The 113,872-nt window shown below is 68.0% G+C and carries 99 protein-coding genes, 1 tRNA gene and 1 pseudogene (1 of these 101 only partly in view); 64 read left to right on the top strand and 37 right to left on the bottom strand.

Annotated features, from left to right (window positions below):
• Window positions 1–96: 96 nt before the first annotated feature.
• The 3 genes from KS03_RS33455 to KS03_RS27595 all read left to right on the top strand — a co-directional run bounded on the left by KS03_RS33455 (window position 97) and on the right by KS03_RS27595 (window position 1,226).
• Window positions 97–252 (top strand): colicin E3/pyocin S6 family cytotoxin, encoded by a 156-nt coding sequence (locus KS03_RS33455; RefSeq protein WP_197964226.1) that lies wholly within the window; start codon window positions 97–99, stop codon window positions 250–252.
• A gap of 45 nt (window positions 253–297) precedes the next feature.
• Entirely contained in the window at window positions 298–552 is a 255-nt protein-coding gene (locus KS03_RS27600) for a DUF7683 domain-containing protein (RefSeq protein WP_035984535.1), read from the top strand.
• 203 nt (window positions 553–755) lie between these two features.
• Window positions 756–1,226, top strand: a complete 471-nt coding sequence (locus tag KS03_RS27595; protein WP_015876214.1) for a GNAT family N-acetyltransferase — start codon at window positions 756–758, stop codon at window positions 1,224–1,226.
• A gap of 239 nt (window positions 1,227–1,465) precedes the next feature.
• On the opposite strand, the gene KS03_RS27590 is transcribed toward KS03_RS27595, so the two are convergent.
• The 3 genes and pseudogenes from KS03_RS27590 to KS03_RS30610 all read right to left on the bottom strand — a co-directional run bounded on the left by KS03_RS27590 (window position 1,466) and on the right by KS03_RS30610 (window position 5,001).
• Window positions 1,466–2,725 (bottom strand): MFS transporter, encoded by a 1,260-nt coding sequence (locus KS03_RS27590; protein ID WP_045678924.1) that lies wholly within the window; start codon window positions 2,723–2,725, stop codon window positions 1,466–1,468.
• Window positions 2,726–2,886: 161 nt separating this feature from the next.
• Window positions 2,887–3,938 (bottom strand): annotated as a pseudogene (locus tag KS03_RS27585) (ABC transporter substrate-binding protein).
• A gap of 245 nt (window positions 3,939–4,183) precedes the next feature.
• A protein-coding gene (locus KS03_RS30610; RefSeq protein ID WP_088499461.1) for an IS5-like element ISBugl2 family transposase occupies window positions 4,184–5,001 on the bottom strand; the annotation gives its coding sequence in 2 pieces (ribosomal slippage) (window positions 4,184–4,653 and window positions 4,653–5,001; 819 coding nt in all).
• A gap of 115 nt (window positions 5,002–5,116) precedes the next feature.
• Between KS03_RS30610 and KS03_RS27580 the strand changes: the two genes are divergently transcribed.
• Entirely contained in the window at window positions 5,117–5,782 is a 666-nt protein-coding gene (locus KS03_RS27580; protein ID WP_015876211.1) for a response regulator transcription factor, read from the top strand.
• Window positions 5,769–7,175: a sensor histidine kinase gene (locus KS03_RS27575; RefSeq protein WP_015876210.1), complete on the top strand. Its 1,407-nt coding sequence runs from the start codon at window positions 5,769–5,771 to the stop codon at window positions 7,173–7,175. Before KS03_RS27580 ends, KS03_RS27575 begins: the two co-directional genes overlap by 14 nt.
• 148 nt (window positions 7,176–7,323) lie before the next feature.
• Here the strand turns inward: KS03_RS27575 and KS03_RS27570 are convergent, their stop codons facing one another.
• Window positions 7,324–8,946 carry an acid phosphatase gene (locus KS03_RS27570; RefSeq protein WP_015876209.1) on the bottom strand — a complete coding sequence of 541 codons (1,623 nt, stop codon included), beginning with the start codon at window positions 8,944–8,946 and terminating at the stop codon, window positions 7,324–7,326.
• A 201-nt stretch (window positions 8,947–9,147) separates the two neighbouring features.
• Here KS03_RS27570 and KS03_RS27565 point away from each other — a divergent pair, with 201 nt between their 5' ends.
• The 3 genes from KS03_RS27565 (at window position 9,148) to KS03_RS27560 (ending at window position 11,379) form a co-directional block, all read left to right on the top strand.
• The gene (locus KS03_RS27565) at window positions 9,148–10,578 is read left to right on the top strand and encodes a cytochrome-c peroxidase (protein ID WP_015876208.1); all 1,431 of its coding nucleotides are present in this window, start codon (window positions 9,148–9,150) and stop codon (window positions 10,576–10,578) included.
• A gap of 106 nt (window positions 10,579–10,684) precedes the next feature.
• Window positions 10,685–10,897, top strand: coding sequence for a hypothetical protein (locus KS03_RS31845; RefSeq protein ID WP_127913939.1), 213 nt, complete (start codon window positions 10,685–10,687; stop codon window positions 10,895–10,897).
• A 5-nt stretch (window positions 10,898–10,902) separates the two neighbouring features.
• Entirely contained in the window at window positions 10,903–11,379 is a 477-nt protein-coding gene (locus tag KS03_RS27560; protein WP_015876207.1) for an NUDIX hydrolase, read from the top strand.
• Between the two features lie 80 nt (window positions 11,380–11,459).
• Here KS03_RS27560 and KS03_RS27555 read toward each other — a convergent pair whose 3' ends face one another.
• Window positions 11,460–13,169 (bottom strand): glutamine--tRNA ligase/YqeY domain fusion protein, encoded by a 1,710-nt coding sequence (locus tag KS03_RS27555; protein WP_015876206.1) that lies wholly within the window; start codon window positions 13,167–13,169, stop codon window positions 11,460–11,462.
• Window positions 13,170–13,393: 224 nt separating this feature from the next.
• Here KS03_RS27555 and KS03_RS27550 point away from each other — a divergent pair, with 224 nt between their 5' ends.
• Complete coding sequence (locus tag KS03_RS27550; RefSeq protein WP_015876205.1) at window positions 13,394–13,603, top strand: ornithine acetyltransferase; 210 nt, start codon at window positions 13,394–13,396, stop codon at window positions 13,601–13,603.
• A 167-nt stretch (window positions 13,604–13,770) separates the two neighbouring features.
• Here KS03_RS27550 and KS03_RS27545 read toward each other — a convergent pair whose 3' ends face one another.
• The gene (locus KS03_RS27545; RefSeq protein WP_035983801.1) at window positions 13,771–14,991 is read right to left on the bottom strand and encodes a CaiB/BaiF CoA transferase family protein; all 1,221 of its coding nucleotides are present in this window, start codon (window positions 14,989–14,991) and stop codon (window positions 13,771–13,773) included.
• 363 nt (window positions 14,992–15,354) lie between these two features.
• On the opposite strand from KS03_RS27545, the gene alaS reads away from it, so the two are divergent.
• Together alaS and KS03_RS33005 are read left to right on the top strand one after the other, a co-directional pair.
• Complete coding sequence (gene alaS / locus KS03_RS27540; protein WP_015876203.1) at window positions 15,355–17,979, top strand: alanine--tRNA ligase; 2,625 nt, start codon at window positions 15,355–15,357, stop codon at window positions 17,977–17,979.
• Between the two features lie 313 nt (window positions 17,980–18,292).
• Complete coding sequence (locus KS03_RS33005; protein WP_230674461.1) at window positions 18,293–18,655, top strand: hypothetical protein; 363 nt, start codon at window positions 18,293–18,295, stop codon at window positions 18,653–18,655.
• Window positions 18,656–18,823: 168 nt separating this feature from the next.
• Here the strand turns inward: KS03_RS33005 and KS03_RS27530 are convergent, their stop codons facing one another.
• Window positions 18,824–19,165, bottom strand: coding sequence for an aegerolysin family protein (locus KS03_RS27530; RefSeq protein WP_197964227.1), 342 nt, complete (start codon window positions 19,163–19,165; stop codon window positions 18,824–18,826).
• A 415-nt stretch (window positions 19,166–19,580) separates the two neighbouring features.
• Window positions 19,581–19,988: a type 2 periplasmic-binding domain-containing protein gene (locus tag KS03_RS27525; protein ID WP_127913940.1), complete on the bottom strand. Its 408-nt coding sequence runs from the start codon at window positions 19,986–19,988 to the stop codon at window positions 19,581–19,583.
• Between the two features lie 426 nt (window positions 19,989–20,414).
• Here KS03_RS27525 and KS03_RS27520 point away from each other — a divergent pair, with 426 nt between their 5' ends.
• Window positions 20,415–20,723 (top strand): hypothetical protein, encoded by a 309-nt coding sequence (locus tag KS03_RS27520; protein ID WP_035977957.1) that lies wholly within the window; start codon window positions 20,415–20,417, stop codon window positions 20,721–20,723.
• Between the two features lie 75 nt (window positions 20,724–20,798).
• On the opposite strand, the gene KS03_RS27515 is transcribed toward KS03_RS27520, so the two are convergent.
• Together KS03_RS27515 and KS03_RS27510 are read right to left on the bottom strand one after the other, a co-directional pair.
• On the bottom strand, window positions 20,799–21,869 hold the full coding sequence (locus KS03_RS27515) for an aldose epimerase family protein (protein WP_015876200.1): 1,071 nt from the start codon (window positions 21,867–21,869) through the stop codon (window positions 20,799–20,801).
• On the bottom strand, window positions 21,866–23,089 hold the full coding sequence (locus KS03_RS27510) for a XylR family transcriptional regulator (protein ID WP_015876199.1): 1,224 nt from the start codon (window positions 23,087–23,089) through the stop codon (window positions 21,866–21,868). Before KS03_RS27510 ends, KS03_RS27515 begins: the two co-directional genes overlap by 4 nt.
• 316 nt (window positions 23,090–23,405) lie before the next feature.
• Here KS03_RS27510 and xylF point away from each other — a divergent pair, with 316 nt between their 5' ends.
• The 6 genes from xylF (at window position 23,406) to KS03_RS27480 (ending at window position 29,684) form a co-directional block, all read left to right on the top strand.
• Window positions 23,406–24,434 carry a D-xylose ABC transporter substrate-binding protein gene (xylF, locus tag KS03_RS27505; RefSeq protein ID WP_015876198.1) on the top strand — a complete coding sequence of 343 codons (1,029 nt, stop codon included), beginning with the start codon at window positions 23,406–23,408 and terminating at the stop codon, window positions 24,432–24,434.
• Between the two features lie 88 nt (window positions 24,435–24,522).
• Window positions 24,523–26,082, top strand: coding sequence for a D-xylose ABC transporter ATP-binding protein (xylG, locus tag KS03_RS27500; RefSeq protein ID WP_045678984.1), 1,560 nt, complete (start codon window positions 24,523–24,525; stop codon window positions 26,080–26,082).
• A complete protein-coding gene (locus KS03_RS27495) occupies window positions 26,079–27,281 on the top strand; it encodes a sugar ABC transporter permease (protein ID WP_017433278.1) in 1,203 nt (400 codons plus the stop codon). The genes xylG and KS03_RS27495 overlap by 4 nt, the downstream gene beginning before the upstream one ends.
• Before the next feature lie 61 nt (window positions 27,282–27,342).
• Window positions 27,343–28,110 (top strand): D-xylose 1-dehydrogenase, encoded by a 768-nt coding sequence (gene xylB / locus KS03_RS27490; RefSeq protein ID WP_015876195.1) that lies wholly within the window; start codon window positions 27,343–27,345, stop codon window positions 28,108–28,110.
• Window positions 28,107–29,000: an SMP-30/gluconolactonase/LRE family protein gene (locus tag KS03_RS27485; RefSeq protein WP_015876194.1), complete on the top strand. Its 894-nt coding sequence runs from the start codon at window positions 28,107–28,109 to the stop codon at window positions 28,998–29,000. The genes xylB and KS03_RS27485 overlap by 4 nt, the downstream gene beginning before the upstream one ends.
• Window positions 29,001–29,147: 147 nt before the next feature.
• The gene (locus KS03_RS27480; protein ID WP_015876193.1) at window positions 29,148–29,684 is read left to right on the top strand and encodes an NUDIX domain-containing protein; all 537 of its coding nucleotides are present in this window, start codon (window positions 29,148–29,150) and stop codon (window positions 29,682–29,684) included.
• Window positions 29,685–29,711: 27 nt separating this feature from the next.
• Here KS03_RS27480 and KS03_RS27475 read toward each other — a convergent pair whose 3' ends face one another.
• A complete protein-coding gene (locus KS03_RS27475) occupies window positions 29,712–30,053 on the bottom strand; it encodes a YbjQ family protein (RefSeq protein WP_015876192.1) in 342 nt (113 codons plus the stop codon).
• A gap of 260 nt (window positions 30,054–30,313) precedes the next feature.
• Here KS03_RS27475 and KS03_RS27470 point away from each other — a divergent pair, with 260 nt between their 5' ends.
• On the top strand, window positions 30,314–30,775 hold the full coding sequence (locus KS03_RS27470) for an acyl-CoA thioesterase (protein ID WP_015876191.1): 462 nt from the start codon (window positions 30,314–30,316) through the stop codon (window positions 30,773–30,775).
• Window positions 30,776–30,834: 59 nt separating this feature from the next.
• Here the strand turns inward: KS03_RS27470 and iolB are convergent, their stop codons facing one another.
• The 7 genes from iolB to KS03_RS27435 form a co-directional block, all read right to left on the bottom strand.
• Window positions 30,835–31,698, bottom strand: a complete 864-nt coding sequence (gene iolB, locus KS03_RS27465; protein ID WP_015876190.1) for a 5-deoxy-glucuronate isomerase — start codon at window positions 31,696–31,698, stop codon at window positions 30,835–30,837.
• Window positions 31,698–32,615 (bottom strand): myo-inosose-2 dehydratase, encoded by a 918-nt coding sequence (iolE, locus tag KS03_RS27460; RefSeq protein ID WP_015876189.1) that lies wholly within the window; start codon window positions 32,613–32,615, stop codon window positions 31,698–31,700. Before iolE ends, iolB begins: the two co-directional genes overlap by 1 nt.
• The gene (iolD, locus tag KS03_RS27455; protein ID WP_045678923.1) at window positions 32,612–34,615 is read right to left on the bottom strand and encodes a 3D-(3,5/4)-trihydroxycyclohexane-1,2-dione acylhydrolase (decyclizing); all 2,004 of its coding nucleotides are present in this window, start codon (window positions 34,613–34,615) and stop codon (window positions 32,612–32,614) included. The genes iolE and iolD overlap by 4 nt, the downstream gene beginning before the upstream one ends.
• Before the next feature lie 11 nt (window positions 34,616–34,626).
• Window positions 34,627–36,603, bottom strand: a complete 1,977-nt coding sequence (locus tag KS03_RS27450; RefSeq protein WP_015876187.1) for a bifunctional 5-dehydro-2-deoxygluconokinase/5-dehydro-2-deoxyphosphogluconate aldolase — start codon at window positions 36,601–36,603, stop codon at window positions 34,627–34,629.
• A gap of 18 nt (window positions 36,604–36,621) precedes the next feature.
• Complete coding sequence (locus KS03_RS27445; RefSeq protein ID WP_015876186.1) at window positions 36,622–37,446, bottom strand: ATP-binding cassette domain-containing protein; 825 nt, start codon at window positions 37,444–37,446, stop codon at window positions 36,622–36,624.
• A gap of 12 nt (window positions 37,447–37,458) precedes the next feature.
• A complete protein-coding gene (locus tag KS03_RS27440; RefSeq protein WP_015876185.1) occupies window positions 37,459–38,604 on the bottom strand; it encodes an ABC transporter permease in 1,146 nt (381 codons plus the stop codon).
• A 142-nt stretch (window positions 38,605–38,746) separates the two neighbouring features.
• Window positions 38,747–39,823 carry a sugar ABC transporter substrate-binding protein gene (locus tag KS03_RS27435; protein ID WP_015876184.1) on the bottom strand — a complete coding sequence of 359 codons (1,077 nt, stop codon included), beginning with the start codon at window positions 39,821–39,823 and terminating at the stop codon, window positions 38,747–38,749.
• A gap of 216 nt (window positions 39,824–40,039) precedes the next feature.
• On the opposite strand from KS03_RS27435, the gene KS03_RS27430 reads away from it, so the two are divergent.
• From KS03_RS27430 to KS03_RS27390, 9 genes are all read left to right on the top strand, one after another.
• Window positions 40,040–40,918 (top strand): MurR/RpiR family transcriptional regulator, encoded by an 879-nt coding sequence (locus KS03_RS27430; RefSeq protein WP_015876183.1) that lies wholly within the window; start codon window positions 40,040–40,042, stop codon window positions 40,916–40,918.
• Window positions 40,911–41,939 (top strand): inositol 2-dehydrogenase, encoded by a 1,029-nt coding sequence (gene iolG, locus KS03_RS27425; protein WP_015876182.1) that lies wholly within the window; start codon window positions 40,911–40,913, stop codon window positions 41,937–41,939. Before KS03_RS27430 ends, iolG begins: the two co-directional genes overlap by 8 nt.
• A 10-nt stretch (window positions 41,940–41,949) precedes the next feature.
• Entirely contained in the window at window positions 41,950–42,990 is a 1,041-nt protein-coding gene (locus tag KS03_RS27420) for a Gfo/Idh/MocA family oxidoreductase (RefSeq protein WP_015876181.1), read from the top strand.
• 157 nt (window positions 42,991–43,147) lie between these two features.
• Window positions 43,148–43,375 carry a sulfurtransferase TusA family protein gene (locus KS03_RS27415; protein WP_015876180.1) on the top strand — a complete coding sequence of 76 codons (228 nt, stop codon included), beginning with the start codon at window positions 43,148–43,150 and terminating at the stop codon, window positions 43,373–43,375.
• An 814-nt stretch (window positions 43,376–44,189) separates the two neighbouring features.
• Window positions 44,190–44,894 carry a response regulator transcription factor gene (locus KS03_RS27410; RefSeq protein ID WP_015876179.1) on the top strand — a complete coding sequence of 235 codons (705 nt, stop codon included), beginning with the start codon at window positions 44,190–44,192 and terminating at the stop codon, window positions 44,892–44,894.
• A gap of 29 nt (window positions 44,895–44,923) precedes the next feature.
• The gene (locus KS03_RS27405; RefSeq protein ID WP_373419881.1) at window positions 44,924–46,351 is read left to right on the top strand and encodes a FecR domain-containing protein; all 1,428 of its coding nucleotides are present in this window, start codon (window positions 44,924–44,926) and stop codon (window positions 46,349–46,351) included.
• An 8-nt stretch (window positions 46,352–46,359) separates the two neighbouring features.
• Window positions 46,360–48,810 (top strand): CHASE2 domain-containing protein, encoded by a 2,451-nt coding sequence (locus tag KS03_RS27400; protein ID WP_045678922.1) that lies wholly within the window; start codon window positions 46,360–46,362, stop codon window positions 48,808–48,810.
• Window positions 48,811–48,892: 82 nt separating this feature from the next.
• Window positions 48,893–49,507, top strand: coding sequence for a DUF4136 domain-containing protein (locus KS03_RS27395; protein WP_015876176.1), 615 nt, complete (start codon window positions 48,893–48,895; stop codon window positions 49,505–49,507).
• Window positions 49,508–49,780: 273 nt separating this feature from the next.
• Entirely contained in the window at window positions 49,781–51,646 is a 1,866-nt protein-coding gene (locus KS03_RS27390) for a hypothetical protein (RefSeq protein WP_015876175.1), read from the top strand.
• Window positions 51,647–51,789: 143 nt separating this feature from the next.
• On the opposite strand, the gene galU is transcribed toward KS03_RS27390, so the two are convergent.
• Window positions 51,790–52,671, bottom strand: coding sequence for a UTP--glucose-1-phosphate uridylyltransferase GalU (galU, locus tag KS03_RS27385; RefSeq protein WP_015876174.1), 882 nt, complete (start codon window positions 52,669–52,671; stop codon window positions 51,790–51,792).
• An 88-nt stretch (window positions 52,672–52,759) separates the two neighbouring features.
• Window positions 52,760–55,630 carry a valine--tRNA ligase gene (locus KS03_RS27380; RefSeq protein WP_015876173.1) on the bottom strand — a complete coding sequence of 957 codons (2,871 nt, stop codon included), beginning with the start codon at window positions 55,628–55,630 and terminating at the stop codon, window positions 52,760–52,762.
• A 294-nt stretch (window positions 55,631–55,924) separates the two neighbouring features.
• Here KS03_RS27380 and KS03_RS27375 point away from each other — a divergent pair, with 294 nt between their 5' ends.
• On the top strand, window positions 55,925–58,294 hold the full coding sequence (locus KS03_RS27375) for a UvrD-helicase domain-containing protein (RefSeq protein WP_015876172.1): 2,370 nt from the start codon (window positions 55,925–55,927) through the stop codon (window positions 58,292–58,294).
• Between the two features lie 5 nt (window positions 58,295–58,299).
• Window positions 58,300–59,106 (top strand): 5'-methylthioadenosine/adenosylhomocysteine nucleosidase, encoded by an 807-nt coding sequence (locus tag KS03_RS27370; protein ID WP_015876171.1) that lies wholly within the window; start codon window positions 58,300–58,302, stop codon window positions 59,104–59,106.
• Between the two features lie 102 nt (window positions 59,107–59,208).
• On the opposite strand, the gene KS03_RS27365 is transcribed toward KS03_RS27370, so the two are convergent.
• Complete coding sequence (locus tag KS03_RS27365; protein ID WP_015876170.1) at window positions 59,209–60,456, bottom strand: MFS transporter; 1,248 nt, start codon at window positions 60,454–60,456, stop codon at window positions 59,209–59,211.
• A 360-nt stretch (window positions 60,457–60,816) separates the two neighbouring features.
• On the opposite strand from KS03_RS27365, the gene KS03_RS27360 reads away from it, so the two are divergent.
• Window positions 60,817–62,496 carry a methyl-accepting chemotaxis protein gene (locus KS03_RS27360; protein WP_015876169.1) on the top strand — a complete coding sequence of 560 codons (1,680 nt, stop codon included), beginning with the start codon at window positions 60,817–60,819 and terminating at the stop codon, window positions 62,494–62,496.
• Between the two features lie 70 nt (window positions 62,497–62,566).
• Here the strand turns inward: KS03_RS27360 and KS03_RS27355 are convergent, their stop codons facing one another.
• The 4 genes from KS03_RS27355 to KS03_RS27340 are packed head-to-tail and all read right to left on the bottom strand — an operon-like array spanning window position 62,567 to window position 67,435.
• Window positions 62,567–63,514 (bottom strand): efflux RND transporter periplasmic adaptor subunit, encoded by a 948-nt coding sequence (locus tag KS03_RS27355; protein WP_015876168.1) that lies wholly within the window; start codon window positions 63,512–63,514, stop codon window positions 62,567–62,569.
• Between the two features lie 13 nt (window positions 63,515–63,527).
• Window positions 63,528–63,731, bottom strand: a complete 204-nt coding sequence (locus KS03_RS27350) for a DUF1656 domain-containing protein (RefSeq protein WP_015876167.1) — start codon at window positions 63,729–63,731, stop codon at window positions 63,528–63,530.
• Window positions 63,728–65,944, bottom strand: coding sequence for an FUSC family protein (locus KS03_RS27345; protein WP_015876166.1), 2,217 nt, complete (start codon window positions 65,942–65,944; stop codon window positions 63,728–63,730). Before KS03_RS27345 ends, KS03_RS27350 begins: the two co-directional genes overlap by 4 nt.
• A gap of 12 nt (window positions 65,945–65,956) precedes the next feature.
• A complete protein-coding gene (locus tag KS03_RS27340; RefSeq protein WP_230674414.1) occupies window positions 65,957–67,435 on the bottom strand; it encodes an efflux transporter outer membrane subunit in 1,479 nt (492 codons plus the stop codon).
• A 206-nt stretch (window positions 67,436–67,641) separates the two neighbouring features.
• Here KS03_RS27340 and KS03_RS27335 point away from each other — a divergent pair, with 206 nt between their 5' ends.
• From KS03_RS27335 to KS03_RS27325, 4 genes are all read left to right on the top strand, one after another.
• Window positions 67,642–68,583 carry a LysR family transcriptional regulator gene (locus KS03_RS27335; protein WP_015876164.1) on the top strand — a complete coding sequence of 314 codons (942 nt, stop codon included), beginning with the start codon at window positions 67,642–67,644 and terminating at the stop codon, window positions 68,581–68,583.
• Window positions 68,584–68,711: 128 nt separating this feature from the next.
• Window positions 68,712–68,861, top strand: coding sequence for a hypothetical protein (locus tag KS03_RS32380; RefSeq protein WP_017433449.1), 150 nt, complete (start codon window positions 68,712–68,714; stop codon window positions 68,859–68,861).
• Window positions 68,862–69,421: 560 nt separating this feature from the next.
• Window positions 69,422–70,345, top strand: coding sequence for a dihydrodipicolinate synthase family protein (locus KS03_RS27330; protein ID WP_015876163.1), 924 nt, complete (start codon window positions 69,422–69,424; stop codon window positions 70,343–70,345).
• Between the two features lie 296 nt (window positions 70,346–70,641).
• Window positions 70,642–72,036, top strand: a complete 1,395-nt coding sequence (locus KS03_RS27325) for an MFS transporter (protein WP_371821526.1) — start codon at window positions 70,642–70,644, stop codon at window positions 72,034–72,036.
• A gap of 174 nt (window positions 72,037–72,210) precedes the next feature.
• Here the strand turns inward: KS03_RS27325 and KS03_RS27320 are convergent.
• The 3 genes from KS03_RS27320 to KS03_RS27310 form a co-directional block, all read right to left on the bottom strand.
• Window positions 72,211–73,415 (bottom strand): IS3-like element IS1417 family transposase gene (locus KS03_RS27320; protein WP_085962358.1). Its coding sequence is split into 2 segments (ribosomal slippage): window positions 72,211–73,100 and window positions 73,100–73,415, totalling 1,206 coding nucleotides; the frame shifts between segments, so codons are not numbered across the junction.
• A gap of 203 nt (window positions 73,416–73,618) precedes the next feature.
• A protein-coding gene (locus KS03_RS30605) for an IS5-like element ISBugl2 family transposase (protein ID WP_085962357.1) occupies window positions 73,619–74,436 on the bottom strand; the annotation gives its coding sequence in 2 pieces (ribosomal slippage) (window positions 73,619–74,088 and window positions 74,088–74,436; 819 coding nt in all).
• 87 nt (window positions 74,437–74,523) lie between these two features.
• The gene (locus KS03_RS27310) at window positions 74,524–75,582 is read right to left on the bottom strand and encodes a porin (protein ID WP_035982980.1); all 1,059 of its coding nucleotides are present in this window, start codon (window positions 75,580–75,582) and stop codon (window positions 74,524–74,526) included.
• 377 nt (window positions 75,583–75,959) lie between these two features.
• Between KS03_RS27310 and KS03_RS27305 the strand changes: the two genes are divergently transcribed.
• From KS03_RS27305 to KS03_RS27295, 4 genes are all read left to right on the top strand, one after another.
• Window positions 75,960–76,178: a helix-turn-helix domain-containing protein gene (locus tag KS03_RS27305; RefSeq protein WP_017433679.1), complete on the top strand. Its 219-nt coding sequence runs from the start codon at window positions 75,960–75,962 to the stop codon at window positions 76,176–76,178.
• A gap of 91 nt (window positions 76,179–76,269) precedes the next feature.
• Window positions 76,270–77,316, top strand: a complete 1,047-nt coding sequence (locus tag KS03_RS27300; protein ID WP_015877383.1) for an IS481 family transposase — start codon at window positions 76,270–76,272, stop codon at window positions 77,314–77,316.
• A gap of 302 nt (window positions 77,317–77,618) precedes the next feature.
• Window positions 77,619–78,436 (top strand): IS5-like element ISBugl2 family transposase gene (locus tag KS03_RS30600; RefSeq protein WP_085962356.1). Its coding sequence is split into 2 segments (ribosomal slippage): window positions 77,619–77,967 and window positions 77,967–78,436, totalling 819 coding nucleotides; the frame shifts between segments, so codons are not numbered across the junction.
• The gene (locus KS03_RS27295) at window positions 78,351–79,121 is read left to right on the top strand and encodes a LysR substrate-binding domain-containing protein (protein ID WP_232252239.1); all 771 of its coding nucleotides are present in this window, start codon (window positions 78,351–78,353) and stop codon (window positions 79,119–79,121) included. The genes KS03_RS30600 and KS03_RS27295 overlap by 86 nt, the downstream gene beginning before the upstream one ends.
• A gap of 66 nt (window positions 79,122–79,187) precedes the next feature.
• Here KS03_RS27295 and KS03_RS30595 read toward each other — a convergent pair whose 3' ends face one another.
• From KS03_RS30595 to wrbA, 4 genes are all read right to left on the bottom strand, one after another.
• Window positions 79,188–79,988, bottom strand: a complete 801-nt coding sequence (locus tag KS03_RS30595; protein WP_015876157.1) for a metallophosphoesterase — start codon at window positions 79,986–79,988, stop codon at window positions 79,188–79,190.
• Between the two features lie 249 nt (window positions 79,989–80,237).
• Window positions 80,238–81,659, bottom strand: coding sequence for an FAD-binding oxidoreductase (locus tag KS03_RS27285; RefSeq protein WP_015876156.1), 1,422 nt, complete (start codon window positions 81,657–81,659; stop codon window positions 80,238–80,240).
• A gap of 20 nt (window positions 81,660–81,679) precedes the next feature.
• Window positions 81,680–82,186, bottom strand: a complete 507-nt coding sequence (locus tag KS03_RS27280; protein ID WP_015876155.1) for a DUF2069 domain-containing protein — start codon at window positions 82,184–82,186, stop codon at window positions 81,680–81,682.
• A 10-nt stretch (window positions 82,187–82,196) separates the two neighbouring features.
• Entirely contained in the window at window positions 82,197–82,805 is a 609-nt protein-coding gene (gene wrbA / locus KS03_RS27275; protein ID WP_015876154.1) for an NAD(P)H:quinone oxidoreductase, read from the bottom strand.
• A gap of 83 nt (window positions 82,806–82,888) precedes the next feature.
• On the opposite strand from wrbA, the gene KS03_RS27270 reads away from it, so the two are divergent.
• Window positions 82,889–84,193 (top strand): YihY family inner membrane protein, encoded by a 1,305-nt coding sequence (locus tag KS03_RS27270; protein ID WP_035983455.1) that lies wholly within the window; start codon window positions 82,889–82,891, stop codon window positions 84,191–84,193.
• Between the two features lie 101 nt (window positions 84,194–84,294).
• Here KS03_RS27270 and KS03_RS27265 read toward each other — a convergent pair whose 3' ends face one another.
• Complete coding sequence (locus KS03_RS27265) at window positions 84,295–84,615, bottom strand: Mpo1-like protein (protein ID WP_026051341.1); 321 nt, start codon at window positions 84,613–84,615, stop codon at window positions 84,295–84,297.
• A 180-nt stretch (window positions 84,616–84,795) separates the two neighbouring features.
• Between KS03_RS27265 and KS03_RS27260 the strand changes: the two genes are divergently transcribed.
• The 3 genes from KS03_RS27260 (at window position 84,796) to aroC (ending at window position 88,577) form a co-directional block, all read left to right on the top strand.
• Window positions 84,796–85,266, top strand: a complete 471-nt coding sequence (locus tag KS03_RS27260) for a CBS domain-containing protein (protein ID WP_015876151.1) — start codon at window positions 84,796–84,798, stop codon at window positions 85,264–85,266.
• A 149-nt stretch (window positions 85,267–85,415) separates the two neighbouring features.
• The gene (locus KS03_RS27255) at window positions 85,416–87,350 is read left to right on the top strand and encodes an MFS transporter (protein WP_015876150.1); all 1,935 of its coding nucleotides are present in this window, start codon (window positions 85,416–85,418) and stop codon (window positions 87,348–87,350) included.
• Between the two features lie 126 nt (window positions 87,351–87,476).
• A complete protein-coding gene (gene aroC / locus KS03_RS27250; protein ID WP_015876149.1) occupies window positions 87,477–88,577 on the top strand; it encodes a chorismate synthase in 1,101 nt (366 codons plus the stop codon).
• 118 nt (window positions 88,578–88,695) lie between these two features.
• Here the strand turns inward: aroC and KS03_RS27245 are convergent, their stop codons facing one another.
• Entirely contained in the window at window positions 88,696–90,369 is a 1,674-nt protein-coding gene (locus tag KS03_RS27245; RefSeq protein ID WP_015876148.1) for an electron transfer flavoprotein-ubiquinone oxidoreductase, read from the bottom strand.
• Between the two features lie 169 nt (window positions 90,370–90,538).
• Here KS03_RS27245 and KS03_RS27240 point away from each other — a divergent pair, with 169 nt between their 5' ends.
• On the top strand, window positions 90,539–91,315 hold the full coding sequence (locus KS03_RS27240; protein WP_015876147.1) for an SDR family oxidoreductase: 777 nt from the start codon (window positions 90,539–90,541) through the stop codon (window positions 91,313–91,315).
• 28 nt (window positions 91,316–91,343) lie between these two features.
• Complete coding sequence (locus tag KS03_RS27235) at window positions 91,344–91,775, top strand: acyl-CoA thioesterase (RefSeq protein ID WP_015876146.1); 432 nt, start codon at window positions 91,344–91,346, stop codon at window positions 91,773–91,775.
• A gap of 58 nt (window positions 91,776–91,833) precedes the next feature.
• On the opposite strand, the gene KS03_RS27230 is transcribed toward KS03_RS27235, so the two are convergent.
• Entirely contained in the window at window positions 91,834–92,379 is a 546-nt protein-coding gene (locus KS03_RS27230; RefSeq protein WP_015876145.1) for a LuxR C-terminal-related transcriptional regulator, read from the bottom strand.
• A gap of 238 nt (window positions 92,380–92,617) precedes the next feature.
• Here KS03_RS27230 and KS03_RS27225 point away from each other — a divergent pair, with 238 nt between their 5' ends.
• From KS03_RS27225 to KS03_RS27160, 14 genes are all read left to right on the top strand, one after another.
• Window positions 92,618–93,322, top strand: coding sequence for a CoA transferase subunit A (locus KS03_RS27225; RefSeq protein WP_015876144.1), 705 nt, complete (start codon window positions 92,618–92,620; stop codon window positions 93,320–93,322).
• A 1-nt stretch (window position 93,323) separates the two neighbouring features.
• Entirely contained in the window at window positions 93,324–93,965 is a 642-nt protein-coding gene (locus tag KS03_RS27220; RefSeq protein WP_015876143.1) for a CoA transferase subunit B, read from the top strand.
• A 28-nt stretch (window positions 93,966–93,993) separates the two neighbouring features.
• Entirely contained in the window at window positions 93,994–95,013 is a 1,020-nt protein-coding gene (locus KS03_RS27215; protein ID WP_371821518.1) for an alpha/beta fold hydrolase, read from the top strand.
• Window positions 95,014–95,086: 73 nt separating this feature from the next.
• Window positions 95,087–95,440 carry a RidA family protein gene (locus KS03_RS27210; RefSeq protein WP_015876141.1) on the top strand — a complete coding sequence of 118 codons (354 nt, stop codon included), beginning with the start codon at window positions 95,087–95,089 and terminating at the stop codon, window positions 95,438–95,440.
• Window positions 95,441–95,489: 49 nt separating this feature from the next.
• A complete protein-coding gene (locus KS03_RS27205) occupies window positions 95,490–97,718 on the top strand; it encodes a RelA/SpoT family protein (protein WP_015876140.1) in 2,229 nt (742 codons plus the stop codon).
• Window positions 97,719–97,807: 89 nt separating this feature from the next.
• Window positions 97,808–97,884: transfer RNA gene (locus KS03_RS27200), tRNA-Val, on the top strand.
• 243 nt (window positions 97,885–98,127) lie between these two features.
• On the top strand, window positions 98,128–100,035 hold the full coding sequence (gene thrS / locus KS03_RS27195; protein WP_015876139.1) for a threonine--tRNA ligase: 1,908 nt from the start codon (window positions 98,128–98,130) through the stop codon (window positions 100,033–100,035).
• Between the two features lie 49 nt (window positions 100,036–100,084).
• Entirely contained in the window at window positions 100,085–100,609 is a 525-nt protein-coding gene (gene infC, locus KS03_RS27190) for a translation initiation factor IF-3 (RefSeq protein WP_080569308.1), read from the top strand.
• 188 nt (window positions 100,610–100,797) lie between these two features.
• A complete protein-coding gene (rpmI, locus tag KS03_RS27185; protein WP_004191477.1) occupies window positions 100,798–100,995 on the top strand; it encodes a 50S ribosomal protein L35 in 198 nt (65 codons plus the stop codon).
• Window positions 100,996–101,023: 28 nt separating this feature from the next.
• Window positions 101,024–101,383, top strand: a complete 360-nt coding sequence (rplT, locus tag KS03_RS27180) for a 50S ribosomal protein L20 (RefSeq protein ID WP_004192938.1) — start codon at window positions 101,024–101,026, stop codon at window positions 101,381–101,383.
• 148 nt (window positions 101,384–101,531) lie between these two features.
• Window positions 101,532–102,545 carry a phenylalanine--tRNA ligase subunit alpha gene (gene pheS, locus KS03_RS27175; protein ID WP_015876137.1) on the top strand — a complete coding sequence of 338 codons (1,014 nt, stop codon included), beginning with the start codon at window positions 101,532–101,534 and terminating at the stop codon, window positions 102,543–102,545.
• A gap of 77 nt (window positions 102,546–102,622) precedes the next feature.
• Entirely contained in the window at window positions 102,623–105,052 is a 2,430-nt protein-coding gene (gene pheT / locus KS03_RS27170; RefSeq protein ID WP_015876136.1) for a phenylalanine--tRNA ligase subunit beta, read from the top strand.
• Between the two features lie 74 nt (window positions 105,053–105,126).
• The gene (locus KS03_RS27165) at window positions 105,127–105,528 is read left to right on the top strand and encodes an integration host factor subunit alpha (RefSeq protein WP_015876135.1); all 402 of its coding nucleotides are present in this window, start codon (window positions 105,127–105,129) and stop codon (window positions 105,526–105,528) included.
• Window positions 105,529–105,586: 58 nt separating this feature from the next.
• Complete coding sequence (locus KS03_RS27160) at window positions 105,587–105,994, top strand: MerR family transcriptional regulator (protein WP_015876134.1); 408 nt, start codon at window positions 105,587–105,589, stop codon at window positions 105,992–105,994.
• Between the two features lie 106 nt (window positions 105,995–106,100).
• Here KS03_RS27160 and KS03_RS27155 read toward each other — a convergent pair whose 3' ends face one another.
• Window positions 106,101–108,266, bottom strand: a complete 2,166-nt coding sequence (locus tag KS03_RS27155; RefSeq protein ID WP_015876133.1) for a hypothetical protein — start codon at window positions 108,264–108,266, stop codon at window positions 106,101–106,103.
• 168 nt (window positions 108,267–108,434) lie between these two features.
• Between KS03_RS27155 and KS03_RS31825 the strand changes: the two genes are divergently transcribed.
• Together KS03_RS31825 and KS03_RS27150 are read left to right on the top strand one after the other, a co-directional pair.
• Window positions 108,435–108,689, top strand: coding sequence for a hypothetical protein (locus KS03_RS31825; RefSeq protein ID WP_127913941.1), 255 nt, complete (start codon window positions 108,435–108,437; stop codon window positions 108,687–108,689).
• Window positions 108,690–108,742: 53 nt separating this feature from the next.
• Entirely contained in the window at window positions 108,743–108,913 is a 171-nt protein-coding gene (locus KS03_RS27150) for a Flp family type IVb pilin (RefSeq protein ID WP_015876132.1), read from the top strand.
• 58 nt (window positions 108,914–108,971) lie between these two features.
• On the opposite strand, the gene KS03_RS27145 is transcribed toward KS03_RS27150, so the two are convergent.
• The gene (locus tag KS03_RS27145) at window positions 108,972–110,414 is read right to left on the bottom strand and encodes an aminotransferase-like domain-containing protein (RefSeq protein ID WP_015876131.1); all 1,443 of its coding nucleotides are present in this window, start codon (window positions 110,412–110,414) and stop codon (window positions 108,972–108,974) included.
• A gap of 445 nt (window positions 110,415–110,859) precedes the next feature.
• Here KS03_RS27145 and KS03_RS27140 point away from each other — a divergent pair, with 445 nt between their 5' ends.
• The 3 genes in view from KS03_RS27140 to KS03_RS27130 are tightly spaced (at most 4 nt apart) and all read left to right on the top strand, a layout consistent with a single transcriptional unit that may run on beyond the window.
• Window positions 110,860–112,224 (top strand): KamA family radical SAM protein, encoded by a 1,365-nt coding sequence (locus KS03_RS27140; RefSeq protein ID WP_015876130.1) that lies wholly within the window; start codon window positions 110,860–110,862, stop codon window positions 112,222–112,224.
• A 4-nt stretch (window positions 112,225–112,228) separates the two neighbouring features.
• A complete protein-coding gene (locus KS03_RS27135) occupies window positions 112,229–113,302 on the top strand; it encodes an Ldh family oxidoreductase (protein ID WP_015876129.1) in 1,074 nt (357 codons plus the stop codon).
• On the top strand, window positions 113,299–113,872 hold the 5' portion of the coding sequence (locus tag KS03_RS27130; RefSeq protein ID WP_015876128.1) for a branched-chain amino acid aminotransferase. The gene runs 332 nt beyond the window's last position; 574 of the gene's 906 nt are visible here — the first part of the coding sequence; the start codon lies at window positions 113,299–113,301; its stop codon lies beyond the right edge, outside the window. The genes KS03_RS27135 and KS03_RS27130 overlap by 4 nt, the downstream gene beginning before the upstream one ends.

Below are 113,872 nucleotides of genomic sequence, written 5' to 3'. Positions count from 1 at the left end.
GCCGCGCCTGGGCTTGGCCGGCGGCAGCTGACCAGGGGCCGCCCATCAATTCGACGTAAATCGGTCGTTCGTCTTTCAACCTGTTTGTGGTAAATCGTGCTGTTATTTAAGCCTCCCGTTCGTGTTAATCATTGTGAGGAAGCGTTGGAGCGCGCAAATCGATGTATCCGTGAGTGGGATTCGCAGCGCGACGAAGTGGAAATGTATGACAAACGGGGCAAGCATGGGTGCTTTCGATCCCAATACGGGTGAGCCCATACCCGGTAAGGAAGCGTGCCCTACAAGGAAAGTTGAACCATGAGCCACGAATCGGTGCGGCGTTATATATCCGTGTTCAACAAGAAAAACGGCAGGCACGTAAAAGACCTTTCGTTCGTCGGTCAGCCGGAGATTCAATTGCTACACGCCATGTTCTCGGTTGGCGCTGACGATCCCATGTACGACGAATATCAAATTGACGAGAAAATATCACGTCAATTGACTCCATTCGTCCGCGAGGAATTTGATTTCAAGAATTTCGAGTGTTTTCTTTCTTGTGATAGTGTGCCGTGAGGGGTTGCACAATAACCAGCAGTCGATACTGCGACGCTCGGGCCGGCCGCTTCGTGAGCAAGAACCCGATCGGGCTCGGGGGCGCGCTCAGGATGGCCTGGCACAAAGATTCAGCCGTTTCATTCGCGTCGACAATCGATAGGCCCGCTATTTGAGGTGGTGGCTAAGCCGAGCGACCACACCGCTTACGATCTCACATCCTGATGAACGGTAATCGAAAAAATGACGTTGCGTTAGTACCCTTCGAAGAAGGCGCGGCAGACATGCAGGAGCTATTCTCGCAATACGAGGCCGCCCTGCGCGCACATATCGATCTGGCGTTCGGCTGGGATGACGAGTTTCAGCGGCGTCGCTTTGCAGAGTCCTACGCCTGCTCCGAGATACGATTGATCGAGGTTGGCGCCGAAACAGCGGGTTACGCGGTCATCAGGGTGCTGGACCACGCCATTCACCTGTCGCTTCTGATACTGAAACCAAGCTTCCAGCGACAAGGGATCGGAAGGGCAATCCTCACCTCGCTGATGGCAGAGGCCGGGCGCACCGGAAAGCAGATCACACTGTCCTGCTTGGTCACGAACTCCGAGGCTCTCGCCTTCTACGACTCGATGAAGTTCCAAGTCGCGTCAACGGAGCCCCACTTCATCAACTATCGCTTTCCGGGGTCTACCCAGTAGCCTGATCCGACACGGCCCGCGCCGTTCGCGCGCACGGGCCGCGTCGTTGGAGGCGCGCCGACGATCATGGCGCACCTTGTCTGCCCGGGCTGGGCGCCGGGTCCGCTGCGCTCCGCAGCGGACCCGGCAAGCCGCCAAACCGCCGGACCGAGCCGGCCTGCAACGCGAGCTGAGCCACGGCGGCGAAACGGACGCCCGCCCGGCAAGGCGTCCGTCCGGCCCGCTTCACCAGCCCAGCCTCACGCGCTCGCCGCCGCCATCGACCGCCCGGACCGCGCCCAGCCGACCAACGCACCGATTCCCAGCACGCTCAAACAAACGATCGGCACGATCATCGGTCCGAACGCGGTGCCGGTCAGCTTGCCCGCGAGCGGCATCAGGTTCTGGCCGAAAAATCCGCCGAGATTGCCGATCGAATTGATCGCGGCCACGCTTGCCGCAGCGCGCGCGCCCGTGAAGTAGCGCGGCGGCATCGACCAGAAGCACGGATAGATCAAGGGAATGCACGCGCCGCCGAGCACCAGCGCGATGAAGCGCAGCGGCGTGGTGGGCAGCACGAGGCTCAGCACGAACCCGGTTGCCGCCAGCAGCGCCACGATCCCGATCGTGCGCAGCAGGCTCTTCGCGCGGCGCAGCTTCGGCGGCAGCCAGATCAGCAGCACCACGGCCAGCGCCCACGGCAGCATGCTCAGCAGGCCGTTGGTGCCGCTCGCCACGCCGAACGACTTGACGAGGGTCGGCAGCCAGTACGTCACGCCGTACAGCGAGGTCGACATCATCATGTAGGTGGCCGCGAACAGGATCACGCGCGGATCGAGCAGGGCCTTCCACGGCTGCGAATGTTCGGCCCGCAGCGGAGCCTCGCGTTCGAGCGCGGCCCCGACGATCGCCTTTTCGTGATCGGACAGGAAGCGCGCTTCGCGGAACGACGTCGGCAGCAGCCGGAACACGAGAATGCCGACGATCACGGCGGGCAGTCCGGTCGCGATGAACACCCACTGCCAGCCCGCCAGCCCGCCGATTCCGCTCAGGCTCAGCAGCCAGCCGCCGACCAGCGAGCCGAGCATGTTCGCGAGCGCGCTGCCGAGCGTGAAGATGCCGAGCACGCGTGCGCGGTAGCTCTGCGGAAACCACAGCGTCATGTAATAAATCGCGCCCGGATAGAAGCCGGCCTCGGCAACGCCGAGCAGGAAGCGCAGCCCGCAGAACACCGGCATCGAGGTCGTGAAGCCCATCGCGACGGTGATCAAGCCCCACGTCAGCATGATCCGCGCGAGCCACACGCGCGCGCCGAAGCGATGCAGCGCAAGCGTGCTCGGCACCTCGAACAGCAGATAGCCGATGAAGAACAGCGACGAGGCAAGCCCGAACGCGGCCTCCGTCATGTTCAGGCTATGCACCATTTGCAGCTTGGCGAAGCCGACGTTCTGACGGTCGATGAACGAGATCAGAAACATCACGACGAGGGTTGGCATCAAACGCCATGCGATCTTCGACATCACGCGCGGCTCGTCGCCGGCTGCGGCGAGGGGGGGAGAGGTAACGGTCACACGAGACTCCTGGTGGATACGAACTGGTACGAATGCGAACGAGCGGCGGCTACCCGCACGCTGGTACTGCAAAGACGAGCGAGGCGCCCGATGCGGCGCCCTTGCACGAGCTAGCGCCCCCGATACGCGGCCAGCTGGGCGGTGAACATGTCCTCCCAGCGGCGCGGCCGGGTCTTGATCGTGCCCACGCCGTGCAGGAAGTCGACGAATGCCATCAGCCGGTCGGGCAGGACCGAGAAGCGCGTTTGCGGCGCGGCGAGCATGGTGGCCACGTCGTCGGGCGTCACGCGCACGCCCGAGGTGGCCACGTAGATCGCGGCGGCCTCGTGCGGCTGCGCGGCGATGAAGCGGTTCGCCTCGTCGAGCGCGCCGATGAACGCGGCGGCGAGCCCGGGCTCGGCGTCCACCACGCGGCGCGGCGCGAACACGACGTCGAGCGTCAGCGGCCCGAGCACCTCCACGGCATCGATCACGCGATGGATGCCGGGCTGGCGCAGCTCGAGCGTCGAGAACGGCGGTGACGCGAAATGCGCGGTGACGCCGCCGTCGCGCCGGATCAGCGCCTCCATCGCCTGCGGATGCGGCAGGTTCACGGTGATCGGGTCGAGCTTCGTGAAGCGGGGCAGCCCGAAGCGCTGCGCGGCGATCATCTGCAGCATCACGGCGGCGAGCGAGGTGTGAATGCCGGGCACGGCGATCCGGTCCGCAGGCGTGAAATCGGCCAGCGTGCGGATCCGCGGCTGGTTCGTGTTCAGCGACAGCGAGGTGGCCGACAGCCCGCTGATGCCGATCACCTCCACGTTCGGAATGCCGCGCGAGCGCGCCCACAGCTCGATGAACCCCGGGCGCCGGCACCGGCGAAGTCGAGCGTGCCGGCCATCATCGCGTCGTTGACGGAATTGCCGCCGTCGAGCAGCACCCATTCGGGTTTCACCTTGCCGAGCCCGCGCCGCGCGGCGTGCGCCTCGAACAGCCGCTGGCGCTCCATCACGAGTAGCGGCAGATACAGCAAGCCGTAGCCCTTCGAGATCCGCACGGTGCGCGGCGACGACAGCCAGGCCGGCAGCCCGAACGCGCGGGCGGCCGGCGGGACGAGGGGCGCGAGCGCCGCGGCGCCGAGGCCGGCGGCGATGAGTGCGCGGCGCCGCGGCGGCGCGCTCATCGCCGGGCTTGCGCCGGGCGGGATGCCGGCGCGAGAACGAATGCCGATGCCAACCCGGGCGCCAATGCGAACCCCGCGCTTGGTCCGCGCAGCGGTGCTCGCGAATCGGCCGATTCGAATGCGCACGCCATCGTGGGGTCTCCTCCGAAGCTCTGTTGGTCCCGTCTCATGACGCGTGGAGGTTACCGGGCGAGTCTGAGAAAATGCTGAGAAGGCCCCCTCGGGAATACCCCTAAGAGGCCAGTTCAAAAACCCTGCTCAGCTCGTCTGAAGATGTTCCAACAGATGAGCGAGCAGCCAAGTTTGAGGAATGCTTCGTGAATGTAGGCTCGTCGCTCGAAGCGAGTGCGTAGGCGCCGGAAATTGTGGAGCCAGGAATGCGTACGTTCGACTACCCAACGATACTTGCCCAGACCACTGCCATGCTCGGTCCGGCGCTTGGCGATCACGGGCTTGATACCGCGTTCGCGCAACGCGCGACGATGTCGGGTGGAATCGTAGCCGCGATCGGCATAGACGACGCCGGGCTTCTGAAGCGGTCGGCCACGAACGCCGCGAATGGGTGGAATCGCATCAACGAGCGGCAGCAACTGCGTGACGTTGTTGGTGTTCGCGCCAGTCAGGATCGCAACGAGAGGAACGCCGTTGGCGTCTACGAGGACGTGGTGCTTGGAACCGGGTCGCGCGCGATCGGTGGGGTTCGGGCCAGTTTTTCGCCCGCCCCAACGGCGCGCACGGACGACGAATCGACCGCAGCGTATGACAGATCGATTTGGCCGGCCGCACGCAACTTGTCGAGAAGCAACTCGTGCAGTTGGTCCCATACACCAGCCTTTTGCCAGTCGCTCAATCGCCGCCAGCATGTGGCGCCCGAGCCAAAGCCCAGACGAGTCGGCAAGTGGTTCCAACGAATTCCCGTTTTGAACACGAACAGGATGCCGTTGAGAGCCGCACGGTCGGACACGCGCGGGCGACCAGGATCGTTCTTCGCTCGAAGCTTCGCAGGTGGCAGCAATGGTTCGATCAGTATCCACAGTTCGTCGTCAATGATTGGCGCTTCCATCCTTGGACTTCCGTTGTTCTGATGCCCAAGGTTAACAGCTTGCCGAGGAAGTAAACAGCCCCTCTCGGGAGTTTTTGAACTGGCCTCTAACCCCTTTGACTGACAGGACATCCCCATGCGCATTCTGGTCGTCGAGGACGACGCGGAAATCGGCGAGGCGATCGGCAGCCGCCTGACGCGCCTGGGCCACGCGGTCGATCTCGAGCGCGACGGCGCGGCGGCCAGCAGCCTGCTCGGCGTCGAATCGTTCGATCTGGTGGTGCTCGACGTGATGCTGCCGTCGCTGGACGGCTTCTCGGTGCTGCGCCGCCTGCGTGCCGCCGGCAGTACCACGCCGGTGCTGCTGGTGACGGCGCGCTCGGCGATCGACGATCGCGTGAGCGGCCTGGGGCTCGGTGCCGACGATTACCTCGTGAAGCCGTTCGACTATCGCGAACTCGACGCGCGCGTGCAGGCGCTGCTGCGCCGCAATAGCGGCCATGCGAGCGACGTGCTGCGCTTCGGGAGCCTGTCGATCGACCGCAGCAGCCGGCTTGCCGAGCTGGACGGCCAGCCGCTGCCGCTCTCGCGCCAGGAGTTCGCGCTGCTGGAGATCCTCGCCAGCCGCCCGCAGCGCGTGTTCTCGAAGGACGAGCTGCTGAACCAGTTGTTCAGCTTCGGCCGCGAGCCGTCGGCGAACGCGGTCGAGCAGTACGTCACGCGCGTGCGCCGCAAGCTGCAGGGCAGCGACGTGGAGATCCGCACCGCGCGCGGCATGGGATACCAGATTGCGACGCGCTGACTGGTTCCCGAAGACCCTGTTCGGCCGCACGCTGCTGTTCATCGCGTGCGTGGTCGTGTCGGGCGCGCTCGCGCTCGCGGTGATCACGCGCTTCTATGCCGGCCTGGCGGCCGAGCGCGCCTACGACCAGCTGCTCTCGGGCGCGGTGATCCAGGTGGCCGAGAACCTCTACGTGCAGGGCGGCGTGCTCGCGCTCAACCCACCGGTGGCCGCGCTGTCCTCGCTGTCGCGCTACGACCTGGTCTACTACAAGGTGGTGGATTCGCGCGGCGTGGTGGTGGCCGGCTATCACGATCTGCCCGACGCGGCGCCGGTCGGCGCGGCGCGGGGCGGCACGCGCTTTGCCACCGGCACCTATCAGCAGCAGCCGGTGCGCATCGCGACGATCGCGCGCTACATGCCGGAGGAGCGCGTGCCGGGCTGGGCGCTCGTCACGGTCGCGCAGACCACCCACGCGCGCGAGCAACTGACCGATGACATGAGTCTCAAGGTCTGGACGCTGATCGTGCTGATGGCGGCGCTCGCGATCGGCGCGAGCGCGCTGGCGATCCGGCGCGGGCTGCTGCCGCTCGCGCAGATCGAGGCGATCATCGCGGCCCGCGAGCCCTCGGATCTGCGGCCGGTGGCGATCGACACGCCGAGCGAGATCGCGGCGATCATCGGCGCGATCAACGGGCTGATGCGCCGGCTCGCGGAGCGCGTCGCCACCATGCAGCGCTTCATCGCCGACGCCGCGCACCAGATGCGCACGCCGCTCGCGCGCCTGGACGCGCAGATCGAGATGCTGAGCCACGAGCCGGACGCGGCGCGCCAGCGCGCGCGGCTCGCGACGCTGCGCGCGACCTGCTCGGACGTGGGCCGGCTGACCGGGCAATTGCTCAATCATGCGATGGTGATCCACCGCACCGAGGTGGTGCCGCTGCAGCCGGTCGATCTGGTCGCGCTCGCCAAGGAGGGGCTGGGCCGCGCGATTCCGCTCGCCCACGAGCGCGACGTGCAGGTCTCGCTCGAGATCGGGCGCGCCGACGCGACCATCGACGGCGACCCGATCAGCTTGCAGGAGGCGCTGCAGAATCTGCTGCACAACGCGCTGCATCACGGCGTCGCGACGCAGATCACGGTCACCCTCGGCGGCAGCGACGGGCAGGTCACGCTGACGGTGGCCGACAACGGCCGCGGCATCGCGCGCGAGCACTGGGACGCGGTGCTGCGGCCGTTCGTGCGGCTCGACGGCGAGGGCGCCCAGCGCCGCGACGGCTCGGGGCTGGGGCTGGCGATCGTCAAGGAGGTGATGGACGCGCACGGCGGCCAGGTGAGGTTCGCATTCCCGCAGGCGGGCGGGTTCGCGGTGACGCTGGCGTTCGCGCGCTCGGGCGGGGCGGCGGCGCACTGACGTGCCCGTCGGACCGGGCGAGATCGATACGCGGGTCGGGCAGGGCCGCCGCGCGATAAAAAAGGGCGGCCGAGGCCGCCCAATCACTCGAGCCCGCTACCAACGGGTCGCTTGCTGCTGCTTCCTGCCTGACGGCATCGCGCCCGGCTCAGTTGCTCGACAGCGTCAGCGCGTTGGTCAGATCGCCCATCGCGGTGCCGCCGTTCTTCACCAGCGCGTCGTCACGCTGCTTCAGGCCGTCGAGCTTCGGCAGCGAGTAGCGGCGCGTGATGAGGCGCAGGATCGACGCGGTGTCGTATTGCGTGTGATCGACGAAGCCCTTCTTCGCGAACGGCGAGATGATCAGTGCCGGAATCCGCGTGCCCGGGCCCCAGCGGTCGCCCTTGGGCGGCGCGACGTGATCCCAGAAGCCGCCGTTTTCGTCATAGGTCACGACGACGACCATGTTGCTCCACTGCGGGCTGTTCTGCAGGTGCGTGATCACGTCGGCGATGTGCTGGTCGCCCGTCGCGACGTTGGCATAGCCGGCGTGCTCGTTCAGGTTGCCCTGCGGCTTGTAGAACGACACCGCCGGCAGCGTGCCCGCGTCGACCGCCTTGATGAACTCGCTGCCGTTGAGCCCGCCGTCGAGCACGTGCTGCGCGCGTGCCGTGGTGCCCGGCGCGAGGTTCTTGAAGTAGTTGAACGGCTGGTGGTGGTACTGGAAGTTCGCCGTGGCGAGCGTCGTGCCGTCGGCCGCCGCGGCCGGCGTGACGCCCTGCGACTTCTGCAGCGCCGCGCCGAACGCGCCGGCATACCATGCCCACGATACGCCGGCGTTGCTGAGCAGGTCGCCGATGTTGGTTGCCGTCTGCGGCGGCAGCGTGTTGGCGAGGGTCGGGTCGGCCAGCGTCGCGTCGCCGGCCGGCGCCTTGTTGCCGCTCGGCTGGTACGGCGGCTGCATCGTGTTGACCGCATAGAAATCGGGCGTGAGGTTGCCCGAATTCACGAACACCGGTGCGCCGTCGAGCGCGGAAGCCTTCGACGAGCTCGACACCTTCAGCGACACGCCGTCGGCGTTCACGGCCGAGATCGAGCCGGCCGCCACGCTGGTGTCTGCGTTCGGGTAAAACGGCGCGCAGGCGCAGACCAGGTACTGGTGGTTCAGGAACGAGCCGCCGAACGCGCCCATGAAGAAGTTGTCGGCCAGCGTGTACTGCTGCGCGATCTTCCAGAGCGGCAGCTTGGTCTGGTCGGTGTTGTAGTGGCCCATCACGAGGCCGCCCGAATCCGCCCACGCGGCGAACATGTTGTTCTTGCCGCCGTTGATCTGCATCTGGTTCTCGTAGAACCGGTGATACAGGTCGCGCGTCGTCACGTTGATGCCGGTGTTGAAGCCGTTCGGATCGTCGATCGCGAACGGTGCGTTCGGCAGGTTCGCCGTAGCGGCCTCCGTCACGGCAGGCGTCACGCCGGAGGCGGTCAGGCCGCCCCAGATCCTCGGCAGCGTCGCGAGCGGCGTGCCGTCGCGATCGAGCTGCTGCGCGCTGGCGGCGCTCACGTTCTGGATGCCGTTGGCACCCGGAAACGTCCCGTAGAGGTTGTCGAAGCTGCGGTTTTCCGCGTAGATCACGACGATGTTCTTGACGGCCGACAGGTTCTGTGCGGCCGGCTGGGTCGGCGTGGTGGCGGCCGGCTGAGCCGGTGCGGCCTCGTCGTTGCCGCCGCAGCCGCCAAGGAAGGCCGCCGCGGCTAGCGCGATGGGCGTCACGCGGTGAAAAGTCTTCTTCATTCGTTGTCTCTCTTGTCGCACAGGTACCGTAGGAACCGGCAATCACGCTTAGGGCGAATGACAGCAGGCCGAACGAATTGTGTAAGGAAATTTTGACGGCTGAATGTAGTGAAGCTTTCGTTTTTCTGTCGATCCATGTTCACGGAATTGACATTTGACTGACCTACGCTCGCGCCTTCCTTTCTTGTCTTTCGAATCGACATGCGCAGCCAGCACGAAGACTTCGCCCGGCCCCGGCCGGTTCGCCATGCCCGGGCCGCGCGCGCGGCCGCGATCGTCGTGCTGGTGTCGGCCGGCGCGCTGGCGGGCTGCGACTCGCGTGCGCCGGGCGCGTCGGGCGGGGCGCCGGCTGCGGCTGCGGCCGGGGCGGTGCGGCCGGCTGCCCAGCCGGCGGCTGCCGCGCCGGCGGGTGCGAGCGCGCCGCTCGTGGTCAGGAACCAGCCGCAGACGCGCGCGCAGGTATTCGAGGCCGTCAGAAAAATGACAGCGCTGGGTAAGCAGATGTTTTTCGATCCATCGCTGTCCGGCTCCGGCAAGCTTGCCTGCGCCTCGTGCCATAGCCCACAGCACGCGTTCACGCCGGCCAACGCGCTATCGGTGCAGCTGGGCGGCGACGATCTGCGCCAGCAGGGCTTTCGTGCAGTGCCGACGCTGATGTATCTGCAGAAGGTGCCGCCCTTCACCGAGCATTTCCACGACTCGGACGAGGAGGGCGACGAGAGCGTGGACGCCGGCCCGACGGGCGGCCTGACCTGGGACGGGCGCGTCGATCACGGCGAGGAGCAGGCGCGGATGCCGCTCACCACGCCGTTCGAGATGAACAGCACGCCGGCCAAGGTGGCCCGCGCGGTGCGCGCGGCGCCGTATTCGGCCGATTTCCGCGCGGCCTTCGGCGAACAGGTGTTCGGCAGCGACGAGGCCACCTTCCAGGCGGTGCTGCAGGCGCTCGGCGCGTTCGAGCAGTCGCCGGAAGTCTTCACGCCTTATTCGAGCAAGTACGACGCGTTCCTCGACCACAAGGCCAAGCTCACCGAGGCCGAGATGCGCGGCCTGCTGCTGTTCAACGACGAGCGCAAGGGCAACTGCGCGAGCTGCCACATCAGCCAGCGCGCGCTCGACGGCTCGCCGCCGCAGTTCAGCGACTTCGGCCTGATCGCGATCGGCGTGCCGCGCAACCGCGCGCTGGCCGTGAACCGCGATCCGAAGTTCTTCGACCTCGGCGCCTGCGGGCCGCAGCGCCAGGACCTGAAGGGCCGCGACGAATACTGCGGGATCTTCCGCACGCCGACGCTGCGCAACGTCGCGCTGAAGCAGTCGTTCTTCCACAACGGCATCTATCACTCGCTCGAGGACGTGCTGCGCTTCTACGCGCAGCGTGACACGAATCCGGAGAAGTTCTACCCGGTGCGCCACGGCGTGGTGCAGAAATTCGACGACCTGCCCAGGCGCTACTGGGCGAACCTCAATACCGAGCCGCCGTTCGATCGCAAGAAGGGCGACAAGCCGGCGCTCGACGAGGCCGAGATCCAGGACGTGATCGCGTTCCTGCATACGCTGACGGACGGCTATCAGCCCACCCGGATCACCAGCAGCGCCGAGCTCGGTGCCGCGCCGGGCGCGGCGCCGCACTGAGCGGCCGCGCCGCGGCGGCGCTTGGGCGGCTCGACGCCGTGATATGCTGGCCGGCAGTGGGCACGCGGCATGCGCGTCCCGGCAACCCAACAAGGAGCACGAGCCGATGCGGGCAGCCCTGTCGAGCCTATCGCAAACCCTTGACGTTGCCGTGCGGATGGCCGCCGCGCCCGGCGCGCAGGCGCGCCGCGCGCTGAGCTTCCTGAGCCACCCGCCGCCCGCGTATTTCAGCAGGCGCGACGCGAAAGGCCGATCGACCAGGCTGCGCGCGCGCGGCTGCAAGACGCCCGCGCGCAACTGGCGGTGGCAGAAGCGTTGACGGCCATGGCGGGACGACGGCCGGGGCGGGCCGCACGCGCGCTGTCGTGCGGCACCGTGCTGCTCGATCCGGCAGGGCGGCTATTGCTTGCGCATGCAACTGAAACGTCGCACTGGGACATTCCGAAAGGGCACATCGATCCCGGCGAATCGGAGCGCGACGCCGCGCTGCGCGAGCTGTTCGAGGAAACCGGCATCGCGCTCGCGCCGGCGCGCCTCGTGGATCTCGGCCGCTTCGCCTATCGTTCCGACAAGGATCTCTATCTGTTCGCCGCGCGCCTGCGCGAGGATGAGACCGACCTGTCCGCCTGCCTCTGCACCTCGATGTTTCCGAGCCGCACCACGGGCGCCTCGATTCCCGAGATGGACGCATTCCGCTGGGTCGCCATCGAGGAGGTGGCGCGCTATGCGAGCCGCGGCCTCACGCGGCTGTTCTCGAGCGCGCTGTCGCTGGCCGATCTGCATCGCCAGTTGCCGGGCTGACCCCACCGCGCAGGCGAATGAGACGGGCCACATGAAAAATCCCCGGCTGGACCGGGGATTTTTCATGGCGCGCGGGCCGCTTACTTGCCGCTGCCCCAGCTGTCGCGCAGCGGCACGATCCGGTTGAACACCGGCTTGCCCGGCCGCGTGTCGAGGCGGTCGGCCACGAAGTAGCCGTGGCGCTCGAACTGGTAGCGCGCCTCGGCCTCGGCGTGCTCCGCGCCCGGTTCGAGGTAGGCGTTCACGATCTTCTTCGAATCGGGGTTCAGCGCTTCCAGGTAGTTGCGCCCGCCCGCGTCGGGATGCGGCTCGCGGAACAGGCGGTCGTAGATGCGCACCTCGGCCGCCACCGCGTGCGCGGCGCTGACCCAGTGGATGTTGCCCTTGACCTTGTAGTGGTTCGCGCCTTCCGTGCCCGACTTGCTGTCGGGGAAGTAGTTGCAGTGGACTGCGGTGACGTTGCCCTGCTCGTCCTTGTCGAAGCCCGTGCACTCGACCACGTAGCCGTAGCGCAGCCGCACCTTGTTGCCCGGGTACAGGCGGAAGTAACCCTTCGCCGGCGCCTCCTGGAAGTCGTCGCGCTCGATCCACAGCTCGCGCGAGATCGGGAACGTGCGCAGGCCGCGCTCCGGGTGGTGCGGATGGACCGGCGCGGTGCAGGCCTCGCTCTGGCCTTCCGGGTAGTTGTCGATCACGAGCTTGAGCGGATCGAGCACGGCGGCGGTGCGCGGCGCCTTCTCGTCGAGATCGTCGCGCAGCGCGCCCTCGAGCACGCTCATGTCGATCCACGAATCGACCTTGGTCACGCCGATGCGCTCGCAGAACAGCTGCAGGCTCTCGGGCGTGAAGCCGCGGCGGCGGATGCCGACGATGGTGGGCATGCGCGGATCGTCCCAGCCGTCCACATGGTTCTCGGTCACGAGTTGCAGCAGCTTGCGCTTGCTGGTGATCGCATAGGTCAGGTTCAGGCGCGAGAACTCGATCTGCTGCGGCAGCGGCCGCGTGAACACGCCGGCATCGGCCAGCTCGTTGAGCACCCAGTCGTAGAGCGGGCGGTGATCCTCGAACTCGAGCGTGCAGAGCGAGTGCGTGATGTTCTCGAGCGCGTCCGAAATGCAGTGCGTGTAGTCGTACATCGGGTAGATGCACCACGCGTCGCCCGTGCGGTAGTGATGCGCGAAGCGGATCCGGTACAGCACCGGGTCGCGCATGTTGAAGTTCGGCGAGGCCATGTCGATCTTCGCGCGCAGCACGTGCTCGCCTTCGGCGAATTCGCCGGCCTTCATGCGGCGGAACAGATCGAGGTTTTCCTCCACGCTGCGATCGCGGAACGGCGAGGGCTTGCCCGGCTCGGTCAGCGAGCCGCGGTTGGCGCGCATCTCGTCGGCGCTCTGGCTGTCCACGTAGGCGCGGCCGCGCTCGATCAGCAGCTCGGCGAACTGGTAGAGCTTGTCGTAGTAATCGCTCGCGAAATACTGATGATCGGCGCCGTCCTTGTGCCAGTCGAAGCCGAGCCATTTCACGGCGTCGATGATCGAGTTCACGTACTCGACGCTTTCCTTCTCGGGGTTCGTGTCGTCGAAGCGCAGGTGGCAGACGCCGCCGTAATCGCGCGCCACGCCGAAATTCAGGCAGATGCTCTTGGCATGGCCGATGTGCAGGTAGCCGTTCGGCTCGGGCGGGAAGCGCGTCTCGACGCGCCCGCCCCATTTGCCCGAGTCGTTGTCGTCGTCGATGATGTTGCGAATGAAGTTGGATGCCGCGGGGGCGTCGTTGCGTTCGGTGCTCATGCGGGAACTGGAAGAAGTGGGCGCGCGCCGGTCGCGCGGCCTGAAACCATCGATTCTACCTGAGCCGGACCGGCGGTGAGAGGCCCCCTCGGCCGGGCGCAGTGGCTGTATCAGTCGTAACGGGAGGTAAATCGTGCTGGCGCGCGCACCCGGCATCTCGGTAAGATTCGCCTACCGCTTCGATGCAGAAGTGCCGCGCAGGGAATCTCGCTATGTCCACTCGAATGAAAACAACGCATTTTCTGGTTCGTGCCACCGTTCTCGCCGTCGTCGTCGCCAGCCTCGGGGCCTGCACGATGACGCGCACCCAGCGCAACGCCGGCATCGGCGCGGCCGCGGGCGGCGCGCTCGGCTACCTCATCACGGGCGGCCCGATCGGCACCGTGGCCGGCGCGGCCGCCGGCGGCATCGTCGGCGCGAACGTGCATCGCTGAAGCCGGCGCGGCGGGCCGCCCGGCCGGCAGCGGCGGCCCGCCCGCCACCGAGTCCGGCGCCTTGCGGCCTGCGACGGCCGCCGCCGGCATGCACTCGGCGCGGCCCGACCGGCAGTGCCCGCGGCACGACGAGGCCGCCGCCGGCGCCTTCGCCGGCGCCCGCTCTCCTATACCACGCCCTTCCCGCGCAGCGCGGCGATCGCCTGCGCATCATAGCCGAGCAGCTCGGCGAGCACCGCGTCGGTATGCTCGCCTAGCAGCGGCGGCGCGCTGCGCGCCTCGGGCGGCGTGGCGCTCATCTGCACCGGATTGCGCACCAGCTTCACGGGCGCGCCGCTCGGATGCGGCAGCGCCACTTGCAGGCCGCGCGCGATCACCTGCTCGTTCTCGAACACTTCGGCCAGGTCGTTGATCGGCCCGCACGGCACCCCGGCCGCTTCCAGCGCGGCAATCCATTCCCCACGCGTGCGCCCGCGCGTCATTTCAGCCAGGATCGGCACCAGCAGCGGCCGATGGCGCACGCGTGCGGGATTGGTCGCGAAGCGCGTGTCGTCGGCGAGCTCGGGGCGGCCGCCGGCTTCGACGAACTTGCGGAACTGGCCGTCGTTGCCGACCGCGACGATGATCCAGCCGTCGCTGGCCTCGAACGTCTGGTAGGGCACGATGTTCGGGTGCGCGTTGCCCCAGCGCACGGGCGGCTGGCCGCTCGCGAGGTAGTTGGTGGTCATGTTGGCGAGCAGCGCCACCTGCACGTCGAGCAGCGCCATGTCGATGTACTGGCCTTCGCCGGTGCGGTCGCGGTGCGCCAGCGCGGCGAGGATCGCCGTGCACGCATACAGGCCGGTGGCGAGGTCGGCGATCGCGACGCCGGCCTTCTGCGGGCCGCCGCCGGGCTCGGTGTCGCGCTCGCCGGTGATGCTCATGAAGCCGCCCAGGCCCTGGATGATGAAGTCGTAGCCGGCGCGGTGCGCGTAGGGGCCGGTCTGGCCGAAGCCCGTCACCGAGCAGTAGACGAGCGCCGGCTTGATCGCGCGCAGCGATGCGTAGTCGAGGCCGTACTTCTGCAGCTGGCCGGCCTTGTAGTTCTCGATCACCACGTCGCTTTGCGCGGCCAGCTCGCGCACCAGGCGCTGGCCGTCCGGCGTGGCGATGTCGATCGTCACCGAGCGCTTGTTGCGGTTCGCGGCCAGATAATAGGCGGCCTCGCGCGTGTCGCTGCCGTCGGCCGCGCGATGGTAGGGCGGGCCCCAGTGGCGGGTGTCGTCACCGGCGCCGGGGCGCTCGATCTTGATCACGTCGGCGCCGAAATCGGCGAGCGTCTGCGCGCACCACGGCCCGGCCAGCACGCGGCTCAGGTCCAGGACGCGAATATGACTCAAAGCACCCATCTGTCGTCGTTCTCCCTCGGCGTCGGGCGGCGCCCGCGCGGCGATGCGCGGGCGGCGGCCGTCGTGCATCTTAAAGCGAATCGGCCAGCGGCGGCGCGCATCCGGCGCTGCGGGGCGCACCGGCACGGCCGGCGCGGCCGGCGCGGCTGCGCCGCACGGCCGGCCTGCAGGGCGCCGTTCCGGGCGGCGCCGGCAGCGGCCGGCCCCTTGGCCGGCGCCGCGCCTGCCCGGCGCCGGCGCGCCGCCCCCGGGGCGCGATCCCGTATAATCGACCGTTTCAGAAACCAGCCGCCTCGCGCCCGCTCCCCGGTGCGAGGCGCCGATAGCCATAGAGCCAGTCTGGCAGGACCGTTCCCGCACGCTATGAAAGCCGCCGAAATCCGCGAGAAATTCCTCAGGTTCTTCGAATCGAAGGGCCACACGATCGTCCGTTCGTCGAGCCTCGTCCCGGGCAACGACCCGACGCTGCTGTTCACGAACTCGGGCATGGTGCAGTTCAAGGACGTGTTCCTCGGCACCGAATCGCGCCCGTACTCGCGCGCGACCACCTCGCAGCGCAGCGTGCGCGCGGGCGGCAAGCACAACGACCTCGAGAACGTCGGCTACACCGCGCGCCACCATACGTTCTTCGAGATGCTCGGCAACTTCTCGTTCGGCGACTACTTCAAGCACGACGCGATCCACTACAGCTGGGAACTGCTGACGAGCGTGTACGGCCTGCCGAAGGAAAAGCTGTGGGTCACCGTCTACCACGACGACGACGAGGCCTACGACATCTGGGCCAAGGAAGTGGGCGTGCCGGCCGAGCGCATCATCCGCATCGGCGACAACAAGGGCGCGCGCTACGCGTCGGACAACTTCTGGCAGATGGGCGACACCGGCCCGTGCGGCCCGTGCTCGGAAATCTTCTACGACCACGGCCCGGACGTGTGGGGCGGCCCGCCGGGATCGCCCGAGGAAGACGGCGACCGCTACATCGAGATCTGGAACCTCGTGTTCATGCAGTTCAACCGCGACGCGCAAGGCAACATGACGCGCCTGCCGAAGCCGTCGATCGATACCGGCATGGGCCTGGAGCGGATCGCGGCAGTGCTGCAGCATGTGCACAGCAACTATGAGATCGACCTGTTCCAGAATCTGATCAAGGCCGCCGCGCGCGAAACCGGCGTGGCGGACCTGGCCAACAATTCGCTGAAGGTAATCGCCGATCACATCCGCGCCTGCTCGTTCCTGATCGTCGACGGCGTGATCCCGGGCAACGAAGGCCGCGGCTACGTGCTGCGCCGGATCGTGCGCCGCGCGATCCGCCACGGCTACAAGCTGGGCCGCAAGGGTGCGTTCTTCCACAAGCTGGTGGCCGACCTGGTGGCCGAGATGGGCGCCGCCTATCCGGAGCTGAAGGAAGCCGAGGGCCGCGTGACCGACGTGCTGCGCCAGGAGGAGGAGCGCTTCCTGGAAACCATCGAGCACGGCATGACGATCCTCGAGGCGGCGCTGGCCGAGCTCGACGCGAAGGGCGGCAAGCTGCTCGATGGCGAACTCGCGTTCAAGCTGCACGATACCTACGGCTTCCCGCTCGACCTGACGGCCGACGTCTGCCGCGAGCGCGAGGTGACGGTGGACGAGCCCGCGTTCGACGACGCGATGGCGCGCCAGCGCGAGCAGGCCCGCGCGGCCGGCAAGTTCAAGGCGACCCAGGGGCTCGACTACTCGGGCGCGAAGACCACCTTCCACGGCTACGAGAAGCTCGCGCTCGACGACGCGAAGATCGTCGCGCTCTACGTGGGCGGCACCGCCGTGAACGAGGCGAAGGCGGGCGAACAGGCGGTGGTGGTGCTCGACCACACGCCGTTCTACGCCGAATCGGGCGGCCAGGTCGGCGACCAGGGCACGCTCGCGAACGCGGCGGCGCGTTTCGCGGTGGAGGACACGCTGAAGGTGCAGGCCGACGTGATCGGCCACCACGGTACGGTGGAGCAGGGCGCGCTGAAGGTGGGCGACGTGCTGCGCGCCGAGGTCGACGCCGAGCGCCGCGCGCGCACCCAGCGCAACCACTCGGCCACCCACCTGATGCACAAGGCGCTGCGCGAGGTGCTGGGCGGCCATGTGCAGCAGAAGGGCTCGCTGGTGGACGCCGAGAAGACGCGTTTCGACTTCGCGCACAACGCGCCGCTGAGCGACGAGGAAATCCGCCGGGTCGAGGCGATCGTCAACGCGGAAATCCTCGCGAACGCGCCCGGCATCATCCGCAACATGTCCTATGACGAGGCGGTGAAGGGCGGTGCGATGGCGCTGTTCGGCGAGAAGTACGGCGACGAGGTGCGCGTGCTCGATCTGGGCTTCTCGCGCGAACTCTGCGGCGGCACCCACGTGAGCCGCACCGGTGACATCGGCTTCTTCAAGATCGTGGCCGAGGGCGGTGTCGCGGCAGGCATCCGCCGTGTCGAGGCGATCACCGGCGACAACGCGGTGCGCTACGTGCAGGAACTCGACGCGCGCCTTTCCACGGCTGCCGCGATGCTCAAGGCGCAGCCCGCCGAGCTCACGCAGCGTATCGCCCAGGTGCAGGATCAGCTCAAGTCGCTGGAGAAGGAGCTGGCCGCGCTGAAGTCCAGGCTCGCGTCGAGCCAGGGCGACGAGCTCGCGCAGCAGGCCGTGGACGTCAAGGGCCTGCGGGTGCTGGCCGCCACGCTGGAGGGCGCCGATTCGAAGACGTTGCGCGAGACGGCGGACAAGCTCAAGGACAAGCTCAAGCACGCGGCCGTGGTGCTGGCGGCCGTCGAAGGCGGCAAGGTCAGCCTGATCGCCGGCGTGACGGCCGAGGCGAGCAAGCAGGTGAAGGCCGGCGAACTCGTGAACTTCGTCGCGCAGCAGGTGGGCGGCAAGGGCGGCGGCCGGCCCGACATGGCGCAGGCGGGCGGCACCGAACCGGGCAAGCTGCCGGAAGCGCTGGCTGGGGTGGCGGCGTGGGTCGCCTCGAAGCTGTGATGCGCTGAGCCGGCCGCAAGGCCTTGCGAAAAGCCGCGAGCCGGGAGGTTCGCGGCTTTTTTGTTTGTTGAGGCGCGCGGATGCGTGGGGGCTCGTTCGAGTCGCTCGGCCAGCCTGGATGGCGAGGGGAGTCCAACCCGCAGCAGTCCGCCGACGCGTTCGGGGAAGACTCCGTCGCGTCGCGACGCGGCGATCTGCCGAGACGGCCGGGGTCCATGCTCCGCGTGCTAGCTGCCGCAAGATCGGCTGGCCGGCCAGCGTGACCTTGCTTGCACGATCGACGCCGCCTGGCTTGGCCGCCCGAGGCCGCGCCTTGTCGACGGCCCTGCGCTTCCTTGATGGGTTGGCGCTTGCCGCCGGTGGCCCGAAGGCGCTCCTTGGGCAGGCTCACCTTTCATCATGCCTTCACGCCGACCATCGAATATTGCAGGCTGCGGTAGGATTCGATTCGCGATTCCGCCTTGACAGCATGACGGCCGGGGCGCGGGGTTGGGTGGTGTATGCGACGGATGCAGGCGGTAACGGCGCATCCCGTGACTACAGTCTGTACAGCACTGATGCTGGAAAGTCGTGGACGCGGTCGGGCGACGGCGTGATGCAGGGCGGCCATTTCGATTCCGACACGAGTACGCGCTATTCACTCTATGCCTACACCTTGAAGAAGCGAAAGATGTAGCCGGATTGTGAGCAGGGCAGCGAAACCGGGGCCGGGAGTGTCTTTGGGTATTCGTGGGTGATTCGGTGCGACGGGCTGGCCGTAGTGGTCAACTCATCCAAACACTGTGTTCGATGCCCAGTCCTCGCTCGCGCTCGCTCAGAACGGGCGCGAGCGAATTACTCGGCGTTATTCCTGCTTGATGTAGAAATCGACGGTCGCGTTATCACCGGAGCCGCCATCGTAGCCAACCTTGTAACCCGCCGCGCTGACGGTAATCGAATAGCCGTTGTTGCCGATGTACGGATTGTCCCAGTAGATCCGAACGTTCTCGATGCCATCGTTGTCGGCAAATTGATATTGAAGCTTTCCTTCGGTTCCGGTCATGAAACCGTCTGAATCGGTCTGCCACTGGCCGGTCTGACCATTCGGAATTTTTTCCGGGGGATACGTTACCCACTCGCCGTGCGCTAGCTGGATCGACGTCGAGTCCAGATAAAGTGTGTGTCCCGAATTGTTTTGCAGTTTCACGACAGTGCTTCGTGAAGACATTTTTCTCTCCATGTTGAAATGTATTTGCGCATTGCAACGCATTTAATGTGTGCGTCCGGCAACGCATGCTAAACATACAGTGCAAGTTTTGGATTGGAAAGTTGGTGGTTATGCTTATTTAAATACAATAACAATTATTTAAATTATTCTAATATTCAATGCTATTAAATAACTGTTGGCGATTTGTAATATAGCAAAAACAGTACTTGACTTGTAACCGCTCTCGTATTCTGCGCATTGTGCGGCATGAACCTTGGTCGATCCTGGGCATTTTCGGCCCGAAACGGCCTCTTGGTTGGCGGTCCTCGTTTTTGCGCTCAGTTCGACCGGCAGCCATCCGCACCAGTTCGGCCCGAACAGTTCCCGCTCATCCACCCGCATCTCCCGCACCAACTCAACCAACGCCCGCAGTCGCACCGGCACGAGTCCGCCGCTCGCTAGCACGTTGCCAATCAACCACTCCGACAGAAAACCTAGGCCGAGCCCAGCCAGCACCGCTCCGCGGATCGTGCCTCACGCTGAACACCATGAGTGGTGGCGTATTGACGACGAACTTGCGCCCGGTGTTTTCAAGCTCCCCATGACAAATTCCGCCGTGCCCGAGCCGCATCGCGATGCGAAGATGCCGGCCCAGGTCGGCAGGCTCGCTCGGTGTATGCCATCGCGCCGGATAATCGGGCGTACTAGCAACCAGCATTCGGATATCGCACATGAGCGGCACCGCGATCATATCCAGCGGCACCGACTCGGCGAGCCGCACTTCCACGTCGAACTCTGCCGCGGCGATGTCGATGAGCCGCATGTCGGTCGCCCCCCGACGCGCAAATTCGGATAGCGCCATAGGTATCCGGTCAGCAATCGCTCCACGGCAAGCACCAGCTCGAGTTCGGCCAATTCGGCCCACTGCATCGATTGTCCCGATTTTCGAAATAACGCCGGAATCACAAGTCGTCTTATCGGAGCCGTCGCGCAAGCCTACACCCGGTTCGTGTCGGCGGCACCTGCGCCGGTGTCGTCAAAACCCTTCAAGGAGAGTGCGCGTGCAAGGTTGCGAGCAGATCTATTTCGATGGCTGTGGTTCATCATCCTGCACGGCGAGGGAGGATTCGATCTTCACGACCCTAGTACCGAGCAAGTAACGGGCTCGGCGAGGAGCAGGACGCGCGCCGCGCGATCGCGGTGCCCAACGTGGCGTTCCCGGCCTGGGCGCCCCCCGCGTGCCGAGCGTGTGGACGCCTATCCGGCGCAGCGGATATCGGCCGCGATCGAGGCGCTGGGGGCGTTTTCTGTCGAGAAAATGGCCGGTGCCGCGTGCGTGGATGTGATGCCGGCGGGCGTGGCTGTGCTGATACCCTGGAGTAGCAACGCCGGTTTCATCTGCAATATGCTGGCCACGGCGCTGGCGGCCGGACGCACGGCCGTGGTCAAGCCGGTCGAGACGGGGAAGTGGGCAGACCCGGATCGCTGGAGACGCTGGACGCGGCCGAAGTGGGGGCTCGGCGCGTATCTGGAGCCGAAGACGCTGACGGTGGGATAGACGTCAGGGCCGTTGGCCTCTTTTGTCGGCGTCGTTGCAGTCGACGACGCAGGGGCCAGCCACGCACACGGCTGTTTATCCCGCCACCGCCACCCGATACCGCGTGTCCTGCCGATACACCTCGCCGGGGCGCAGCACCACCGCCTCGGCGTCTTCCGAATTGATCTGGTTCGGGAACGCACCCGCTTCCAGGCACAGCGCGCTGCGCGGCCCGTGCAGGCCCGCCAGCGAATTGCCCGTATAAAGCTGCAGGCCCGGCTGGTCGGTCAGCACCGTTAGCTCGCGGCCGCTGCCGGGATCGTAGACGCGCGCCACGGCGCGCACGCCGCCGTCGCCTTCGGCCTCGCGCAGCGCGAAGCAGTGGTCGAAGCCGCCCGCCAGCGCGAGCTGCGCATGCGGCCAGCCGAGCCGCGCGCCGAGCGGCGCGCTCTGGCGGAAATCGAACGCGGTGCCGGCCACGCTCGCGAGCCGCGTCGGGATCATCCGCGCGTCCACTTCCAGATAGCGGTCGGCGTCGATCGTCAGGACGTGCCCGTCGATGTCGGCACGCGGGCGCCCGCTCAGGTTGAAATACGGATGGCTCGTCAGCTGCAGCGGCGTGGGCGCGTCGGCGCGCGCCTCATAGCCGATCGACAGCGTGCCGTCGTCATCGAGCGCATAGCGCACCTGCACCTCGACGTTGCCGGGGAACCCGCCGTCGCCCTCGGGCGAGACGAGCCGCATCAGCAGCGCGTCGTCGAGCATGTCGGCCTCCCACAGCGCGCGGTGAAAGCCGCTCAGGCCGCCGTGCAGGCACTGCTCGCCGTCGTTGCGGTCGAGCGGGTAGTCGATGCCGTCGAGCGTGAAGCGCGCGCCCGCGATGCGGTTCGAGCAGCGCCCCACCAGCGCGCCGAGATAGGCGCGCGAATCGAGGTAGGCGGCCGGCGCGTCGAAGCCGAGCAGGATCTCGCCGAGCCGGCCGCCGCGGTCGGGCGTCTGCCACGACACCAGCGTCGCGCCGAGGTCGCTGATCGCCACCCGCATGCCGTGGGCGTTGCGCAGCGTGAAGAGGCGCACCGGGTCGCCGCCGGGCAGGCGGCCCCACGGCCGCGACGAGACACGCTGACCGGCCGGCCCGAAGGCCGGCGTCGATGGGATTGCGCTCAAGCATGGCCTCCGGACAGCGTGCGTTCCTGGTATTCGCGCGGCGTGCAGTCGAGCTCGCGCCGGAACACCGCGTACATGTATTGCGTCGAGGTGAAGCCGCAGCGCACCGCCACCTCGGCGGTGGCCAGCTCGCGCTGCCTGAGCAGCTGCTTGGCCGCATCGAGCTTGTGGCGCAGGATTTCCTGATGCACGGTGCAGCGCAGCTCGCGGCGGAAATGCTCCTCGAGCGACGAGCGCGACATGCCCACGTAGTCGGCCACCTGCTCGGTGCGGATGCCCTGGCACGCATACTGGCGGATGAAGTGCCGTGCGCGCATCACGTAGGGGCTCGCGAGCGGCTGGTGGCGCGTGGAGGCCAGCACGTTGATGCCCACCGGCGGCACCAGGATCTGGCGCCCCGCGAAGCGCGCCCCGCCGAGCATCTGATGCAGCAGGTGGGCGGCGGTGCGGCCCATTTCCTCGGTGCCCTGGATCACCGACGAGAGCGGAATGCGCGACAGCGTGCGCGTGAGCGGATCGTTGTCGATGCCGATGATGGCGATCTCCTCGGGCACCGCGAGCCCGGCCGACACGCAGGCCTGCAGCAGGTGCCGCGCGCGCGCGTCGGTCACGGCGATCACGCCCACCGGCTTGGGCAGCGCGCGCAGCCAGTCGATCAGCTGCTGCGTGGACTGGTGCCAGGTGGGCGCGCTGGTGGACAGCCCGCGGTAGATCTCGCGCTCGATCGGCAGCGCCGGCGCATCGTGGCGGCGCAGGCGCGTGTAGACGCGCTCGCGCTGCTGCGCCCAGCGGTTCTCGTCGGCGGGCGGCAGGCTGTAGAGCGCGAAGTGCTCGAGCCCGGCCTCGATCAGGTGCGTGTAGGCCAGCGCGATCAGCTTGCCGTTGTCGGTCGCCACGTAGGGCAGGCCGGCCGGATAGTGCGCCGCGTCCTCGTAGGACGAGCCGACCGCCACCACCGGCAGCCGGCAGCCGCGCAGCGCCGCGTCCACGGCCGGATCGTCGAAGTCGGCGATGATGCCGTCGCCGTCGAAGCGCTCGATGCCGGCCAGCCGGCAGCGGAAATCGTCCTCGAGGAACAGATCCCAGGTCACGCGCGTCGAGCGCATGTAGTCGCCGATGCCGGCGATCACCTCGCGGTCGTACACCTTGTTGGCATTGAACAGCAGCGCGATGCGATGCGCGCGCGCGGGCGGCGGCGGATCGGCGGACGGGCGTTGCATGAGCGGGTCTCCTTGCGAGGCAAAGGCGGCGGCTCGCATAACGAAATCACGGGCGCCAGGGCGGCCCGGGTGTCGCGGTCCGATCATTCTAGTGGCTGTCGGCCGCGCCGCCGCCGCGATCGCATCGGGCCGGCAAGAAATATTAAGGCGATTGGGCAATTTCGTAATTGCCGCCCGGCGGCCGGCGCATGCACCATGCCGCTTGTCGTCGGGCCGGCCGCGCCCGGACCGCGCGCCGCCGGCCGGCGCGCCGGGCGCCGTAGGCCGGCGGCCGGCCGCTCACACACAAGAACCAGTACGAAATGGAGACAGAGACATGCCATCGAATCGCCGTCGTTCCGTCCTGAAATCCCTGGTCGCCACCGCCGCGCTCGCGAGCCTCTCGCTGGCGGCGCCGCTCGCCCATGCCAGCAAGGACCGCCCCGAGATCGGCTTTTGCATCGACGACCTGCGCGTCGAGCGCTGGTCGCGCGATCGCGACTACTTCGTCGCCGCGGCCGAAAAGCTCGGCGCGAAGGTGTCGGTGCAGTCGGCCGACGCCAGCGAGGAGCGCCAGATCTCGCAGATCGAGAATCTGATCTCGCGCGGCGTGGACGTGATCGTGATCGTGCCGTTCAATTCGAAGGCGCTCACCAACGTGGTGGCCGAGGCCAAGAAAGCCGGCATCAAGGTGGTTTCGTACGATCGGCTGATCCTCGACGCCGACGTGGACGCCTACATCTCGTTCGACAACGAGAAGGTGGGCGAGATGCAGGCGCAGGGCGTGCTCAACGCGCGGCCCAAGGGGCGCTACTTCCTGCTCGGCGGCGCGCCCACCGACAACAACGCGAAGATGCTGCGCGAAGGCCAGATGAAGGTGCTGCAGCCGGCCATCGACCGCGGCGACGTCAAGGTGGTCGGCTCGCAGTGGGTGCCCGAATGGAGCGCCTCCACCGCGCTCGGCATCATGGAGAACGCGCTGACCGCCAACGGCAACCGGATCGACGCGGTGGTCGCCTCCAACGACGGCACCGCGGGCGGCGCGATCCAGGCGCTCGCCGCGCAGCACCTGGCCGGCAAGGTGCCGGTGTCGGGGCAGGACGCCGACCTCGCCGCCGTCAAGCGGCTGGTGGCCGGCACCCAGACGATGACGGTCTACAAGCCGCTCAAGCTGATCGCGGGCGAGGCGGCCAAGCTCGCCGTGACGCTCGCCAAGGGCGGCAAGCCGGCCTACAACGCGCAGTACGACAACGGCCGGAAGAAGGTGGACACGCTGCTGCTGCAGCCGACCCTGCTCACCAAGGACAACGTCGACGTGGTGGTGAAGGACGGCTTCTACACCCAGGCGCAGATCGGCGCGCACTGAGGCGGCGGCCCGCCCGCGCCCGGGCGGCGCGGGCACGGGCCACCCGAGACCCGGATATGAACGAGGACGACGCATGTCGGACACCCGCATGACGCAACCCCTGCTTCAGATGCGCGGCATCGTGAAGGCCTTCGGCGGCGTGAAGGCGCTCGACGGCATCGATCTCGTGGTGCGGCCCGGCGAATGCGTGGGCCTGTGCGGCGAGAACGGCGCCGGCAAGTCCACGCTGATGAAGGTGCTCTCGGGCGTCTACCCGAGCGGCACCTGGGACGGCGAGATCCTCTGGGAGGGCCGCCCGCTGCAGGCCGCCGGGATTCGCGACAGCGAGCGCGCCGGCATCGTCATCATCCACCAGGAGCTGATGCTGGTGCCGGAGCTGTCGGTGGCCGAGAACCTGTTTCTCGGCAACGAACTGACGCTGCCGGGCGGACGCATGCACTACGCGGCGATGATGCGCCGCGCCGACGAGCTGCTGACCGGGCTCGGCATCACCGGCATCAACGTGGCGCTGCCGGTGATGCACTACGGCGGCGGCCACCAGCAGCTGATCGAGATCGCCAAGGCGCTCAACAAGCAGGCCAAGCTGCTGATCCTCGACGAGCCGTCCTCGTCGCTGACGGCCGCCGAGACGCGCATCCTGCTCGACATCGTCCGCGATCTGAAGGCGCGCGGCATCGCCTGCGTCTACATCTCGCACAAGCTCGACGAGGTCGAGGCCGTCTGCGACACCGTCACCGTGATCCGTGACGGCAGGCACGTCTCGACCCAGCCGATGCAGGGCATGTCGACCGACCGGATCATCGCGCAGATGGTGGGGCGCGAGATCAGCAACCTGTTCCCGCGCGAGCCGCACCCGGTCGGCGAGATCGTGTTCGAGGCGCGCAACGTGACCTGCCTCGACCTCAACAATCCGCGCCGCAAGCGCGTGGACGACGTCTCGTTCGCGGTGCGGCGCGGCGAGATCCTCGGCGTGGCCGGGCTGGTGGGCGCGGGGCGCACCGAGCTGATGCAGGCGATCTTCGGCTCCTATCCCGGCGCGAGCGAGGCGCAGGTGCTGCTCGACGGCGCGCCGCTCCGGATCCGCGCGCCGCTCGACGCGATCCGCGCCGGCATCGCGATGGTGCCCGAGGACCGCAAGCGTCACGGCATCGTCCCGCAGCTGAGCGTCGGCCACAACATCACGCTTGCCGTGCTGCAGCGCTTCGCGCGCTTCGGCCGGATCGACGCGGCCGCCGAGCACGACACGATCCGCGTCGAGATGCGCCGGCTGTCGGTGCGCGCCGCGCATCCGATGCTGTCGATCGCGAGCCTGTCGGGCGGCAACCAGCAGAAGGCGGTGCTAACCCGCATGCTGCTGACCGAGCCGCGCGTGCTGATCCTCGACGAACCCACGCGCGGCGTGGACGTGGGCGCGAAGTACGAGATCTACAAGCTGATCGGCGATCTCGCCAAGCGCGGGATGGCGATCGTGATGGTGTCCTCGGAGCTGCCCGACGTGCTCGGCATCGCCGATCGCGTGCTCGTGATCGGCGACGGCGAGCTGCGCGGCGATTTCCCCAACGACGGACTTACCCAGGAACAGGTGCTGAGCGCGGCGATCCGGCCCGCGCGGCGCGACACGACTCACAGCGAGGCAGGCATCGCATGACACCCGAGACGACCACCCAGGCCGCCGACCGCGCGGCCCGCCCGGCGGGCGCCGGCGGCACCGCGCAGCAGCTGCGCCGGCTGTTCGCGCGCTACAAGATCCTCGCGCTGCTGATCGCGGTGGCGGCGATCTGGCTGCTGTTTTCGGTGCTGACCGACGGCGCGTTCATCACGCCGCGCAACCTGTCCAACCTGCTGCGGCAGATGTCGATCACCGGCATGCTGGCCTGCGGGATGGTGTTCGTGATCATCGCCGGCGAGATCGACCTGTCGGTGGGCTCGCTGCTCGGCCTGCTGGGCGGCGTGGCGGCGATCCTCGATCAGGCGCTCGGCTGGCCGATCGCGGCGACCGTGCCGGTGGTGATGGTGCTCGGCGTGGCGGCGGGCCTCTTCAACGGCTGGTGGTCCACCTACCGGGGCGTGCCGTCGTTCATCGTCGGGCTGGGCGGCATGCTGGCCTATCGCGGCATCCTGCTCGGCATCACGCATGGCGCGACCATCGCGCCGGTCTCGGACGGCTTCGTGCAGATCGGCCAGGGCTACGTGCCGCCGCGCATCGGCGACGCCATCGCGCTGCTGATCGTGGTGCTGCTGGTGGCGGTGACGGTGCGCCAGCGGCGCGCGCGGCGCCGCTACCAGCTCGAGGTCGCGCCGCTCTGGCAGGACGTCGCCAAGCTGGTCGCGGCCGGGCTGATCGTGGCCGCGTTCGTGGCCACGCTCGACAGCTACGGCGGGATCCCCGTGCCCGTGCTGGTGGTGCTCGCGCTGCTCGGCATCTTCTCGTGGGTGGCCACCCAGACCGTGTTCGGCCGGCGCATCTACTCGGTCGGCTCGAACCTGGAGGCCACGCGCCTGTCGGGCATCAACACCGACCGCGTGAAACTCGCGATCTTCGGGCTGATGGGGCTGATGTGCGCGTTCGGCGGCATCGTCAACACCGCGCGGCTCGCGGCCGGCTCGCCGTCGGCGGGCAACATGGGCGAGCTCGATGCGATCGCCGCCTGCTTCATCGGCGGCACCTCGATGCGCGGCGGCGCGGGCACCGTGCACGGCGCGCTGATCGGCGCGCTGGTGATGGCCAGCCTCGACAACGGCATGTCGATGCTCGACGTGGACGCCTACTGGCAGATGATCGTCAAGGGCGGGATCCTGGTGCTGGCCGTCTGGATTGACGTGATGTCGCGCGCCGGGCGCCGCTAGGGGCCGCCGCGCGCGGCAGCTTTCTTTCAATGGTCTGCTGACCGGTTTTTCGGGATCTTTCATGACTTATGCCATCTATCCGAGCCTGGCCGGCCGTCACGTCGTGGTGACGGGCGGCGGCACCGGGATCGGCGCGGCGATCGTCGCGGCGTTCGCCGCGCAGGGCGCGCGCGTGAGCTTCATCGACATCGCGCGCGACGAATCGGCGGCGCTTGCCGCCTCGCTCGGCGACACGCCCTTGCCGCCGGTGTTCCACTACTGCGATCTGCGCGACATCGACGCGCTGAACGCCACCTTCGCCGCGATCGTGGCCGAGGCGGGGCCGGTGGAGGTGCTGGTCAACAACGCGGCCAACGACGACCGCCACCAGCCCGGCGAGCTGACGGCGGCCTATTGGGACAGCCGCATCGAAGTGAACCTGCGCCATCAGTTCTTCTGCGCGCAGGCGGTGATGCCGGGCATGCGCTCGCTCGGGCGCGGCGTGATCCTGAACCTCGGCTCGATCTCGTGGCATATCGCCGAGACCGGGCTGAGCATCTACATGACCGCCAAGGCCGGCATCGAGGGCCTGACGCGCGGCCTCGCGCGCGACCTCGGCGGGTTCGGCATCCGCGTGAACTGCATCGTGCCGGGCGCCGTGCGCACGCCGCGCCAGATGAAGCTGTGGCAGTCGCCCGAGAGCGAGGCGAAGCTGGTGGCCGCGCAATGCCTGCACGAGCGCGTCGAGCCCGAGCACGTCGCGCGCATGGCGCTGTTCCTCGCCTCCGACGACGCCGCGCGCTGCACCGCGCGCGAATACTTCGTCGACGCCGGCTGGTTCGGCGGATGATGCCGGCCATCGTGCCCGACTGCGTGTGGCCGGTGGCGGCCACGCTCGGCGAGGGAGCCTGCTGGGACGCCGCCGCGCGCCGCGTGCTGTTCGTCGACATCAAGGGCCGGCGGCTCCATCGCTATGACCCGGCGGGCGGCGGGCGCGAGAGCTGGCAGGCGCCGGGGCAGATCGGCTTCGCGCTGCCGTGCGCCGACGGCACGCTGATTTGCGGCGTGCAGGGCGGGCTGTTCCGCTTCGCGCCAAGCAGCGGGCAGTTCACGTGCGTGCTGCCGCTGGAGGCCGACCTGCCCGGCAACCGGCTCAACGACGCTTACGTCGATGGGGGCGGCCAGCTCTGGTTCGGCTCGATGGACGACGCCGAGGCCGCGCCCACGGGGCGGCTCTACCGGGTCGGCCAGGACGGCCGCGTCAGCGCGCACGACGCCGGCTACGTGATCACCAACGGCCCCGCCGCGAGCCCCGACGGCCGCACGCTCTATCACACCGACACGCTGCGGCGCCTGGTGTATGCGTTCGACCTCGGCGACGACGGCGTGCCGCGGCGGCGGCGCGTGTTCGTGGCGATCCGCGAGCGCGGCTATCCGGACGGGATGGCCGTCGATGCCGAGGGCGGCGTGTGGATCGCGCTGTTCGACGGCGCGCGGATCGAGCGCTACGCGCCCGACGGCCGGCTGCTCGGCCAGGTGGCGTTTCCCTGCGCGAACGTCACCAAGCTCGCGTTCGGCGGCGACGATCTGCGCACCGTCTACGCGACCACGGCCACCAAGGGCTTGAGCGAGGCGGAACGGCACGCGCAGCCGCTGGCCGGCGCGCTGTTCGCGTTTCGCGCGCCGCTGGCCGGGCTCGCGCCGGCGGTATGCACGGTGCGCTTCGCGCAGGCGGCGTGAGCGGGGGCTGGCATGGCGGGGCGCGGCGCGGGGCGGCGCGGAGCGGGGCGGGCACCGCCCGATGCCTCGCGCCCAAACTCGCTAGAATGAGCGCTTGGCCGATCTCCGCGAAACCACGGCGCCCTCGGCGCCGCGCCCGCACTGCCCATGACCACTGCCGAATACCGTTTCTGTCCGCGCTGCGCGAGTCCGCTCGCCACGCGCGCCGATCCGCTGCACGAGGGCGGCCGGGTCCGCCAGGCCTGCCCCGACGCGGCCTGCGGCTACGTCCATTGGAACAATCCGCTGCCGGTGGTGGCGGCGATCGTCGAATACGACGGCAAGATCCTGCTCGCGCGCAACGCGGCCTGGCCGGAGGGCATGTTCGCGCTGATCACGGGCTTCCTCGAGAGCGGCGAGACGCCCGAGGCGGGCATCGCGCGCGAGGTGCGCGAGGAAACCTCGCTGCAGGCCGAGACGGTCGAACTGGTGGGCGTCTACGAATTCATCCGCAAGAACGAGCTGATCATCGCCTATCACGTGCGGGCCTACGGCGAGATCGCGCTGTCGCCGGAACTGCTCGAATACCGCCTGGTCGAGCCGCCGAAGCTGCGGCCGTGGCGTGCCGGCACCGGCCATGCGCTGGCCGACTGGATGCGCGCGCGCGGCCTCCCATTCGAGTACGTGGATCGCCCGGGGCAGTGAGCGGCGGCCGGGCCGTGTACCCGCGGGTCAGCCGGCTGCCGTCGCCACCACGCGCACCGCCGTGCCGTAGCAGAGCACCTCGGTGATGCCCGCGCCGATGTCGGTGGCGTCGTAGCGCATGCCGATGATCGCGTTGGCGCCGAATTCGGCCGCCTGCTCGACCATCTTGTCGTAGGCATCCTGCCGCGCGCGCTCGCAGAGCGACGTATAGAGCGAGAGCCTGCCGCCGAACAGGGTCTGCAGCGAGGCGCCGAACGTGCCGACGATCGAGCGCGAACGCACCACGATGCCGCGCGCGACGCCGAGCGACTGCTCGATGCGGTGGCCGGGCAGCTCGAAGGCGGTGGTGATCAGGTGATGGGCGGGCATGGCGATTCTCCGGGCGAGTGGGACGCGGCGCGCGACGGGAGCGGCGGCGCCGGGCCGAAGCCGGGCCTCTTGGCATTTCCCGCGCGCTGTGGTTTGCTGGGCGGCGTGCGCGGCGCGTGCCGCCGCCCGAACCGCATGGTCGCGCGAAATGCCGCCCGATGCCAAGCAAAGGCATGCCGGCCGCCGCTCGCGCGGCCGCTCGCCGGTTTCGACCTTTGCGACTTTTCGACTTTTCGACGTCTCCGATTTCTCCGCCGACCATGACGACCCGACCCGAACCCTCGCCGCGCAGCGCCTACCGCCACTTCCTGCCGATCCCGACGCGCTGGATGGACAACGACGTCTACGGCCACGTCAACAATGTCGTCTATTACAGCTACTTCGACACCGTCGTCAACGAGTACCTGATCCGCGCCGGCGTGCTCGACGTCGAGCACGGCGAAACCATCGGCCTGGTGGTCGAGACGCAGTGCAACTACTTCGCGCCGCTGGCGTTTCCGCAGCGGCTGGAGGCCGGGCTGCGCGTGGCGCGGCTCGGCGCGTCGAGCGTGCGCTACGAGATCGGCCTGTTCGCCGAGGGCGAGGCGGCGCCGGCCGCGCAGGGCCATTTCGTCCACGTCTACGTGGCGCGCGCGAGCCGCCGCCCGGTGCCGCTGCCGGACGCGCTGCGCGCCGCGCTCGCGCCGCTCGCGGCGCCGCTGCCGCCGGCCGACGGCGGCTAGACGGCGGCTAGACGGCGGCCGGCCGCGCTTGGCGAGCGCCGCCCGTCGGCCTGGCGACCTCAGCGTTGCGCCTGCGCGGCCTGCGCCTGCGCCGCGTCGCGCTTCGCGATCCAGTCGTGCTGCGGATCGTTCCTGAAGTGCCAGACGCGCGTCGGCCCGGCCATCACGTTCAGATAGTACGAGTCATAGCCATACGGCACCACCACCGGGTGATAGCCGCGCGGCACCATCACCACGTCGTGATCGGACACGGCCATCGATTCGTCGAGGTCGCGCTCGTCGGTGTAGACGCGCTGGAACACGAAGCCTTGCGGCGGGTTCACGCGATGGTAGTAGGTCTCCTCCAGGAAGCTCTCGGCCGGCACGTCGTCGGTGTCGTGCTTGTGCGGCGGGTAGCTCGACGAATGTCCCGACGGGGTGCGCACCTCCACCACCAGCAGCGCCTCGGCCGGCTCGGTTTGCGGGAGGATGTCGCAGACGTAGCGCGTGTTCGCGCCGGTGCCGCGCACCGAGCGCTTCATCTGGCCGGGCTCGATGCGCCGCGGCGGATAGCGGCCGGTGCCGGGCGCGCTCGCCACGCCGAGTTCGGTGGCGCGCCGCGCCGTGACGGTCACGCGGCGGCCGGGCGGCAGGTAGAGCGCGGCGGGCGGCGCGTCGTCGAACACGCTCTCGCGCGAGCCGAGCGCCTCCCAGCGCGTGCCGTCCTGGTCCGCCACGTCCACCTGGCCCGCCATCACCACCAGGCAGGTCTCGCGCGCGGGCTCGTGAATCGTCAGGCTTTCGCCGGCCGCGAGGCGGTATGCGGCGAAGCCCACGTGGTGCCAGCGCGCCGATTCCGGCGTGACGCAGGCGATCGACCGGCCGCTGGCGGCGGCCTTGACGAGCAGGCTCGCGGGCGGATTCGGATTCGGATGGGAACTCATTACGCGGCCTCCTTGCCGGTGGATGCGAGCGGCGCGTCGAGCAGCGCGCGCAGCGTGCGGTAGCCCTGGTCGGCGAACGCGTAGCTCGGCGCGATCACCGGGTCCTGTTCGGCCTCGACCACGAACCAGCCGCGGTAGCCATGGCGTTTCAGGCGCTCGACGACGGCCGGGAAATCGACGTCGCCGTCGCCGGGCACCGTGAACGCGCCGTTGATGACCGATTGCAGGAAGCTCCAGTTGCGGTTGCGCGCGAGCCGGATCACCTCGGTGCGCACGTCCTTGCAGTGGACGTGGCAGACGCGGTGGATGTGCCGCTCCAGCACCGCGAGCGGATCGCCGCCGCCGAACGTGATGTGGCCGGTGTCGAACAGCAGCCCGAGCGCGTCGTCGGTCAGCGCCATCAGCCGGTCGATGTCGGCGGGCGATTCGACATAGGCGCCCATGTGATGGTGATAGGCGGTGCGCACGCCCTGGCTCAGCGTGAAGCGCGCGAATTCGTCGAGCCGGCGCGCGTACTGCTCCCACTGCGCCTCGCCGACGAAGCGCGGCCGCTGGTAGAGCGGCACCTCGGCCGCGCCCTGGATCGAGGCGGCCACCTCGCCGTACACCATCACCGTCGCGCCGTTCTTCGCGAGCAGCTCGAGGTGCGGGCCGACCGCGTCGATCTCCTCCTGGGCGCTGCGCTCGGCGAGCCGCCCCGAATACCAGCCCGAGACGAGCGCGAGCTCGTATTCGGCCAGCAGCGCCTTGAGCGCCTGCGGCTCGCGCGGGAACTTGTTGCCGAGCTCGAAGCCCGCGTAGCCGATCCGCCTGCCTTCGGTCAGCGCCACGGCCAGCGGGGTCTCGCCGCCGAGCGAAGGCAGGTCGTCGTTCATCCACGACAGCGGGTTGATGCCGATTCGGATGTCGTAACTCATGTCGATGATTCCGGGGAGTGGGGTTCAGCGGTGCAGCCGGCGGCGGGCAGGCCGGCACCGGAGGCGCCGGCGCGGGCGGCGAGCCGTGCTTCGTAGTTCGCCCGCGCCTCGCGCACGGCGGCGCGCGGCGAGACTTCGGGCACGGCCACCTCCCACCACCAGCCGCCGTCGTCGGTGGTGCGCGCCGGATCGGTGTCGATGCAGATCACGCTGGTGCGTTCGGCCGCGCGGGCGCGGGCCAGCGCGGCGTCGAGCGCGGCCAGGTCGGCCACGTGCTCGCCGTGGGCGCCGAGCGCGCGCGCATGCGCGGCGAAGTCGATCGCGGGCGCGCCTGCCGGGCCTTGCAGGCAATCGTCGAGCAGGTTGTTGAACGGCGCGCCGCCGCAGGCCTGCTGGAGCCGGTTGATGCAGCCGTAGCCGCGGTTGTCGAGCACCACCACGATCAGCTTCGCGCCGAGCATCACGGAGGTGGCGATCTCGCTGTTCATCATCAGGTAGCTGCCGTCGCCGACGAACACGATCACCTCGCGCTCGGGCCGCGCGAGCTTCACGCCGAGGCCGCCCGCGATCTCGTAGCCCATGCAGGAGTAGCCGTATTCGACGTGATAGCCGCCCGGCACCGCGGCGCGCCAGAGCTTGTGCAGCTCGGCGGGCAGCGTGCCGGCCGCGCACACGGCGATGTCGCCGGCCGCCGAGGCGGCGCTGCTGCGCTGCACGGCGCCGATCACGTCGGCGTCGTAGGGCAGCGCATGCGCCCGCGGCGGCGTGTTCGTGAGCGTCTGCACGGCGTCGCGCCAGCCGGCGGCGAGCGTCTGCGCGCGCGTGGTCCAGCCCGGCTCGGCCCGCCAGCCCTCGAGCCTGGCGCCGAGCGCATCGAGCGCGAGCCGCGCGTCGGACGCGACGGCGGTGGCCTGGTGCTTGAGCGCGTCGAACGCGTTCGCGTTGATGCCGATCACGGCCGCCCGCGCGAACAGCGTGTTCGAGCCGGTGGTGAAGTCCTGCAGCCGCGTGCCGACCGCGATCACGCAGTCGGCCTCGGCGGCCAGCGCGTTGGCGGCGGGCGCGCCGGTCACGCCGAGCGCGCCGGCGTTGAGCGGATGGTCCCAGGCCAGCGTGCTCTTGCCGGCCTGGGTCTCGGCGACCGGAATGCCGTGGCGCTCGGCGAACGCGCGCAGCGCCGGCGCGCCGCCCGCGCTGTAGAGCACGCCGCCGCCCGCGATCAGCAGCGGCCGGCGCGCGGCGCGCAGCGCGCCGGCTGCGGCCGCGAGCTCGGCCTCGACGGGCGCCGGCGCATGGAAGCCGACCACGCGCGGCGCGAAGAACGCGGCCGGATAGTCGTAGGCCATCGCCTGCACGTCCTGCGGCAGCGCGAGCGTGACCGGCCCGCACTGCGCCGCGTCGGTCAGCACGCGCAGCGCGCGCGGCAGCGCGGTGAGCAGCTGCGCCGGGTGGACGATCCGGTCGAAGTAGCGCGACACCGCCTTCAGCGCGTCGTTGACGGACACGCCGCCGTCGTGCGCATCCTCCAACTGCTGCAGCACCGGGTCGGGCGCGCGCGAGACGAAGCCGTCGCCGGGCAGCAGCAGCACCGGCAGGCGGTTCACGTGCGCGAGCGCGGCGGCCGTGACGAGGTTGGTCGCGCCGGGGCCGATCGAGGTCGTCACGGCCATCATGCGGCGCCGGAAATGCGCCTTGGCGTAGGCGATCGCGCTGTGCGCCATGGCCTGCTCGTTGTGGGCGCGATAGGTGGGCAGCAGCTCGCGCGCGTGGTAGAGCGCCTCGCCGAGCCCGGCCACGTTGCCGTGGCCGAAGATCGCGAACACGCCGCCGAACAGCGGCGCCGTATCGCCACTGCGGTCACTGCGGCCCCCGTCCGGCTCGGCGGCCACGCGCTGCGCGGCCAGATAGCGGACCAGCGCCTGCGCGGTGGTCAGGCGCACGGTGCCGCCCGTCGCGGCACCGGCCGGCGCGAGGCCGGCTTCGATCTGTCGATGGTTCATCGGGGGGCTCCTCATGCGACCCGGCGCGCGGCGACGCGGCCGGCGCGCGCCGTGCGCCAGGCGTCGATCAGCGTCTCGAAGGTGGCGCGCACGCGCGCGATCAGGCCGGCGTCGTCGAGCTCGCCGGCCAGCCAGGCGCGGCTGGGCTCGTGGAAGATGGTGCGGCCCACCGTGAAGCCGCGGCAGGTGCGCGAGGCGGCCGCGGCGGTGAAGCCGTCGATCAGCTGCTCGGCCGGTGCCGACAGGCCCAGCAGCACCACGCCGCGGCAATACGGATCGCGCTCGGCGATCAGCTCGTCCACCATGCGCCACTGGCTCGCGTCGAGCGGTTCGAGCTTCCACCATTCCGGCCGGATGCCGAGGTTGTAGAGCCGCTTGAGCGCGCGATAGACGATGTCGGCGCCGGCGGGCAGGTCCGGGCGATGCGGCGGGATCACCTCGAGCAGCAGCTCGTGGCCGCTCGCCTGCACCGCGTCGTACAGCGTGCGCAGCTGCGTTTCCTGTTCGAGCCGCGTCTGGAAGGCCTCGTCGGGGTGATAGCGCACCAGGCACTTCGCGACGTGCTCGGCGGGCCAGGTCTCGAGCGTGGTGCCGAGCGAGCGGCCGTGGTCGAATTCGAGCGGCAGCGAGCCGGGCAGCTCCACCGGCCGGCCGATCCACCAGCCGCGGCCGGTCGCCTCGTTGAGCGCGTCCTGGCCGTAGCGATCGTCGATCAGCACGCCGATCCGGCCTTGCAGCCCGAGCTGCGCCTCGGTCTGCGCGACGGCCTCGACGAACAGGCGCTTGAGGTGATCGATCCGCTCGATCGGCGCGCCGGTCTGCTGCGCGAGTTCGAAGAACTGGTTGCGGTGGTCGAAGGCGAAGCCGAGCACCTGCTCCCACGCGCGCCGCGGCGGGCTCACGCGGTGCAGCCGCGCGAGCGTCGCGTCGCGGTCGGGGCGGCGCATGCGCAGCGGATCGCGCTCGGCCTCGCGCAGGAAATGCTCGAGTTCGGCCGGCGTCGGCATTGCCGGCGAGCAGCCGTGGCGCGACACCACCAGCGCCCCGCAGGCGTTCGCGATACGCGCGGCGGCCTCCAGCGGGGCGCCGCGCAGCCACTGCGAGAGCAGGCCCGAGGCGAACGCGTCGCCGGCGCCGAGCACGTTGAGCACGTCCACCTCCACGCCGCCCACCAGCTCGAGCGCGTCGAGCGTGTTCGGCACCGCGCCCTCGATGATCGAGCAGCCGAGCGGGCCGCGCTTGACCACCAGGGTCGCGCTCGTCACGCGGCGCACCATCTCCAGCGCATCGGGCAGCGCGTCCTTGCCGCCCGCGATGCGGAATTCCTCCTCGGTGCCGATCACCAGGTCGAACAGCGGCAGGATGCGCTGCAGGTGCGCCGTCACGCCCGCGTCGGCAACGAAGCGGGTCTCGCCGTCGGCCTTGCCGGTCAGCCCCCAGAGCACGGGCCGGTAGTCGATGTCGAGCACGGTGCGCACCTGGTGGCGGCGCGCGAAGTCGAGCGCACGGCGGCTCGCGCGGTTGACGCGCTCGGTCGAGAAGTGGGTGCCGGTGATCAGCAGCGCCTTGGCCGAGGCGATGAACGCCTCGTCGATGTCGGTCTCGTCGAGCGCCATGTCGGCGCAGTTCTCGCGGTAGAACACCAGCGGAAACGTGTCGCGATCCTTGAGGCCGAGCAGCACCAGCGCGGTCAGGCGCTCCTCGTCGGTGATGAGGCGGCGCGTGTCGCAGCCTTCGCGCGCGAGCGTCTCGCGCACGAAGCGGCCCATGTGATCGTTGCCGACGCGCGCGAGCATCGCGGACTTGAGCCCGAGCCGCGCCGCGCCGAACGCGATGTTGCCGGACGAGCCGCCCAGGTACTTCGCGAAGCTGGTCGCGTCTTCCAGGCGCGCGCCGATCTGCTCGGCGTACAGGTCGACCGCCACGCGGCCGATGCAGATCAGGTCGAGCGGGCGGTCCGGCGCGAACGTGAGGGGGGAATGGGACATGTCGGTTCCTGTCGGGAGTTAGAGCACCGCGCCGTCTAGCTCGGCGACCATCTTCTGCATTTCCGCGCCGCCCGCCATCATGTCGAGCACCTCGTCCTTCGAGATCGCATCCTTCGTGAAGGTGCCGAGCGAGCGGCCGCGGTTGAGCAGCGTGAACGAGTCGCCGATCGGATAGGCGTGGTGGACGTTGTGGGTGATGAAGATCACCGAGATGCCCTTGGCGCGCGCGGCGTGGATCAGCTTGAGCACGTTGAAGCTCTGCTTGACGCCGAGCGCGGCGGTGGGCTCGTCGAGGATCAGCACGCGCGCGCCGAAGTGGATCGCGCGCGCGATCGCGAGGCACTGCCGCTCGCCGCCCGACATGGTGCCGATCGGCTGGTGCGGGTCGCGCACGTGGATGCCCATCTCGGCGAGCTTGGCGCGCGCGACCTCGGCGCTGGTGTCGAGGTCCATCACGTTGAGCAGGCCGAACAGCTTCTTCCGCGGCTCGCGGCCCATGAAGAAATTGCGCGCCACCGACAGCAGCGGCACCAGCGCGAGATCCTGGTAGACGGTGGCGATGCCGAGGTCGAGCGCGTCCTTCGGCGAGGTGAACGCCACCGGCCGGCCGTCCACCAGATAGCGGCCCTCCGAGGGCTGATGCACGCCGGCCAGCGTCTTGATCAGCGTGGACTTGCCGGCGCCGTTGTCGCCGAGCAGGCAATGCACCTCGCCGCGGCGCAGCCGCAGGTTGATGCCGGACAGCGCGATGACCTTGCCGAAGAACTTGCTGACGCCGTCGAGCTCGAGGATCGTGTCGGCGGCGACGCCGGACGGGGAGGCGGAAGAGGAAGGCGTGGACATGATTCGGCTCCCTTACGACTGCGCCACGCGGCGGCGCACATAGTGGTTGAACAGCACGGCGAGCAGCAGCATCACGCCGAGGAATACGCGGAACCAGTCCGAGCTGATGTTGGTATAGGTGATGCCGATCTGCACCACGCCGAAGATCAGCGCGCCGAACGCGGCGCCGATCACCGAGCCGTAGCCGCCCGTGAGCAGCGTGCCGCCGATCACCGCGGCGATGATCGCCTCGAACTCCTTCTGCAGCCCGCGGTCGGCCGCCGCCGAGCCGATGTCGGCCACCTGCAGCACGGCGAACAGGCAGGCGCAGAACGCGGTCAGCACGAACAGCAGGATCTTCACGCGGCGCACCGGCACGCCGACGTTCTTGGCGGCGTTGGCGTCGCCGCCCACGGCGAGGATCCAGTTGCCCCAGCGCGTCTTGGCCAGCACGAACGCGCCGATCGCGGTGGCCGCGAACCACCACAGGATCACCTTCGGCACGCCCGGCACGAGCGGCTCGCCGTTGTCGAGCAGGCCGCCGATGCCGGCCTGCGCGAGCCAGCGGAACAGGTCGTGGAAGGCCACGCCCTGGAACAGCAGATGGGTGAACGGATCGGCGTGGGCGTAGTCGCCCATGCCCGAGATGATGGTGCGGTCGGCGAACATGATCGACAGCGCGAGCGTGAGGCCGCGCAGGATGAACAGGAATGCCAGCGTGACGATGAACGAGGGCAGCCGGGTGCGCATCACGAGATAGCCGTTCAGCGCGCCGAGCGCCATCGAGCTGGCGAACGCGAACAGCACGGCGGCCCAGATCGGCCAGTGGAAATAGGCGGTGGGGATCGCCACCATCATCCCCGAGAAGCCGATCATCGAGCCGATCGACAGGTCGAACTCGCCCGCCACCATCAGCAGGCAGGCGCCCACCGCGAGGATGCCGAGATAGGCGGCCACCTGCGACCAGTTCATGATGCCGTCGAGGTTGAACATGCCCGAGCCGCCCGCGCCGATCGCGAACACCGCGAACACCAGCACGGCGCCGGAAATCGCGGCGAATTCGGGGCGGTTGAGCAGGCGCGAGTACCACGCCTCGCCGCGCAGCCGCTCGTCGGCCCGGCCGCCCGCGGGCGGCGTGTCCTGCGTCTGCGCTGTCAGATGCTTGCCGGCTACACCCATGATGTCTCCTTGATGCCCGGCGCGCACGGAGCAGGGCCACTCCGCCGCGTCGGTACAGAGGCGCGGCGCCGCCGCCGCGCGATGAACGATGACGATGAGCAGGGCGCGGCCGGCTTGCGCTGCGGCCGCGCCACGCGCCGCTTCAGCGGTATTGCCCCGCGTACTTCACGACCTTGTCGAGGTTGTCCTTCGTGATGAAGCCCGGACCGGAGCGGATGTTGCGCGGCCCGTAGGACGGCTGCAGCCCGTAGGTGGCAAGGCGCGCCTGGAACTTCGGATTGGCCTCGAGGATCTGGCGGATCTTCACCGGATCGGTGGTCTTGTCCTTCTTCACGATCGCGAGCACGGCCACCGGGATGTAGCCCTGCAGGTACGGCTGCTGGTCGATCGCGAACTGGATCGCGCCGCTGCGGATCGCGCGGGCGATGTCGTCGGAGAAGTCGAAGGTGGCGAAATAGAGCTTGCCGCTCAGGCCCATCTGCTGCAGCGCCTTGAGCGTGGCGGCGGCGGGCACCGGGCCGAGCGTCAGCACCGCCTGCGTCTTCGGATGGTTGCGCAGGTAGGCGCTGACCTTCGACTGGATCTCGGTCGGGTCGGTGCCGGCATCGATGGTGGAGCTCTTCATGTCGGCGCCGATCGCGTCGGCAAAGCCGCGGCAGCGCTCGAACGACACCGGATTGGTGGCCAGGTGGTTGACGCAGAGGAACGACTTGACGCCGGCGGCCTTGGCCTTTTCGCCGGCCGCCTGGCCCGCCACGTACTCTGGCTGGCCCACGTGCATGATCGCGCCGAGCTGCGCGCTCTGCTCCTCGGTGCCCGAGTTGATCGTGACGAGCGGGATCTTCTTCGCGGTGACCTTGCCGAGCGAGTTCTTCAGCACGTCGTAGTCGGCGATGGTGGTGATCACGCCGTCGTAGTCGCGCGCGGCGGCCTGCTCGATCAGGCGCGACATGTCGGCGATGTCGCCGTTGGGCGGGTTGCGATAGTCGGTCGTGACGTTGAAGTCCTCGTCGGCCTGCTTGATCGCGTTCTTGATGGTGTTCCACCACGAGTCGGAATCGGGCGCGTGGCTGATCAGCACGAAGCGGGCGTCGGCAGCCTGCGCGCTGCCCGCCGTGGCGGCCAGGCCGGCCGCGCAGGCCAGCGCCGCGACGAGCGTTCGAAGACCCGCCTTGATTGCGGGCGCGCGAAAGCCGGCCTTGCCATTGCAAAGTCTCATGTCTCCACCTGTGTCGGTTCTGTTATGGGTCGAACGTTGCCGTCCACGAGCAAGATTAGGTCAACTCGCCAGCGATTGCAAAGAAAATTTTATTTCAAATGTAAATGGAAAATTTGTTCCATTTCGACGGCGAACTGCCTATACTCGGCTCACGACATCGGCATGGCGCCCGGTGCCGCGCGGGCCTCGCGCGGCGGGGCCGCGCAGCCGCACACCATGGACGAGACACCGCATTCCGAGACGCCCGTCGACGCGCTGCTGCAGCGCATCACCGAGGCTTACGACGCGCTGCCGAGGCAGTTGAAGCGCATCGCCTCGTACATCGACGAGCATCGCGCCAACGTGATGATGGATCGCACCAGTGACATCGCCGAGCGCTGCGGCGTGCATCCGTCGGCGGTGGTGCGCTTCGCGCAGCGTTTCGGCTTCTCGGGGTTCTCGGATCTGCAGGCGGTGTTTCGCGACGCCTACACGGGCCAGAATCCGGCCGGGCAGAGCTACCGGCAGCGGATTCGTTCGCTGATCGACCAGCGGCGCGGCGCGCTGTCGGTGCCGGCCGTCGCGCACCAGTTCATCGAGGCCTCGCGCGCCGGTCTCGACGAGCTGGCGGCGGGGCTCGACGACACGCAGTTCGACGCGGCCGTGTCGATGCTCGAGAAGGCCGAGAACATCTACGTGATCGGCGTGCGCCGGTCGTTTCCGGTGGCGAGCTACATCGTCTACGCGCTGCAGCACACGGCGCGGCGCGTGCACCTGGTGTCGGGGCTCGGCGGCATGTACCGCGAGCAGATCCGCAGCGTCGGGCGCGGCGACGTGGTGGTCGCGATCAGCTTCGCGCCCTACGGCAAGGAGACCCGGTACTGCCTGCGCGCCGCGCGCCTGAACCATGCGAACACGCTCGTGATCACGGACAGCCGGCTTTCGCCGCTGGTCCGCGAGGCGAGCGCGCATCTGCTCGTGAAGGAGGGCAGCGCGTTCGCGTTCCGCTCGCTCACGAGCACCATCTGCCTGTGCCAGGCGCTGTTCATCGCGCTCGCGTACCGGCTCGAACTGAACGTGGAAGAAGTGAAGGACACTGGAGGATACGATGACTGAAGCAGTGCCGACGATCGACGTCGCCGTGTTCGGCGCCGGGCGCATCGGCCGCATCCATGCGGCGAATCTCGCGCGCCAGCCGGGCGTGCGGCTCAAGTACGTGATCGACGTGGACCCGGCCGCGGCCGCCGCGCTGGCGGCCGAGCACGGCGCGCAGGCGGCCGACGTGGACGGCGCGCTCGGCGACGCCGCGGTGGGCGCCAGCGTGATCTGTTCGAGCACCGACACGCACGCCGACCTGATCGAGCGCTCGGCCGCGGCCGGCAAGCACGTGTTCTGCGAGAAGCCGGTCGATCTCGCGCTCGAACGCGCGCGTGCCTGCGAGGCCGCGGTGGCGCGCGCCGGCGTGGTCTGCATGATCGGCTTCCAGCGCCGCTTCGATCCGACCTTCGAGGCCGTGAAGGCGCGCATCGACGCGGGCGAGGTGGGCGCGCCGGAGATGCTGGTGGTGACCAGCCGCGACCCGGGCGCGCCGCCCGTGGCCTACCTCAAGCGCTCGGGCGGGATCTTCAAGGACATGCTGATCCACGATTTCGACATCTTCCGCTGGATTCTCGACGACGAGGCCGAGACGCTGCACGCCACCGGCAGTTGCCTGACCGACGCGGCGGTGGCCGAGGCGGGCGACATCGACGCCACCGCGGTGACGATCCGCACCCGGGCCGGGCGGCTCTGCCAGATCAACACCTCGCGGCGCGCCGCCTACGGCTACGACCAGCGCTTCGAGCTGCTCGGCAGCGGCGGCATGCTGCAGGCCGGCAACCTGCGGCCCACCGAGGTGACGGCCTATACGGCGCGCGCGGTGTCGAACGACCTGCCCGAGGCGTTCTTCCTGGAGCGCTACCGCGCCGCCTACGCGCGCGAGATCGCGCATTTCTTCGCGGCGCTCACGCGCGGCGAGCCGGTGCGCACCACCATCGCCGACGGCGTGAAGGCGCTGGAGCTGGCCGAGGCGGCCACGCGCTCGTGGCGCGAGCAGCGCATCGTGCGGCTCGCCGACGGCGCCGCCGCCTCCGCCTGAGGGAGCCGCCATGCAGACTGTGACAAGCCCGGCCGCGCCGGTGCGGATCGGCATCGCGGGGCTCGGCCGGCTCGGCCGCCGCCATGCCGAGAACCTCGCGCGGCGCGTGCCGGGCGCCGTGCTGGCGGCCGCCTGCAGCCCGGTGGCCGAGGAGCGCGCGTGGGCGCGCGAGACGCTGAAGGTGCCGCGCGTCCACGCGGATTTCGCCGCGCTCGCGGCCGACCCGGAACTCGATGCGCTGTGGCTCGTCACGCCGTCCGCGCTGCACGCCGAGCAGATCGTCGCGGCGCTGCGCGCCGGCAAGCACGTGTTCTGCGAGAAGCCGCTCTCGCTGGACCTGGCCGAGTGCGAGCGCGTGATCGCCGAGGCCGGCGCGCGGCCGCATCTGCAGGCCACCATCGGCTTCATGCGCCGCTTCGATCCGAGCTACCGCGACGCGTTCGAGCGGGTGGCCGCCGGCACCATCGGCCGGCCGTTCCTGGTGCGCTCGCAGACCGCCGACCGCAACGACCCGGATGGCTTCTTCGTGCGCTTCGCGCCGGGCTCGGGCGGCATCTTCCTCGACTGCTCGGTCCACGACATCGACGTGGCGCGCTGGCTGCTGGGCCGGCCGCGCGCCACCCGCGTGTTCGCGGCCGGCACGGTCGCGCTGCACGAGGGGCTGCGCGCCTGCGGCGACGTCGACAATGGCGTGGCGATCTGCGAATTCGAGGGCGGCGCGCTCGCGATGTTCTATGCCTCGCGCACCATGGCGCACGGCAACGACTCGCACTCGGAGGTGATCGGCACGGCGGGCGCGCTGACCATCGGCCGCAATCCGCGCGCGAACCGCGTGGAGATCCACGACGCCACCGGCATCCGCAACACCTGCACGCCGACCTTCTTCGAGCGTTTCGAGGAGGCGTTCCTGATCGAGGCGCAGGCGTTCGTGGCGGCCGTGCGCGACGGCGCCGACTCGGGCGGCGCGACGCTGGCCGACGCGCGCGAGGCCACCCGCATCGGTCACGCGATGCGCGAGGCGCTGGCCACCGGGCGTGCCGTCGAGCTATAGGCGTGCGCAGGCGAGGGCGGTCCGCCGCCACGGCGCGGCCCCGTCGCGCGCCGCGCAAATGCCGGGCGGCCGGCACGCGGCGGCGCGCTGCGGTAAAATCGCGGCTCGATTCCGCGCCGCGTCGGGCGCGGGCGCGTCATACGAAGGTCGATAGCCGATGGAAGTTCACAAGGAAGTGGATGCGCGCGGGCTCAACTGCCCGCTGCCGATCCTGCGCGCCAAGAAGGCGCTCGCCGACATGCAGAGCGGGCAGATCCTGAAGGTGCTCGCCACCGATCCCGGCTCGCAGCGCGACTTCGCCGCGTTCGCGAAGCAGACCGGCAACGAGATCGTCGAATCCTCGACGCAGGACAAGGCGTTCGTGTTCCTGATGCGCCGCCGCTGACGGTGCCGCCGGCCGCGATGCCGCCGCCCGGGCCTCAGGCCCCGGCGGCGGTTTTCTTTTGCGCGGCCCGCGCGCCGCGCTTCTCCACCGTGCCCCTCCGCCGTGCCCCTCCGCCGCCCGTCATTCACCCGCACGGCCAATGGGCCGGCGCCGCGTGCGGCATTTTTAAATAAATGCAGAATTGCTCGCCGGTTTGGCCGAACCGATTGGCGCGCGATTATCGCGGCCCGAGCCGTGCGGCCGATATCGTTGCCGGGCGCGGGATCGGCATGGGTGGCCGAGGCTCGATAATTGTCATTTTTTGAAATCAATGGCCGATGAAAAGCGCATCACAGGCGATGCAAGAAAATGGCCGATGTGTTATTCGATAAGCGCGGATTTGAATCGCCGTGGTTTTGCCGGTGATTATTAACGATCTGACAATTCTTGAACGACACTCGATAGGCTACTATTTATACTGCGCTGCAAAGGCCGGCATGCCCAGCCGGCCGGCGCCATCGGCATGGCGCGGCGCCTCGTGAAGCGCGGCGCCGCATCGGTGAGACACCATACAGTTTCAAGTCCGGTCCGGATCCCGGCAATCATCGGCCGGGCAGCCGCCGGGGCGGCCGCGCGCTGCGCGGCGCGTGGCGGTTGCGAGGCGGCTGGAGGAAGTACGACCGGATTTTGAGAAGAACGGCGATCCGGACACGATAGGAACGGACGCCGCGTTGCGGTGGTCCTGCCGGTCCGAGGCCACGGGCTGGCAGGCGGTTCGCGCGATCAGGCGCGGAACGCGGAACGGTTTGCCGCCGAGTTCGCATTGCGGGGTGTTATGAGAATTGCTGTATTGGACGACGACGAGTCGCAGACGGAATTCGTCAGCCAGGCGCTGACGGTGGTCGGCCATACCTGTTACGCGTTCAGCGAGGGCAAGGCGCTGAAGAAGCGCCTGCAGCGCGAGACCTTCGACTTGCTGGTGCTCGACTGGAACGTGCCCGACCTGTCCGGCGAGGAACTGTTGAAGTGGGTGCGCGAGAACCAGGTCGAACATCGCCTGCCGATCATCTTCATGACGAGCCGCGACGACGAGGCCGGCATCACGGAAATCCTCAATGCCGGCGCCGACGACTACGTCGTGAAGCCGGTGTCCGCGCCGATCCTGCAGGCGCGCATCCACTCCCTGCTGCGCCGCGCCTATCCGGCCCACAACGAGGCGGCGATCCGCGAATTCGACGGCTACCGCTTCGACACCTGCCTGAAGCAGGCCTTCGTGGCCGAGCAGCCGGTCAACCTCACGCAGAAGGAATTCGATCTCGCGCTGCTGCTGTTCCAGCACGTCGATCAGCCGCTCTCGCGCGCGCACATCCTCGATCTGGTCTGGAAGCAGGCCACCGACGTTCCCTCGCGCACCATGGACACCCACATCTCGATGCTGCGCACCAAGCTGGCGCTGCGGCCCGAGAACGGTTATCGCCTCGCGCCGATCTACGGCTACGGCTACCGGCTCGAACGGCTGCAGCAGGGAGCCGCCGAGTGAGCGCCACGCGGTTCGCCGCCCGCCGCGCGATCGCGGCGGGCGGGCTGGTGCTGGCCGCCGTCGGCGCGGCCGGTGCCATCAGCGCGCGCGCCGCCGCGCGCGCGCCGGCCGCCGATGGCGGCCCGCCGGCGAGCCGCGCGAGCGGCGGCACGGCCCACCCCCTCGCGACGGTGCCCTACCTGACCCGCGAGGGCGACACCCTCTACGAGATCTCGACGCGTTATCTGCAAGGCCCCGGCGACTGGCCCCTGGTGGCGCGCCTGAACGGCGTGCCGGCGCCGAAGCGGCTGCAGCGCGGCGTGGTGATCCGCCTGCCGGCCGCGCGGCTGCGCCGCGAGCGGCTGACCGTGCGCGTCGTCGCGCTGCATGGCGCGGTCGAGCGCGCCGGCCGCGACGGCGCGTTCGCCGCGCTCGGGGCCAAGGCCACGCTCGGCGAGGGCGACCGCCTGCGCACCGGCAGCGACGGCTTCGTCACGCTGGAGCTGAGCGACGGCACCCACCTGAGCCTGCCGCCCGACAGCCAGATCGACTTGACCGTGCTGCGCCGCACCGTGCTGACCGGCGTGCTCGAGCGCGAGTTCGAACTGCGGCGCGGCTCGGTGGACAGCGAGGTCACGCATCTGAAGCGGCCCGACGACCGCTTCCAGATCCGCGCGCCGTCGGTGGTGGCCGGCGTGCGCGGCACGCGCTTTCGCGTCGGCTATGACGATGGCGACGGCGACGGCGACGGCGACGGCGGGCAGGCGCTCACGCGCGTCGAGGTGCTCGACGGCGCGGTCGGCGTCGAGCCCGATGCGCCGCGCGCCGCCCGGCGCCGTGCCGCGGCTCCGGGCGCGACGCTGGTGCACGCGAATTTCGGCAGCGTGACGCGGGCCGGCGGGCAGGTGGGCGCCCCGGTGCCGCTGCTCGAGGCGCCGCGGCTCGCCAGGCCGGGCAAGCTGCAGGACGACGCGCAGGTCGACTTCGAGATCGTGCCGCTCGACGGCGCGCGGGCCTACCACGTCGAGCTCGCGAGCGACGCCGGCTTGCTCGACCTGTTGCGCGAGGTGCGGTCCGACACGCCGCGCGTGCGCTTCTCCGATCTGCCCGACGGCCGCTACTTCGTGCGCATCGCCGCGCTCGACGCGAACGGGCTCGAAGGGCAGGCGCGCGTGTACGGCTTCGAGCGGCGCCGCTTCGGACTGCGCACCGAGGCCGGCCCGGCCGGCGACGGCTACGCGTTCCGCTGGAATCCGAGCGGCGCGACGGCCGCCGTCACGCGCTACCGCTTCATCCTGTCCGCCTCGCGCGAGCTGGCCGATCCGATCGTCGATCAGCCGGGGTTGACCGACACGCGCCTCGTGATCGCGCATCTGCCGCCCGGGCGCTATTACTGGACCGTGATCGCCGAGCAGTTCGTCGACGGCCGCTTCTACGACAAGGCCGGCGCCGTCAACAGTTTCACGCTCGCGCGCTGAGCCGGCCGATGAAGCCTGACACCGGCTCCCGGCGGCGCCCCCCCGGCCGGCGCTTTCTCCTCGAATGGCTCGCGATCGGCGTGCTCGGCGTGGCGGCCGTGCTGGCCGGCGTGGCCTGGCAGTCCACCGCGAGCATCGACCGGCTGATCTACGACCATCTGCTCGCCGCGCGCCGCCTGGCGCCCGATCCGGCCATCGTGGTGGTCGAGATCGACAATCCGAGCCTGGAACGGCTCGGCCGCTGGCCCTGGCCGCGCAGCGTGCATGCGCAACTGCTCGAGCGGCTCGCCCAGGCGCGGCCCGCCGCCGTGGTCTACGACGTATTGTTTACCGAGGCCTCGCCCGACGACGCGCAACTGGCCGCCGCGCTCGCGCGCGTGCCGACCTGGCTGCCGGTGCTGCTGGGCCCCGAGAACGCCGCCGGCGCGCGCGCGCTGACGCTGCCGGTGCCGCCGCTCGCGGCGCGCGCGGCCGGCATGGGCCACATCAACTTCGAAGTCGATCCGGACGGCATCGTGCGCAGCGTCGCGCTGACCGAGAGCGACGGGCGGCGCGACTGGCCGCAGCTCATGCTGGCCGTGGCGCGCGGCATCACGCGTGCCGCGGCCCCGGCGGCGGGCGCGGCGTTGGCCGCGAGCGAGGCGGGGCCGAGCCGGCAGGGCGCGACGCCGGCGGGGGCCATGCCGCACGCCTCGCGGTTCGCCGCCTCGCTGCCCGGCGGCCGCTACCTGATTCCGTTCAGCCGCGGCACACCCGCCTATTCGTCCTGCTCGCTCGCCGACGTGCTGGCCGGCAAGGTGCCGGACGCGGCGCTGCGCGGCAAGGTGATCGTGGTCGGCGTGACGGCGGCCGGACTCTACGACCGCTTCGCCACGCCGATCTCGGGCGAGTTCGGCCCGCTGCCGGGCGTCTACCTGCATGCCAACGTGCTCGACATGCTGCTGACGGGCCGCGCGATCTCGCCGGTCTCGCGCGGCTGGCTGTGCCTCGCCTCGCTGCCGCCGCTCGCGGCGCTGCTGGCGGGCATCCTGCTGCTGTCGCCGCGCCGCGCGCTGCTGCTCGCGCTGTCGGTGGCGGCGCTGTCGGTGGCGGGCAGCGCGGCGCTGTTGTACGGCGCGCGACTGTGGCTGACGCCGGCCCCGGCGATCCTCGGCCTGATCGTGGTCTATCCGACCTGGAACTGGCGGCGCCTCGACATGACCATGGCCTACCTGCGCGACGAGCTCGAGCGGCTCGCCGCCGAGCCGCACCTGCTGCCCGAGTCGCCGCGTGCGTCCGGCGCGCGCGCCGAGTTCGGCGGCGACCCGCTCGAGCGGCAGATGAACCTGATGGCGCAGGCCGCGCGGCGCGTGCAGGACATGAAGCGCTTCGTCTGGGACAGCCTCGACAGCGTGCCCGAGCCGATCTTCGTGACCGACGTGGCCGGCATCGTGCTGATCGCCAACCACGCGGCCCGGCGCTATTGCGCGCGCCTGCGGGCGGCCTCGCCCGAGGGCCGCCCGCTGCCGGCCGCGCTCGGCGAGCTGGCATTCGTCAAGAGCGTGGCCCATCCCGAGCGCGAGCCGGACCTGCGCGCCGCCTGGCCGGACGCGCTCGATCCGACGCGCGGCGAGGCGCCGGCGCTGCTCGCGAGCGGGCTCGAGGTGCGCGATGCCGACGGCCTCGACCATCTGCTGCGCTACGCGCCCTGTACCAACGCCGAGGGCCAGGCGATCGGCTGGATCGCCGGGCTGGTGGACGTGACCGCGCTGCATGCGGCCGAGCGGCAGCGCGAGGAGGCGCTGCATCTGCTGTCGCACGACATGCGCTCGCCGCAGGCCTCGATCCTCGCGCTGGTGCGCACCGAGCGGCAGCGCCGCGACGCCGGGCCGGCGCAGCGCGAGCTGCTGGCCCGCATCGAGCGGCACGCGCAGCGCGCGCTGACGCTCGCCGACGAGTTCGTGCAGCTCGCACGCGCCGAGTCGCAGACCTACCGGATCGACGTCGTGAACCTCGCGGACCTGCTGCTCGACGCCAGCGACGAGGTCTGGCCGCAGGCGCAGGCGAAGCGGATTCGCATCGACACGGCGCTCGGCGAGGCGCCGTGCTGGATCGGTGCGGAGCGCTCGCTGATGACGCGCGCGCTGGTGAACCTGCTGAGCAACGCGATCAAGTACAGTCCTGCCGACACGCTGGTCCGCTGCACGCTGGCATTCACGGAGGCGCCGCCGCGCGTGACCTGCACGATCCGCGACCAGGGCTACGGGATCGCGCCCGAGCACCAGCGGCACCTGTTCGAGCGCTTCCGCCGCTTTCACGCGGGCGAGCGGCCCGAAATCGCCGGCACCGGGCTCGGGATGGTGTTCGTGAAGACGGTGGTGACGCGGCACGGCGGCGGCATCGCGGTGGACAGCGCGCCGGGGCGAGGCACCGCGATCGCGATCACGCTGCCGCGGCTCACCGACGTGGCGGATCCATGACGATCGGCAGCGCAGCGCAGCGCAGCGCCGCGGCGCGCGCCGACACTGAACCGGCCGCCCGGCGGCCAGCCAGGAGAGAGCAATGAAGACGAGATGGGCACGCGCCGCAGGCGGGCTGGCGGTGCTGGGCATGCTGGGCGCCTGCGCGGCGCCGACCACCGGCGTCAGCGTGCAGGCCGGGCAGGGGGGCTTCGCGGGCGAGCGAAGCTACGGCTTTGCGTGCCCCGATGCGCAGCAGGGCCAGGCGGGCGATGCGCGGGTCCAGGCGCTGGTGCGCGCCGAGCTGGCGCGGCACGGCTATCGCGAGCAGCCGGAGGGCGCGCGTTACCGGCTCGTGATCGCCTATGCGACGCAGCCGGCCGAACTGACGGTGACGGCGCCGGAGCGCGGCGCGGCCGGCGCCGGCCAGCTGCGCGCGGACGGTTCGGCGCCGTTCCCGCTGCCGTTCGCCGGCCCCGTCTATCGGCATCTGCTGACCCTGCAGTTCATCGACCGGCGCGACGGCAGTCTCGCCTATCAGGTCACCTCGGCCGCGCGCGACCGCGACCCCGATCCGCTCGCCGCGCTGCCGGCGCTGGTGCGCGGCGCGCTGGCGAAGCTGCCGTTCGACGGCGGCGGCTGGGCGGTGACGATCAAGCGCGGCGCGGCGGGTGCCGTGCCGACGGTGGAGTCGATCGAGCCGGCGCGCTCGCGCTGAGCGCCCGCCGCCCGGCCGGCAAGCGGCCGGCCCGCCGTGCCGCGCGCGCCCAGCGCAGGCCGCCCGCGGGATCGGCGTTCGCGCCGCATCGACCATCGGTTCGTTCAATCGCCGCGCGCCGCCGCCGCCGATACTGGGCCTGTTGCGCGGCGCCCCCGGCAGGCTTGCGCCGGACCGACGTCAGCGGCCCCGGGCCGGGACTCGACGCGCAATCCGACGCGCCCGCCTACGCGAGCGCCATCCATCGTCGTCGTCCCAGCCCCGAGGTGTCCGATGCAGGAAGATCCCCTGGTCCGATCCGTTCGCCGCAGATTCAGCCGCGCGCTCACTGCGACCATCAACGATGCGCCGAGCTATCCCGCAGTGCGGGTCGCCGTATTGACCACGCTGTCGGAGCTGTGGGCGCGGCTGCTCTCCCTGGTCGAGATGCTGCGGCAGGACCTGAAGCTCGATCCGGCGCAGCCGCTGCTGTATTTCTACATGAAGGGCGGCAACGCGTTCGAGTGCGTCGTCAATCCGGCCGGGCCGGCCGCCACGCAGAACGGCGGCGGCGCGTCCGACTGGGACACGCAGATCGTGGTGGACCCGTGGGCGCCGTTGCCGCTGCAGAACCACGTCTATTCGCTGGTGGAGGATCTGATCCTCGACGCGCTGCGCGACTGCGCCAGCGAGATCGCGAGATGGAATCCGGAAATCGTCTCGCCCGAGGAACTGCTGTATCAGGACGGCGCGGCCGCGCCGGCCTACCGCTACATGGCCGAGCTCGACGATCCGCAGACGATCCGCCAGGTCTTCGATCCGAAGCGCATCGGCCTTTGGCTCAACACCTCGCGCAAGCTCAGCGACCGCGCGATGCCGGGCGCCGCGCTGCCCGGCCTGATCTTCAACGACGCCATCGAGCCGTTCCTGCTGTTCAGACTCGGCTATACCTGGCATGCCCGGCCGCTCGACTGGCCCGCGCCGGCCTTCCCGGGCGCGGCGCTCGGGCCGGCGATCGAGCGCCCGCTGCTGATGGAGCTGATCGACGTGACGCTGCCGCGCCGCAATACCGTGGAAGCCGTCGAGGTCTGGGAGGACCTCGAATCGGGCCATGTGCAGGTCGCCCCCACGCCGGTTTCGCTGCAATACCAGGGCACCACCCACACGGTGCTGCTGCCGCTGCCGTCGCTCGCCTATCACTTCGACGAGCAGGCGCTGATGCTGAGCGAGGTCGCCGCGGGCGTATCGAAGAGCGTGGACAAGGTGATGTCGCGGTTCAACCGCCTGGCGCAGATCTACGCGCTGCCGGGCGCGCCGCTGGCCGCCTACCAGGCCGCGATGGCGGCGATGGCGGGCGTGACGGTGGCGCAGCTGGCGGTGCTGCCGGCGCCGGTGGCCTCGGTCACCGCCACGCTGGGCGCCCATGGCGCGGGCGCGGTGCTGGCCGCCGCGCCGGGCTCGCCGCAATACCTGGCGCTGAGCATGATGTACGTGATCGCGGCCCGGCAAATCCAGTATCGGGGCGAAGCCTGCCGCGCCGGTCGCCATTTGCTGAACCAGGTCATCGGCATGCTGCCGCCGACGGCGATCGCCGAGGCCGCCGCGAGCGACGATCTCGCGCTGTACTCGATGGTGGTGCGCAACGGCTATCTCGACAGCCGGCGTTTTCCCGCCTCCGGGATCGACATGTCGGCGTGGCTGCGCGTGCAGAACCCGGCGCAGCTCGAGGACACGGCGCAGCAGCTGCGCAGCAACCTGCCGGGCTGGCTGTCCGAGTTCGCGGCGCAGGCCGCCAACGCGGCGCCGAATCCGACCGAGGCCTGGATCACGCAAACCTTCTTCGGCAAGGTGCTGCGCGTCGAGCGGCGCTATCACACCACGCTGCGCTCGGCCGGCATGAGCCGCGAGGCGACGCTGGTGGTGTTCGCCGACGACCGCGCGGCCGCCGTCATCACGCTGACGGCGGCGACGCCGGGCGAGGCGCCGTTCTCGCCCGATCCGCTGCTGCCCGACGTCCTGCTCGCGTCGGTCGTGGATCAGGCGGAGCAGCGCAAGCTGTCGGCCGCGATGATCAAGGATTTTTGCATCCGAAACGCGCTGGCCAAGCAGCTGACCCTGCTCGAATGGCTGTTCCCGAGCATCTGGCGGCCGCAGCCGTAAGGCCTGCCGGGCCGGCCGGGGCCGTGCGGCCACGGCCGCGGCGGCGGCGCGCCAGCAAAAAGCGCCGCATGGCGCGGCGCTGGGGGGCGACCCGCGTTCGCGGGCGCCCTCGATCAGGTCGGCGGCGCGGGCGCCGCCACGGCTCAGGCCGGCGAGCCGGTGCCGCGCTCGCGCAGGTACTGCTCGAACTCGTCGCGCACCTCCGGGTGGCGCAGCGCGAATTCGATGGTGGCCTTCAGGTAGCCGAGCTTGCTGCCGCAGTCGAAGCGGGTGCCTTCGTACTTGTAGGCGAGCACCTGCTCGTCGGCCAGCAGGGCCTGGATGCCGTCGGTCAGCTGGATCTCGCCGCCCGCGCCGGGCTGGATCGTGCGCAGGTGATGGAAGATGCGCGGCTTCAGGATGTAGCGGCCCACCACGCCGAGGTTCGACGGCGCCACTTCGGGCGCCGGCTTCTCGACGATCGCCGACATCTTGATGATCGAGTCTTCCCATTCCTTGCCGTCGACGATCCCGTAGGACTTGGTGTCGGCCGGCGGGATTTCCTCCACGCCGATGATCGAGCTGTGATAGTGGTCGAACACGTCCACCATCTGCTTCATCACGGGCGGCTGGCCGTCGAGCAGGTCGTCGGCGAGGATCACGGCGAACGGGTTGTCGCCCACCAGCTTCTCGGCGCAGAGCACGGCGTGGCCGAGGCCGAGCGCCTCGGGCTGGCGCACGTAGAAGAAGTCGACGTTGGCGGGCTTGATGCTGCGCACCAGATCGAGCAGCTTTTCCTTGCCGCGTGCCTCGAGCTCGGCTTCGATCTCGTAGGACTTGTCGAAGTGATCCTCGATCGCGCGCTTGCTGCGGCCGGTGACGAAGATCATTTCCGTGATGCCGGCCGCGATGGCTTCCTCGACGGCGTACTGGATCAAGGGCTTGTCGACGACGGGCAGCATCTCTTTCGGGCTTGCCTTCGTCGCCGGCAGAAAGCGGGTGCCGAGGCCGGCAACCGGAAATACCGCCTTAGTGACTTTCAGCATGATCGACCTTTTATCCTTGGGTTGATTCTTCCGTACCCGCCCATGGTGATTGGGCTGGCACGATCCGTGCAACTGGGCTTACCGTTTGTTACGACGCCTGCAAGCGTGCCATCTGGGCCACCAGCTTGTCGAGCGTGCCGCGGAACTCGGCGATGCGCTTGTGCTCCTGCTCGACCACCGCGGGCGGCGCCTTGGCGACGAACGCCTCGTTGCCGAGCTTGGCCTCGCACTTGCGGATCTCGTTCTCGAGCCGCGTGATTTCCTTCGACAGCCGCTCGCGCTCGGCCGCCACGTCGATCTCGACCTTCAGCACCAGCTTGTTCGCGCCGACGATCGCGATCGGCGCGCCTTGCGCCTGCGCGTCGAGCGCGGCCTCGTCGGCCACGATGGTGACGTCCGAGAGCCGTGCCAGCGCCTTCAGATACGGCGCGAACGCGGCCAGCCGATCGAGCTTGCCGGTGGCCAAGAGCGGCACGCGCGTGGCCGGCGAGAGATTCATCTCGCCGCGCAGGTTGCGGCACGCGTCCACCACGGCCTTCAGCTCGGCCGCCCACTGCTCGGCCGCGTCGTCGAGCTTGGCGGGATCGGCGACGGGGTACGCCTGCACCATCAGCGAGGCCTCGCCCTCGGCCTTGCCCGCCGGATAGCGGCCCGCGAGCGGCGCGACCTTCTGCCACAGCGCCTCGGTGATGAACGGAATCACCGGATGCGCGAGGCGCAGCACCGTTTCGAGCACGCGCAGCAGCGTGCGGCGCGTGGCGCGCTGCTGCTCGGGCGTACCGTTCTGGATCTGCACCTTCGCGAGCTCGACGTACCAGTCGCAGTACTCGTCCCAGACGAACTTGTAGATCGCGTTCGCGATGTTGTCGAAGCGATAGTCGTCGAAGCCCTTGGCGATCTCGGCCTCCACGCGCTGCAGCAGCGACACGATCCAGCGGTCGGCCGCCGAGAAATCGAGGTAGCCGCCGGGGCCGCAGCCGCCGTCGCCGCACGGCTCCGGCTTGTCGCGCCCGCAGTCGTGGCCTTCGCAGTTCATCAGCACGAAGCGCGTGGCGTTCCAGAGCTTGTTGCAGAAGTTGCGGTAGCCCTCGCAGCGCGCCAGGTCGAAGTTGACGTTGCGCCCGAGCGTGGCCATCGAGGCCATCGTGAAGCGCAGCGCGTCGGTGCCGAACGCGGCGATGCCGTCCGGGAATTCCTTGCGGGTCTTCTTCTCGATGCTCGCGGCCTGCTTCGGATTCATCAGGCCGGTGGTGCGCTTGGCGACCAGATCCTCGAGCGCGATGCCGTCGACGATGTCGATCGGGTCGAGCGTGTTGCCCTTGCTCTTCGACATCTTCTGGCCTTCCGCGTCGCGCACCAGCCCATGCACGTAGACGGTGTGGAACGGCACCTTGCCGGTGAAGTGCGTCGTCATCATGACCATCCGGGCGACCCAGAAGAAAATGATGTCGAAGCCGGTCACCAGCACCGAGGAGGGCAGGAAGTGCTGCAGCTCGGGCGTCTCGTTGGGCCAGCCGAGCGACGAGAACGGCACGAGCGCCGACGAGAACCAGGTGTCGAGCACGTCCTCGTCGCGCCGCAGCGTGCCGGCATAGCCCTTGGCCGCGGCCTGCGCGCGCGCGTTAGCCTCGCTGCGCGCGACGAACACCTCGCCGTTCTCGCCGTACCAGGCGGGGATCTGGTGGCCCCACCAGAGCTGGCGCGAGATGCACCAGTCCTGGATGTTCTCGAGCCATTGGTAGTAGGTGGTGGTCCAGTTCTCGGGCACGAAGCGGATGCTGCCGTCGCGCACCACCTCGAGCGAGACCTCGGTGATCGACTTGCCAGGATGGAACGAGCCTGCCGGCGCCGGCTTCGTCATCGCGACGAACCACTGGTCGGTCAGCATCGGCTCGATCACCACGCCGGTGCGGTCGCCGCGCGGCACCATCAGCTTGTGCGGCTTGACGGAATCGAGCGCGCCGGCCGCTTCCAGGTCGGCCACCACGCGCTTGCGCGCCTCGAAGCGGTCGAGGCCGCGATAGGCCGCGGGCGCGTTGTCGTTGATCTTCGCGTCGAGCGTGAGGATCTCGATCTGCGGCAGGCCGTGGCGCTGGCCCACCTGGTAGTCGTTGAAATCGTGCGCGGGCGTGACCTTCACCACGCCGGTGCCGAACTCGCGATCGACATAGTCGTCGGCGATGATCGGAATCTCGCGCTCGGCCAGCGGCAGCCGCACCGACTGGCCGATCAGGTGGCGGTAGCGCTCGTCCTCGGGATGCACCATCACGGCCACGTCGCCGAGCATCGTCTCGGGGCGCGTGGTGGCGACCGTCAGGTGGCCGGCCCCCGAGACGAGCGGGTAGTTGATGTGCCAGAGGCTGCCGTCTTCCTCCTCGCTCGCCACTTCCAGGTCCGACACCGCGGTCATCAGCACCGGGTCCCAGTTGACGAGGCGCTTGCCGCGATAGATGAGGCCCTGCTCGTAGAGCTGCACGAACACCTCGCGCACCACCGACGACAGCTTGTCGTCCATCGTGAAGTATTCGCGGCTCCAGTCGGTGGAGGCGCCCAGGCGGCGCACCTGGTTCGTGATCGTCGAGCCCGATTTCTCCTTCCATTGCCAGACGCGCTCGACGAACTGCTCGCGCCCCAGGTCGTGGCGCGAGACCCGCTGCGCGTCGAGCTGGCGCTCGACCACGATCTGCGTGGCGATCCCCGCGTGGTCGGTGCCCGGCACCCACAGCGTGTTGTCGCCGCGCATGCGGTGGTAGCGGGCGAGGCCGTCCATGATCGTCTGGTTGAACGCGTGGCCCATGTGCAGCGTGCCCGTGACGTTCGGCGGCGGCAGCTGGATTGCGAAGTCCGGACGGTCGGGATCGAACCTCGGCGCGGCGTAGCCGCGCTTTTCCCACTCCGGCCCCCAGTGGGATTCGATGGTCTGGGGCTCGAAACTCTTCTCAAGCGTGCTGTCGCTCATGGTCGGAATTGGCTCTGAAAATGCAGAATTGATGCGGAAACCGTCAATTATAAATGGATGCGCATCGCACCGGGCATGGCCTGCCTCATTGACAGGCCGCATCGGCGCCGGTGGGCCGGTTTGCCGCGCGCCGCGCCGGCGCCCGGCGCGGCGGGGCCGCCGCCGTCGCGGGACCGGCCGCGCCGGCTCGCGCCGCTGCCCGGGCGCGCCGCCGTTCTATAATGGCGAGCCATCGCGCCGCCCGGCCGTGCCCGGCCCCGCGCGCCTCACGCCTCCTCGTCCGTCTTGCGCTTTATGCCCGATCTGTTAGCGAACCTGAATCCCGAACAATACGCCGCCGTCACGCTGCCGAACGAGCCCGCGCTGATTCTCGCCGGTGCGGGCAGCGGCAAGACGCGCGTGCTGATCACGCGGATCGCGTGGCTGATCCAGCACGGCTACGCGTCGCCGCCCACCGTGCTGGCCGTCACCTTCACGAACAAGGCCGCGCGCGAGATGCTCTCGCGCCTGTCGGCGATGATGCCGATCGACACGCGCGGGATGTGGATCGGCACCTTCCACGGCCTCTGCAACCGCATGCTGCGCGCCCACTATCGCGACGCCGGGCTGCCGCAGACGTTCCAGATCCTCGACACGGCCGACCAGCTCTCCGCCATCAAGCGGCTGATGAAGGCCTCGAACATCGACGACGAGAAGTACCCGCCGAAGAACGTCCAGTACTTCATCAACAACGCCAAGGAGCAGGGGCTGCGCCCGGACAAGGTCGAGGCCAACGACAGCTTCAACCGGATGTTCGTGCAGCTCTACCAGGCCTACGACCAGCAGTGCCAGCGCGAGGGCGTGGTCGATTTCCCCGAGCTGCTGCTGCGCTGCTTCGAGCTGCTGAGCTACAACCCGGCGCTGCGCGCGCACTATCAGGCGCGCTTCCGGCATATCCTCGTCGACGAGTTCCAGGACACCAACAAGCTGCAGTACGCGTGGCTCAAGCTGCTCGCGGGCGAGCAGAACGCGATCTTCGCGGTCGGCGACGACGACCAGTCGATCTATGCGTTTCGCGGCGCGAACGTCGGCAACATGCGCGACTTCGAGGACGAGTTCCGGGTCCGCAACCTGATCAAGCTTGAGCAGAACTACCGCTCGCACGGCAACATCCTCGACGCGGCCAACCACCTGATCGCCCACAACTCGCGCCGGCTCGGCAAGAACCTGCGCACCGACGCGGGCCACGGCGAGCCGGTGCGCGTCTACGAGGCGGCCACCGATTCGCAGGAGGCCGGCTGGATCGTCGAGGAGATCCGCTCGCTGATCAACGGCGGCATGGCGCGCAGCGAGGTGGCCGTGCTCTATCGCAGCAATGCGCAGTCGCGCGCGATCGAGCACACGCTGATGACGGCCGGCATCGCCTATCGCGTCTACGGCGGCCTGCGCTTCTTCGAGCGCCAGGAAATCAAGCACGCGCTCGCCTACCTGCGCCTGATCGACAACCCCAGCGACGACACGGCATTCGCACGCGTGGTCAACTTCCCCACGCGCGGCATCGGCGCGCGCTCGATCGAGCAGCTGGCCGACGCCGCGCGCCTGCACAATTGCGCGATGGCGGCGGCGATTCCCTACGTGACGGGCAAGGCCGGCACGAGCCTGGGCGCGTTCGCGAACCTGATCGCGAAGCTGCGCGCCGAAACCAGGCAGATGAGCCTGCCGGAGATGGTCGAGTACGTGGTGCGCGCGAGCGGCCTGGCCGATTTCTACCAAGGCGAGCGCGAAGGGCAGGACCGCCTCGAGAACCTGCAGGAACTCGTCAACGCGGCCGCCGCGTTCGTCAGCGAGGAGGGCTACGGGCTCGACACGCCGGCGCGCTCGATTCCGCTGCGCCCGGGCGCGAGCGCCGCGCCCGAACTGGCGGCGGGCGGCGACGCGGCCGGCGCCGTGCTCGCGCCGGCCGCTCCCGACGATCCGGCCCAGAACCCCGACACCATGACGCCGCTCGCGGGCTTTCTCTCGCATGCGTCGCTGGAGGCCGGCGACAATCAGGCCCAGGCCGGCCAGGACGCGGTGCAGCTGATGACGGTGCATGCGGCCAAGGGGCTCGAATTCTCGGCGGTGTTCATCACCGGGCTCGAGGAAGGCCTGTTCCCGCACGAGAACAGCGCGCTCGAAACCGACGGGCTCGAGGAGGAGCGCCGGCTGATGTACGTGGCGATCACGCGTGCCAAGGAGCGGCTCTACCTGTCGTTCGCGCAGAGCCGGCTGCTGCACGGCCAGACCCGCTACAACATCCGTTCGCGCTTCTTCGACGAGCTGCCGCAGCAGGTGCTGAAGTGGCTCACCCCGCAGGTCGAGGCCGGCAGCCGCTGGGGCGGCCGCGCCGACAACGCCGGCTGGGGCCGCAACTGGTTCGCCCGGCCGGGCGGCGCCGCAGGCGGCACGCGCGACGCGGTGGTGGACGCGGCCGTGACGGCGCCGCTGCCCGCGTTCGCGAACGCGCAGCGCGCGGCCGGCAACGGCTTCAAGGTCGGCCAGCCGGTGTTCCATACCAAGTTCGGCGAGGGCACGGTGACGGCCCTCGAGGGCGAGGGCGCCGATGCGAAGGCGCAGGTCCGCTTCAAGCGCCACGGCGAGAAATGGCTCGCGCTCGCGGTGGCGAAACTTCAGGCAGTGGAATGACGAGGATGCAGATGCCCTACGACAGGAAACGGCCGCTCGGCATCCTCGCCGCGCTGCCGCAGGAACTCGGCGACCTGGTCGCCCGGATGGAGACCGAAGGCGCGCTCGAGACGATCACGCTCGGCCAGCGCGAATACCACCTCGGCACCGCCTGGGGCGTGCCGTGCGTGGTGACGCTGGCGCGCGTCGGCAAGGTGGCCGCGGCCACCACCACGACCGCGCTGATCCATCGCTTCAACGTGCGCGCCGTGGTGTTTTCGGGCGTGGCGGGCGGCGTGGCGCGCGAGATCGCGGTGGGCGACGTGGTGGTGGCGAGCCAGTTGCTGCAGCACGACCTGGACGCCTCGCCGATCTTCCCGCGCCACGAAGTGCCGCTGCTCGGCGTGACGCGCTTCGCGGCCGACGCGGCGCTGTCGGCCGCGCTGCGCGCCGCCTGCGACGGTTTCGTGGCCGAGCGCGGCGCCGAGCTGAACGAGCGGTTCCGGCTGCGCGGCGCGCGCGTGCATAGCGGGCTCATCGTCAGCGGCGACCGCTTCGTCTCCAGCGCGCACGAAGTGGCGGCGCTGCGCGAGGCCGTGCCCGACGCGCTGGCCGTGGAGATGGAGGGCGCGGCGCTGGCCCAGGTCTGCCACGAGTACGGCGTGCCGTGCGCGGTGGTGCGCACCATCTCCGATACCGCCGACGACCATGCCACCGCGTCGTTTACCAACTTCCTCGCCGAGATCGCCGCGAGCTATTCGTCGGGCATCCTGCAGCGCTTTCTGGTCGCGCTGGCCGCCGCACACGCCGCCGCGGGCACGCAGCCGGCCTGAGCAGGCGTGCCGCCGGCCGCGCCGGCGGCCGGTTCGGGCCGCCCCCGGTCAGGCCGGCGCCCGCCTTCGATGAAGGCGCGGCGCGCGAGTGCCGCCGCGCCGTCAGGCGGCGCGGCCGGCCGCCCGCTTTCCCTCCACGTCGGGCAGCAGCACCGTCAGCACGCCGAGCAGCGGCAGGTACGCGCAGAGCTGGTAGACGTAGCTCACGCCCCTCGCGTCGGCAATATCGCCGAGCACGGCCGCGCCGATCCCGCCCATTCCGAACGACAGCCCGAAGAACAGGCCCGCCACGGTCCCGACCTTGCCGGGAATCAGCTCCTGCGCGTAGACGAGGATCGCCGAGAACGCCGAGGCCAGCACCAGGCCGATGATCACGGTCAGCACGCTGGTCCAGAGCAGGTTCGCGTGCGGCAGCGCCAGCGTGAACGGCGCGACGCCGAGAATCGAGGCCCAGATCACGTACTTGCGGCCGATGCGGTCGCCGATCGGGCCGCCGATCACGGTGCCGGCCGCCACCGCCGCGAGGAACACGAACAGGTGCAGCTGGGCGGCCTGCACGCTCAGGTGGAACTTGTCGATCAGGTAGAAGGTGAAGTAGCTGTTGATGCTGGCCAGGTAAAAGTACTTCGAGAACACCAGCACCATCAGCACGGCGAGCGCGAACGCGACCTGCCGCGACGACAGCGACGCATGGCGCGCGCCGGCCGTCTTTTTATGGCGCGCGGGCTGGCGCCGGTACCAGCGGCCGATCCGGGTCAGCACGACGATCGCCACCAGCGCGGCCACCGACACCCAGGCGATGCTGGGCCGCCCGTGCGGAATGATCACCAGCGCGGCCAGCAGCGGCCCGAGCGAGGAGCCGGCGTTGCCGCCCACCTGGAACAGCGACTGGGCGAGCCCATGGCGGCCGCCCGAGGCCAGCCGCGCGACGCGCGACGATTCCGGATGGAACACCGACGAGCCGCAGCCGACCAGCGCGGCGGCCACCAGCAGCAGGCCGAAGCTCGGCGCGGCCGACATCAGCAGCAGCCCCGACAGCGTGAAGCCCATGCCCACCGGCAGCGAGAACGGCAGCGGCCGCTTGTCGGTATAGAGCCCGACCAGCGGCTGCAGCAGCGAGGCGGTGATCTGGTAGGTCAGCGTGATCAGGCCGATCTGCGCGAACGACAGCGCGAAGTCGGCCTTCAGCATCGGATAGATCGCGAGGATCAACGACTGAATCATGTCGTTGAGCAGGTGCGAGAAGCTGATCGCGCCGAGCACCGGGTAATCGGTGCGAGCGGGCGCCGCGGCCGTGGCGGCGGGCGCGCTGCCGGTCACGGACGGGGGGGTGTCGAGACTGGTTTGCATGAGCGAGCGGGCTGGGGGCCCGGCCGGGGCCGGGCGGGTGGGTCGATTTTTGAGATTGCGAAGGCAGTGTAGGTTGGCTTGCGTGAATTGTCATGACAAGTTTTATCGCGAATCGGCCAGCATGGCGCGCGTCCTGCTGCCGGGGCCGCTGCGAGGGTAGCGGTCAAAAAAATCGGGTGAGATCATTGAACTTCTGACAACCGGTGATGACCCGGACTCAAGAAAAAAATGGTGCATGCCGTCAAGGTGTTCATTCGTGACGACACGCACGAAAAGGGCCATGCCGCAGACCCGCGGCTCGGCCGAACGGTGAAGCCGGAGCCGATCGATCCGGCGCAGCAACAGGACGGGGAGAATTCGATGATGGGGATTTCGCTGCGCGCTCGACCGGTAACGGACCGCGGCCCGGCAGGCGCTGCCACGCCGGCCGCGCGGACCCGCCCACCACGCGCGCCGCGGCACGCCGGCACCGGGCCCGCGCGCGCGTGGTCGGTGCGCGCGACGCTGTTCGCCGCGTTCGCGGTGGTGCTGATCGGCACGCTCGCCATCGGATTGTTCTCGCTCTGGCAGATCAGCAAGCTCGACGACTCGATCGGCTCGGTCTATGCGCAGGGGCACGTGGCGAGCAACGCGGCCGAGACGGTGCGGGCCCACGTGCTGCGCGCGAGCCGTGCGCAGAAGATGCTGCTGACCGCGACCACCGCGAAGGAGCGCGACGATCTCGGCAACGACATCGAGCAGGCGCTCGTCGGCATCATCAGCGAAATCAAGGTGCTGCAGCGCTACACGGCCCCGGGCGAACGCGCCGCGCTCGATCCGTTCAGCAAGGCGGTGGCGGGCTGGAGTGGGCACTTGCGCGATTTCGTGACGCTCGTCAAGCAGCAGCCGCTGGATCTGTCGCAGATGAACTGGCAGGTCGGCACCCAGGACGTCTCGCTGCTGGTCGAGACCGGCAAGCTCGAGAAGCAGGTGGACGCGCTGGTCGCCGCCTGCGGCGAGGCCGCCAAGGCCACCCGCGACGCCTCCACCGCACGCTTTCATGCCTCGTTCCTGATGATCGCGGCGATGACGGCCGCGCTGATCGTGGTCGCGATCCTGATCGCCGGCTGGGTGGTGCGTCGGCTTGGGGTGCAGCTCGGCGGCGAGCCCGCCACCGCGAAGACCATCGCGGCCGGCATCGCGAGGGGCGACCTGTCGCACCACGTCACGCTGTCCAAGCACGATCGCGGCAGCGTGCTGTACGCGCTCGACGACATGCAGCGCCAGCTGGCCAGCACGGTGCGCGAGATCGCGGCCAGCGCCGAGGCAATCGCCTCGGCCTCGGGCGAGATCTCGACCGGCAACCTCGACCTGTCGCAGCGCACCGAGCAGCAGGCGGTCGCGCTCGAACGAACCTCGTCGAGCATGTCGCAGCTCACTTCCACGGTGCACCAGAACGCCGAGAACGCGCGGCAGGCCAGCGCGCTCGCGCAGAACGCGTCGGACGTGGCCGAGCAGGGCGGCTCGGTGGTCAGCCGCGTGGTGGCGACCATGAACGAGATCGACGCGAGCGCGAAGAGCATCCGCGACATCATCGGCACCATCGAGGGCATCGCGTTCCAGACCAACATCCTCGCGCTGAACGCGGCGGTGGAGGCCGCGCGCGCCGGCGAGAACGGCCGCGGCTTCTCGGTGGTGGCGAGCGAAGTGCGCTCGCTCGCGCAGCGCTCGGCGACGGCCGCCAAGGAGATCCGCCAGTTGATCGGCACCTCGGTCGAGCGCGTCGCCAACGGCGCACAGCTGGCGACCGACGCCGGCCAGACGATGGAGGAGGTGGTGCGCGCGGTGCGGCGCGTGACCGACATCATCGGCGAGATCTCGGCGGCCTCGACCGAGCAGAGCGCCGGGATCGACGAGATCGGCCGCGCGGTCGAGCAGATGGACGCCGGCACCCAGCAGAACGCGGCGCTCGTCGAACAGGCGGCCGCCGCGGCGCGCTCGCTCGACGAGCAGGCGCAGGCGCTGAAGGCACTGGTCGGACACTTCCGGCTCGCCGCCTGAGTTCAGGCGAAGGCCGCCCACCGCACCGCGGGCCGCATGGCGGCCGGCGCCGGCCGGGCCGGTCGCCGTTTCAGGGCCTGGCCGGCGCGGTGGCCGCAGCCAAGGCGGCGGCTGGCGCCGGTGCCGTCGCAGCGGCGGCCGTGGGCGGCGCGACCGGCTGGCGCGCGTCGACGATCACCGTGCAGGTCGTGCCGGCCGACAGCACCACGCCGTCGGGTATCCGGTCGATATGGATGCGCACCGGCACGCGCTGCGCGAGCCGCACCCAGTTGAAGGTGGGATTGACGTCGGCCACCAGATCGCGGCTCTGCGGGTTGTCGCGGTCGTAGATGCCGCGCGAGATGCTGTCGACATGGCCCTTCAGCACGCCGCCGCTCATCAGCCGTATCTCGGCCGGCGCGCCGATCCGCACGCGCGGCAGCTTGGTTTCCTCGAAATAGCCGTACACCCAGAACGAATGGCTGTCGATGATCGCGAGCTTGGCGCTGCCGGCCGTCGCGTAGTCGCCGCGGAACACGTTCAGGTTGGTGACGTAGCCGTCCACCGGCGCCAGCACGCGCGTGCGCGCCAGGTTCAGCTGCGCGGCGTCGAGCGCGGCGAGCGCCTGCCGATACTGGGCGGCCGCGCCCGCGGCCGATTGCGCCGCGTTCTCGCGGCTTTCCTTCGACACCACCGCGGCATCGAGATCGGCGCGGCGCGCGGCGTCGGCACGGCGCATCTGCAGCTCGGCGGCGCGGGCGGCAACGGCGGCCTTGGCCTGCTCGACGGCGATCGCGTAGTGCGACGGGTCGATCTGCATGATCAGGTCGCCCTTGCGGACGAACTGGTTGTCGCGCACGGGCAGCTCGACCACGGCGCCCGACACGTCGGGCGCGACGTTGACGATGTCGGCGCGCACGCGGCCGTCGCGGGTCCACGGCTCGTCCATGTAGTGGACCCACAGTCGCTGGCCGATCAGGATCGCGACGACGAGGATCAGGGCTGTCGCGACGAAGCCGACGAGTTTTCTCAGTAGCATGGTTCGGTTCTCTTCAACGATAGACGGCGAGGCTCAGGCCGCCGCAGAGACAGACGAGCAGGCTGGCGCGGAACAGCGACGGATGCCAGACGAGGCGGTACAGGCCGGTGAACGACAGCAGCCGATCGACGATCCAGGTGAGGATCGCGCCGGCGATGAACATCAGCACGATGGTTGGCAGGTACGCGTCGAGGACGGCGATTTCTCGCGGCATCATGAGGGAGCTCCCGGGTTGAGCGGCACGCCCGCGCGGCCGTCGAGCGCCGCCAGCGGCGATTCGCGGTCGAGCAGCGCGGTGCGCACGAAATGCAGGTGACGGAGCACGCGCTCCAGGCGGTGGCGGTCCTGCGCGGGCGGCGCGAAGGTGTCGATGGCCTGGCGCGTCGCGGCGATCGCCTCGCCGTTGGCGGCCAGCGCGGCGTCGAAGCCTGCCGGCGTGGGGGTCGCGAACAGCGCCGTGATCGTCGCGCGGGTGCGGTGCACCGCGATGCGCCACGGCATGGTGGCGGCATAGCGCGGATCGCGCGGCAGCCCGGCCAACTCGTGGCGCAGGTCGAGGATCGCGTTGCCGACCTCGAGCACCGCGAACATCCAGCGCAGCGCCTCGCGCTGCACGCCCGGCTGGTCGGCCGACAGCACGTGGGCCTGGTGCATCAGGTCGCGCGTGCCGCTTTCGAAGCGCGCGCGCAGGCTGGCGCCGAGCCGCCCCCGGCAGGCCAGCACCACCTGGCGGCGCAGGTCGGCGAACAGCCGGCGCTTGAGCCAGGGCGTGGTGGGCGGCAGCAGGATCGCGAACGCGAGCGCGGCGAGCAGCATCGACAGCAGGATCGCCACGCCGTCGTTGATGAACTGCGACGGCGCATAGCGCGTGACGTTGTCGGGGCCGGCGAGGAAGCTGAAGAAGATCAGGTAGCCCATGCCGTGCGCCGCAGTGTTTCGCCTCACGGCCAGCCATAGGCCGATCGACAGCAGCGGCGTGAGCGCCACGCAGAGCATCGGGAAGCCGTCGATATGCGGGTAGATCTCGAACATCAGCAGCATGCCCATCGCCACGCCGAGCGTCGCGCCGAGCCCCATCTGCATGGCGGTGGCGCTCGGCTGCGGCGAGGCCGACGCGAGGGCGCAGACGGCCGCGCCGTTGAGCACCAGCATCCAGCCGCTGGGCCAGGCCGTCTCGATCCAGAACGCGCCCGCCACCAGGATGACGACCGCGGCACGCAGGCCGGCCGTCAGCGAGGCGGTCAGGTTGGTCTTGGGCTCGATATGTTCGATCCAGCGCTCGCGTTCGTGCGTCTCGCTGGCGAGCGAGCCGTAGGTGGCCGCATAGTCGTGCAGGTCCGAGACGAAGCGATGGAGCAGTTCCGCGGCCGTGTCGAAATCGAGCAGCGGAAAGCCGGGCCGGGGCTCGAGCCCGGCGCGCGTGGCAAGGATGCGCTGCGGCAGCGCATCGCGATAGTCGCGCAGCCGCTCGGCCACGCGCGCGGCGCCAGCGGCCGTCAGCACCGGCTGGCCGTCCGGCTCGAGTAGCGGCGCGAGCTCGCGGTAGTACGGATCGAGCGCGACGATGGCGGCCGCCTCGTGCGAGGCACGCAGGCGGTTCATCAGCTGGTGCAGCGCGTGGAAACGGCTCGACGCCATCATGAACTCGCTGTTCAGGCGCCTGAGCCGGCCGTTGCGGCGGCGCAGCTCGTGGTTCTCGAAGACCGCCATGCTGCGCGCGGCCTCGAAGCCGATGACGTCGGCCACGAAGCGGGTATGCAGGCTTTCGACATGGGCGCGCTCGAGCTTGCCCGACAGCACGGCCGCAACGTAGTCGACGAACGACGCGAAGCGATGGCGCAGGGTGGTGCGCACCTGCTCGCCGGTGTAGCGAGGAAACACCAGCGCTCCGACCAGCCCCGCCGCGACGATGCCCACCACGATCTCGGCGGCCCGCGTGAGCGCGCTCATGAACGCCGTGTCGGGCTGCTGCGAGGCGGGCAGGCCGATCAGCGCGACCGTGTAGCCGGCCAGCAGGAAGCCGTAGCTGCGGAAATTCCGGTTGCGCGCGGCGCCGGCGGTGCAGATCGCGACCCACAGCGCCACGGCCAGCAGGAACAGCACCGGCTGCTGCGGGAACAGGCCGATGATGACCAGCGTGGCCACCAGCCCGACCACGGTGCCGGCGAGCCGGTAGAAGCTCTTGGCCAGGATCGCGCCGCTTTGCGGCTGCATCACGATGAAGACGGTGGTCATCGCCGTCTTCGGCGCGGGCAGGTCGAGCACCATCGACACGCCGAGCGCGAGGAAGGCCGCCAGCAGCGCCTTGGCGAGATAGAGCCAGGCGTTGCCGTCGGTGCGCGCCCAGTCGGCGACGGCCGAGCCCAGCACGGCCAGCCGCGAGCGGTCGGCCGGCGGCGCGGCGGGGCGGGAGGAAGAGGGAGCGGACATCGCGGGCCTCGGTCAGTGGGCGGCCGGCACGGCGGCACGGGCGGGCGCGGCAGCGGCCGACGCGCCGGCCGCGGCGGGGACGGCCGCCGCCGCGTGATCGGGCGCATCGAGGCCGCCGCCGAGCGCGGCCATCAGCGAGGCATGCGCGGCGAGCCGTTCGGCCTCGATGCGCGTGCGGTTCTCCTGCGCGCGCAGCAGTTGCGATTGCGCGGCCAGCACGTTCACGTAATCGGTCAGCCCGCGCCTGAAGCCCTGGTGCGAGAGATCGAAGGCGCGGCGCGCGAGCGACACCGAGCGCGCCGCGTCCTCGCGCTGCGTGTCGAGCGAGCGGATCCGCACGACATCGTCGGCGATGCCCTTGAGCGCCGAGACGAGCGTCTGGTTGTAGTGATCGACGGCCTCGTCGTAGCCGGCCGAGGCGGCGCCGAGCTGCGCGCGCAGGCGCCCGCCCTCGAAGATCGGCAGCGTCAGCGCGGGGCCGGCCGACCAGCCGCCGTTCATCGACCGCAGGAAGCTGGTGAACGCGGCGCCGACGCCGAAGCCGCCCAGCGAGGCGAGCAGGTCGACGTTCGGATAGAAGCGGGCCTTCGCCACCTCGATGCCGTGCGCCTGCGCGTCGACCCGCCAACGCGCGGCGACCACGTCGGGACGCCGGCCGATCAGCTCGGCCGGCAGTGCCGAGGGCAGGGCCGCCGGCGCCGCCAGCGACAGCGCCGGACGCGTCAGCGCGTCGCCCGCGCCGGGGCCTTTGCCGGCCAGCGCGGCCAACTGGTGGCGGCCCAGCTGCACGGCCTCCTCGAGGCTGTCGATCTGCCGCGCGTAGTCGGGCAGCGGCGCCTCGGCCTGGCTGACTTCGAGCTGGGTGCCGATGCCGGCGCGCAGGCGCTTGCGGGCCAGCGTCAGCAGCTCGTTCTGGCGGTCGTAGGCCTGATGGGCGAGGTCGAGCAGCGCGAAGTTCCTGGCCAGCTCGATGTAGCTGCGCGTGACATTGACCTCGAGTTCGAGCCGCGCGGCGCGCTCGTCGGCCGCCCGGGCCCGCGCGGTGTCCAGCGCGCGCTCCGCGTTGTGTTTGTCCCCGCCCCACAGGTCGAGGTGGTAGGACAGGTTCAGCGTGCCGCTGTTGTTCCAGGTGTTGCTGTCGGCGAGCGTACCCGGGCCGTAGAAATAATCGTCGGGCCAATGCTTGCGCTGCAGCGAGAGCGCGCCGTCGAGCTGCGGCAGCGTGTCGGCGTGCGCGATGCCGGCCGCCGCCTGCGCCTGGCGCACGCGTGCCTGCGCGGCGGCCAGCGACGGATTGCCCGCTTGCGCGCTCGCAATCCATGCGTCGAGTTGCGGGTCGCCGTAGGCGCGCCACCAGTCGGCGCTCGGCCAGCCGGCATCGTGGTTCGCGGCGCGGATGGCGGCCCCCGCATCGAGTGCGGACGGCTCGACTTTCGACGCCCGCGGTGCAACGCGGCCGATGCTCGCGCAGCCGGCCATTGTTAATGACATTGCAAGAACCATCAGCGCGAGTGTCCCTTTTGTCGCCCGAGACTGCACGATTTTCTCCCGTTTGGATAAAAATGACCCGGGAATGATTATATTTTTTGATCTATTTCCGAATAAATCCGTAAGACCGCAAGGCATTTTTACGTTTTCTGGGACAATATTGCTGCGGTACTGTGCAACAATTTGCTCGCATTGAAGGGGGAGTCGGTATGGATACGCTTCAGAACATGCGTGTGTTCGTGCGCGTGGTCGATGCGGGGAGCTTCACCGCTGCCGCCCAGCAGCTGAATTCGACCACCGCCTACGCCTCGCGCGCGGTGTCGGACCTGGAGGCGCATCTGCGCACGCGTCTGCTGAATCGCACCACGCGCCGGATCGCGCTGACCGAGGCCGGCGAGCGCTACTTGCAGCGCTGCGAGCAGATCCTCGCCTACGTCGATCAGGCCGAGGCGGAGGCCGGCGACGCGCATGCCCGTCCGTCGGGCAAGCTGCGGGTCCACAGCATGACGAGCCTCGGCCAGCACTACGCGGTGCCGATGATTGCGCGTTACCGGCAGCGTTATCCCGAGGTGCAGGTGGACCTGACGCTCGCGCAGCGCCTGCCCGACCTGCTCGACGAGGGCTTCGACGTATCGGTGGTGGTGGACCGGCATCTGCCCGATTCCGGGCTGGTCTCGCAGCGTCTGGGGGAGACCTTCAGCGTTGCCTGCGCGTCGGCCGACTACCTCGAACGGCATGGCGTACCGCAGCGGCCCGAGGATCTGGACGCGCACGCCTGCCTCGGGATGGTGGCGACCGGCTTCGTCTGGGACGACTGGACGCTGGTCGGGCCGGACGGCGAGGAGCATTTCCCTCCCGCCCAGCGCTCGTTTTGCGTCAATGTGGCCGAGGCGCTGGCGGTGGCGATCCGCGAGGGCATGGGGGTGGGCGTGCTGCCGCTGCATACGGCGATCGCCGGGCTGCGTGCCGGCGATTTCGTGCGGGTGATGCCCGAATATCGCTCTCACGTGATGAATATCTACGCGCTGTACCCGTCGCGCCAATATCTCGACGCGAAGATTCGCACCTGGGTCGATTTCATGCGCGAGTCGCTGCCGGCCATCATCGAGGCCGACATCGAGACGCTGCAGCGCTTCACGCGCGCGACCTGAGCGGGCCAGCGCTGGCGCGGCCGCGCGTTTAACGTTGCTTTTCGGTTCGGCAACACTTTTTTACGCTCGAAACCTTTGTGGTTTGCTACTGTTGAGCCATTGCACTGATGGACTGACGGAGAAATGCGATGAGCGCGCACTGGGTGATGCTGGGTCTGGCGGCCGTGGTCGGCCTGATGGGTGTGGTGGGTGCGCGCGATCTGCTGCGCGGCGGCCTGCAGCAGCGGCTGGTGCCGGTGCGGGTCCGCCAGCCGGCGCGGCGAACGCCGCGCGACTGAGGCGGGCGGGCGATCCGTTCGCGGCCCCGGCGGGCCGGCCGGCTGCGGCCGGGCGCGCCGCATCCGAGCCTTTCGACGGGCGTGCTGGTGGCACGCCCGTTGTCGTTTACCGCTGCGACGCCCCTCGGATTGACTCGAGGGCGATGACAATCGCCAGCGCCTGCATGCCTCGCTCGGCGTGCTCATGCCGGTCGCCTGCCAGGCCGCGATCAGCGCAGCGTGATCCGCTGCACCTGGAAACGCGCCAGGGTTGTTACTAGGTTGGCTTTGCGCTCGGGTTTCATGACCTTGCGCATCCCGTTCCTCGCGGATTCGTTGTTGACGAGAGCGAGGCACCGGCCAAGCGCCGAGTCACGTCGAAAGCCATCTCATTTGTGAGATAGCTGAAATGCATCACCATGCCTTTCTCGCTATCACTTCGAAGCCTACACTGGTCTCCATTCCCGCTGCGTGACGCGCAGGCAAGACAGCCCAAGCCCTCAGCGCGGGTGGACGGTGGGATGTGTGCCCCGAACGGGGATACGTCCAGACACGCAACTGCTTTGCACTTCGGAGACCGCATGAAAAGCATCGACCTCAAGGGCTTGGTTCCCGCTCCCGTTACTCCCTTCACCCGCGACGGCGCCGTGGATTACGAAGCCATTCAGCGTCTGGGTTCCTGGCTCGGGGGCATCGAAGGCGTCAAAGGACTGACCGTTCTGGGGCACGCCGGTGAAGGTACGTTCATGACGCCCGACGAGCAGCAGAAGGTCATCGAGGCCTTCGTCAAGTCGGTCGACAACAAGATCCCGGTGATCGCCGGCATCACGCTGGAAGGCACGCAGGTCGCGGCGCTGGAAGCGAAGCGCGCTGTCAAGGCTGGCGCGTCGGCGGGCCTCGTCTATCCGTCGCACGGCTGGCTGCGTTTCGGCTACCAGAAGGGCGCCCCGCAGGACCGCTATCGCGCCATCCACGAAGAAAGCGGCCTGCCGCTGATTCTGTTCCAGTATCCGGACGTCACGAAGGCGACGTACAACCTCGAAACCCAACTCGAGATCGCTGCCCAGCCGGGTGTGTTCGCGATGAAGAACGGCGTGCGTAACATGCGCCGTTGGGACACGGAAATCCCCGTGGTCCGCCGCGAACGTCCGGAACTGCAAATCCTGACGTGCCACGACGAATATCTGCTGCATACGATGTTCGATGTCGATGGCGCGCTGGTCGGCTACGGCAGCCTCGCACCGGAACCGCTCATCGAGCTTATCAAGGCCGGCAAGGCGAAGGACTACAAGGCGGCGCGCGCCATCCACGACCGCCTGCTGCCCGTCACGCGCTCGGTGTACCACCGCGGCTCGCACATGGAAGGTACGGTCGCGCTCAAGCACGGTCTGGTCGCTCGCGGCATTCTTGAACACGCAACGGTTCGCTCGCCGCTGCTGCCGCTGCAGGAAGGTGCCGATGTCGAAATCGCACAGGCACTGCGCTCGGCCGGCCTCGTCGACTAAGGGGCGATGCCGCGCCATCACGTGCGAGCGTACGTGAGTCGTGGGCAGTATGGCCGAGTCCGGGAAGGACTTGGCCCGCCGGGCGAGGCGTGACGCTTCGCCCGCTCTCTCATCCGAGAGCATTGGAACAACAGTCATATGACCAGACCTGTCGTGAGCGACCTTACCCGATTGCAGCACCGAGGGGGCCGGGACAAACGATAGATAAGTGGGCCAGGGTCGAGCCCGCGGTCGATGGATTGGATGGAGACAACATGGGCAAGATACTGGCGGGCGCCGTGGTCGGCTCCGACTCTATGGCCAGCCACAAGTCTGAACCTGTAGCACGCGCAGCACAGCTGCTTTTCCGTATCGAGAACGTTCCATTCAGCCGGTGGCACACAAAGGCCCGAATCATCATGGGCAGTGCCACGTTTTTCGATGCATTCGACGCACTCTCGCTCGCCTTCGCCTTGCCGGTGCTGGTCGGCCTGTGGCATCTCTCGCCAATGCAGATTGGCGTGCTCATCGCCGCGGGGTATCTGGGGCAGTTTGTCGGGGCGCTAGCCTTTGGCTGGATCGCCGAGCGCTTCGGACGCGTGCCCAGCGCGACCGCGACGGTTGGAATCATGTCGGTCATGGGCATTGCGTGTGCGTTCACGGGGAGTTTCCAGCTTCTCTTCCTCGCGCGGTTCCTGCAGGGTATCGGCGTTGGTGGCGAAGTGCCGGTAGCGGCCGCTTATATCAGCGAGCAGAGCCAGGCACATGGCCGTGGCCGCTTCTTCCTCATCTACGAGCTGATTTTTCCGTTGGGCCTGCTCGGCGCGGCGCAAGTCGGCGCATTCGTGGTCCCGCGTTACGGCTGGGAGTGCATGTTCCTGGTTGGCGCGATTCCTGGTCTTGTCGTCACGTTCTTCATCGCCCGTCTGTCGGAGTCGCCTCGCTGGCTCATCTCGAAGGGCCGCTACGATGAAGCGGAGCGCGTCATCGAAAAGATCGAGGCCAGCACCACGCGTCGCAACCTCGACGCCGGGCGCGACTGGGTTGAGATAGAGCGGCGCCTCTCAAAGCTTCGCGACGCGAGCCAGTCGAGGAAGAAGGCGTCGTGCAGAGAGCTGTTCTCGGAGGTCTACCGAGGCCGCACGCTGATTGTATGGGTGCTGTGGGCCAGCTCTTACTTCGTGGCCAATGGCATCAACAACTGGCTGCCGAGCCTGTACCACACGGTGTATCACCTGCCGCTGCGAGAATCCCTGCACATGGCGTCGCTATCGAACGTGCTCAGCGCCGGCGCCGTGTTGCTCTGTGCTTTTCTGGTCGACCGTACCGGGCGCCGCCGTTGGGCGATGGCGACCTTCCTGGTCAGCGGCGTGCTGCTTTTGATACTCGGCACGCTCGCGAAGGGCAGCCCCTGGTCGGTGATGTTGCTGGGCTCATCGGCCTACGCCGTGATGGGAACCACGACGGTCATGCTCTATCTCTACACGCCTGAAATCTATCCGACCCGCATGCGGGCAATTGGAACCGGGCTCGCAACCTCGTGGCTGCGCGCGGCATCCGCAGCGGCACCTGCGATTGTCGGTGTGGTCCTGTCGGGCCATGGGATTTCCGCGGTGTTCCTGATGTTTGCCGCAACGACCATGGTCGGGCTGCTCGCCTCGCGCGCGATGATTGAGACGACCAATCGCTCGCTCGAAGACATATCACCCTGACGGCCGCTTGCAGCGTCTTCAGCGGCAAGGAAAATTCGCCTCGCAGCAGTAGCTTTCGAATCATCGCCGCGCGTTGCCCGGATGCGCGGCGATTTTTCTGTTTGACTCGACCGGGCAGCGTGTCACTCGAGACCGGTGTGGAGTTGCCCCCGTAACTCAGGACACGGCACCCACTTAGGTTGCTGAATCCGTCGAACGTCGAAACTCGCGAGGCGAGCGGTACTTCAACGCGCTATGGGGATGCTTTTCGTTGTAGTGCTCGAATGCGATGGCCAGATTCCTGGCCGCGGTCGCTGCGTCCGGCTTCGGCATGATAGCGACGTAATCGCGCTTCATGGTCTTCACGAAGCTTTCCGCCATGCCGTTGCTCTGCGGGCTGCACACCGGCGTGGTCAACGGCTTCAGGCCGAGCAGCGCCGCAAACTGACGCGTCTCCTCGGCCGTATAGCCCGAGCCGTTGTCGCTCAGCCACTCGATTTCGGACTCGGTATGCAGCACATCCCCAAACCGGCTTTCCACCGCAGCCAGCATCACGTCGCGCACGATGTCGCCGCTATGGCCGGCCGTCGTGGCCGCCCAGCTCATCGCTTCGCGGTCGCAGCAGTCGAGTGCGAACGTCACGCGCAACGGCTCGCCGTTGTCGCAGCGAAACTCGAAGCCGTCGGAACACCACCGTTGATTGCTGCGCTCCACCGCAACCTTGCCATCGTGACGGCGCTGCGGCCGAACCGGTGTCGCTCTGCGTTGCATCAGCAGGCCATGCATGCGCATTACGCGGTAAATGCGCTTGGCGTTCAGCGGTGCCTGTCCCGCTGCAATGCGCTCGCGGCGCAACGCTCCCCATACGCGTCGATAGCCGTAGCTGGGCAGCTCGCTGATCACCCGCTGAATGGCTTCGACGACTGGTGCATCGTGGGTCGCTCTGGACTGCCGTGCGTCGCGCCAAGTCGCCTCGCGTGACCTGCGTGCCGATACGTTCGAGCGCGACACGCCGAGGACTTCGCAGACCAGTTTCACTGGCTGTCCTCCGGCAACGATGGCGAGTGCGCTATCCATTTTTTTGCCCGGCCGTATTCGACAGCCTCGCGAAGAATCTCGTTCTCCATCGTCTTCTTGCCGAGCATGCGCTGCAGCTCGCGAATCTGTTTGAGCGCGTCGGCCAGCTCCGAGGCCGGAACCACTTCCTCGCCAGCCTTGACCGCCGACAGGCTTCCATCCTGGTAAAGCTTGCGCCAGTGAAAGAGCTGGTTCGGATTCACGCCGTGCTGGCGCGCTACCATCGAAACCGATTTCCCCGGCTCGAAACTCTCGCGAACCATCGCCAGCTTTTGCTCTGCCGTCCAGCGCCGCCGACGCTCCGGGCCCGTCAACACGTCCATCACTTCCTGCCTGGTGTGAGTCAAAAACACGGTCTTATGCCTACCCGTTATTGTAAGTGGGTGACTGTGTCCGGTGTTTCAGGGGGCTGCTCCACGGTGGCTGTTCAAGGCGCCGTAGGTCGGAACTGAGAAAATGCCGACACGAATCTCCCGATTCGCACCGGCACGGTGATCCCGCGCTGGAAGCGCCCTTAGAGGCCAGTTCAAAAACCCTGCTCAGCTCGTCTGAAGATGTTCCAACAGATGATCGAGCAGCCAAGTTTGAGGAATGCTTCGTGAATGTAGGCACGTCGCTCGAAGCGAGTGCGTAGGCGCCGGAAATTGTGGAGCCAGGAATGCGTACGTTCGACCACCCAACGATACTTGCCCAGACCACTGCCATGCTCGGTCCGGCGCTTGGCGATCACGGGCTTGATACCGCGTTCGCGCAACGCGCGACGATGTCGGGTGGAATCGTAGCCGCGATCGGCGTAGACGACGCCGGGCTTCTGAAGCGGTCGGCCACGAACGCCGCGAATGGGTGGAATCGCATCAACGAGCGGCAGCAACTGCGTGACGTCGTTGGTGTTCGCGCCAGTCAGGATCGCAACGAGAGGAACGCCGTTGGCGTCTACGAGGACGTGGTGCTTGGAACCGGGTCGCGCGCGATCGGTGGGGTTCGGGCCAGTTTTTCGCCCGCCCCAACGGCGCGCACGGACGACGAATCGACCGCAGCGTATGACAGATCGATTTGGCCGGCCGCACGCAACTTGTCGAGAAGCAACTCGTGCAGTTGGTCCCATACACCAGCCTTTTGCCAGTCGCTCAATCGCCGCCAGCATGTGGCGCCCGAGCCAAAGCCCAGACGAGTCGGCAAGTGGTTCCAACGAATTCCCGTTTTGAACACGAACAGGATGCCGTTGAGAGCCGCACGGTCGGACACGCGCGGGCGACCAGGATCGTTCTTCGCTCGAAGCTTCGCAGGTGGCAGCAATGGTTCGATCAGTATCCACAGTTCGTCGTCAATGATTGGCGCTTCCATCCTTGGACTTCCGTTGTTCTGATGCCCAAGGTTAACAGCTTGCCGAGGAAGTAAACAGCCCCTCTCGGGAGTTTTTGAACTGGCCTCTTAGAAGGTATGTCTCATACCCACGCCGTAGGTGCTGCCGGAGGGCTTGCCGCTGAGCTTGTCGTAGGAATAGACGGCGTAGACGTCGGTGCGTTTCGACAGGTAATAGTCGTAGCCGACGGATGCCGTGTTCCGAATCGAGTCCTTTTCTTTCGGTGCTGACTGCGTCGTCCTCGCCCACTCGACGAGCACCGCGGCGGTCGGCGTAGCAGGAATCGAGAGGCCGAGTTCGTAAGTATGAGAGCCCACCTCGGTGGTCGTCGTATTGGTCGTTTGCATCGCGGCGTAGAACTTGGCGAAGTTGGCGTTGTACGTAGCGCCGGCGAGGTAGAGATACTGCTGCACGTTCGGCAGATTGACCGCCATCCGGACACGCTGCGCGGACAGGGCGACCTGAAGCGGGCCATTCTCATAGTTGAGATGCAGGCCGAGGTTATCCTTCCCCTGGTGGCCGCTTGCTCCGCTGACGCCATATTGCACGGTGCCGGTGAGGCCCCTATACGACGCACTCTCATAGCTTGCGACGTTGTCCCAGACGGTGTCGCCCACAACGGTATTGTTGTATGCGGCGGTGTACGACTGCACGACGAGAGGAGAGAACACGACGGAAGAACCGAACGGGTTCAGCAGAATCTGATTGAGGTACGTGTGCGTCGTCTGCTCGCCCAGTCGGAAGATGCCGTACGGGCTTGTGAATCCCAGGTAGGCATTGCGCGAGAACAACCCGTCGGTGGCGTTTCTTCCCAGCTGGCCCGTATTCGGACGAAAGAAGCTTTCCAGCACAAAGACAGCGGCATACCCTCCGCCGAGGTCTTCCTTGGCGCGCAGCCCCCAGAACGACGTCATCAGGCCGCCACCTCCCAGCACGACGCTACCTCGAGGCACGCCGCTCACCTTTGACTCGGCGATGTATGTGCCTACCAAGCCGTACAACTGAATCGGAGCAGAAGGGGCCGACGGGGCTGGCTGGGCCTGAACCACCCCGGTCCAGATGGAAATCGATGCAACGGCGAGGTAGCTTGGAGTCAATTTGCGGCGAACGCGCGCGCTCCGGTCCATTCTCATCTCTGCTGTCTCCTTTGAGTATTGGTATGGCACGGCATTGCCCGCCGGGAGCGCTGGGAACGCTCCCGGAACGGGCAATCCGGTTTGGTATTCGCGGCCTGGAGGTCGCATTGACCTACGACGAGGGCACGTGCCGCATCAACGCTGGTGCACGCACCTGGGGTTCGCATTGAGGATGGTGCTGCCTGCCGCATATCTCGATTCGAGGGAGGTCCGCATACGGCTGTCTCCAGTGCTGCTCAGTCGTGTGAGTCACGATGAGGGGAGCAGTCACGTCGTGTTTTCAAGCAGTCTATGCGTTGAAAATTCATGCCGATAGGCGCATTGGTGTGAATTCAGATATGCTTCCATAGAGATAGGTGGAGGAAGCGATGGAACGGGACGCCTTCAAGTTGTTTGTCGAGGTGGCGGAGCTGGGAAGCATCAGCCGCGTTGCTGCACTTCGACAGACCGTGCAGTCCAACGTCAGCAGGCAGATTGCCGAGTTCGAGCGCGAGTGCGGCGGACGCCTGTTCGAAAGGACCGGGCGTGGCGTGAAGCTGACCGGATTCGGAGAGCGGATCATTTGTAGAAGTTCAGACTTGATCTGACAGTAAGGCCTTGCCAAGAGGCGGGGTTACCCGTTTTGATAGAGGTGCGAATCTTCATCAAAACAGCGCGCAAGCGCCAAGGAGTAACCCCGTGAGTAGTCTCAACCAAAATGTCATCCGCCACAAGATCGGTCTGCTGAATCTGGCCGCCGAGCTGGGCAACGTGTCGAAAGCCTGCAAGGTGATGGGGCTGTCGCGCGATACGTTCTACCGCTATCAGAACGCCGTGGCCGAGGGCGGCGTCGATGCCCTGTTCGACAGCAATCGGCGCAAGCCGAATCCCAAGAATCGAGTCGATGAAGCGACGGAAATCGCCGTGCTGGCCTATGCCATCGAGCAGCCCGCCCACGGGCAGGTTCGGGTCAGCAACGAATTACGCCGGCGCGGCATTTTCGTGTCTGCATCCGGCGTTCGTTCGATCTGGCTGCGTCACGCGTTGTCGTCCTTCAAGCTGAGGCTCGTGGCGCTGGAGAAGCAGGTCGCTGAAAAAGGCATCGTGCTGAGCGAGGACCAGGTGGCCGCGCTGGAAAGAAAGCAGGACGACGATGTGGCTCATGGCGAAATCGAAACCGCTCATCCCGGCTATCTGGGCTCGCAGGACACGTTCTACGTGGGCACGATCAAGGGCGTAGGCCGGATTTACCAGCAGACCTTCGTCGACACCTACAGCAAAGTGGCGATGGCCAAGCTGTACACGACCAAGACGCCGATCACGGCGGCCGATCTGCTCAATGACCGGGTGTTGCCGTTCTTCGAGGAGCACGGCATGGGTGTGATCCGCATGCTGACCGATCGAGGCACGGAGTATTGCGGCAAGCCGGAATCGCACGATTATCAGCTGTACCTGGCGCTGAACGACATCGAGCACACCAAAACCAAGGCGCGACATCCGCAGACCAATGGCATCTGCGAGCGGTTCCATAAAACCATCCTGCAGGAGTTTTATCAGGTCGCGTTCCGCCACAAGCTCTATCTGACGCTGGCGGAACTGCAGGTCGATCTCGATACTTGGCTGATGTACTACAACGGCGAGCGAACGCATCAAGGTAAGATGTGTTGTGGTCGCACGCCTTTGCAGACGCTCATCGCGGGCAAGGAGGTGTGGAAGGAGAAAGTGAGCCACCTGAATCTGATCTGACAGTCACGCACCGTCGGAACGGGTAACTGTCAGATCGGGTCGCGACTTCTACAGATCATTCCCAGAATCCGTGCCTGGATTGCGGACACCGACCAGCTTTTCAACGACATACGCACCTCGTCGGGCGCTCCATATGGCGAAGTGCGAATCGGCATTTTGCCGTCGACGGCTCACCCGCTGATGACCAAGCTATGTGAGCGCATCAACGACGCTTAGAGGCCAGTTCAAAAACTCCCGAGAGGGGCTGTTTACTTCCTCGGCAAGCTGTTAACCTTGGGCATCAGAACAACGGAAGTCCAAGGATGGAAGCGCCAATCATTGACGACGAACTGTGGATACTGATCGAACCATTGCTGCCACCTGCGAAGCTTCGAGCGAAGAGCGATCCTGGTCGCCCGCGCGTGTCCGACCGTGCGGCTCTCAACGGCATCCTGTTCGTGTTCAAAACGGGAATTCGTTGGAACCACTTGCCGACTCGTCTGGGCTTTGGCTCGGGCGCCACATGCTGGCGGCGATTGAGCGACTGGCAAAAGGCTGGTGTATGGGACCAACTGCACGAGTTGCTACTCGACAAGTTGCGTGCGGCCGGCCAAATCGATCTGTCATACGCTGCGGTCGATTCGTCGTCCGTGCGCGCCGTTGGGGCGGGCGAAAAACTGGCCCGAACCCCACCGATCGCGCGCGACCCGGTTCCAAGCACCACGTCCTCGTAGACGCCAACGGCGTTCCTCTCGTTGCGATCCTGACTGGCGCGAACACCAACGACGTCACGCAGTTGCTGCCGCTCGTTGATGCGATTCCACCCATTCGCGGCGTTCGTGGCCGACCGCTTCAGAAGCCCGGCGTCGTCTACGCCGATCGCGGCTACGATTCCACCCGACATCGTCGCGCGTTGCGCGAACGCGGTATCAAGCCCGTGATCGCCAAGCGCCGGACCGAGCATGGCAGTGGTCTGGGCAAGTATCGTTGGGTGGTCGAACGTACGCATTCCTGGCTCCACAATTTCCGGCGCCTACGCACTCGCTTCGAGCGACGTGCCTACATTCACGAAGCATTCCTCAAACTTGGCTGCTCGATCATCTGTTGGAACATCTTCAGACGAGCTGAGCAGGGTTTTTGAACTGGCCTCTTATCCGGACATCCGTCTGAACGTTCGCGAGAGTCAATTGGGCGAGGTTGAGACGTGGCTGGACAGTGGACGCGTGGACCTCGCTATCCTTTTCCATGCGGAACGCGCCATGACGACGGAGCGGATCGCAACGCTCGCGACAATCGAGACCTATCTCGTCGGTGCCCCCGACGCAGCCGTACTGCAGCGCAAGAGCGTCGAGTTCAAGCATCTTGCGGGTTTGCCTCTGATATTGCCGGGGCGGCCCAACCGTCTACGAAATCTGTTGGATGATGAGGCTCGCCGGGCCGGCATCGAGCTTCGGATCGTGCTGGAGGCAGACTCGCTGGCGGTGCAGCGCGAGGTGGCTGCTACGGGGCGCGGATATGCTGTGCTCGGGCCGTGGGCAATCGCCCCCGACGTGCGCTCTGGACGGTTGCGCGCATCAAGAATCGTCAAGCCCAGCATCACTCGCTTCGTGACCCTTGCCAGCTCGAGCCAGGGCGCGATGACGCCGGCAATCCGCATCGTGATTGCAACGCTGAAGGAAATTGCGTCGGAACTATCCGAGTCCGGCGTATACGACGGCCTCGCGTCTCAGCGCGTTGAACCGCACGAGCGCATCGCGCCGAAGCCTGCTTCGGCAACGAAGCAGACCTCTGCCAACCGTCCGGTGGCTGCGGGCCGAAGGAAGTAGCGCGTTTGGCCTTGCCGGCGCCGAGCGCGCCGACTTCTCGGTGGCTCGAGGTGCTGCAACCGCCTGCTAGATGTGAATGACGAGGTTCGGCGCAAACCGCGGATTCTCGAAAGTCAACTCGGACGCCGCTTCGGGAGCGCCCGACCATCGCGCGTAGCCTCGGGGGTTGGCAACTATCCGGCAGTCTCCGATCCGATAATCGGCGGTGTCGTGGCAGTGGCCATGTATCCACAATTGCGCGCCGCCAATCAGGTCGCCGAGATCGCTCACGAACGCTGGATTGGACGGACTGCCCTGGTATTTTTCGCTTATTGAAAGAGGGTGGGGCGCATGATGAGTGACGACAAGCGTTTTGCCGGCGAACGGCCGGCGTAATTCGGATGCGAGCCACGACCGAGCCCGTTTATGTTCCTCCAATGCGAGCTGCGCAGTGAATGGGCATCCCGAGCCCGATGTGATGGCCCGTCGGTCGCACAGATGAGCATTTGAATAATTTTGCGCGCAGCGCTGACTCTCCTCGTCAGAACCGTAGAGCTGATAGTCTGTCCAGAGAGTACAACCCAGAATTCGCAGGTCGCCGGTTACATAAGATTGGCGTTCGAGAAAATGTATCGGCGTGCCTTTCGATTCCGACTCGAGTTCTTGCAGAACCGTCGTGATGGACCCGTCGTAGAATTCGTGATTACCCGCGACGTAGACGACCGGGACAGGCCAGTCCCTAAAGAGATCAAGCGCGGCCGAGCCGTTGTGGATATCACCTGCCAAAACCAGAAGCTCTGCTTCAGGGGCGGGTTGAATGAGTCGCTCGCGTGGGAAGTGACGGGTTATTACTTCGAGGTGCAAGTCTGACGCTATCTGAATTCGCATCGTTCTCGTGACTCAGTGCCTGTTCGATAGGTCCATTTTCGAGCGACTTGCGCGTCGTTGTCTACCGCAGCTGACTTGGCGGTAGGCCGGGGACCCGCGGCGGCGCGACCAGCGCAGCCGGTTCGCCGAGCTCGACGCTTTCGGCGGCCCAGCGCAAGCCCTAGGCGTGGTCGCGGATGTCGCCGGCCGGCACCACCCGGTCGGCCGGCCCGTGTACGCGGATCGGCCTGGCGGCTCCCCGCGGGCGGCTCAGCGCAGCACCTTGCCGGGATTCATCAGGCCGAGCGGGTCGAACGCCTGCTTGAGCGTCTTCATCAGCCCCACCTCGACCGGCGACTTGTAGCGCTGCGCGTCGTCGATCTTCAGCTGGCCGATGCCGTGCTCGGCGCTGATGGTGCCGTGGTGGCGCTGCACGTTGTCGTATACCACGCGGTTGATCGGTGCCTGGAATGCGGCGAGGAACGCCTTCGCATCGCCGCCCTCGGGCGTTTGCACGTTGTAGTGCAGATTGCCGTCGCCGAGGTGGCCGAAGGTGACCATGCGCGCGCCGGGCGCGACCTGCTGGATCGCCGCGTCGGTCTCGTCGATGAAGCGCGCGATCGACGAGATCGGCACCGCGATGTCGTGCTTGATGTTGAGCCCCTCGTCGGCCTGCGCGAGCGGGATGTGCTCGCGCAGATCCCAGAACGCACGCGACTGCGCGAGGTTCTCGGCCACCACCGCGTCGCTCACGAGCCCGGCGTCGAAGGCCTCGGCCATCATCGCCTCGAACAGCGCGCGCGCGTGTTGCTCGCTTTCGTTGTCGGACAGTTCGAGCAGCACCGTCTGCGCGTGAGTGCCCGCAAACGGGTAGCGCAACTGTGGATAGTGCTTGCCGACGAGCCGCATGCAGAAATCCGACATCAGCTCGAAGCCGGTCAGCAGCGGGCCGGCCGCGCGCTGCGCGAGCGCCAGGAAATCGAGCGCGGCGTGGGCCGATTCGAGCGCGGCGAGCGCCGTCACCTGCGCGGCCGGGCGCGGATGCAGCTTCATCACCGCCGCCGTGATGATGCCGAGCGTGCCCTCGGCGCCGATGTAGAGATCGCGCAGGTCGTAGCCGGTGTTGTCCTTGCGCAGCCCGCGCAGGCCGTTCCAGATCTCGCCCTGCGGCGTCACCACTTCCAGACCGAGGCATAGCTCGCGCGTGTTGCCGTAGCGCAGCACCGCGGTGCCGCCCGCGTTGGTGGAGAGGTTGCCGCCGATCGTGCAGCTGCCCTCGGCCGCGAGGCTCAGCGCGAACAGCCGGCCGGCGTCCTGCGCGCGCGCCTGGATCTCGGCCAGGATCACGCCGGCCTCGACGGTGATCGTGTTGTTGTGCGCATCGAGCTCGCGCACGCGGTTCAGGCGCCCGAGGCTCAGCACCGCCTGGGTGCCGCTCGCGTCGGGGGTCGCGCCGCCCGCCAGGCCGGTGTTGCCGCCCTGCGGCACCAGCGCGACGCGATGCGCCCCCGCCAGCCGGACCAGGGCCGCGACCTCGTCCGTCGAGCCGGGGCGCAGCACCGCGCCGGTCGCGCCGTGATAGCGCTTGCGCCAGTCGGTGACGTAGGGCGCGGTGTCGTGCGGGCCGGTCAGTACGTGCTCGGCGCCGATCGCGGCGCGGCAGGCATCGAGGAAAGCAGGGGAGAGGCTCATCGCGAAGGTCTCGAACTCGGTCAGGATGGGCGGCGCGGCGCGCGCTGGTCACGCCGCGCGCCGGCCGGTTTGCCGTGCCGCAGTGCCGCCGGCTCCGTAACGGAGCGGCCGGCGCGTGCGGCGCGGGGAGCGGGGGCGGCGGGCGGCCGGCCGGCGGCCTTCGCCTGGCGCGCCGCGCGCTTGAACGGTGCGACGCCGGCCAGCGCGGCGGCGAAGAAGCCGAGCGCGAGCAGGCATTCGAGCCAGCCGAGCCGCGCCGACAGCCCGCCGTCGGTCATGCCGCGCACGACGCCCTCGGCGAAGTAGAGCAGGATCAGCATCGCCCCCCATTGCAGCGTGTAGAGGCTGCGCCGCCAGACGCCCGGCACCATCAGCGCGAGCGGTACCGCCTTCAGCATCAGTGCCGAACCGCCGGGGCGCAGCGGCGCGAGCCACAGCTCCCAGGCCAGCGACAGCGCGATCAGCGCGAGCAGGCAGCCGAGCGCGAGCCGCGCGTGACTGGCGCGCACGGCGGCCGGCCCGCTCATTGCGGGCCACTCATTGCGGCGCGGCCAGCCGCAGCGCGGCCTGCGCGAGCCGGGTGCCGAGCGCCACGGCGAGCGTGCGCTCGTCGTCGGACAGGCCGGCGCGCACGCCGCCGTGGCCGCTGCGCGCGTGATGCGAGGCGCCGTAGGGCGTGCCGCCGGCGTCGGTGGTGCTCAGCGCGCTTTCGGTATAGGGAATGCCGACGATCAGCATGCCGTGGTGCAGCAGCGGCAGCATCATCGACAGCAGCGTCGATTCCTGCCCGCCGTGCAGGCTGCCGGTGGACGTGAACACGGCACCGGGCTTGCCGCCGAGCGCGCCGGCGAGCCACTGCGCGGTGGTGCCGTCGAGGAAATACTTGAGCGGCGCGGCCATGTTGCCGAAGCGCGTCGGCGAGCCGAGCGCGAGGCCGGCGCATTCCTCGAGATCGCGCGGTTCCGCATAGGGCGGCCCGTCGGACGGAATCTCGGGCTCGCTCGCCTCGCAGACGGTGGATACGGGCGGCACGGTGCGGATGCGCGCCTGCGCGCCGGGGACGGCATCGATGCCGGCCGCGATCGCGAGCGCGAGTTCGCGCGTCGTGCCGTGGCGGCTGTAATAGAGCACCAGGATGTCTTTCATAGGCTTCGAGAGTGAGCGGCTATTATAGGGGGGCGACCGCCGCGACGCGCGGCGGCGTGCATGTTGCCCGAAGGAGAAAGCCGTTGCCGAAGCTCAGCGTCGACCTCGACACCATCAAACGCCTTGCCCGTTTCGCCGCCCGGCGCGGCGGAGAGGATCGGATCCCGCAGGTGGCGGGCAGCCTGACCTTCACCACGATCCTCGCGCTGGTGCCGCTCGTCACCGTCGCGTTCGCGCTGTTCACCGCGTTTCCGATCTTCTCGTCGTTCCAGGCGTCGCTGCAGAGTTTCCTCGCCGATCACCTGATGCCGGCGCAGATCAACAACCAGATCTTCAAGTACCTGAATCAGTTCTCCGCGAAGGCCAAGGGGCTGACCACGGCCGGCCTGATCGTGCTCGTCGTGACCGCGGTGATGACGATGATGACGATCGAGTCGGCGTTCAACGTGATCTGGCGCGTGCGCAAGCCGCGGCCGTTCGCGCAGCGCGTGCTGGCCTACTGGGCGTTCATCACGCTCGGGCCGCTGCTGTTCGGCGTGAGCCTGTCGATCTCGTCGTACCTGTTCACCAAGTCGCTCGCGTTCGCCGGTGCGCCGGCCACGCCGTCGTCGTTCGAATGGCTGCTCACGGCCGCCTCGCTGCCGCTGACGGTGGTCGCCTTCACGCTGCTCTACGTCTATCTGCCGAACTGCACGGTGGCCTGGCGCGACGCGGTGGTGGGCGGCGTCTGCGCGGCGCTCGCGTTCGAACTCGCCAAGCGCGGCTTCGGCTATTACGTGCGGCGCATTCCCACCTACACGGCCGTATACGGCGCGTTCGCGGCGGTGCCGCTGTTCCTGCTCTGGGTCTACCTGAGCTGGCTCATCACGCTGGCGGGCGCGATGATCGCCTCGGCGCTGCCGGCGATCCGCATCGGCCAGTTCCACCGGATCGGCTACCCCGGCAGCGACCTGCTCGATGCGCTGGCCCTGCTGGCGCGGCTCGCCGAGGCGCGCGAACAGGGCCGGCCCGGCCGTTCGGTGGCGCGGCTCGCGGTGATGGTGCGCTGCGGCATGGAAACCGCCCAGCGGCTGCTGGCGACGATGGAGGAGCGTGAATGGATCGCGCGGCTCGACAGCGGCGGCGGCGGGCCGATGCGCTACATCCTGCTGGCGAGCCCGGAGCGGCTCACGCTCGGGCAGTTGTTCGACGCCTTCGTGGTCGATCGCGACGAGCTGATGTACCAGCTCCAGCGCGGGCGCGCCGTGCTCGACGGCGAGGCGCTGCTGCGCGCGCTGGCGGGCGAGGGGCTCGGCGTGACGCTCGCCGAACTGCTCGTGAACCGCGCCGCGCCGGAAGCGGGCGGCGAGGGCGCGCCGGCTGCCGCGCCGCCGCCCCGCACGGCGTGAGCGGCGGGGCCCCGCCGGCCGTCCCGCGGCGTCGCGAGCCCCGCTGCCGGAAGCGCAATACGACGCCCCGGGCCGCCGGGGCCGGCGCAAACGGCCGCGCCTTACAGCCGGATCTTGCCCAGGCAGATGTCCTTGAACATCACCCAGTCGCCCATCAGGCTGTAGAGCGGATGGCGGAACGTGGCGGGGCGGTTCTTCTCGAAGCCGAAATGGCCGACCCAGGCGAACCCGTAGCCGCACACCACGGCGGCCGGCAGCCAGCCCCAGCGGCCGGTGGCGATGGCCAGCGCGAGGCAGCCGAGCACGCCCAGCGAGCCTGCGAAATGCAGGCGCCGCGACACCGGATGGCGGTGCTCGCTCAGGTAGAACGGATAGAACTGCGAGAAGCTCGTAAACCGCTCGGTATGCACGGAGCGTGTCATTGCCGTCTCCTCCGGCCGGCTGGCCGCTGTGGTCAAGGTGCATTGTGCGGCGGGCCGCGCCGCGCCGCAACCGCGGGCGCCCGCGCCGGGCCTGGCCGGCGCCGCCGTGCGCTTTCCTTTTGATGGGGTTTCCGATAGGATCGGAAGCCGGTTCAGTACCATCCAGTTTTGGGGGCAAGAATGCGCGTCAGCGATATTCTGAAAGTCAAGGGCAACACGTTGTTTACGGTGACGCCCGATACGCCGCTGCGCGAAGCAGTCGACGCGATGGCCGAGCACGACATCGGCTCGCTCGTCGTGATGGAGTACGGCGACTTGGTCGGGATCCTGACGTTCCGCGAAATCATTCTGCGCCTGAAGGCCAACGGCGGCGCGATCGGCGACGTGCAGGTGCGCAAGGTGATGGACGAGCCGCTCACCTGCACGCCCGAGACCGACGTGAACGAAGTACGCCGCATGATGCTCGAACGCCACGCGCGCTACATGCCGGTGCTCGACAAGCGCGTGCTGATGGGCGTGATTTCGTTCTACGACGTCGCGAAGACGGTGGTCGAGGCGCAGAGCTTCGAGAACCGCATGCTGAAGGCCTATATCCGCGACTGGCCGCCCGAGCCGGACGGCGAAGTCCAGCCCAAGCCCGTCGCCAACTGACGCCGCCGCCCGCTTCCCACCGGCGGTTTGCTTGATGGGGCGTGCCACGAGCCGCCCGCCTGGCCACGGCCGGACCGCGAACGCGTGCCGGCCGTTTTCGATCCGATACTGATCGCGCGGGCGGCGCCACTGCTTCGCGCGCCAAGCGCATGAGCGATTCCACCACCACGCCCACCTCCCGCCGCGCCGCGCGCCGCGCGCATGCCTCGCAGTTCGACCTGCTCGGCGAGCGCCGTTTCGCGCCGTTCTTCGCCACGCAGTTCCTCGGCGCGCTCAACGACAACGTCTTCAAGATCGGCTTCACCTCGCTGATCACGTTCCAGGCCGCGAAGTTCAGCGGCGTCGACGCGAACACGGCCGCGTTCCTGATCTCGGCCGTGTTCATTCTGCCGTTCATGCTGTTTTCGGCCACCGCCGGCCAGATTGCCGACAAGTACGACAAGGCGCGGCTCACGCGCTTCGTGAAGACCTTCGAGATCGCGCTGATGCTGGTGGGCGCGGCCGGCTTCGTCATGCACGCCGCCTCGCTGCTCTACCTCTGCACGTTCATGATGGGGATGCACTCGACGCTGTTCGGCCCCGTCAAGTATTCGTATCTGCCGCAGCACCTGAACGGCCATGAGCTGGTGGGCGGCAACGGGCTCGTCGAGATGGGCACCTTCGTGGCGATCCTGATCGGCACGCTCATCGGCGGCGCGGCGGCCGGCATCGAGGGGCGCGGCGAACTGCTGCTCGCGGCGGCCTGCGTGGCGATCGCGCTGCTCGGCCGGCTGGTCTCGGCGGCCGTGCCCGCGACGCCGGCCCCGCAGCCTGAGCTCGTGATCAACTGGAACCCGGTGTCGGAAACCTGGCGCAACCTGAGGCTGGCCGGGCAGGACCGCACCGTGTTCCTGAGCCTGCTCGGCATTTCGTGGCTGTGGTTCGTCGGCGCGACCTTCCTGACCTCGTTCTTTCCGTTCGCGAAGGACGTGCTGTCGGCGAACCCCGACGTCGTGACCGTGCTGCTCGCGACGTTCTCGATCGGCATCGGCCTCGGTTCGATGTTCTGCGAGCGGCTCTCGCGGCGGCGCGTCGAGATCGGCCTGGTGCCGCTCGGCTCGATCGGCATCAGCGTGTTCGCGATCGACCTCTACTTCGCGAGCCACGCGCTGCCCGCGCCCACGCATTTGCTCTCGGTCGGCGAGTTTCTCGCACGGGCCGCCCACTGGCGCGTGCTGGCCGACCTGTTCCTGCTCGCGATGTTCGGCGGCCTCTACAGCGTGCCGCTCTACGCGCTGATCCAGAGCCGCAGCGCGCCCACCCACCGCGCGCGCATCATCGCCGCCAACAACATCCTCAACGCGCTGTTCATGGTGGCCTCGGCCGTGATGGCGATGGGGCTGACGAAGCTCGGCGTCGGCATTCCGGGGCTGTTCCTCGTCACGGCGCTGCTGAACGTGGTGGTGGCCACCTACATCTATTCGCTGGTGCCGGAGTTCCTGCTGCGCTTCCTCGCCTGGGCGCTGGTCCACACGTTCTACAGGATCCGGCTCGTGCATGCCGAGCGGATTCCCGAGCAGAGCGCGGCGCTGCTGGTCTGCAACCACGTCAGCTACGTCGACGCGCTGGTGATCGCCGCGGCGAGCCCGCGGCCGATCCGCTTCGTGATGGATCACCGGATCTTCGCCACGCCGTTCGCGCGCTGGGCGTTCCGCCATGCCAAGGCGATCCCGATCGCGCCGCGCCACGAGGATCCGCAGATGCTCGTGCGGGCCTACGACGCCTGCGAGGCCGCGCTGAAGGCGGGCGATCTGGTCTGCATCTTCCCCGAAGGCAAGCTGACCAGGACGGGCGAGGTGAATACCTTCCACCACGGCATGAGCGAGATCCTGCGCCGCGCCGAGGTGCCGGTCGTGCCGCTGGCGCTGCGCGGGCTGTGGGGCAGCTGGCTGTCGCGCCACCACGACGCCCGCTGGCCGCGGCCGCTGCGCAAGGGGGCGATGAGCCGGCTCACGCTCGCGGTCGGCGAGCCGGTGGCGGCCTCGGCGGCCACGCCGGAACTGCTGCAGCAGGTGGTCGCCGAGCTGCGCGGCGCGCGCAGGTAAGTGGGTTCGGGCGCCGCGCCGCGTGCCGGGCGCTCCGGCGCGTGGCGGCACGGCGTTGTCTGCGCGATCGGCGGGGCCGCTGGCATAATGGCGCTTTCCCCGATTTTCTCTCTGGAACGGCTCCTCATGTCCGGCAATACCCTCGGAAAGCTTTTCACTGTCACGACTTTCGGCGAATCGCACGGCCCCGGGATCGGCTGCGTGATCGACGGCTGCCCGCCGGGCATGGCGCTGACGGAAGCCGACATCCAGCTCGAGCTCGACCGCCGCAAGCCCGGCACGTCGCGCCACGTCACGCAGCGCCAGGAGCCCGATGCGGTCGAGATCCTGTCCGGCGTGTTCGAGGGGCGCACCACCGGTACGCCGATCGCGCTGTTGATCCGCAACACCGACCAGCGCAGCAAGGACTACGGCAACATCGTCGAGACCTTCCGCCCCGGTCATGCCGACTACACCTACTGGCAGAAGTACGGCATCCGCGACTACCGCGGCGGCGGCCGCTCCTCGGCGCGGCTGACGGCGCCCGTGGTGGGGGCGGGCGCGGTCGCGAAGAAGTGGCTGCGCGAGCGCTTCGGCATCGAGGTGCGCGGCTACATGAGCGCGCTCGGCGAGATCGAGGTGCCGTTCGTCGATTGGGCCCAGGTGCACGAGAACCCGTTCTTCGCGCCGAACGCCGCGATCGTGCCGCAGCTCGAGGCCTATATGGACGCGCTGCGCAAGGACGGCGACTCGATCGGCGCGCGCATCGAGGTGGTGGCCTCGGGCGTGCCGGTGGGGTGGGGCGAGCCGCTCTACGACCGGCTCGACGCCGACATCGCGCACGCGATGATGGCGATCAACGCCGTGAAGGGCGTCGAGATCGGCGCCGGTTTCGCGAGCGTCGCGCAGCGCGGCTCCGAGCACGGCGACGAGCTGACCGAGCAGGGCTTCGTCGGCAATCACGCGGGCGGCATCCTCGGCGGTATCTCGACGGGCCAGGACCTGACCGTGTCGATCGCGATCAAGCCGACCTCGAGCATCCGCACGCCGCGCCGCTCCATTACCAAGACCGGCGACGCCGCCATCGTCGAGACGTTCGGGCGCCACGATCCCTGCGTCGGCATCCGCGCCACGCCGATCGCCGAATCGATGCTGGCGCTGGTGCTGATCGACCACGCGCTGCGCCACCGCGCGCAATGCGGCGACGTCGAGACGGCCACGCCGAGGATCGCCGCAAGCGCACCGTGACGCACCGTCATGCGCGCGCCGTCACGGCGGCGCCGGACGTCGCAACGCAAAACGGGCATCGCGCCGGCGCGATGCCCGTTTCTTCGTGCGGCGGCGGTGCGTGCCGGCCGGCCCGGCCTCACATGTTCGGATAGTTCGGACCGCCGCCGCCTTCCGGCGTGACCCAGACGATGTTCTGGGTCGGGTCCTTGATATCGCAGGTCTTGCAGTGTACGCAGTTCTGCGCGTTGATCACGAGGCGGTCGGAGCCGTCCTCGTTCTTCGCGAACTCGTAGACGGCAGCCGGACAGAAGCGCGCCTCCGGTCCCGCGTAGGTGTGCAGGTTCACGTCGACCGGCACGCGCGGATCCTTCAGCGTCAGGTGGGCCGGCTGGTTCTCCTCGTGATTGGTGTTCGAGATGAACACCGACGAGAGCCGGTCGAAGGTCAGCTTGCCGTCTGGCTTCGGATAGGCGATCGGCGTGCATTGCGAGGCCGGTTTCAGCATCTCGTGATCGGCGTGCTGGTGGTGCAGCGTCCACGGCACGTTGCCGCCGAACAGCTTCTGCTCGATGCCGACCATCAGCGTGCCGAGATAGAGCCCCTTGGCCATCCACTGCTTGAAGTTGCGCGCCTTGTAGAGCTCGGTGTACAGCCAAGACTGTTTGAACGCCGCCGGATAGGCGGCGAGTTCGTCGCGCTCGCGGCCGGCCTGCACCGCGTCGAACGCGGCCTCGGCCGCCAGCATGCCGGTCTTGATCGCGGCGTGGCTGCCCTTGATGCGCGAGGCGTTGAGGAACCCGGCGTCGTCGCCCAGCAGCGCGCCGCCCGGGAACACCGTCTTCGGCAGGGACATCAGCCCGCCCGCCGTGATCGCGCGCGCGCCGTAGGACACCCGCTTGCCGCCTTCGAGGAACCGGCGGATCTCGGGATGCGTCTTGTAGCGCTGGAACTCTTCGAACGGCGACAGGTACGGGTTGGTGTAGCCGAGCCCGAGCACGAAGCCGACCACCACCTGGTGGTTGTCGAGGTGGTAGAGGAACGAGCCGCCGTAGGTGTCCGAGGCGAGCGGCCAGCCGGCGGTGTGGATCACCAGGCCCGGCTTGTGCTTCGCCGCGTCGATTTCCCACAGTTCCTTGATGCCGATTCCGTAGGCCTGCGGGTCGCAGTTCGCGTTGAGCTGGAACCGATCCATCAGCTGCCGGCCGAGGTGGCCGCGGCAGCCTTCGGCGAACAGCGTGTACTTGGCGTGCAGTTCCATGCCGAGCTGGAAGTTCTCGGTCGGCTCGCCGTTCTTGCCGATCCCGAGGTTGCCGGTGGCCACGCCCTTCACCGAGCCGTCCTCGTGGTAGAGGATCTCGGCGGCCGGAAAGCCGGGGAAGATCTCGACGCCGAGCGCCTCGGCCTGCTGGCCGAGCCAGCGCGTGACGTTGCCCAGGCTCACCACGTAGTTGCCATGGTTCTTGAAGTTGTCGGGCAGCGCCCAGTTCGGCACCGCCCGCGCGCCGGTCTCGCTCAGGAACAGGAAACGGTCCTCGCTGACCGCCACCTCGAGCGGCGCGCCTTGTTCCTTCCAGTCGGGAAACAGTTCCGTGATCGCGCGCGGGTCCATCACGGCGCCCGACAGGATGTGCGCGCCGATCTCGGAGCCTTTCTCGAGCACGCAGACGTTGATCTCGCCCCCCTTGTCGGCGGCCAGCTGTTTCAGGCGGATCGCCGCCGACAGCCCGGCCGGGCCGCCGCCGACGATCACGACGTCATATTCCATCGATTCTCGGGGGCCGTACTGCTCGATGAGGCTTGCGGGGGTCATTGGCGTTCCTCTAACCGTTAGAATGCTTTTAATTGGGAGCGTATTGTCGGCTAAACAAAACAGTTGCCGCAACCGAATGCGCCAACATTAGCACGATCGTTCTATTTTTGTGATAGGGTTCCTGTCCGGCAGCAAACGGCGTGCCGGGCCAACCGGTGAAGGAGTGGTAATGGGTCGTTCGATCAATCTGGAAGGCAAGGTGGCGATGGTGACGGGCGCCTCGAGCGGGCTCGGCCAGCGCTTCGCGCAGGTGCTCTCGGAGGCGGGCGCGAAGGTGGTGCTCGCGAGTCGCCGCGTTGAGCGCTTGAAGGAATTGCGCGCGCAGATCGAGGCCGCGGGCGGTGCCGCGCACGTGGTGTCGCTCGACGTGACGGACCCGCAGAGCATCCGCGCGGCGGTCGCGCACGCGGAGACGGAGGCCGGCACGATCGACATCCTCGTCAACAACTCCGGCGTCTCGACGATGCAGAAGCTCGTCGACGTGACGCCCGAGGATTTCGCCTACGTGTTCGACACCAATACGCGCGGCGCGTTTTTCGTCGCGCAGGAGGTGGCCAAGCGCATGATGATGCGCGGCAACGGTCACGGCAAGCCGCCGTACCGCATCATCAACATCGCCTCGGTGGCGGGCCTGCGGGTGCTGCCGCAGATCGGCCTGTACTCGATGAGCAAGGCGGCCGTGGTGCACATGACGCGCGCCATGGCCAACGAGTGGGGGCGCCACGGCATCAACGTGAACGCGATCTGCCCGGGCTACATCGATACCGAGATCAATCATTACCTGTGGGAAACCGAGCAGGGCCAGAAGCTGCAGTCGATGCTGCCGCGGCGCCGGGTCGGCAAACCGCAGGATCTCGACGGCCTGCTCCTGCTGCTGGCGGCCGACGAGTCGCAGTTCGTCAACGGTTCGATCATCTCGGCCGACGACGGATTCGGGCTCGCATGAAGCGGTTGTCTGCTGGAAGAAAAGAGCAATGAGCGAGTACGTTCCCGTTTTCGAAATGTCGATGCCGATCCGCTGGGGTGACATGGACGCGTTCGGCCATGTCAACAACACGGTCTATTTCCGCTACATGGAGCAGGCGCGGATCTGCTGGTTCGAGCAGCTCGGCATCGCCGGCGGCAACGGCGAGAGCCAGGGGCCGGTGATCGTCACCGCGTCGATGGAGTTCCTGAAGCAGCTGCACTACCCGGGCGACGTGATCGCGCGCATGACGGCGGCCAAGCCGGGCCGCAGCAGCTTCGACACCGGCTTCGAGCTGAGCCGCGCCGACGATCCGAGCCATCTCTACGCGCGCGGCGCCGCGCGCTGCGTGTGGGTCGACTATGCGCTCGGCAAGTCGGTGCCGCTGCCCGATCTGCTGCGCGAGTCGATCGAGACGGCGCTGCGCCAGCGCGTCGAATAAGCGCGCCGCGGCGCCGTCCGGCCCCGCATCCGCCGCCGGGCCGGACGGCGTGACCGCGCTACTGGCCGAGCAGCCGCTGCATCAGTTCGGCCGTGTTGCCGGTGCCGTACTTGCGCATCAGCCGCGCGCGATAGATGTCGACGGTGCGCGAGCTGATCTCGAGCACGCGGCCGATCTGCTTGCTGGTCTTGCCGGTGGCGAGCTGCGCGGCGATCTCGCGCTCGCGCGGCGTCAGCTCGACGGCCACGCGGCGCGTCGCGCTCAAATCCTCGAAGGTCCAGATGCCGGCCGCGAGCGGCGCGGTGCGGTCGAGCGCGCGCCCCGTCACGTGGCACCAGAACAGTTCGCCGTCGGCGCGTTTCATGATGCGGTCGTCCGCATAGCTGCCCGTCGCGCTCATCACCTTCGTGATCCGCTCGCCGATGCGCTGGAATTCGTCCGGCGACGGGTAGAGCACGCGGTACGACTGGCCGTTCAGGTCACCGCGGCGGCAGCGGAACATCGCCGCGAGCGCGTCGTTGCAATCCTCGATCACGCGGTCGCGCGACAGCACGAGGCCGATCGGCGCGAGGTGAAAGGCGGTCTGGTAATCGAGTTCGGGCATAAGGCGGTGTCGGGTTCCGGGCGCGCGTCGTCGGGCGCGGCAGTCGGTGCTTATGTATTTTTGCGTATTGTGCCGCATCGGCACGGCATCGTACCCTTTCCAGCAAATCAAGATCACGCCGGCGGCTCAGGCGCCGCGTCAGCGGGGCGTCATCCGTGCGTGACTAGAATGGCGCGAACCGTTTCGCCGCGCGTCGCGAACCGGTTCGACTGTTTTCCATAGAGGAAGGGACAGAAACATGAACAAGATCTACCCAAGCGCGGCGGCCGCGCTCGAGGGCGTCGTCGCGGACGGCCAGATGTTCGCGGTCGGCGGCTTCGGCCTGTGCGGAATTCCGGAGGCGCTGATCGCGGCTCTGCGCGACTCCGGCGTCAAGAACATCACCTGCATCAGCAACAACGCGGGCGTGGACGGCTTCGGCCTCGGCCTGCTGCTGGAGACGCGGCAGATCAGGAAGATGATCTCGTCCTACGTCGGCGAGAACAAGGAGTTCGAGCGCCAGTACCTGGCCGGCGAACTCGAGCTGGAATTCACGCCGCAGGGCACGCTGGCCGAGAAGCTGCGCGCGGGCGGCGCCGGCATTCCGGCGTTCTTCACCAACACGGGCTACGGCACCGTGATCGCGGAAGGCAAGGAAACGCGCCAGTTCGGCGACAAGCACTACGTGCTGGAGCCGTCGCTGACGGCCGACGTCGCGCTCGTCAAGGCCTGGAAGGCCGACAAGTCCGGCAACCTGATCTACCGCCGCACCGCGCGCAACTTCAACCCGATGTGCGCGATGGCCGGCCGCATCACCGTGGCGGAGGTCGAGGAGATCGTCGAGAACGGCGAACTGGATCCGGATCAGATCCACACGCCGGGCATCTTCGTGCAGCGCCTGGTGCTGAACGCCACCCCGGAAAAACGCATCGAACAACGCGTCGTGCGCGCGAAAGGAGACTGAGATGGCCTGGAATCGTGACCAGATGGCCGCGCGCGCGGCGCAGGAACTGCAGGACGGCTTCTACGTGAACCTCGGCATCGGGCTGCCGACGCTGGTGGCCAACCACGTGCCGGCCGGCATGGAAGTCTGGCTGCAGTCGGAGAACGGGCTGCTCGGCATCGGGCCGTCGCCGACCGAGGACGAGATCGACGCCGACCTCATCAACGCCGGCAAGCAGACCGTGACCACGCTGCCCGGCTCGTCGATCTTCTCGTCGGCCGATTCGTTCGCGATGATCCGCGGCGGCCACATCAATCTCGCGATCCTCGGCGCGATGCAGGTCAGCAAGAGCGGCGACCTCGCGAACTGGATGATCCCGGGCAAGATGATCAAGGGCATGGGCGGCGCGATGGATCTGGTCGCCGGCGTCAAGCGCGTGGTGGTGCTGATGGAGCACGTCGCGAAGGGCGACCAGCACAAGATCCTCGACCAATGCACGCTGCCGCTCACCGGCGTGGGCGTGGTCGATCTCATCATCACCGATCTCGGCGTGATCGAGGTCACCGAGGCGGGCCTCAAGCTCGTCGAGCTGGCCGACGGCGTGAGCATCGAGGAGATCAAGGCGAAGACGGGCGCGCCGCTCGACGTGAGCGCCGTGTCCTGACGCCACCGCGGCGGCGGCACGGCGCGCAGTGTGGCGCCGGTGCTGCCGCTCGGCGAAGCGGATTACAATCGATCGCGTCTGTGCGCGGGCCGTCCTGGCCCGCCGGTTTGCCGGCTCCGGGCCGGCCCAACGCGAGGACGCGTCGATGCCCGATTCCCTCCAGTCTTCCCCTTCCGCCGCGCCGCGCGAACGCCAGGTGCAATGCGCGAGCCCGGCGGGCCTGCACCGGATCGCCTATACCGAGTGGGGCGACCCCGCCAACCCGCGCGTGCTGGTGTGCGTCCACGGCCTGACGCGCTCGGGGCGCGATTTCGACCGGCTCGCGGCGGCGCTCGCCGACCGCTATCGTGTGATCTGCCCCGACGTGGCCGGGCGCGGCCGCTCCGGCTGGCTCGCCGATCCGCGTCTCTACGGCCTGCCGCAGTACGTCTCCGACATGGTCACGCTGATCGCGCGGCTCGACGTCGAGCGCGTGGACTGGTTCGGCACCTCGATGGGCGGGCTGATCGGCATGGTGCTGGGCGGCCTGCCCGACACGCCGATCGCGAAGATGCTGATCAACGACATTGGGCCGCGTATCGAGCCCGGCTCGCTCGCGCGGATCGGCGATTACCTCGGCCGGGACGTCCATTACGCGTCGGAGCAGGCGGGCATCGATCATCTCGCGGAACTGGCCGCCACGTTCGGCCCGCTGACGGCCGACGAATGGCGCGAAATCAACCGCCCGCTGCTGCGCGAGGACCCGGCGGGCGGCTGGCGCGTGCGCTACGACCCGCGCATCGCCGAGCCGTTCGAGGCTGCCACGCCCGAGCAGATCGCGGCCGGCGAGGCGGTGTTATGGCACGCCTTCGAGGCGTTCGCGGGGCCGCTGCTGGTGGTGCGCGGGGCACGATCGGACCTGCTCTCGGCGGCCACCTTCGCCGAAATGCAGGCACGCGGGCGGGCCGTGTCGGGCGTCGAGATTCCCGGCGTCGGCCATGCGCCGGCCTTCCTCGACCCGGCACAGATTACGATCGCCCGCCGATTTTTCCTCGAAGACGCGTCATAATATACAGTTCGGCCGCGCCGCATGCCATTTTCAAGCGGCCGTCCCTCCAACCTTTTTCTTTCCGGGAATTTTCATGGCAGTCATTCGTCACCACGTCGGTCCCCGTCTTTCCGAAACCGCGGTCCACAACGGCACGGTCTATCTGGCCGGCCAGATCGCCGAGGACACCAGCCAGGACATCAAGGGCCAGACGCGGGAAGTGCTGGGCCATATCGACCGCCTGCTGGCCGAAGTGAACAGCGACAAGGCGAACCTGCTGTCGGTGCAGATCTACATTACCGACATGGCGAACTTCGCCGGCATGAACGAAGTATGGGAAGGCTGGGTCGTGCCGGGTGCCACGCCGCCGCGCGCGACCGTGGAGGCCAAGCTCGCGAACCCGGCCTGCCTCGTCGAAGTGGTGGTGGTGGCCGCGCAGAAGGCCTGAGCGCGCCGATTCGAGCCGATAACGCGCTGATCCCGATTCCGAGCCGCCAATGAACGTCGATTCCGCCGCTCACGCGTCGCCCGCGTTCGACGAGGTGCTTGCCTATGTCCGCGAGCATGCCGGTGACGCGCTGCAGCCGTCGGGCGAGCGGCTCGCCGATCACGCGGCCGGCATCGTCGCGATCATGCGCACGCTCAACGTCGATCCGCAGGCGGTGCAGGCCGCCGCGCTGTTCTCGCTCACGCCGCATCTGCACGATCCCGAAGCCGAGATCACGCAGCGCTTCGGCGCGGAGGTCGCGAGGCTGGTGGCCGACACCCGCAAGCTGCTGAAGCTCGGCACCGTCAGCCTGATCGCGGCGCGCCAGGCGAGCGACGGCAGCCGTGACGCACAGGCCGAACGGCGCGCGCAGATCGAGGCGCTGCGCAAGATGCTGCTCGCGTTCGCGCAGGACATCCGCGTGGTGATGATCCGGCTCGCCTCGCGGTTGCAGTCGCTGCGCTACTATGCGGCCGCCAAGCTGCAGCCGCCGCCCGACGTGGCGCGCGAGACGCTCGATATCTACGCGCCGCTCGCGAACCGGCTCGGCATCTGGCAACTGAAGTGGGAACTCGAGGATCTCGCGTTCCGCTTCGAGGACCCGGTCACCTACAAGCGTATCGCCAAGCTGCTCGACGAGAAGCGCGCCGAGCGCGAAGCCTACGTCACGCATGCGATCGAGCGGCTCGAGCGGGAGCTGGCCGCCGCACAGATCCCGGCCGAGGTCAGCGGCCGGCCGAAACACATCTACAGCATCTGGCGCAAGATGCGCGGCAAGGAGCTCGATTTTTCCGAGCTCTACGACGTGCGGGCATTTCGCGTGATCGTGCCCGACATCAAGGATTGCTATGCGGTGCTCGGCATCGTGCATCATCTCTGGCAGCCGGTGCCGCGCGAGTTCGACGACTACATCTCGCGGCCCAAGCCGAACGGCTATAAGTCGCTGCACACCGTCGTGATCGGCGACGACGGCCGCGCGTTCGAGGTGCAGATCCGCACCCAGGAGATGCACCGCTTCGCCGAATACGGCGTGGCCGCGCACTGGCGCTACAAGGAGGCCGGCGCGCGCGGCTACGGCGGGCAGTTCTCGGCCGGCGACAAGTACGACGACAAGATCGCCTGGCTGCGGCAGTTGCTGGCGTGGAAGGACGAGGTGTCCGATGGTGCGGCCGCCGAGGCCGGCAACGAGGCCTGGGCGCAACTGCGCGAGACCTCGCTCGACGACGACCACATCTATGTGCTGACCCCGCATGGGCGCGTGATCGCGCTGCCGCACGGCGCAACGCCCGTCGATTTTGCCTACCACCTGCACAGCGAGCTGGGGCATCGCTGCCGCGGCGCGCGCGTGGATGGCGCGATGGTGCCGCTCAATACGGCGCTCACCAACGGCCAGACGGTCGAGATCGTCGCCGTGAAGGAGGGCGGCCCGTCGCGCGACTGGCTCAACCCGCAGTTGGGCTACCTGCAAAGCGGCCGCGCGCGCCAGAAGGTGCGTGCCTGGTTCAACCTGATCGACCAGCAGGAAATCATCACGCGCGGGCGCGCGCTCGTCGAAAAGACGCTGCAGCGCGAGGGCAAGACCTCGGTCAACCTCGAAAGCCTCGCCGCGAAGCTCGGCTTCAAGGCGCCGGAGGAACTGTTCGCCGCGGTCGGCAAGGAAGAGTTCAGCCTGCGCCATATCGAGCAGGCGTTGTCCGACGCGCCGCCGCCCGAGCCCGAAGCGGAGGCGCCGGAGCAGTTCGAGAAGCGCAGCAGCGGCGCGAGCGTCGCGCACGGCGCCTCCACGGGTGTGCTGGTGGTTGGCGTCGACGCGCTGCTCACGCAACTCGCGCGCTGCTGCCGGCCGGCACCGCCCGATCCGATCAGCGGCTTCGTCACGCGCGGCAAGGGCATGTCGATCCATCGCAGCGACTGCCCGATGTTCCAGCGCATGGCCGAGCGCGCTCCCGAACGCGTGCTGCAGACGACCTGGTCGGCCGACGTGCTGGGCGGCCGCGGCGCATCGGTTTATCCGGTCGACCTGATCATCGACGCGAGCGACCGGCAAGGGCTGCTGCGCGACATTTCCGAGGTGTTCGCGCGCGAGAAGATGAACGTGACCGGCGTGAAGACGCAGAGCCGCCGCAATGCCGCCGTCATGCAGTTCACGGTCGAGGTATCGAATTCGGCACAGGTGCAGCGCGCCTGCACGCTGCTCGGCGAGGTGGCCGGCGTGGTGCGCGCCACGCGCAAGAGCTGAGCACGCCGCCGCCCGGTGCCGGGCCGCGGCTTCGCGCTGCACAAATTGCTTGTCACGGCGGAAAAAGGTCCATATAATCTCGTTTCTTCAGGCTCGTAGCTCAGTTGGTTAGAGCACCACCTTGACATGGTGGGGGTCGTTGGTTCGAATCCAATCGAGCCTACCAACGACATTGGCTCCGGCGCGTCGTGCCGAAGCGGCAGTAGACACTTCTACTCACAAGGCGAACAAGGTGATGACACCGCGAACGTTGACCGAAACCACTTCGGAACGACGCTAGTCGAGGAACCTGTTCGCCAGTAGTTTGGATGCTTCAGAATGCGGCCCCTCGAAAGCGGGGCCGCATTTTTTTTGGTCGTTTTCAACGCATTGCCTGCCGCGTCCAGTCGGCATCACGGAGAGTGCCCTTATGGTTTCGATACGCCTGCCCGACGGCTCAGTTCGACAGTACGAGCATCCGGTGACCGTCGCCGAAGTGGCCGCTTCGATCGGCCCCGGTCTCGCCAAGGCCGCGCTCGGCGGCAAGCTCGACGGCGAACTCGTCGACACGTCCGCGCTGATCGATCACGACGCGTCGCTTGCGATCGTGACCGACAAGGATGCCGACGGCCTCGACATCATTCGCCACTCGGCGGCGCACCTGCTTGCCTATGCGGTCAAGGATCTGTATCCGGAGGCGCAGGTGACGATCGGGCCGGTGATCGACAACGGCTTCTACTACGACTTCTCGTACAGCCGCCCGTTTACGCCGGAAGACCTCGCCAAGATCGAGAAGCGCATGCAGGAGCTCGCGAAGAAGGACGAGCCGGTGTCGCGGCGCGTCGTCTCGCGCGCCGAGGCGGTGGACTATTTCCGCGGCATCGGCGAGAAGTACAAGGCCGAGATCATCGAATCGATCCCGTCGAGCGACGAGATCAAGCTCTACTCGCACGGCGGCTTCACCGACCTGTGCCGCGGCCCGCACGTGCCGTCCACCGGCAAGCTGAAGGTGTTCAAGCTGATGAAGGTGGCCGGCGCTTACTGGCGCGGCGATTCGAAGAACGAGCAGTTGCAGCGCATCTACGGCACCGCCTGGACCAGGAAGGAAGACCAGGACGCCTATCTGCACATGCTGGAAGAGGCGGAGAAGCGCGATCACCGCAAGCTCGCCAAGCAGCTCGACCTGTTCCACATGCAGGAGGAATCGCCGGGCATGGTGTTCTGGCACCCGAAGGGCTGGGCGCTTTGGCAGCAGGTCGAGCAGTATATGCGCCGCCGCGTCAACGAGGCCGGCTATCTCGAGATCAAGACGCCGATGATCATGGACCGCTCGCTCTGGGAGGCGTCGGGCCACTGGCAGAACTATCGCGAGAACATGTTTACCACCGAGTCGGAGAAGCGCGACTACGCGATCAAGCCGATGAATTGCCCGGGCCACGTGCAGGTCTTCAATCATGGCCTGCGCTCGTACCGCGACCTGCCGCTGCGCTACGCCGAATTCGGCTCGTGCCATCGCAACGAGGCTTCGGGCGCGCTGCACGGCCTGATGCGCGTGCGCGGCTTCGTGCAGGACGACGCGCACATCTTCTGCACCGAGGACCAGTTCATCGCCGAGTCGATCGCGTTCAATGAACTGGCGATGAGCGTCTACAAGGATTTTGGGTTCGATCAGATCTCGATCAAGCTGTCGCTGCGCCCGGACCAGCGCGCCGGCACCGACGAAACCTGGGATCGCGCGGAGCAGGGGCTGCGCGACGCGCTGACCGCGTGCGGACTCGCGTGGGAGGAACTGCCGGGTGAAGGCGCGTTCTACGGCCCCAAGATCGAGTACCACATCAAGGATGCGCTCGGCCGTTCCTGGCAGTGCGGCACGCTGCAACTCGACATGGTGCTGCCGGAGCGCCTCGGCGCCGAGTACGTGGCCGAGGACAACGGCCGCCGCCGGCCGGTCATGCTGCACCGCGCGATCGTCGGCTCGATGGAGCGTTTTCTTGGCATCCTGATCGAGCACCACGCCGGCGCGATGCCCGCCTGGCTCGCTCCGGTGCAGGCTATCGTCATGAATATTGCGGAAAACCAGGCCGATTACGCGGGGTCTTTGGCCCAATCGTTGCAAAAACAAGGGCTTAGGGTGGAGGCCGATTTGCGCAACGAGAAGATTAGCTATAAAATACGCGAACATGCGCTCGAGAAAGTCCCGTACCTGCTGGTCGTCGGTGACAAGGAGCGTGAAGCACAAACGGTAGCCGTGCGTGCCCGTGGCGGCGTCGAGCTTGGCGTAATGCCGGTCGAAGCCTTCGTTGAGCACCTGCAGCAGGATCTGCGGGCGTTCAAGTAACCGCCCCGGCAGCGCGGCTCGTTTTTTTAATTTTTAGAGGAAACGTAACATCGCTACTGATAAGTCGTCGCATCGCATCAACGGTGAAATCAACGCGCCGGAAGTGCGTCTGGTTGGAGTCGATGGAGAGCCCATCGGCATCGTGAAACTCGCCGATGCCTTCCGTAAATCGGAAGAGCTGGATGTTGATCTGGTGGAAATCGCGCCGCAGGCCGTTCCCCCCGTTTGCCGTCTGATGGACTACGGCAAGTTCAAGTACCAGGAATCCAAGAAGCAGCACGAAGCGAAGCTGAAGCAGAAGGTCATCCAGGTCAAGGAAGTGAAGTTCCGCCCGGGTACCGACGATGGCGATTACAACGTCAAGCTTCGCAATCTGGTGCGCTTCCTCGAGGAAGGCGACAAGACGAAGATCACGTTGCGTTTCCGCGGCCGCGAAATGGCTCACCAGGAAATCGGCATGCGCATGCTCGAACGCCTGCGCACCGATCTCGACGAGGTCGGTCAGGTCGAGCAAATGCCGAAGATGGAAGGGCGCCAGATGATCATGGTGCTCGCTCCCAAGAAGAAGAAGTAATCGATGCCGCCGCGTGACGCGCGGCGGCATCGATGCAGTTCGACACCGTGCCCGTCCAGGGCGCGGTGTCAGCCAACGGCGCCCGCATGCGCGGTGCCGTACACAAGTGGACTGGGTTTCAAAGGGCGGAGCCAGGGCGCGAGCCAGCCGCACACCCATCTCCATCTAATAAACTGGAGTTGTTCGTCATGCCTAAGATGAAGACCAAGAAGAGCGCCGCAAAGCGCTTCGTGGTGCGTCCGGGCGGTACCGTCAAGCGCGGTCAAGCCTTCAAGCGTCACATCCTGACCAAGAAAACCACGAAGAACAAGCGCCACCTGCGCGGCGCCACGGCAGTTCACGATTCCGATCTGAACTCCGTCCGCGCAATGCTGCCGTTCGCGTAACCCTAACCGATACTCCAAGGAGAGAAACATGCCTCGAGTCAAACGTGGGGTAACCGCACGGGCCCGCCACAAGAAGATCATCAATCTGGCCAAGGGTTATCGCGGTCGCCGCAATAACGTCTACCGCATCGCCAAGCAGGCGGTGATGCGCGCCGGCCAGTACGCGTATCGCGACCGCCGCAACAAGAAGCGTGTGTTCCGCGCACTGTGGATCACGCGTATCAACGCCGCGGTTCGTCAGCACGACATGACCTACAGCGTGTTCATCAACGGCCTGAAGAAGGCTTCGATCGAACTCGACCGCAAGGTGCTGGCCGATATGGCGGTGTTCGACAAGGCTGCTTTTGCCGCGATCGTCAAGCAGGTGAAAGCCGCCGTTGCAGCCTAATTGCGAAATTAGCACTGCGTGGTCAGTTGCAGCGACGCTCCGGTAGTCTCGGCCGCTGCAGCGAAAACGGGGCTCATCCGAGCCCCGTTTTTGTTGGATCGAGCGATTCGCTCCCCGAGAACGATTGACGTTGGAAATGATGGGATCAATGGATCTGGACCAGATTGTCGCTGACGCGAAGCAGGCCTTCGAGCAGGCTGCCGATATCACCACGCTCGAAAACGAGAAGGCCCGCTTTCTCGGCAAATCGGGCGCGTTGACCGAGCTGTTGAAGGGGCTCGGCAAACTCGATCCCGACTCGCGCAAGACCGAAGGCGCGCGCATCAACCTCGCCAAGCAGCAGGTGGAAGGCGCCCTGGCGGCGCGCCGCCAGGCGCTCGCCGACGCGCTGCTGAACCAGCGGCTCGCCTCCGAGGCGATCGACGTGACGCTGCCGGGCCGCGGCGCCGGCGCGGGCAGCCTGCACCCGGTGATGCGCACCTGGGAGCGTGTCGAGCAGATCTTCCGCTCGATCGGCTTCGACGTCGCCGATGGTCCGGAAATCGAAACCGACTGGTACAACTTCACCGCACTGAACAGCCCGGAGAACCATCCGGCGCGTTCGATGCAGGACACGTTCTATGTCGACGGCAAGGATGCCGACGGGCGTCAGCTGCTGCTGCGCACCCACACGAGCCCGATGCAGGTGCGTTATGCGCGCATGAACCGGCCGCCGATCAAGGTGATCGCGCCGGGCCGCACCTATCGTGTCGACAGCGACGCGACACACTCGCCGATGTTCAATCAGGTCGAAGGCCTGTGGATCGACGAGAACGTGAGCTTCGCCGACCTGAAGGGCGTCTACACCGATTTCCTGAAGAAATTCTTCGAGCGCGACGACATCCTGGTGCGCTTTCGTCCCTCGTATTTCCCGTTCACCGAGCCGTCCGCCGAGATCGACATGATGTTCGAGCACGGCAAGAACGCCGGCAGGTGGCTGGAGATTTCGGGCTCCGGCCAGGTCCACCCGACGGTGATCCGCAACATGGGCCTCGATCCGGAGCGCTACATCGGTTTCGCGTTCGGCAGCGGTCTCGAGCGGCTCACGATGCTGCGCTACGGCGTGCAGGACCTGCGTCTGTTCTTCGAGAACGACCTGCGCTTCCTGCGCCAGTTCGCCTGACCCGCGGCGCGCCCATGGGCGGGCGCAGTGCCGCGCGCGCCGGGTATCGATCTAACCTGTTTCGAACGTAGACACTCATGCAATTCCCTGAATCCTGGTTGAGAACCTTTGTCGATCCGCAGCTGACGACTGACGAGCTGTCGCATGCGCTGACGATGGCCGGGCTCGAAGTCGAGTCGCTGCGTCCGGCCGCGCCGCCGACCTCGCGCATCGTCGTCGGCCGCGTGCTCGAAGTGGTGAAGCATCCGGACGCGGACAAGCTGAACGTCTGCCAGGTCGATGCCGGCACGGGCGCGACGCTGAACATCGTCTGCGGGGCGCCGAACGTTGCGCCGGGCATCAAGGTGCCGGTCGCGCTGGTCGGCGCGGAACTGCCGCCCGCCGAGGAGGGCGGCGAGCCGTTCCGGATTCGGCTGTCGAAGCTGCGCGGCGTCGAGAGCCAGGGCATGCTCTGCTCGGCGCGCGAGCTGAAGCTGTCCGACGATCACAGCGGCCTGATGATCCTGCCCGAGGACACGCCGATCGGCCGCGACATCCGCGAGGTGCTGAACCTCGACGACACGATCTTCGAAATCAAGCTGACGCCGAACAAGGCCGACTGCCTGTCGGTATACGGCATCGCGCGCGAAACCGCCGCGATCACGGGCGCGCCGCTGAAGGCCGTCGCGTTCGCGCCGGTGGCCACCGAGCTGGACGAAACGCTGCCGGTGCGCATTTCCGCGCCGGATCTGTGCGGCCGCTTCTCGGGCCGCGTAATCCGCGGCGTGAACGCACGCGCGAAGACGCCGCAATGGATGGTCGAGCGCCTCGAGCGCTCGGGGCAGCGCAGCGTGTCGGCGCTGGTCGACATCTCGAACTATGTGATGTTCGAACTCGGCCGCCCGTCGCACGTGTTCGACCTCGACAAGATCCACGGCGCGATCGACGTGCGCTGGGGCCGGCGCGGCGAGACGCTGAAGCTGCTGAACGGCAACACGGTCGAACTCGACGAGACGGTCGGCGTGATTGCCGATGAAGGGCAGGTGGAGAGCCTTGCGGGCATCATGGGCGGCGACAGCACGGCCGTCACGCTCGACACCACCAACATCTATCTCGAAGCGGCGTTCTGGTGGCCGGACAGCATCCGCGGCCGCTCGCGCAAGTACAACTTCTCGACCGACGCGGGCCACCGCTTCGAGCGCGGCGTCGATTATTCGACGACGGTCGAGCATCTCGAGCGCATCACGCAGCTGATCCTCGAGATCTGCGGCGGCCAGGCCGGGCCGGTCGACGACCAGGCGGTGAACCTGCCGACGCGCGCGCCGGTCGCGATGCGCGTGGCGCGCGCGAACCGCATCATCGGCGTAGCGATCGGCGCCGACGAGATCGCCGCCATCTTCACGCGGCTCGGCCTGAGCTTCGAGCGCGACGGCGACACCTTCCTGGTCACGCCGCCGCCGCACCGCTTCGACATCGAGATCGAGGAAGACCTGATCGAGGAAGTCGCGCGCATCCACGGCTTCGAGAAGATCCCGGCGCGCCCGCCGGTGGCGACCAGCGAAATGCGCGCGACCAACGAGACGCAGCGCTCGATCCATACCATCCGCCATGCGCTCGCCGCGCGCGATTACGCCGAGACGGTCAACTTCAGCTTCGTCGACGCCGACTGGGAACGCGACTTCGCCGGCAATACCCGCCCGGTGCGTCTGCTCAACCCGATCGCGAGCCAGCTGTCGGTGATGCGCACCACGCTGTTCGGCAGCCTCGTCAACGTGCTGCGTCACAACCTGAACCGCCGCGCGGACCGCGTGCGCGCGTTCGAGACCGGCCGCGTGTTCCTGGCCGATCCCACCGTCGCGGCGGGCGAGCTGACGGTCGAGGGTTACGCGCAGCCGAAGCGGGTCGGCGCGCTCGCATATGGCCCGCTGCTCGAGGAGCAGTGGGGTGCGCCCACGCGCCAGGTCGATTTCTTCGACGTGAAGGGCGACCTGGAAGCGCTGCTCGCGCCGGCGGTGGCTCGTTTCGTGAAGGCCGAGCACCCGGCGCTGCATCCGGGCCGCAGCGCCCGCATCGAACTCGACGGCCGCGCGGTCGGCTGGATCGGCGAACTGCACCCGCGCCTGATGCAGCAGTACGAGCTGCCGCACGCGCCGGTGATGTTCGAGATCGATGCCGACGCGCTGATCGCACGCGCGCTGCCGGTGCCGACCGACGTGTCGAAATTCCCGCCGGTGCGTCGTGATATCGCGGTGGTCGTCGATCAGGGCGTCGAGGCGCAGACGCTGTTCGACGCCATGCAGGGCGCGCTGGCCGACGAGGCATGCAAGTTCGTCCAGAAGATTGTACTCTTTGACGAATTTCGTGCAAAATCAAATACTTCCGGCGGCCTTGCGATGCACGAGAAAAGCCTGGCGTTCCGCGTCGTCCTGCAGGATGACGCCGGCACGCTGCAGGACGAAGTGGTCGAGCGCGCGATCCGGGCCCTCGTTGACAGCCTGCGTGGACACGGTGCGCGGTTGCGCGGCTGACACCACGCGAAGCTGGCCGGAACGCATCGGGTTCCGGCCTGTTTGTCCAGGGATAATGCGCAAGTTTTGCAGATATGAACGACATGAACTCGAGTGAATTCGAAGCCCTCCTGACGGCGCAGCGCAGTGCCCTGAACCGCGACGCCGCGCCGGCGCCGTCCGGCGAGACGCCGACGCTGACCAAGGCGGAGCTGGCCGAGCTGTTGTTCGACAGCGTTGGGCTCAACAAGCGCGAAGCGAAGGACATGGTCGAGGCGTTCTTCGAAGTGATTCGCGATGCGCTCGAAAACGGCGAGAGCGTGAAGCTGTCCGGTTTCGGCAATTTCCAGTTGCGCGACAAGCCGCAGCGTCCGGGGCGCAATCCGAAGACGGGCGAGGCGATTCCGATCGCCGCGCGCCGCGTCGTCACGTTCCATGCGAGTCAGAAGCTCAAGGCGCTCGTCGAGAACGGCTCGGACACGCCGATCACCCGCTGACGGATACGCTTTTTTCCGCCGCGCGGCCGCAGCGCCCCTTAACGACGGTTGACTGACGATGACATCGACGGTTGAGAAAGTCGTGTTGCCCCCGATTCCCGCGAAGCGCTACTTCACGATCGGTGAGGTCAGCGAGTTGTGCGGCGTGAAGCCGCATGTGTTGCGGTATTGGGAGCAGGAGTTCACGCAGCTGCGCCCGGTGAAGCGCCGCGGCAACCGGCGCTACTACCAGCATCATGAAGTGCTGTTGATCCGGCGGATTCGCGAGCTGCTCTACGAGCAGGGCTTCACGATCAACGGCGCGCGCAACCGGCTCGATTCGCACGGCACGGATCGGGCCGCGCCCGCCGAGACGCAGGACGAACTGTTCCCGGCCGCGGCGGCGGACGCCGCCGCCGGCGTCGACGTCGAACAGCTGCGGCGTGCGCTGCTCGAGGTGATCGACGGCCTCGCCCGCAAGCCATGAAGCGATGCACCACGTGCGGCTGCGCGGTCGGCGCGGCACGCGCATCATCCGCTCGGCCCGCCACGAACACTGCGTCTGGCGGGCCGAGCGCTTTTTCGCGCCTCACTCACGGTGCGGCGAGCGGATCGGCCCTGCCGAGATCGACGAGCAGCGTACCGTCGGCTGCCATTCGCACCGAGCCCTTCGAGACCTGCTCGCGGTAGCCATAGAGGTCGAAGCGCAGCGGCCCCGCCTGCGCGGTGTTCTCGATCAAGGCGCGCAGGTTGGTTTCGAGCACGTTGAACATCTTCATGTCGCCGCCTTCCATCCAGATGTAGCTCGTCGCGGCCCCGGCGGCAGGCTTCGGCAGCACATTGCTCGCGCGGTGGAACGTGAGCCGCAGCCCGCCTGGCTCGACGTGCACCTCGGCGAGCTGTCCGTTCAGCACGGGCGGCGGGAACACCGTGTATTGATCGAGCACCAGCGAGTCGCCCTTCAGTTCCGCGCCGCGCCGGCGCAGCGGCGTGAGCGAGGCGAGCTCGATGCCGAGCGCGCGCAGCAGCTTTGCCTGCGGCACGCCGAGCACCGACACCTGCGACGGCGTATAGGCGATATGGCGGCCGTCGAGTACGCGCAGGCTGCCCGTCATCGAGGTCGGCAGCCAGACGCCCGGCGGCACGTGATTCCAGAGCCGGATGCCGCCCGTCACGCGCAGCTGCGTGCCGTCCGGCGCGAGCTTCAGATCGTTGAGCGAGCGCGGCGTGTAGTCGAGCAGATAGTCGTTGAACAGCGCGTTCATGGCCGGCCACGGTTCGAGCACCGAGCCGCCGAGGATACGGATGTCGTACTGGTTCGGATCGTCGAGATCGACCGGCTCGCCGGGCCGGCGCGGCACCATCTCGGCGTCGAGCTGGTCGACGTGGAAACCGATCGCGCCGGTGATGAAGAAGTCGACGTTGCGCAGCTGGATCGTGGTGGCTCGATTCGAGACTCGGCGTTCGTCGGCGGGAGCGGAGGCCGCGGCAAGCGAGGCGGAAGGGGCGCCGCCGCCGGCGGACGCATCCGCGAACCAGCGCCGGCGCGCCTCGCGTAGCGCCGCCTGCTGCGCCTCGATGAAGCTGTCGTTGAGGCGCGCGCCGGCCGGGCCGAGCGCATCGGCAGGCGGCTTGGGTCCCGCATAGGAAGGCATCCGGATCGTCATCGCACCGCTCGGCGAGAAATTGAAATAGCCGGCCGAGACCTGCTCGCGGTAGTGATAGAGGTCGAACACGAACGGTGCACCGTCCGGCGCCGCGCGCGCCGGGCCGATCAGGATGTCGGCATTCATCGGCATCGAGCGCATGAACTTCACGTCGCCGCCGCGGATCAGCATCGCCTGGCGCGGCGCGCCTTCGGGCATCGCGAAACCGGCCTGCGTGCCGTCGTCGAACGCGAGATCGAGGCCGGCCGGCGTGATCCGCAGCGCGACCACGGTCAGCTTCAGCCGCGGCGGCGGCATCAGCTTGTCGACCTGCATCACCAGATCGTCGCCGACGAGTTTTGCCACGGGCGTGTCGATCTTCAGCAGGTCCGACAGCCTGACGTTCGCGGCGCGCATCACGGGATTCGCGTCGAGGCCCTGGACCCGGATCGCGGTCGGATGAAACACCAGCTCGCTGCCGTCGCGCACCGACAGCTTGCCCGTCAGCGCGAAGGGCACCCAGCCGCCGCGCTGCATCTCGCCCTTCAGATGAATCTCGCCGTCGCCCGCCGACACCTGCAGCTTGCGCAGCGGTGCGTTGCGATAGCCGAACAGGTAGCGGTCGAATACGGCCGTGAGCTTGGCGTCGTCGAGCGTGACGATGCCGCGATGCACGTCGATGCCGAAGCTCGAGGGGTCGTCGAACACCACCGGCGCTCCGGCGTGGGCAGGCACGAGCGTGGCGGACAGCTGGTGCACGTAGAAGCCGAGATCGCCGACGATGCGGAAGTCGACGTCGCGCAGCAGCGCGATCGAGCCGGCCTGGCCGGAGTCGCGCAGCGTGACCGGGCGCGGCTGCGCGAGCCGGATCGACGCGAGCGACGGGACCGCGCGCGCGGCCTGCTGCTCCTGCCGCAACAGTGCGGCCTTGTCGCGTTCGAGCTTCGGCGCAGCGACGCCGGCAGCCGCGCCGGCATGGGCTGCCGGGTCCGCGCAGCCGGCGCCGCCCAGCGACGCGGCCAGTGCGAGCCAGGCCGGTATCCGCGACAGCCCATGCCATGGGCGCACACGTGCGAGGCGCGTGCCGGCGGCACGCGACACGGTTTTCCACATATTGGTCGTCTCCCTGTCGTTCGGGCCCTGGCGCGGCTGGGGCTGGCTCGCCGGCCCGAGGTGTCGTGTCGTTCGACTTGTCCGACTATCGTTTTCAAGTCTGGCATAGGCCGCGTAGAGAAGCGGCACCAAACAGCGGCGGGCTCTGTTGCAAGGCGGCGCAATCCGATGGCCGAACGGCGCGCGGGCGAGGCGCCGCGGCGATTCAAACGCGCCGATTCAAACGGACGTATGAGCCAGACCGCGCGCACGCTCGGGAGGTTGGCAGGGCTGGTCTGTCTCTTTTTTTTCCGAAAAATGCGCCGCTTTCACGCTTTTTCCGGCTTTCATCGGATGAGTGCCGGATGGAGCGCTCAGCATTCCGTTGTATCCATGCCAAGCGAGCAAAATATCGGCGCGTGGGAAATTTCCCGGTATTTCTAACAGGTATGATGGCCACATAAATCAAGCAGGCTGCCGACTACGGGGATGGAGAAATGAAGGATTTGCTGGGGCGTTTCCTTGAGGAAGAAGCAGGGACGACCGCGATCGAATACGGCTTGATCGCGGGTGTGATCGCAGGTGCGGCAGGGTACATGGCCACCAATTTGAGTGACGACGTCACTCAGGCATTCAGTTTTGCCGCGAGTTTCTTTCGTCAGTTTTGACGCAGCGGATACGGCGCACGCAGGACCTGATCGATGGCGGCCCGCGCCGGCGCCGGCCTCAGATCTCGGTGCTCAGTTGCGCGAGCGTCTTCAGGGCCGTGTCGATTTTCGCGTCGAACGGCATGCCCGCGCTGAGCCGCAGGCAGTTGCTGAACTTGTTCGTGTTCGAGAAGATCGAACCCGGGCAGATGCGGATCCCCTTGTCGAGCGCCTTGTCGAACAGCCGGTCGGTGTTCAGTTCGTCGGGCAGCGTGACCCACAGCAGCAGGCCGGCGCCCGGCTGCGTCACGGCGGTGCCGGCCGGGAAATAGCGCAGCACCGCATCGACGACCTGCGCGCGCTGATCCTTGAGCAGCCGGTTCATGCGCCGCATATGCCGGTTGAAGGTGCCGCCGGACGTGAAGTCGGCCACCACCAGCTGGGACATTTCCTCGCGATGGCGCGATACCGCGTACATCAGCATCTTGATCCGGTTCTGCCACTTCCCCCCGATCAGCCAGCCCACCCGCAAGCCGGGCGATAGCGACTTGTTGAACGAATTGCAGTAGATGACGTTGCCGCTCTGGTCCCAGGCCTTGATCGGCCGCGTGCTGGCCGGGCTGGGCAGGAACGCGCCGTAGGTGTCGTCCTCGATGATGGCCACGTGGTGCTTCTCGCAGAGCGCCACCATCCGTTGCTTGGCCGCGTCGGACATCACGCTGCCGAGCGGATTCTGCACCGACGGCATGCAGACCACGGCGTGGATGCTGCCCATGTGGTTGATGGCGAACTCGAGCGCGCTGACCGAGATGCCGGTCTGCGGGTCGGTGGGGATCTCGATGGCCCGCAGCCCGAGTGACTCGATGATCTGCAAGATGCCGAAATAGCAGGGCGACTCGATCGCGACGATGTCGCCCGGCCCGGTGACGGCGCGCAGCGCGAGCGACAGCGCCTCGCTGCAGCCGTGCGTGACGAGCACCGTGTCCGCATCGATGTGCAGGCCGCGCGTGAGCGAGGTCCGGGCGATCGACTCGCGCAGCTTGCGCACGCCGTCGGTCTCGGGGCCGGCATCGTAAAGGCTCGGCCGTGCGCGCAGGATGCGCAGCATGGTATCGCGCAGCGCCGCGCCAGGATAGAGGGCGGGGGCGCACACGGCCCCCGCCAGATCGATCTTCGGCTGTCGCTGCTGGCCGCGCGCCAGCGTGACCGAAATGCGCTCGTGAACGCCCACGTAATCGGCCGGATCGATGCGCTCGGCGGGCGTTTCCATGCGGCTTTCCTGCTGGGCCGGAACCGCCGTCTTGATCGGCTTGCGCGAGCGGACGAAATAGCCGGCTCGCGGCTTCGCTTCCACATAACCCTGCATCTCGAGCACACGACACGCCTCCACCGCCGTGGAAATCGACACGTGATGCAGCGCCATCAATTCCCTCAAGGACGGCAGTCGCTCCCCTTCCGCGAGAAACCCGTTTTCGATGGCCTTCGCATAGTGCTCCGCGAGCAGACGATATTTCGTGTGCATTTTTCTTGTACTAAAGACCGGTATAGATCCGGAAAATTATACCAGTACAGGGGTGCAAAATCGGCAACTAAGCCGATGAATTTTTCATATTTTTGTGCGTGTTCAGTGGTGAACAAATACACGAAGATGTCGATCGTTCGAAACCGAGGGAAATAAATCCGATTTTTCGATGCAAATCGATTGCGGATTCGCACGGCAATTTATCGAGGACATTTCTTTTGCCTTTCATTGCAGTGGGCCGGCATTGATCGGCGCCGCCCCGATGCAGGTGCCGTGAGGCGCTTTGTCTGCCGTGCGTGCGCTTGACGAGTATCAAGTGTTGTCCGGAACTGGCCACCCGGCGGACATTGCCCGGCCGCGATCGGCGGATTGGCGAATTGAGGCGTCGAGCGGCCCGAGTGTTTCAGAACATCAGGAAATCAGGCGATCTTCACTAGGAGAGCATGTGGACGCTGAAAAATTTAAAGCCTATAACGCCAAATCGATTGCGAATTCGCCTTATTGGTCGCGAATTCCCAATGAGATTAAAGAGGCGCTCGGAACGATTTCCCGAGTGCTGCCATTCCGGATCAACGAATATGTATTGCGCGAGCTGATCGACTGGGAGCGGGTGCCCGACGATCCGGTGTTCCGGCTGACGTTTCCGCACCCCGGGATGTTGCCGGCCGACGATTATCGGCGCTTGCGCGAATTGCTCGCGCAGGGCGCGGACCCGGCCGCCGGCGCGCGTTATATCGACGCGCTGCGGCATCGCATGAATCCGCATCCGGCCGGGCAGATGACGCACAACGTGCCGATGCTCGACGGCCGCCCGCTGCCGGGGCTGCAGCACAAGTACGCGGAAACCGTGCTGTTCTTTCCGGCGGCGGGGCAGACCTGCCACGCGTACTGCTCGTTCTGTTTCCGCTGGCCGCAGTTCATCGGCGCCGAAGACATGAAGTTCAACGCGCGCGAATCGGACGAACTGAGCCGCTATCTGCGGCTGCATCCGGAGGTCACCGACGTGCTGATCACGGGCGGCGATCCGATGGTGATGAACGCCGAATCGCTGGCCGGCTACATCGAGCCGCTGCTGGCCATTCCGCATCTGCAGAACATCCGCATCGGCACCAAGTCGGTGGCCTACTGGCCGCAGCGGTTCGTGACCGACAAGGATGCCGACGCCGTGCTGCGGCTGTTCGAGCGCGTCGTCGCGCATGGCAAGAACCTGTCGGTCATGGCGCATTACAACCACCCGGCGGAACTGCGTCCGGAGATCGCCCGGCGTGCCGTGAAGCGGATCATCGGTACCGGTGCGACGGTCCGGATGCAGTCGCCGATCGTGCGCCACATCAACGATTCGGCCGAGACCTGGCAGGAGCTGTGGACCACCGGCGTGCGGCTCGGAGCGATTCCGTACTACATGTTCGTGGAACGCGATACCGGGCCGCAGCGCTATTTCGAGCTGCCGCTCGTCGACGCGTACCACATCTTCAGGAATGCCTATCAGCGCGTGTCCGGGTTGTCGCGCACGGTGCGCGGACCGTCGATGAGTACGCTGTACGGCAAGGTGCTGGTGGACGGCGTCGTCACGCTGGGGGGCGAGAAGGTGTTCGCGCTGCAGTTCCTGCAGGCGCGCGATCCCGACTGGGTACGCCGGCCGTTCTTCGCGAAGTTCGATCCGCAGGCCGTCTGGTTCGACCAGTTGCGCCCGGCGTTCGGCGAGGCCGCGTTCTTCTTTCAGACCGGCGCCGCCGAGCCGCGCGTGCGCGAGCCGATCTACCTCGCGCCCGCCGGCGCGGCCGAATCCTCCCTCACGCTTGCGAGCTGACGACATGAAACATCTGATCCAGGCGGAACGACTCCGCCAACTCTGCGAGACGGCCGCGCTGCGGCGCGGCCTGAGCGCGACCCACGCTGCCTGGTTCGCGCACGGCCTGGTCCGCACCTCGCTGATGGGCATCGACACGCATGGCGTGCGGCTGCTGCCGCTCTATCTGCGTGAGCTCGACGAAGGGCGCAGCAATCCCGAGCCGGCGCTGCGCACCGTGCGGCGCTTTCAGGGCACTGCGCTCGTCGACGCCGACGCGGCGCCGGGCGTGGTGGCCGGTAGCCACGCGGCGCGCCTCGCGAGCGAACTGGCGCGCGAGTGCGGGGTGGGCGTGGTGGCGGTGGCGAATTCGAATCATTTCGGAGCCGCGTCGGTGTACGGCGAATGGATCGCCGCGCAAGGGCTGATCGGCATCGTGACGACCAGCGCCGCGGCACGCATGGCGCCGTTCAACGCGACCCGCGCGATGTTCGGCACCAATCCGATCTGCTTCGCCGCGCCGGCCCGCGACGGCGACCTGTACCTGCTCGACATGGCCACCAGCCAGATCTCTTACTCGCAGGTCAAGCACTTCCGCCGCAACGGCATGGCGCTGCCGTCGGGCTGGGCGCTCGGCGCCGACGGCCAGCCGGTGACCGATCCGGCGCAAGTGGTCTCGCTCGCGACGCTCGGCGGCTACAAGGGGCAGGGGCTCGCGATGATGGTGCAGATCCTCAGCTGCCTGCTCACCGCGATGCCGCTCGATCACGCGCTGACGCATCTCGACGCCGAGCCCTACGACCGCGGCCGCGAGATCGGCCACTGCCTGATCGCGATCGACCCGGCCCGGTTCGGTTCGCTCGACGCCTTCACGGCCGGCGTGTCCTCGCTGATGCAGGCGATCCGCGAGACGCCCGCCGCCGAAGGCGAGCGCGTGCAGGTCGCGGGCGACCCGCAGAAGGCCGCGATCGCGCGCCGCACCGCGCAGGGCATCCCGCTCGACGACGACGAGTGGCGCGGCCTGCAGGCCGAAGCCGAGCGTCTCGGCCTCGGCCATCTCTTCTCGACCGACGACATGCCGCACAAGGAGACCGCATGACATCCCCCCACACCCTGCCGTTCGATCAGCGCGACGGCCAGATCTGGTTCGACGGCGAATTCGTCGAGTGGAAGCACGCCAAGATTCACGTGCTCACGCATGGCCTGCACTACGCGAGCTGTGTCTATGAAGGCGAGCGCGTCTACGCGGGGCAAGTGTTCCGCCTGCGCGAGCATACCGAGCGGCTCTACCGCTCCGCGCGCACGCTCGACTTCGCGCTGCCATACACGCCCGAGCAGATCGAGGCGGCCACCGCCGAGCTGATCGAGCGCAACGGCATCGTCGAGGGCTACGTGCGCCCGGTGGCATGGCGCGGCTCGGAGCAGATCTCGACTTCGGCGCGCGCGAGCCGCATCCACGTCGCGATCGCCTGCTGGAGCTGGCCGAGCTACTTCGATCCCGCGGCGAAACAGCGTGGCATCACGCTCGAGACCGCCGTCTGGCGGCGCCCGCCGCCCTCGGCGAGCCCGTTCGCGGCGAAGGCGTCGAGTCATTACATGATCGCCACGCTCTGCAAGCACCACGCCGAGGAACACGGCTTCCACGACGCGCTGATGCTCGACTGGCGCG

Source organism: Burkholderia glumae LMG 2196 = ATCC 33617 (assembly GCF_000960995.1).
GTDB classification, from domain to species: Bacteria; Pseudomonadota; Gammaproteobacteria; order Burkholderiales; family Burkholderiaceae; genus Burkholderia; species Burkholderia glumae.
Note: the sequence above shows the minus strand (reverse complement) of the source record. Positions and strands in the feature narration are given on the sequence as shown.

Excerpts from the sequence above, each read along its gene's own strand:
- KS03_RS27600 (WP_035984535.1), top strand. The coding sequence starts at position 298 with ATGAGCCACGAATCGGTGCGGCGTTATATATCCGTGTTCAACAAGAAA.
- KS03_RS27595 (WP_015876214.1), top strand. The coding sequence starts at position 756 with ATGAACGGTAATCGAAAAAATGACGTTGCGTTAGTACCCTTCGAAGAA.
- KS03_RS27590 (WP_045678924.1), bottom strand. The coding sequence starts at position 2,725 with ATGTCGAAGATCGCATGGCGTTTGATGCCAACCCTCGTCGTGATGTTT.
- KS03_RS27580 (WP_015876211.1), top strand. The coding sequence starts at position 5,117 with ATGCGCATTCTGGTCGTCGAGGACGACGCGGAAATCGGCGAGGCGATC.
- KS03_RS27570 (WP_015876209.1), bottom strand. The coding sequence starts at position 8,946 with ATGAAGAAGACTTTTCACCGCGTGACGCCCATCGCGCTAGCCGCGGCG.
- KS03_RS27565 (WP_015876208.1), top strand. The coding sequence starts at position 9,148 with ATGCGCAGCCAGCACGAAGACTTCGCCCGGCCCCGGCCGGTTCGCCAT.
- KS03_RS31845 (WP_127913939.1), top strand. The coding sequence starts at position 10,685 with ATGCGGGCAGCCCTGTCGAGCCTATCGCAAACCCTTGACGTTGCCGTG.
- KS03_RS27560 (WP_015876207.1), top strand. The coding sequence starts at position 10,903 with ATGGCGGGACGACGGCCGGGGCGGGCCGCACGCGCGCTGTCGTGCGGC.
- KS03_RS27555 (WP_015876206.1), bottom strand. The coding sequence starts at position 13,169 with ATGAGCACCGAACGCAACGACGCCCCCGCGGCATCCAACTTCATTCGC.
- KS03_RS27550 (WP_015876205.1), top strand. The coding sequence starts at position 13,394 with ATGAAAACAACGCATTTTCTGGTTCGTGCCACCGTTCTCGCCGTCGTC.
- KS03_RS27545 (WP_035983801.1), bottom strand. The coding sequence starts at position 14,991 with ATGGGTGCTTTGAGTCATATTCGCGTCCTGGACCTGAGCCGCGTGCTG.
- alaS (WP_015876203.1), top strand. The coding sequence starts at position 15,355 with ATGAAAGCCGCCGAAATCCGCGAGAAATTCCTCAGGTTCTTCGAATCG.
- KS03_RS27525 (WP_127913940.1), bottom strand. The coding sequence starts at position 19,988 with ATGCGGCTCATCGACATCGCCGCGGCAGAGTTCGACGTGGAAGTGCGG.
- KS03_RS27510 (WP_015876199.1), bottom strand. The coding sequence starts at position 23,089 with ATGCAACGCCCGTCCGCCGATCCGCCGCCGCCCGCGCGCGCGCATCGC.
- xylF (WP_015876198.1), top strand. The coding sequence starts at position 23,406 with ATGCCATCGAATCGCCGTCGTTCCGTCCTGAAATCCCTGGTCGCCACC.
- xylG (WP_045678984.1), top strand. The coding sequence starts at position 24,523 with ATGACGCAACCCCTGCTTCAGATGCGCGGCATCGTGAAGGCCTTCGGC.
- KS03_RS27495 (WP_017433278.1), top strand. The coding sequence starts at position 26,079 with ATGACACCCGAGACGACCACCCAGGCCGCCGACCGCGCGGCCCGCCCG.
- xylB (WP_015876195.1), top strand. The coding sequence starts at position 27,343 with ATGACTTATGCCATCTATCCGAGCCTGGCCGGCCGTCACGTCGTGGTG.
- KS03_RS27485 (WP_015876194.1), top strand. The coding sequence starts at position 28,107 with ATGATGCCGGCCATCGTGCCCGACTGCGTGTGGCCGGTGGCGGCCACG.
- KS03_RS27480 (WP_015876193.1), top strand. The coding sequence starts at position 29,148 with ATGACCACTGCCGAATACCGTTTCTGTCCGCGCTGCGCGAGTCCGCTC.
- KS03_RS27475 (WP_015876192.1), bottom strand. The coding sequence starts at position 30,053 with ATGCCCGCCCATCACCTGATCACCACCGCCTTCGAGCTGCCCGGCCAC.
- KS03_RS27470 (WP_015876191.1), top strand. The coding sequence starts at position 30,314 with ATGACGACCCGACCCGAACCCTCGCCGCGCAGCGCCTACCGCCACTTC.
- iolB (WP_015876190.1), bottom strand. The coding sequence starts at position 31,698 with ATGAGTTCCCATCCGAATCCGAATCCGCCCGCGAGCCTGCTCGTCAAG.
- iolE (WP_015876189.1), bottom strand. The coding sequence starts at position 32,615 with ATGAGTTACGACATCCGAATCGGCATCAACCCGCTGTCGTGGATGAAC.
- iolD (WP_045678923.1), bottom strand. The coding sequence starts at position 34,615 with ATGAACCATCGACAGATCGAAGCCGGCCTCGCGCCGGCCGGTGCCGCG.
- KS03_RS27450 (WP_015876187.1), bottom strand. The coding sequence starts at position 36,603 with ATGTCCCATTCCCCCCTCACGTTCGCGCCGGACCGCCCGCTCGACCTG.
- KS03_RS27445 (WP_015876186.1), bottom strand. The coding sequence starts at position 37,446 with ATGTCCACGCCTTCCTCTTCCGCCTCCCCGTCCGGCGTCGCCGCCGAC.
- KS03_RS27440 (WP_015876185.1), bottom strand. The coding sequence starts at position 38,604 with ATGGGTGTAGCCGGCAAGCATCTGACAGCGCAGACGCAGGACACGCCG.
- KS03_RS27435 (WP_015876184.1), bottom strand. The coding sequence starts at position 39,823 with ATGAGACTTTGCAATGGCAAGGCCGGCTTTCGCGCGCCCGCAATCAAG.
- KS03_RS27430 (WP_015876183.1), top strand. The coding sequence starts at position 40,040 with ATGGACGAGACACCGCATTCCGAGACGCCCGTCGACGCGCTGCTGCAG.
- iolG (WP_015876182.1), top strand. The coding sequence starts at position 40,911 with ATGACTGAAGCAGTGCCGACGATCGACGTCGCCGTGTTCGGCGCCGGG.
- KS03_RS27420 (WP_015876181.1), top strand. The coding sequence starts at position 41,950 with ATGCAGACTGTGACAAGCCCGGCCGCGCCGGTGCGGATCGGCATCGCG.
- KS03_RS27415 (WP_015876180.1), top strand. The coding sequence starts at position 43,148 with ATGGAAGTTCACAAGGAAGTGGATGCGCGCGGGCTCAACTGCCCGCTG.
- KS03_RS27410 (WP_015876179.1), top strand. The coding sequence starts at position 44,190 with ATGAGAATTGCTGTATTGGACGACGACGAGTCGCAGACGGAATTCGTC.
- KS03_RS27400 (WP_045678922.1), top strand. The coding sequence starts at position 46,360 with ATGAAGCCTGACACCGGCTCCCGGCGGCGCCCCCCCGGCCGGCGCTTT.
- KS03_RS27395 (WP_015876176.1), top strand. The coding sequence starts at position 48,893 with ATGAAGACGAGATGGGCACGCGCCGCAGGCGGGCTGGCGGTGCTGGGC.
- KS03_RS27390 (WP_015876175.1), top strand. The coding sequence starts at position 49,781 with ATGCAGGAAGATCCCCTGGTCCGATCCGTTCGCCGCAGATTCAGCCGC.
- galU (WP_015876174.1), bottom strand. The coding sequence starts at position 52,671 with ATGCTGAAAGTCACTAAGGCGGTATTTCCGGTTGCCGGCCTCGGCACC.
- KS03_RS27380 (WP_015876173.1), bottom strand. The coding sequence starts at position 55,630 with ATGAGCGACAGCACGCTTGAGAAGAGTTTCGAGCCCCAGACCATCGAA.
- KS03_RS27375 (WP_015876172.1), top strand. The coding sequence starts at position 55,925 with ATGCCCGATCTGTTAGCGAACCTGAATCCCGAACAATACGCCGCCGTC.
- KS03_RS27370 (WP_015876171.1), top strand. The coding sequence starts at position 58,300 with ATGCAGATGCCCTACGACAGGAAACGGCCGCTCGGCATCCTCGCCGCG.
- KS03_RS27365 (WP_015876170.1), bottom strand. The coding sequence starts at position 60,456 with ATGCAAACCAGTCTCGACACCCCCCCGTCCGTGACCGGCAGCGCGCCC.
- KS03_RS27360 (WP_015876169.1), top strand. The coding sequence starts at position 60,817 with ATGATGGGGATTTCGCTGCGCGCTCGACCGGTAACGGACCGCGGCCCG.
- KS03_RS27355 (WP_015876168.1), bottom strand. The coding sequence starts at position 63,514 with ATGCTACTGAGAAAACTCGTCGGCTTCGTCGCGACAGCCCTGATCCTC.
- KS03_RS27350 (WP_015876167.1), bottom strand. The coding sequence starts at position 63,731 with ATGATGCCGCGAGAAATCGCCGTCCTCGACGCGTACCTGCCAACCATC.
- KS03_RS27345 (WP_015876166.1), bottom strand. The coding sequence starts at position 65,944 with ATGTCCGCTCCCTCTTCCTCCCGCCCCGCCGCGCCGCCGGCCGACCGC.
- KS03_RS27340 (WP_230674414.1), bottom strand. The coding sequence starts at position 67,435 with ATGTCATTAACAATGGCCGGCTGCGCGAGCATCGGCCGCGTTGCACCG.
- KS03_RS27335 (WP_015876164.1), top strand. The coding sequence starts at position 67,642 with ATGGATACGCTTCAGAACATGCGTGTGTTCGTGCGCGTGGTCGATGCG.
- KS03_RS32380 (WP_017433449.1), top strand. The coding sequence starts at position 68,712 with ATGAGCGCGCACTGGGTGATGCTGGGTCTGGCGGCCGTGGTCGGCCTG.
- KS03_RS27330 (WP_015876163.1), top strand. The coding sequence starts at position 69,422 with ATGAAAAGCATCGACCTCAAGGGCTTGGTTCCCGCTCCCGTTACTCCC.
- KS03_RS27325 (WP_371821526.1), top strand. The coding sequence starts at position 70,642 with ATGGCCAGCCACAAGTCTGAACCTGTAGCACGCGCAGCACAGCTGCTT.
- KS03_RS27310 (WP_035982980.1), bottom strand. The coding sequence starts at position 75,582 with ATGGACCGGAGCGCGCGCGTTCGCCGCAAATTGACTCCAAGCTACCTC.
- KS03_RS27305 (WP_017433679.1), top strand. The coding sequence starts at position 75,960 with ATGGAACGGGACGCCTTCAAGTTGTTTGTCGAGGTGGCGGAGCTGGGA.
- KS03_RS30595 (WP_015876157.1), bottom strand. The coding sequence starts at position 79,988 with ATGCGAATTCAGATAGCGTCAGACTTGCACCTCGAAGTAATAACCCGT.
- KS03_RS27285 (WP_015876156.1), bottom strand. The coding sequence starts at position 81,659 with ATGAGCCTCTCCCCTGCTTTCCTCGATGCCTGCCGCGCCGCGATCGGC.
- KS03_RS27280 (WP_015876155.1), bottom strand. The coding sequence starts at position 82,186 with ATGAGCGGGCCGGCCGCCGTGCGCGCCAGTCACGCGCGGCTCGCGCTC.
- wrbA (WP_015876154.1), bottom strand. The coding sequence starts at position 82,805 with ATGAAAGACATCCTGGTGCTCTATTACAGCCGCCACGGCACGACGCGC.
- KS03_RS27265 (WP_026051341.1), bottom strand. The coding sequence starts at position 84,615 with ATGACACGCTCCGTGCATACCGAGCGGTTTACGAGCTTCTCGCAGTTC.
- KS03_RS27260 (WP_015876151.1), top strand. The coding sequence starts at position 84,796 with ATGCGCGTCAGCGATATTCTGAAAGTCAAGGGCAACACGTTGTTTACG.
- KS03_RS27255 (WP_015876150.1), top strand. The coding sequence starts at position 85,416 with ATGAGCGATTCCACCACCACGCCCACCTCCCGCCGCGCCGCGCGCCGC.
- aroC (WP_015876149.1), top strand. The coding sequence starts at position 87,477 with ATGTCCGGCAATACCCTCGGAAAGCTTTTCACTGTCACGACTTTCGGC.
- KS03_RS27245 (WP_015876148.1), bottom strand. The coding sequence starts at position 90,369 with ATGACCCCCGCAAGCCTCATCGAGCAGTACGGCCCCCGAGAATCGATG.
- KS03_RS27240 (WP_015876147.1), top strand. The coding sequence starts at position 90,539 with ATGGGTCGTTCGATCAATCTGGAAGGCAAGGTGGCGATGGTGACGGGC.
- KS03_RS27235 (WP_015876146.1), top strand. The coding sequence starts at position 91,344 with ATGAGCGAGTACGTTCCCGTTTTCGAAATGTCGATGCCGATCCGCTGG.
- KS03_RS27230 (WP_015876145.1), bottom strand. The coding sequence starts at position 92,379 with ATGCCCGAACTCGATTACCAGACCGCCTTTCACCTCGCGCCGATCGGC.
- KS03_RS27225 (WP_015876144.1), top strand. The coding sequence starts at position 92,618 with ATGAACAAGATCTACCCAAGCGCGGCGGCCGCGCTCGAGGGCGTCGTC.
- KS03_RS27220 (WP_015876143.1), top strand. The coding sequence starts at position 93,324 with ATGGCCTGGAATCGTGACCAGATGGCCGCGCGCGCGGCGCAGGAACTG.
- KS03_RS27210 (WP_015876141.1), top strand. The coding sequence starts at position 95,087 with ATGGCAGTCATTCGTCACCACGTCGGTCCCCGTCTTTCCGAAACCGCG.
- KS03_RS27205 (WP_015876140.1), top strand. The coding sequence starts at position 95,490 with ATGAACGTCGATTCCGCCGCTCACGCGTCGCCCGCGTTCGACGAGGTG.
- thrS (WP_015876139.1), top strand. The coding sequence starts at position 98,128 with ATGGTTTCGATACGCCTGCCCGACGGCTCAGTTCGACAGTACGAGCAT.
- rpmI (WP_004191477.1), top strand. The coding sequence starts at position 100,798 with ATGCCTAAGATGAAGACCAAGAAGAGCGCCGCAAAGCGCTTCGTGGTG.
- rplT (WP_004192938.1), top strand. The coding sequence starts at position 101,024 with ATGCCTCGAGTCAAACGTGGGGTAACCGCACGGGCCCGCCACAAGAAG.
- pheS (WP_015876137.1), top strand. The coding sequence starts at position 101,532 with ATGGATCTGGACCAGATTGTCGCTGACGCGAAGCAGGCCTTCGAGCAG.
- pheT (WP_015876136.1), top strand. The coding sequence starts at position 102,623 with ATGCAATTCCCTGAATCCTGGTTGAGAACCTTTGTCGATCCGCAGCTG.
- KS03_RS27165 (WP_015876135.1), top strand. The coding sequence starts at position 105,127 with ATGAACGACATGAACTCGAGTGAATTCGAAGCCCTCCTGACGGCGCAG.
- KS03_RS27160 (WP_015876134.1), top strand. The coding sequence starts at position 105,587 with ATGACATCGACGGTTGAGAAAGTCGTGTTGCCCCCGATTCCCGCGAAG.
- KS03_RS27155 (WP_015876133.1), bottom strand. The coding sequence starts at position 108,266 with ATGTGGAAAACCGTGTCGCGTGCCGCCGGCACGCGCCTCGCACGTGTG.
- KS03_RS31825 (WP_127913941.1), top strand. The coding sequence starts at position 108,435 with ATGGCCGAACGGCGCGCGGGCGAGGCGCCGCGGCGATTCAAACGCGCC.
- KS03_RS27150 (WP_015876132.1), top strand. The coding sequence starts at position 108,743 with ATGAAGGATTTGCTGGGGCGTTTCCTTGAGGAAGAAGCAGGGACGACC.
- KS03_RS27145 (WP_015876131.1), bottom strand. The coding sequence starts at position 110,414 with ATGCACACGAAATATCGTCTGCTCGCGGAGCACTATGCGAAGGCCATC.
- KS03_RS27135 (WP_015876129.1), top strand. The coding sequence starts at position 112,229 with ATGAAACATCTGATCCAGGCGGAACGACTCCGCCAACTCTGCGAGACG.